The sequence below is a fragment of the Streptomyces sp. MMG1533 genome (assembly GCF_001279775.1).
Classification (GTDB): Bacteria; Actinomycetota; Actinomycetes; order Streptomycetales; family Streptomycetaceae; genus Streptomyces.
On the sequence record NZ_LGDG01000003.1, the window covers coordinates 1 to 113,563 of the forward strand.

The window sequence follows — 113,563 nt, forward strand, 5'->3', positions numbered from 1 at the left end:
CATGTGCGCGCCCCGGGCGAGCGCCTCGACGTCCAGCGGCTGCGCGTACTCCCGGTCGATCCGGTCACGGACCCGGCGCAGCCGCGCGAGGTCGTCCAGATGCTGCGCCGCGGCGGGTCTGCTGGTCACGTGCAAAATCGTGCCACGACACGCCGGAGTTGCCTAGCGCCACAACGCCCCACACCACTCCACGCCCGCACCCGTCCCACTCGCGCCCGTCCCACTCGCGCCCGTCTCGTCGGTGAGCGCGCCGAGGAACCGCTCACGGCAGGCGCCCGAGCAGCAGCGCGGTTTCCGCGCCCTGGGCGTGGCGTGGACGGTCGAGTTCGGCCTGCCGGCCTCGGCGGCCATGCTCGGCCTGCCGGACCGCGACACCGAGCGGATCCTGGAGGTCCTGGTCGACGCGAGTCTGCCGCAGCAGCACCGGCCGGGCCGCTACCGGTTCCACGACCTGGTACGGGTGCACGCGCGACGGCTCGCGGAAGCCGTGCCCGCCGAGGCCGCCGCCGCCCGCACGGCCGCGCTCCGCCTCTGTCTGGACGCGGGCCGGATCACCGGCGACCGGGGACCCGAAGCCTTCCCCACCGGACCGCAGCCCGCCGAGACGCCCTTCAAGGACTTCAAGGCCGCGGAGAGTTGGCTGTACGCGGCGGGCGGCGAGCTCGTCGACGTCGTCGGGTACGCGGCGGCGCTCGGCGAAGCCGGCCGAGCTGGGCGAGGGGGACGTGGACGCCGCCATCGACCTCCAGCACCAGGCCCTCAGACAGCACCAGTTGCTGTCCCCGCTCACCGAACCCATCTGCAACCGCCTGGAGATGGGCATCCGCTGCCGGCCGGGGCCCGCCCGCCTCGCGGCAGGCGACGCACCCGAGGCACAGGAGCAGTTCGTGGCCGCCCTCGCCGTCCCCGGGGCCGAGCCCTACGCCCAGGAGCACGCCATGGCGATCGCGGGGTTCTGGGACTGCGAGGACGGCGAGTAGGGCGACGCCGGTCGTCTCACTGCCCCAGCGGTGTCGGCGGCCTCCTCGTGTCGGGGATCGGGGCCTGCGCCGGCGGACGGGCCGTCGTCGCTCGTTCCCTGGTGAGGGCGCTGATGATCCGGTGGGCGAGGAGCGGGTCCGCCGGCAGGACGTGGGAGGCGAACCAGCGGGCGGGGGCCGGGTCGCAGGACGGGTCCACGAACTCGGCGCCGGCGTAGTCGTCGAGCGGGGGGTCGTAGATGTAGCCGCAGACGATGCCGTGGTTCACGAGACGTTCCACGAGGGCGTCGCGGTTGTCGACCAGGAGGGGGGCGCGGAAGAGGGGGTACGGGCCGTTGTGGGCGGCTCGGTCGCGGAGGGCCGGGGAGGCCCAGGCCGTGCCCGAGAGGAGGGTGACACCGGCCCTGCGGTGGGTGAGGTCGGTGTCGAGGCCGGACATGCGCAGGGCCAACTGGCCGCGGACCAGGGCCCCGTGGCGGGTGCGGAAGTCGTGCAGGTCGACGCGGACCCATGGTTCGTACGCGGTCAGGCTCGGCGCCCGACGTGCGCAGGCGGACAGGCGCGGGGCGTGCAGGGCCATGCGGAAGGCGTCGCGTTCGAGGAGGCCCAGGCGCTGCATCGTCCGCCATGCCGGGCGGACCAGGTGGAGGGTGCGGACGGCCGAGCGCGCCAGTGGGCGCAGGGTCGCGGCCAGGTCGGCGCTCAGGCGGGTCGGTTCGAGCAGGTCGTCGCGCAGGAGCTCCAGCTCGCGCCGGGTGCGGGCGTCCTCCACCGCCAGGAAGCCGCCCGCCATCGCCGCCACGTGCTTGGAGAGGCTGAAGGCCGCCGCCCTGCCGAACGTCCCGATCGGCTGTCCGTCCACGTGCGTGCCGATCGCGTGGGCGGCGTCCTCGATTAGCGGGATGCCCAACTCCTCGCAGCGCGAGCGCAGTTCGACGACCCGGTCCGGTATCCCGTACAGGTTGGTGGTCAGGACCGCGTCCACGTTCCGCCACGTGGACTCCGGTACGGCCGCCGGGTCGATGTTGCCGTCCCAGGCCGACACCGGGGCCTGTACCGGGCGCAGCCCGGCCGCCAGGACGACGAAGAGGATCACGTCGTCGTTCACCGGGGACATCAGCACCCGGCCGCCCGGCCGGCACCAGCGCCGCAGTGCCAGGTACAGGGCCAGCCGCGCCGAGGGCGTGTAGACGCATTCCCGTCCGAGTCGCCGTGTCATCGTCGCGGCGAGCCGCGATCCGTACGGCATCGTCACCTCTTCCGTCGAAGGGTCCGTGGAGGACCAGGTCCGTCGTGGACCGTGGAGGAACGCCGAGAAGTCGCCGAAGCGTCACTGAAGACCACCCCTCGCCGTCGCGGGGCGCGGTGGGGGCGGGAAGAAGAGGGTCCGATCAGTGGGTGCGCGGGGCCGTTCTGGCCGTCGCCGGGCGGGCCGACGTACGCAGGGTGCCGACCGTCTTCAGCAGGCGGTCGGCCGGTTCCCGCAGCCTGGGATGGGCCAGGACCGTGTTGCGCAGGCCGCGTACCGGTCTGCGCCACAGCCGGTGGGCCGCCGCCACCGGGTGGGGCCGGGTGGCGAACCCTTCGCCCACACGTAGTTCACGGGTCTTGAGCCAGTCCTTGTACTCCTTGTCGCCGCGCCCCATGTCCATGAGCCGCACGCCGTCCCGGCCCGCCGCCTCCGCCATCCGCAGGTGCATGATCAGGCCGGGCGAGTAGTAGTGGAAGTCGGGGTCGTACGCGGTGAACCAGGCCGCGAACACGGTGCGCGACCTCGGGCCGAAGTGCGCGGCCACCGGCCGGTCCCCGGCGTACACCACGGACAGCACGCCGGTGAAGTGCTCCTCGCGGACGTGGAAGAGGTGGTCCACCAGGTCCACGATCCACGGGCGCGCGAACCGGTCCATCCGGCCCGTGCGGCGGTACTGGGCGGACTTCCACTCCATGAGCCGGCGCAGCATCCGCGGGTCGCGCTCGTCGTAGACGAACCGCATCTCGCCCACGTTGCGGGTCAGCCGGCGTTCCTTCTTCAGCGTCGTCTTGGCCAGCCCCGGGTACGCGGCGCGCAGCCACTCCGGGTAGCCGCTGTCGCCGCCGTCCTTGAGGTCGATGACCGGTGAGGCGAACAGGCCCGTCACGTAGTCGCCGAAGGGCTTCTGCTCCTCGACGAGGTGGTCGAACTCGAGGACGGACAGCCCGCAGGCGCGCAGCAGTTCCTGGGCGTCCCAGGTGACGCCGGGGCGGTGCACGAGGGCCTGGCAGTCGGAGAGGCCGAGACCGATGGCCCGGCCGACCCCGAAGGCGCCCCGCTCGTACGGGAGGAAGCCGACCGGCTCCCCGTGCTCGTGCAGGACGGCCACCCGGGCCGCGCCGCCGCGGTGCATGCCGACCCCGGCCGCGAACTCCGGGGCCAGGAACGGGTTCGCGTAGTCGGGCGACTCGTCCATCGCCCGGTGCCAGGCCCCGCGGAGCTCGGCGCTCAGCTCCTCGGGTCTGTGGATCGTGATGTCCGCCTCGGTCCTGCTCATGGCTCGCACGGGCGACCGCCCCCCTGTTGTCCCCCACGACGCGTTGCCGCGTCCTGCCCCAAGGATCAAAAGTCGCGAAACAGTACGCAGACTGTCAAGGGTGGCGGTCGTAATGGATAGGTATGGATCGGGTGGGACCCTCCCACCCGATCGGCAGCCGTACCGCCCACAGGCTCAGCCGCCGCGCACCCGGCTAGCATCCGCTCATGACGAATGTAGACAGCAACGGTGTTTCCCCCCTCGATGTCGAGATCGGTGCCCTCCAGGGCGGCTCCGCGGACCTCGCCCAGTACGCCGGCCGGGCCGTGCTCGTGGTGAACGTGGCCTCCAAGTGCGGGCTGACCCCGCAGTACACCGGCCTGGAGCGGCTGCACGGCCAGTACGCGGAGCGTGGCCTCACCGTGCTCGGTGTGCCCTGCAACCAGTTCCTCGGGCAGGAGCCCGGCAGCGCCGAGGAGATCGCCGAGTTCTGCTCGGCGACATACGGCGTGAGCTTCCCGATGACCGAGAAGGTCGAGGTCAACGGGGAGGACCGGCACCCGCTGTACGACCGCCTGGTCGGCTTCGCCGACGCCGAGGGGCACAGCGGGGACATCCGCTGGAACTTCGAGAAGTTCCTCATCGGCCGGGACGGCGAGGTCGTCGCCCGCTTCTCGCCGCAGACCGAGCCGGAGGCGGCCGAGGTGGTGGCCGCCATAGAGGCACAGCTGGCCGGTTGACCTTGTCCCTGGGGCAGGGTCGAACGTCCTTGTCACCGGGTGGAAGAGCCGCCCGGTGACGGAGGATGACCGAGTGGACGAGGACCTGCTCACCATCGGTGCGTTCGCCGCGCGGGCCCGGCTGTCGGCCAAGGCCCTGCGGCTGTACGACCGGCTCGGACTGCTGGCTCCGGCGCGCGTCGACGAGGTCAGCGGCTACCGCTACTACCGCGCGGGCCAGGTGGAACGCGCCCGGCTCGTGGCGATGCTGCGCCAACTCGACATGCCGCTGGCGAGGATCGCCGAGGTGGTCGAGACGGACGGAACCGAGAGCGCCGACCGGCTCACCGCTTACTGGGCGGACGTCGAGGCGCGGGTGGCCGGACAGCGGACGCTCGTCGAGTACCTCCGTGGACGGCTGTCGGGGAGGAGTTCCGAGATGTACGGGAAGTTCGAGGTCGAGACCGTGGACGTACCGGCGCAGGTGGTGATCACCGAGACCCGGCACACGCTGGCCGACGAGCTGCCGACCTGGATCGGCGCGTCGCTGGGGCGGCTTGAGGAGGCGTCCCGGGAGTGCGGGGGCGTGACGGCGGCGCCGTTCGTCGTCTACCACTCCGAGGTGTCGATGGAGAGCGACGGCCCGGCCGAGTCGTGCGTGCCGGTCGCCGACGAGGCGGCGGCGCGGGCGTGGGCCGAAAAGCAGGGGCGGGGGCGGCAGTTCACGGTCCGGGTGGAGCCGGCCCGGCGGCTCGCCTACACGCGGATCTCCAAGGCGCAGGTGGCCCATCCGCAGATCCTGGCCGCGTTCGAGGCGGTGGAGGCGTGGATGAAGCGGGAGGGTCTGGAGTACGACGGGCCGTGCCGGGAGGTCTACTTCGCGGACTGGGACGCGGCGGGCGCCGAGGACCCGGTGTGCGACGTGGCGTTCCCGGTGCGCTGACTTCCACGTCCGGGCACAAGCCGAGCCCCCTCGGCGAGGACGGCGATCTGGTCGAGAGGGCTCTTTCGGTGGTGCTTGTGCAGTTGTCGGTCGTGCTCCCGGTTGGGGACGAGGATCAGAAAGACCCTCTCCTCACGCCTTGACCGAGGCCACGAACGTGTTCCACGCCTCGGTGGGGAAGGCCAGGGTCGGCCCGTCGGTGACCTTGGAGTCGCGGACGTCCAGCGCCGCGACGGTGGGCGACTTGACCTCGACACAGGCGCCGTTGTTGTTGGAGTACGAGGACTTCGTCCACGAGTCCGTGGCGCCCTGAAGAATTGCCATGTTTGCTCCGTAAGCCAGTTGCGCAGTTCGGTTTCCGCCAACCTTTGCTGATCGTTGGCGTGATCGACGCTACTCGCTCACATCCCCTTCTGGAGCAGTCGTTCACTCTTCCGGATGGCATATTCCAGGGGATTCTTCCAGTGAGGCCGGGCCGGGGTGTAGCATCCGGCCTTTCGCCCGCGGGGGCATCCCCGCGGGGCGCCGCGAGGGCTCAGCGGGCGTACTCCTTGGCCACGTCCTCGATGAGCCGGGTCGACTGGTCGACGTTCAGCGCCTGCGCCCTCAAGTGCTCGTACATCACCGTGTACTTCTGCACATCGTGGGCCTTCTCCAGGTACAGGTCGCTGGTCACGCCCTCGATGTACACCACGCTCGAGTCGGCCGCGTCGGCGAACTCCAGGATGGAGTACTGGCCGTTGATGCCGGGGTGCGCGCCGACCTCGAACGGCAGGACCTGCACGGTGATGTGCGGCCGCTGGGACATCTCCGCGAGGTGCTCCAGCTGTTCGCGCATCACCGGCCGGCTCCCGACGACCCGGCGCAGCGACGCCTCGTCCAGCACGACCCACAGCCGCAGCGGCTCCCCTTCGGCGGCGATACGATCCTGCCGCCGCATCCGGACCTGCACGCGCTTGTCGATCTCCGTGTCCGAAGTCTCCGGCGAGCCGCCCCTGATGATGGCCTCGGCATACGCGCGGGTCTGCAACAGTCCGGTGATGATCTGGGGTTCGTAGACCCGGAGCGACTCGGCATCGGTCTCCAGGCCGATGTACACGCTGTACGGGATGTCCCCGAAGGCATGCCACCAGCCCTGCTGGCGCGAGTCCTTGGCCATCTGCATCAGCGATTCCACGATGCGCTGGTCCTCGACCTCGTACACCCCGCACAGATCGCGGACATCTCGCTGGCTGATGCTGCGCCGGCCGTTCTCCAGCCGGCTGATCTTCGACTGCGACACCAGCAGTCGCTCGGCGACCTCCTCGGCCGTCATGCCCTTGAGCTCACGGAGCCGACGCAGCTCCTGGCCCAGCCGGCGCCGCCTGACGGTGGGATTGACATTGGACGCCACGGGACGTGCACCTCCGGCTGCGTGCCTCAAAATTGCCACTTTGCGTATCTGCTGTTGAGCAGACTGCCACCAAGGTGCTTTCTACCGCTGGGAAACAGTGGATATGCGCAGGCCCCAACACACACGCACGCGCGGGGCGGCGGAACCGAGTCGTCGTCCGGACGTACGGTTCCGTCGCCCCGCGCGGACCAGCGGCTCCCGTACCGGTCTTGGGGACTGCGGTGCGGCGCATGGTGGTGCGGGTCGTGCAGCTGTGGTGCCCTGCTGTCGTGGGACTGCGGCTCAGTGGGCCACGACGCGCGCCATCGATCCTCGGCGCGGTTGCATCGGAACGCCGCGGGCGGGTTCCGGTGCGGGCCTGGCTCCGGGGGCGGCCTGGCGGCCGGCCGGTGCCGGGTTGCGACGCGGCTGGGCAGCCGCGCCGTTCTGGACGTCCATCACGGCGTGCGCCACGAGGCCGCCCATGGGGTCGTGCCTGATCAGGTCCCGCAGCCGGGATCGGGACGAGCGTCCCTCGTTCCCCGGATACAGGTGCTTGCCGAGGCCGACCGCGTGCGCCAGTGCGGCGAGCGCCGCGGTCCGCGGGTCCGGCGGTACGCCGGTACGGATCGCGGAGTCCAGTCGGGCTCTGATCTCCCGGCTGATCTCGGTCTGACTCGCCTGGTAGCGAGTCGTCGGCAGCACTCCGCACATCTGGCCCGCCACGGCATGCACCATGCCGCACCGCTCCAGATGCGAGAGGTAGGTCTGGCGGAGCCCGAGACGCGGCCCGCCAATCCAGTGGACGGCACGCACGGGAGCGCCACGCCTTCGCAGCAACTCCAACGCGCAGTCCAGTGTTGGGTCTCCAGTCGGCCGTGGGGACACCACGGCGATACGATCCCCGTCTGGGGCTATCCGTCCGGCCAGCGCCAGCTCCACTAGCTGTGCTCCGGCCAGACCAAGGTCGAGCGACTGCGGCTGTGCAGTGGTACCCGTGGCCGGGTCCAACGCCAGCAGCAGAAGCTCCTCCGGAAGTGTTCTGCGGCTCCTGCCCATCCATGCCTCCCCGCGTGGATGAATGACAGGGTGACCCCTCTCACATTGGTCTGTCGAGGGTGCGTGACCTGTTTGTAAGGGAACCGGTAGGTATGTCGTTCTCGTCTACCGTCTCGGGCAAGCCCACACACAGGACACTGGTACATGGTTCGGACACTGCGGGGGAGCGGTGTTCCGAGCGGCGGTTCACGGTTCGATAGGCGCACGGACACGGGTGGTGTGCGGCGCATGGAGGAGGCATCGGTGGCGGGCGAGTCCCCCGACAGGTCGAAGCAGCGCGAGTCGTCGGCAGAACCGACGTCGGGGAGCGCGGGCCCGGTTCCCGAGGCCAGGACGGAGTCCCCCGAGCCTCCCGAGAAGCGCGACCCGCGCCTCGCGGTGGCCCGGGAATCCGCCGGCGCCTCCTCCACGGCCCGTGGCGGCGTCGACACGGCCACCCGGGTGTTCTCGGTACGGGAGCTCGCCGCGGAGCCGGAGAGGGCCGATGAGGCCGCTCCTGACGCCGCGGAGGCGGGGAGCGCCCAGGAGTCCGCTCCGGACGCCGGGAAGGCGAAGGACACCGACGGAACCGCTCCGGACGCCGGGGAGCCGGAGGCCGACGCCGGAAAGCCGGAGACCGGAAAGCCGGAGGCCGGAAAGGCCGCCACGGAGGCCGAGGAGTCCGCTCCGGACGCCGGGGAGCCGGAGGCTGACGCCGGAAAGGGCGCCACGGAGGCCGAGGAGGGGGCGCAGGGCGCCGTCGAGCCGCAGGCCGGGGATTCCGACGCCGAGAAGGCCGCGGAGGCCGTACAGGGCGACGTGGAGGCCCGGACGGCCGAGGAGGGCGCGCAGGACGCCGGGAAGCCGGAGGCTGCCTCCGCCGACTCGAAGACCGGGCAGGATGCCGCGGAGTCCCCGGCCGGGGCGACGAAGTCCCACACGGGACAGGGCGCGCAAGACGTCGCCGAGCCGGAGGCCGGCGCCGGCGACACTCAGGCCGAGGGCACCGACACCGAGGCCGCTTCCGGCGCGGTCGACGAGCCCGACGACCGAGGCGAGTCCGGTACGACGGGTAACGCCCGACTGCGTGACGCCGTGGCCGCGTGGGTGGCCTCGGCGGACGAGAAGGCGGACGAGGAGAAGACGGAAGCCGGGGACGCCGAGGACACCGCAGGCGCCGAGGACCGGGAGCCTGCGCAGGACGGTTCCGAGGCCGACGCGGAAGCGAACACCGACGCCGACCAGGCTTCTGACGCGGATACGGACGCAGACGTCCCCGCGGCCGAGCGCACCGACCACGGCACGGACGCCGACGCCGACGCCGACGCCCGCACCGAGGACGACCCGGACACCGGCGCCGTCGAGTCGGCGCCGGAGGCGGATGCCGACGCGGACGCCGAGGCCGAGGCCGAGGCCGAGGCCGGCACCGGCACCGGCACCGACACCCCCAAGCCGACCGCCTCTGCAGACGCGAAGGCTTCCGACGCCCCCGCCGCGGCCGACGAGGCGACCCGCGACGCCAAGCCCCCCGTGGACCAGCCCACCGCCGTCTTCAAGGCACCACGGCCCTCGGCGCCCCCCGTGGATCAGCCGACGACGATGCTGAAGCTGGGCGATGCCGCCAAGGCGCCCAAGGACGCCCCCGAGGCCGAGGGCGACAAGGCCGAGGGCGGTTCCGAGCCCGAGTCCCCCGCCGAGCGGACCAGCAAGTTCGTCGCGCTCAAGCCGCTGGACGACCCGGCGACACGCAAGCCGAAGCCGGCCGACGCCACCACCGCGCTGCCGCAGGCGACGCCGGCACCGAAGGCCAAGCCCCCCGCGGACGCCCCGTCCTCCGTCCCCCAGGCCGGTCCGGAGCGGACGACTCAGCAGCCGTTGCCGCCGAGGCCGCCGCTGGATCTGCTGGCGGAGCTGACGAACACGCCGCCGCCTCCGGAGACGCCGGTCCGGACGATCGTGCGGCGGGTCAAGATCTGGACCCCGCTGGTGCTGCTGCTCGCGGTCGTGTTTGCGATCGTGCAGGCCGTACGCCCGCTGCCGGCCCCCGCGTTGACGCTGACCGCCGAGGAGTCGTACACCTTCGAGGGCAGCAAGGCCGATCTGCCCTGGCCGAGCGAGGGCCAGGGCTGGATGGACGTCAACGGCATCGGCACGATGGGCGACTTCGGCAAGCAGACGCCGGTCGCCATCGGGTCGGTCGCCAAGGCCATGACCGCGTACATCGTGCTGAAGGACCACCCGCTGAAGTCGGGCGCCGAGGGGCCGAACATCCCCGTCGACGCCACCGCCGAGAAGGAGGGCGGCTACGACAAGGACGGCGAGTCCACCCTCAACACCGTCAAGGAGGGTGACAACCTCACCCTGCGGCAGGCCATCACGGCCATCATGATCCCGTCCGCGAACAACGTCGCGCGCCTGCTGGCCCGTTGGGACGCGGACACCGAGGCGGCCTTCATCAAGAAGATGAACGACGCCGCCAAGGACCTCGGGATGAAGAACACCACGTACACCGACGCCTCGGGCCTGAAGGAGACCACCGTCTCCACCGCCGAGGACCAGGTGAAGCTCGGCAACGAGCTGGTGAAGATGCCCGCCCTGATGGAGATCACCTCCATGGGCCAGTGGATCGATCCGTCCGGGCAGAAGTGGTACAACTACAACTATCTCGTCCCCTACAACGGTGCCATCGGCATCAAGACGGGCACGACGACCGCCGCCGGCGGCAACCTCCTCTTCGCGGCCCGCAAGGAGGTCGGCGGCGAGACCGTCACCCTCGTGGGCGCGATCCTCGGCCAGCACAAGGCGCCGATCATCCAGACCGTCAACGACGTCAGCAGGACCGCGATGCTGGCCGCCCAGGACGAGATGACCTCGGCGAAGATCCTGAAGAAGGGCGATGTCGTCGGGTACGTGGACGACGGGCTCGGCGGGCAGACCCCGGTCGTCGTCACCAAGGACGTCACCGCGGTCGGCTGGGCCGGCTTCAAGGTGAAGCTGTCCTTCGCCCCCGATGACGTACCGCACTCCGCGAAGGCCGGCACCAAGGTCGGCTCGCTCACCGTCGGTGACGGCGCGAGCGGCGCGGTCAAGGTCCCGGTCGCCCTGCAGAAGGACCTCGTCGAGCCGGGCTACCCGGACAAGCTGACGCGTCTCGGCTGATCCGGGCCCATAAGTGCACCGCACACCCCGCCGATCGGAGCCCGCCCAGGTTCCGGTCGGCGGGGTGCGTGCTAGCGTCGCGAATCGGGCAGGTCGCTCACGGGACGCGGCCGAGAACAGAAGACGGGACACCACGGGGAGTGCCTTCAGGTGGCCACAGCGGAGCCGACACGCGCCGACGACACCGATCCGGGCCCGGGAACCGGCCCGCGAATACGCGTGCCCGCACCGGACACCGAGGATCACCAGAACGGCCGTAGAAGCCCCTCGGTGAGATCCAGGTTCAGGACCGCCTTCCTCGCCCTCCGCGAGCGCCTCCTGCGACACCCCGTACTCTCCGTCACCGCCATCGCCGGCGTGCTGCACATCGTCTGGTTCTTCACGTTCGCCAACAGTGGCGGCGACCTCGCGGCGCAGGACGCGTGGGCGGAGTTCGTCGGCCGGCATCCGGACTCGGCGTACAACCTCGCCTGGTACGGCGGGATGCACCCGGTGTCGTACAGCGTGGTGTCGCCGTATCTGATGTCGGTCCTCGGGGTCCGTACGACGATGATGATCGCGGGGACGGTCTCGGCCGGGCTGCTGACGATGGTCCTCATCCGCAGCCGCTCGGTGAAGAACCCGCTGTGGGCCTCGCTGGCGGGCGTCTTCGCGTTCCTGTGCAACGCGGCGTCGGGCCGGGTGACGTTCGGGCTCGGCACGATGTTCGCGCTGGGCGCGGTCGCCGTCGTGTTCTGCTGGCCGTACCGCTGGCGCTACAAACGGTGGGCGAAGGCGCTGTGCGCGGCCCCGCTGGCCGCGCTCGCGACCATGGCGTCGCCGGTGGCGGGCCTGTTCGTGGGGCTGGTGGCGGCGGCGCTGTTCCTGCAGAAGCGCCGGCCGGGCGCCTGGGCGCTGGGTATCGCGCCCTCGGCGGTCGTCGCGGTGTCCGCCTGGCTGTTCCCGTTCGCCGGCACCCAGCCGATGAAGATCGGCTCGGTGATACTGCCGCTGGCGTACGCCCTCTTCGTGCTCTTCCTCGTCCCGCGCGAGTGGAAGACGGTCCGGATCACGGCGGGGGTCTACGCCCTCTCGATCGTCCTGGTGTGGCTGGTCAGCTCGCAGATCGGCTCGAACATCTCGCGCCTGGCGATGCTCTTCGCGGGGGTGGCGCTGGCGGCCGCGCTGCCGTTCACCGTGCCGCGCACCCGCAAGTGGTACGCGATCGTGGTGGCCTTCGCCGGCTTCACCGCGTGGATCGGCTTCAAGTCGGTCGACGACGTCATCCATACGACCCCGACGGCGTCCTGGGCGCGCGAGCTGGCGCCGCTCGTCAACGAACTCCAGGAGGTCGGCGCCGAGAAGGGCCGCGTGGAGGTCGTACCGGCCCGCTCGCACCGCGAGGCCTCCGCCCTCGCGCCGTACGTCAACCTGGCCCGCGGCTGGAACCGCCAGGCCGACATGGAGCGCAACCCCCTCTTCTACGACGACACGCTCAACTCGGCGAACTACCACGAGTGGCTGGGGCGCTGGGCCGTGCACTTCGTGGTGCTGCCGAAGGACGAGCCGGACGGCGACGGCGGCGAGCGTGAGCGGCAGCTGGTGCAGCGGGGCATGCCGTATCTGAAGCAGATCTGGGGCGACGCCAACTGGCAGTTGTTCCGGGTGACCGACCCGGCCCCGCTCGCCGAACCGGACGCCGTCGTCGACCGGGCCGCGCAGGGCGAGATGACCATGCGGGTGAAGAAGGCGGGCCGGATCCTCATCCGCATCCCCTACTCGCCGTGGCTGAGCATCGTCGACGCCGAGGGCAACAAGCTGAAGCCGCCGCAGGAGACGGAGGCGTCGAAGAACCGGTCCGACGACACCCCGAAGACGTACGACAACGTCAACGGCTGCCTGATGGAGACGGAGGAGGACGCGGAGGGCGACAGGTGGACCATGCTGATCGCCCCGAAGGCGGGGACGTACCGGCTGGCGGCGCCCTACACGTTGCCGCGGGGCACTCCGTGCCCGGACGAGCTGAAGTGACCCTCGCAGGGGGAGTCAGCGCAATCGGTCCACGTACGTGTCCGTGCCGGGGATCGTCGGGATGAACGGCGCCAGCAGCTCCACCCGCCCCAGCCCCGACTCCCCCACCGCCTCCTCCAGCCCGCCGAAGCAGGGCTCCCAGCACTCCCTGGGATCCGTCTCCAGGAACCACAGCAGGGTCAGGCGGGTGTCGACACCCTCGACCTGCTTGACGTACGACATGCGGTCGCCGGGCAGCGGGGTCGGCCGGAAGACGGTAACCAGCGCCGACGGGGCCGTGCCGTTTCCCTTGGGCGCCACCCGCTTCGGGAGGTGGCGGGAGACCAGCCACTCCAGCAACTCCGCACGCTGCTCGGCCGACTCGGCGTCGACGACCTGGAGGACGAGGCCGGCGTAGGGATGGTCGAGGGCGTGGAAGTCCCTCGGCCCCGCCGCTCCGTCCCGGTAGACGGTCGCCTCGTGGTCCTGGAACGCGGTGAAGACGTGCGTACGGTCCCGGTAGACGCGGCCGTCGCGGTTCAGGCGCTTGTTGATGGCGACGGTCCAGCGCATGTGGTCGTCGTAGCGGCCGTCGGTGATCCAGTACGTCGAGAGGTAGCAGCCGGCGGTGACCGGCTCGGCGATCGCCGACTTTTCGGGGCGGCGCAGGAGTTGGAGGTCGCGGGTCGCCACCCAGCGGCGGCCGGCGTACATCCAGGGCATGGCCATCGCGCCGGCGTAGTAGTGGTCGTCCTCGTACCAGCGGTTGTAGGCGTACTCGTGGCCCGGGTGCGGTTCGACCATGGTGATCAGCGCGTGGCCGAGGCGGACTCCGTACGGTCCTACGGCGGCCAGGTCGGCGTACGTCTCGCTGTGGGTGTCTTCGGACATGGGCCCTTCCCTTCCGTCCTCCTGCGGTCGCCCATACTCTGACGCTCCGTCAGATAAACCGCCAGAGTCGGGGAGGCCATCGATGTCACTGCTCTCGGGCAAGACCGTCGTCGTGTCGGGGGTCGGGGCCGGGCTCGGCCATCAGGTCGCGGCGGCCGTCGTACGGGACGGCGGGAACGCGGTGCTGGGCGCGCGGACGGAGACCAACCTCGCCAAGAGCGCGGCCGAGATCGATCCGGACGGGGCGCACACGGCGTACCGGGCGACGGACATCACGGACGAGGCACAGTGCGGGGCGCTGGCCCGGCTGGGGCTGGAGCGGTTCGGGCGGATCGACGCGGTCGTCCAGGTGGCGGCCTGGGACAGTCACTTCGGCGGGCTGGAAGACGCCGACTTCGCCACCTGGCAGTCCGTCATCGACGTGAACCTGCTGGGGGCTCTGCGGATGACGCGGGCATGCCTGCCGGCCCTGAAGGCGTGCGGGGGTTCGGTGGTGTTCATCGGTACGCAGTCGGCGGTGGCGGCTCCGTCGCAGGTACGGCAGGCGGCGTACGCGGCGTCCAAGGGGGCGCTGACCAGCGCGATGTACTCGCTGGCGCGGGAGCTCGGGCCGTACCGCATCCGTGTCAACACGGTGCTGCCGGGCTGGATGTGGGGCCCGCCGGTGCGGGCGTACGTACAGTTCACCGCGCAGACGGAGGGCGTGCCGGAGGCCGAGGTGCTGGAGCGGCTGAGCGGCCGGATGGCGCTGCCCGACCTCGCCTCGGACGCGGACGTGGCGGACGCGGCGGTGTTCCTGGCCTCGGACCGGGCGCGGGCGATCACTGGGCAGTCGCTGCTGGTCAACGCGGGGGAGCTGATGCGCTGACCTGATCCTTTTCAGCCAACCTGGGGTTCATATACGTAAACCCAGAACACCTCTCAGAACAATTTTACGTGCTCTTGACCTTCCGCTTGCTTGCCGCGGGCATGCCACCGAACCCAGAGTTCACATGCCTGACCCTGGCCACGGACCCTGGAAGGGGGCACATGAACAGTCTCGACTGGGCCGTGCTCATCGGCTACTTCGGCGTGATGGTCGCAATCGGCGTCTGGTCGCACAAGCGGGTGGACAACGTGAGCGACTTCTTCACGGCCGGCGGCAGGATGCCGTGGTGGCTGTCCGGCATCTCCCACCACATGTCGGGCTACAGCGCGGTGATGTTCACCGGGTACGCGGGCATCGCCTACACCTACGGCGTGACGTCCTTCGTGACCTGGTCCTTCCCGATCGCACTCGGCATCGCCATCGGCTCGAAGCTGTTCGCCCCGCGGATCAACCGGTTGCGTTCACGACTCCATGTGGCCTCCCCGCTGGAGTACCTGAAGAACCGTTACGACCTCAAGACCCAGCAGGCGCTGGCCTGGTCCGGCATGCTGCTGAAGATCGTGGACGTCGGCGCGAAGTGGGCCGCGATCGCGACCCTGCTGTCCGTCTTCACCGGCATCTCCCTGAACCAGGGCATCCTCATCACCGGCACCATCACGGCGATCTACTGCACGATCGGCGGCCTGTGGGCGGACGCGCTGACCGAGCTGGGCCAGTTCGTCATCCAACTCCTCGCCGGTGTCGCGATGTTCGTCGCCGTGGTGCTGGAACTCGGCGACCGGGGCATCGGGTTCCTCGACGCGTGGGACCAGCCGGCACTTCAGGGCCACGAGGAGCCGCTGGTCGCCGACTACGGCGCGGTGTTCCTGCTGGCCTTCCTCTTCATCAAGCTCTTCGAGTACAACGGCGGCATGCTCAACCAGGCCCAGCGCTACATGGCCACGGCCGGTCCCCGCGAGGCCGAGCGCTCGGCGAGGCTGTCGGCGATCCTCTGGCTGGTGTGGCCCCTGGTCCTGTTCTACCCCATGTGGATGTCGCCGCTGCTGGTGGAGTCGCAGAAGCCGGACGGCTCCGACTCCTACGGCCTGATGACCGAACAGCTCCTGCCGCACGGTCTGTTGGGCCTGGTCATCGTCGGCTTCTTCTCGCACACCATGGCCATGTGCTCCTCCGACGCCAACGCGATCGCCGCCGTCTTCACCCGCGACTGCGCGCCGGTCATCTCGGCGCGGGCCCGGGCCTGGACCCAGCGGACGGGGCTGATCGCGGCCCGTATCGCCACCGTCGTCTTCCTCGGCCTGTCGATGGCGGCGGCCACGCAGGTCAACTCCCCCGCCTTCAAGGACATCATCACGGTCGTCATCAAGTGGGTCGCCGGTCTGATGGGCCCGATGGCCATCCCGATGATGCTCGGCCTGCTCCGCCCGTTCCGCCGCTCCGGCCCCACGGCCGCGCTCACCAGCTGGTCCATGGGCCTGTTCGCCTTCTGGCTGGTCAACTACCCGATCGACTGGAACGTCGACGGCGGCGTCCCGCTCCAGTACCAGGTGTCGATCCCGCTCGCCGTCTCCCTGGTCCTCTACATCCTCATCGGCTTCCTCAAGCCGGAGGACACCCCGGAACGCCTCGCGATCATCGAGACGATCAACACGGACGGGGACGGAGCTGCCGCGGCGGCGATTCCGACACCGGCCGGTGGGGTGGAGGACGCGGTGCGGGCGCCGGTGAAGGACTGACCGACGAAGGACTGACCGACGAAGGACTGACCGACGAAGGACTGACCGGTGACCGACTGACCCGTGAACGACTGACCGGTGAACGACTGACCGGTGAACGGCTGGCTGGAAACGGACTGCCTGGAGTATCGGCCGGCCTCAGGCCCTCGGATATCTGGTCAGCCACCCCGGCGAGGCTCCCGCGGGCCCGTGCAGTGCGGGCCCCTGGGTCATCTCCATCGCGAAGTCGTCCGCCAGTTCCAGCAACGTGGGACGGCCCTCCAGCTCGGCCAGCCAGGCCGGCGGGAGGGCCGTCTCGCCGTGCAGGGCGCCGAGGAGACCGCCGGTGAGCGCGCCCGCGGCGGCGGAGGGCCCGTCATGGTTGACCGAGAGGCACAGACCGTGCCGTACGTCCTCCCCCACGAGCGCGCAGTACACGGCGGCGGACAGCAGCCCCTCCGCCGTACCGTCCCCGAGGAGCTCCTCCACCCTCGCCGGAGTGGGCATCCCCTGCCGTACGGCGCCCAGCGCGTGCTGCAACCCGTCGGACACGGGCTGGTGGCCGGCTCTGGCGGCAAGCAGCGCGAGCGCCCGCTGTACGGCACCGTCGAGACTCTCGCTGCGGGCCAGCGAGTGCACGATCACGGCGTACGCGCCGGCCGCCAGACAGGCGGTGGGGTGCCCGTGAGTCTGCGCCGCGCACTCCACGGCAAGCTGTACGACGAGCTGCGGCTCCCACCCCACCAGCAGCCCGAACGGCGCGGACCGCGCTGCGGCCTCCGGACCGGCCTCACCGGCGTTCTTGGGCGCGTCGAGCGTCCCCATGATGTCGTCGCCGAGCCCGAGGAGCAGGGACCGGGTGGGATCCCGCCGGGCGTACAGCCACTCCTCCCGAGCGAGCCACCCGTCGTCCTTACGCCGCTCGTCGGGCCCCCAGTCGCGCTGGGTGGCGAACCAGCGCAGATACGCCCGGTGCACGTCGGTGGGCGGATGCCAGGCGCCGGTGTCGCGGCGCACCTGGGCGCGTATCAGCCCGTCCACGGTGAACAACGTGAGCTGCGTGAGGTGACTGACCGCACCGCGCCGCCCGTACCCGAACCCGAGATCGACCAGCCCCTCCGCCCCGTACGTCTCCCGGATCTCGTCCAGCCCGAGGCCGTCCACGGGCGCGCCCAGCGCGTCCCCGACGGCCACCCCGAGCAGGGTCCCCCGCACCCGCCCCCGAAAATCCTGCTGCTCGGCACGCCCCCAGACGGCCCCGGCTGTCGCACCCACCAAGACCTCCCACGGCACACCGTCCAGACGTACGACAGCACAGCACTGTAATCGAACGGAGACGACGGGTTCAGGGGGCGAATCGGTATGCCGGGTGTGACATGAGTGGTCCAATGTGGTCGGACATGGTCACGACGCCGACGCCGACCGCTGTGGCCCGGGCCGTCGTACGACCCGTTCCGCTCCCTCCGGCACCCTCGACGGCACCCCCGCCGAGCTGCTGGAAGCGGCGCTGACCGGTTCCACCGACGCGTTCGGCGCGCTCGACCTGGCGGTCCATGCCTGGGACATCTCCGTCGCAACCGGCCGCCGCAGCCGGACAGGCCCTAGTTGGCGGCGTTGTCGTGCTCACCGGGCCAGGGGGCGGACAGGCGGGCCGCGCGGGCGGCGTCGGCCTCCGCCCGGTCGTCGGCGCCCAGCCGTCGGTACACGGCCGCCCGCCGTTCCAGCGCCCACACGTACGAGGAGTTGAGCTCCAGAGCACGGTCGAGGTCGGCGAGCGCCTCCTCGTAGCGGCCGAGGTTGGACCGGGAGGCACCGCGACTCGCGTACGCCGACGCGTAGACGGGGTCCAGGGCCAGGGCCCGGTCGTAATCGGTGAGAGCGTCCTCGTCACGGCCGGCCGTGCGGAGCGCGTCGCCGCGCTCACAGCGGCCCCAGGCCCAGTCGGGTTGCAGGCCGAGCGCCCGGTCGAGATCGGCCAGTTGCCGGGCACGGTCCCCGCGGGCGCGCCACAGGCGGGCCCGGCGGGCGAGCGCCCACGCATAGTCCGGCTTGAGTTCGAGCGCGCGGTTCAGATCGGCGAGGGCCTCGTCGAGCTCACCACGGCTCAGGCGCGCGGCGCCCCGGGAGGCCCAGGCGAATTCCTGGTTCGGGTCGAGCCCGATCCCTCGGTCCAGGTCCTGGATAGCCTCGCCGTAGCGACCCAGGATCCGCTGGTGCTCGCCGCGCAGGAAGACGTTATACGGGTTGTCGGGCTCCAGCTCGAGAACCCGGCGAAGGTCGCCTAGGGCGCCCCGGTAGTCGCCGAGCGCGCTCCGGCTCAGGACCTTGCCCCGGTAGGCCCGCACGAGGTGGGGATCGAGCGCGAGGGCCCGGTCGTACTGCTCCAGCGCCCGCTCGCGGTCGCCGCCCCGCGCGAGCGCGTCGCCCCTCGCCGCCCATGCGGTCGCCCGCCACGGCTCGTCACCGCGGGCGCGGCTCAGCAGCAGCCGGAGCGCTTCGGCCACCCCGCCCTGGGCAAGCACCTCCGACAGTTCGCTCCCCCATGTCCGTACGGTCTCCGCATCCGCGTCCTCTCCCGCCTCGGCGAGCAGTCGCACCCACCGCCGCAGGACGTCCTCCCCGTGGTCGCACGCGGTGACGACGTCCGTCAGGACCATGGGCAGAGCGGCACGGGGCATCGCGCACAGCGAGTGGTACGACTCCGCCAGCCTCAGTTCCCGCCAGTCCTCCTCCTTCCAGAACTCTCCTGGTTCCAGGCCCGTTTCGGCCTCCTGCCGCCACCTCGCGAAGGTCTCCGTGATCCGTCCGTGCTGCTCCGCCCACCCCCTGGGGGACTGGCCGCGCTGCAACCGCAGCATCGGCGCCCGGACGAGGTCGTGGTACTGCATCCGGTTCCCGCGTTCGCTGACGAACGGCATTCTCTTCAGCCACTCGTACAACCCGTCGAACTCGCCTTCCGGACACTCGACCGCGGCCCGGAACACGTCCGCGTCCAGCATCCGGGGCAGCGCGCAGGCCAATGCGGCGGCCCTGCGCATCGGATCCTGCTCCCACTTCAGGAAGCGGTCCACGGCCGTGGCGCTGGGGTCGCCGATGTCCTCCGGGTCGGCCGGGCGCTGCTCGGCCAGGGTCGAGACGAGCACGGGCAAGCCGCCGGTGAGCCTCAGTACTTCGTCGACGACCGGCCCGGCCACGACCCCTTTGCCGGCGAGGAGGCCCCTCGCCTCCTCCTCCGTGAACGGCCCCAGCGGTACGTCCGTCATGAAGTCCGCGAAGGCACCCCAGCGGGCTGTGTCGAAGGGGCGCTGGCCGGCGGTGACCACAACGACGTTGGCGGGCAGGGTGCCGTACCGATCCGTCGTCATGATGTCGTGCAGCCACCCGTCGAGAAGCGGCCCCGTCCGCTCGTACGTGTCGAAGAACAGGACGACCCATGGCACGGCGGACGCGGCATCAGTCAGCTCGGTGAGCAGAACCGGCGTGAGGACGCGCTCCGGGGACAGCACCAGCTGTACGTCCTCCTGGCTGCGCAGGCGTGCGCTGACGCCGGCCCGCAACCGGTCTGCCCGCTGGGCGAGCTGGGCGGGGTCGAGCGCACCGGCGAAGGCTCCGACCCCCGGCACCATTCCCAGCCCCACCAACCCGGCCCGCGCCATCGCCATGCTCCCCGTCGACGGCCCTTCCGGCTCCGGTTCGAGTGAGGCGACCGCCGCCGCCTCCGCCTCGTGCCGTCGCTCCCGGTGCGCGGTGAGCATGCGGTCCAGCTCCTTGAACCGCCGTCCCTGCTCGGCGAAGTGGTGACCGACCACAGCCATGGCCTCCGGCACACTCCCGGCGGCCTCGTCGACGTACGCCGTAAGCGCGCCGCGTTCACGCGCGAGGTGTTCCAACTCCCGTACCAGGAAGGTCTTCCCGACCCCGGCGTTGCCGTGCACGTGGAACAGGAACCGATGCCGCTCGTCCTCCGGCCCGAGGTCGAGGTTCCTCCTGAACGCGGCCCGCTCGTCACCCCGACCCACAAACCCGGCGCGCCGGCGCAGCCGGATCAGCTCCTGCATCGAAGGCCGCGTCGGCCTCATCCGCACCACCCCCGTAGCCGGTCCTGCCGAAGTCTGACAGAGGCTCGGGCATCCGGACTCGTTCACCGCGCAGCCCGCCCGTCGGCTGCCTGCTCAAGTCCTCTTGGAACAAGCCTCGTTGGGCGTCCCTGCCCGCGAAATGCCGTCCGGAACCGGTCTGGCTCAATCCGTACCGGGGCACCACGTCGGGCGGGGAAGATGGCCGCCATGGCCACAACAACCTCACGCAGCGCCCTGTCCCTCACCGCCACCCTCCTCACCGCCACCGTCGCCCTCTACATGGCGCTCGTCGCCTTCGGGAACATCACCGACTTCGGGACGAATCAGCAGTTCGTGCAGCACGTGCTCGCCATGGATACGACGTTCAAGGACGACGACCTGATGTGGAGAGCCATTACCAGCAAGGGACTTCAGGACGCGGCGTACGTCGCGATCATCGTGTGGGAGACGGTCGCCGCGCTCGTCCTCCTCTACGGGACGTGGCTGTGGGCGCGGCGGGACCACGCCGGCGCCCGGCGGATCGCGACCTACGGTCTGCTCATGGTCATGCTGCTGTTCGGTGCCGGGTTCATCGCGATCGGCGGTGAGTGGTTCGCGATGTGGCAGTCCGGGGACTGGAACGGGCTGGACGCGGCGACCCGGGCGTTCGTGTTCAGCGGGATCGTGCTGCTGGTGGTCAATCTGCCGTCCAAAGAAGCGGGCGCACGGTCCGCTAGCTGACCACCACGACCGTCGTCCCCGCCTCCCCGAACGTCCACAGCGCGTCCCCGTCGGCCGTCTTCATGCGGATGCCGCCCGTCCGGACGCCCTCGGCCGGCGGGGGCGGCGAGGAGCCGTCCACGGCGCTGGAGAAGGCGACGTTGACGCCGGACGCGGTGGCGAAGTAGACGATGTGCTCGATCTGCACGCCGTCCGAGCCGGTCGTCGCGTCCGTGCGGGTCCCGACCGTGTAGGTGCCCTCGGCGGGATCGACCGTCCCCGGCCAGACCGCGAACGTACGGCGGGACGCGTCGCTCGCGTCGACCAGCCAGACCCGCTTCTGCCCGAGGGAGTAGACGATGCGCCGCCCGGTGCCGGAGCCGTCCGGCACCACGGCCGGCGCCGCGGACTTCGTGGGCGTGGGCTGCGCGGCCGGCGACGCACTGGGTCTGGCGGCCGTGGCGGTCGGCTGCGGCCCCTTGTCCGCCTGTACGGACAGGACGGAGACCGCCGCCACCGCGCCCGCCGTCAGGCCGGTCACCCAGACCCACGAGGGAAGCCGTCGGGCAGGCACGGGCACGCATCTCCTCAGCTACGGGACCCCGCGCATCGGGGCCCGATCATCGTACTGCGAGCCCACCGGCCCCGGCTCCCGGCGGCCTCCCGCCTCACCCCGCCCCCCGCGACGCCCGCCACATCGTGTGCTCCCTGCTGATCGCCTCCTCCGCGTCCGCGACCTCCTGGGTCCAGGAGGCGTCGTCGGCCTGGTTCAGCCGGTCGTGGACGACGCTCAGCTCGGTGGCGGCGAAGGTGTAGGCGCGGCCCAGCGTCTCGTACTGCCGGACCGCGAACCACGCCGAGCCGGCGCCCAGCACGGCCGCGAGGACGCCGGCGAGGTCGAAGTCCAGCACACCGGTGAGCCGTAGCACCGCCGCCGTCAGACCGAGCCCCTCCACCCCGATGAGCAGCAGCCGCCAGCGCCGCGCCCGCACGACGTTGGCCTTCGCCTTGTTCGTGTACCACTGCAGCTGGTCCTCGACGCGATACCGGATGTACGCCTGCTTCCGGGCGGCGAAGTCCCGGCCGCGCAGGTCGTTCATGGCGTCCGTGACCGCGGCCGACCCCATCGGGGCGAGGCTCGTGGCGGGGGCCTCCCTGATCAACTCCCGCAAGCGCTCCAGGAAGCGGAGTTGGGCCTCGCCCTGCGCCAGCCCGGCCGGGAACGGGGCGCCGCCCACCGCATACCGCCAGGCGAGCGTCTTCGTCGACTCGGCCAGCGCCCGGCCGTCGTACCAGGCCTCCTCCGGCCGCTCCGCCAGCAGCCAGACCTCCACCAGTATCGTCGCGACGAAGACCGCGACCAGGGCGAGGAACGCCGCCCGGTGGTTCAGCACCCCGCACGCCGCGGCGGCCACCGCCAGCACCAGCCGCCACTTCGTACCCCCGATGTAGCGCCGCTGGCCGGTCAGCGACGCGGTGTCCGAGGAGCGGAACACCACCGGCAGATCGTCGTCCCGCAGCCCGCCCACCGTCGAATCGCTCACCCATCGTCCCCCTCGCCGTCGGATAAAGGCACCAACCGGCCCTTTCTACCGTCTGGTCGGGGCGCGGGTCAGTCCAACACCGGCAACAATTCCGGAAGATGTCCGTCCGACACCGCCGCCGCCCGCTGCCGTTCCTCGGACACCTCGCCGTACAGCGTGGTCCGCGGCCTGGCCGGGCGTCCGGCCGCCTCCGCCACCTCGATCAGGTCCTTGACGGACTTGTACGAGCCGTAGGAGGAGCCCGCCATGCGGGAGATGGTCTCCTCCATGAGGGTGCCGCCGAGGTCGTTCGCCCCGGAGCGGAGCATCTCGGCCGCGCCCTCGGCGCCCAGCTTCACCCAGCTGGTCTGGATGTTGGGGATGTGCGGGTGGAGCAGGAGACGTGCCATCGCCGTCACCGCCCTGTTGTCCCGCATCGACGGGCCCGGGCGGGCGATGCCCGCCAGGTACACCGGCGCGTTGGTGTGGATGAACGGGAGGGTGACGAACTCCGTGAAGCCGCCGGTGCGTTGCTGGATGCCGGCCAGCGTCCTCAAGTGCCCCAGCCAGTGCCTCGGCTGGTCCACGTGGCCGTACATCATCGTCGAGCTCGACCGGATGCCCAGCTCGTGCGCCGTGGCGACCACCTCGATCCAGGTCGCCGTCGGCAGCTTGCCCTTGGTGAGGATCCAGCGGACCTCGTCGTCGAGGATCTCGGCGGCCGTGCCGGGGATGGAGTCGAGGCCCGCCTCCTTCGCGGCCGTCAGCCACTCGCGGATCGAAAGGCCCGTCCTGGTCGCGCCGTTGACGACCTCCATCGGGGAGAAGGCGTGCACGTGCATCCCGGGGACGCGGGACTTCACCGCGCGCGCGATGTCGAAGTACGCGGTCCCGGGCAGGTCGGGGTGGATGCCGCCCTGCATGCAGACCTCCACCGCGCCCACGTCCCAGGCCTGTTGGGCGCGGTCGGCGACCTGGTCCAGGGACAGCGTGTACGCGTCGGCGTCCGTGCGGCGCTGGGCGAAGGCGCAGAAGCGGCAGCCGGTGTAGCAGACGTTGGTGAAGTTGATGTTCCGCGTGACGATGTACGTGACGTCGTCGCCGACCGTCGACCTGCGGACGTCGTCCGCGATGCGGCACAGGGCGTCCAGCGCCGGGCCGTCCGCGTGCAGCAGGGCGAGGGCCTCCTCATCGGTGAGCCGGGTCGGGTCGTCGGCCGCCGTCGCCAGCGCCTGTCGTACGTCCGTGTCGATGCGCTCCGGCACCATGCCGGGGGCGGCCGCCTCGCGCAGGGCGCCCCAGTCGCCGTACACCTCGTCGAAGTCGTCGCGGCGGTCGGACGTGCGGCCCTCGGTGTCGATCGACACATGGAGATCCGTACGGCCAAAAGCGGCGAAGACCTCCTCCGGCTCCTGCCACGGGTGGCCCTCGACGACGGCGTCCGGTCGTGCCAGGCCCGTCTCCGGGTCCGCCAGCGCCCGTACGTGCGGACGCAGCCGCGGGTCCAGCCACGGTTCGCCGCGCTGGACGAACTCGGGGTACACGCAGAGTCGTTCCCGCAGTTCGAACCCGACGGCGGCCGACCTTTCGGCCAGCTCCTCGATCTGCGGCCACGGGCGCTCCGGGTTGACGTGGTCGATCGTCAGCGGGGACACCCCGCCCCAGTCGTCGATACCGGCGCGGATCAGGCGCTCGTACTCGGAGTCCACGAGGTTCGGCGGGGCCTGGAGACAGGCCGCCGGGCCCATGATGTGCCGGGCCACCGCCACCGTCGCCACCAGCGCGTCCAGTTCCGCGTCCGGCATGCCGCGCATCGCGGTGTCCGGCTTGGCGCGGAAGTTCTGGATGATCAGTTCCTGTATGCCGTGGTACGACCGGGACACGCGCCGCAGTGCGAACAGGGACTCGGCGCGCTCCTCGTACGTCTCGCCGATCCCGATGAGGATGCCGGACGTGAAGGGGACCGACGAGCGGCCCGCGTCCTCCAGGACCCGCAGCCGCACCGCCGGCTCCTTGTCGGGGGAGCCGTGGTGCGGGCCGCCGGGCTCGGACCAGAGCCGGGTCGCGGTCGTCTCCAGCATCATGCCCATGGACGGGGCGACCGGCTTGAGGCGCTGGAAGTCCGTCCAGGTCAGCACGCCCGGGTTCAGGTGCGGGAGCAGGCCCGTCTCCTCCAGGATGCGGATGGAGACGGCGCGGACGTACGCGATGGTGTCGTCGTAGCCGTGCGCGTCGAGCCACTCGCGCGCCTCGGGCCAGCGCTCCTCGGGCTTGTCGCCGAGGGTGATCAGGGCTTCCTTGCAGCCGAGGGCCGCGCCCTTGCGGGCGATGTCGAGGACCTCGTCCGGGGACATGAACATCCCGTGCCCGGCGCGGCGCAGCTTGCCGGGGACGGTGACGAAGGTGCAGTAGTGGCACTTGTCCCGGCACAGCCGGGTGAGAGGGATGAAGACGCTCTTCGAGTACGTGATGACACCGGGGCGGCCCGCCGTCTCCAGGCCCGCGTCCCGCACCCGGGCGGCGGACGCGGTGAGGTCCTCCAGGGCCTCACCGCGGGCCTGGAGCAGCACTGCGGCCTCGGCGGCGTCGAGGGCGACGCCGTCCCGGGCGCGTTTGAGGGCGCGACGCATGGAGTTCTCGGTGGGGCCGGTTCCGGAGGTCGCGGAAGTCGTCATCCGTCGAGCATACGAGCGACGTGATCAGTGCAGGCAGGAGCCGCCAGATTCGCCCCCGCCCGCCGGGCGTTACACGGTGTCACTGGCGGAGGGGAGATAACGGGCACAGTCGTCCAGCACCCTGAGCACCTCCGCCTCTCCCGCCGGCGGCAGCTGCACCACGACCTCCTCGATGCCCAGCTCGGCGTAGTGCGCGAGCTTGCCCGGCGAGGGGTGGACGGCGTACGGGACGACCTGGAGGGCCGCCGGGTCGCGGCCCGCCTCCGCCCAGGCGGCGCGCAGCACGGGCAGTGACTCCGACAGGCCGCGGCCGCCGATCGGCAGCCACCCGTCGGCGTACTCGCAGATGTGCGCGAACAGTTTCGGCCCGGCCGCCCCGCCGACCAGCGTGCGCGGACCGATCACCGGACCGCGCGGCTTCTGTACGGGTTTGGGATACGCGAAGCTCGCCCGGACGCTCCCGAACTCCCCCTCGTACGCCCTCGGCTCCTCGCTCCACAGCGCCCGCATCAGCGCCATCCGGTCCCGGACCAGTTCGCGCCGGGTGCGCCACTCGACGCCGTGGTCGGCGGCCTCCTCGACGTTCCAGCCGAAGCCGAGGCCGAGGGTGAACCGGCCGCCGGAGAGGTGGTCGACGGTCGCGATCTGCTTGGCGAGGTCGACCGGGTCGTGCTGGGCGACCAGCGTGATGCCGGTGCCGAGGCCGAGCCGCTCGGTCACGGCCGCGGCCTGGCCGAGCGCGACGAAGGGGTCGAGGGTGCGGCCGTACTCGGGCGGCAGGTCACCGCCCGCCGGGTACGGGGAGGTCCGCTCGACGGGGATGTGCGTGTGCTCGGGCAGGTACAGCCCGGCGAACCCGCGCTGCTCCAGCTCACGGGCGAGCCGGGTCGGGGTGATCGTCTCGTCGGTGAGAAAGACCGTCACGGAGATACGCATGGCTCATCTGTACCGGCTCCGCACCCATCTGTCCATACCGACTGGTCGGCATCTTTTCGGCCGTTATGTCGAGGGGCGCCAATTCCGCTGTCTTTCCACGGCAGTTCACACGCGTCCGGCACGGTTGAGGCATGTGTGACGCCAACGACAACAACGTCGACCACAGCATCGGAAGACGCGCACTGTTCGTGACGGGAGCCGCCGCCGCGCTTACGTTGGGAAGCGTGAGCTTCGCTTCAGCGGCCGGGGCGGCCGACGGGGACCAGGAGACGAGGACGGTCCGCGGCACCCTGCCCACCGGCTCCCCCGACTTCGTGTACGTACCGGTCGAAGTCCCCGCCGGCGTACGGGAGATCAGGGTCGCGTACGGCTACGACCGCCCGTCCGTCCCGGCCGGCACCGCGGGCAACGCCCTCGACATCGGCATCTTCGACGAGCGCGGCACCGAGCTGGGCGGGAAGGGCTTCCGGGGCTGGTCCGGCGGGGCACGGACCGAGTTCTTCCTCCGCGCCGACGACGCGACGCCGGGCTACCTGCCGGGCCCGGTGCGGGAGGGCACCTGGCACATCGCACTCGGGCCGTACACGGTGTCCCCGCAGGGACTGTCGTACGAGATCACGATCACGCTGACCTACGGCGCAGCGGGAGCGGCCGTCCGGCCGGCCTACCCGCCCTCGCGGGCGAAGGGCCGGGGTCGCGACTGGTACCGCGGGGACTGCCATCTGCACTCCTGGTACTCCGACGGCCGCCGCACCCCCGCGGAGATCGCCGCGCTGGCGCGGGCGGCGGGCCTGGACTTCATCAACTCCTCGGAACACAACACGCACGCGGCACACGCCCATTGGGCGCCCGAGGCGGGCGACGACCTGCTGATCATGCTGGGCGAGGAGGTCACGACGAGGAACGGCCACGTGGTGGCCCTCGGCACGGAACCCGGCACGTTCGTCGACTGGCGCTACCGGGCCCGCGACAACCGCTTCGGCCGCTTCGCACGGCAGATCCGCCGCGCCGGCGGCCTGGTCGTCCCGGCCCATCCGCACGCCACCTGCATCGGCTGCAACTGGAAGTTCGGCTTCGGCGAGGCGGACGCGGTCGAGGTGTGGAACGGGCCGTACACGCCCGACGACGAGGTCGGCCTGGCCGACTGGGACGGCATGCTGGTGGCGTCCGTGCGGGGCGGCGGCCGGGACTGGATCCCGGCGATGGGCAACAGCGACGCCCACCGCGATCCGGACGTGATCGGCCTGCCGCAGACGGTGGTCCTGGCCGACGACCTGACCCGCGAGGCGATCCAGGAGGGCATCCGGGCGGGGCGTTCGTACGTCGCCGAGTCGAAGAACGTGTCCCTCGCCTTCACGGCATCGGGCGGCCGCGGCGCACACGCGGGCATCGGCGAGCGGTTGGAGGTCGACCGCGACACCCCCGTCACCGTCCGCCTGGAGGTGACCGGCGCCCCACGCTGCACGGCCCGCCTCGTCACCGACCAGGGCGTCCTGTTCACCGGCGCACCGCTGCCGGTGACCGGTTCGGGGGTCGTCGAGTGGCGTACGACCCCCGCCTACGCGGCGTACGTCCGGGCGGAGCTGCGGCACGAAGCGGCGGCGGGGCCGCTGCCGGGGGCGTTGGCGGCGTTCACGAACCCGATCTTCCTGGGGCGCTCGTAGGCCGACGTCAGTTCCCCGCGGCGCGCGCCCTCGTCAGGTACTTCAGCTCGATGATCGTCGCGACGGCGCCCAGCCAGCGGGCCGCCGCCTCGTCGGCGGGGGCACCGCCCGCAAGCTGCGTGGCGGCCTCCAGCCAGTCGCGCACGACCGCTGCCGCCTCGGGGCGCGGCAACGGCTCGGGCAGCTCCGCGGCGTACGCCACGCCCCCGGCCCGGACCACCTCGGCGAGGAAGGCCACCGAGCGCGGCTGGGTGCCGAGGCGGTCGAGGATCACGGCGGCGGCCGCGGCGCCGTCGCCGAAGAGGGCGGTGCGGCGATGGCCGGGCGCGGCGGTGAGGCCGTAGCGCAGGAGCACGTTGACGTCGAACTCGGCCAGTTCGTCGTCGGTGTAGGACGGGTGGTCGGAGGTCGTGTTCATCGCGGGCCTCGGCTCAGCTGACGGTGACGGTGTAGGTGACCCGCTCGGGCTCGGACGGGGTGGCGGACGCGGACGGCGACGCGGCAGGCTCCGGGGAGGCCGCACTGCTGTCGTCACCCTCGCAGGTGGTCTTGAACGTGCAGTGCATCAGCACGATCTCGGTGCTGCCCTTGCCGGTGGCCTCGAAGGTGAAGGTGAGGTCGCTGCCCGCGCCCGGCACCGGCTCGTCGCCGGAGTCCGACCCGCTCTTCTCGCCCTGGCCGCGGACCACCGAGGTGTCGGGCTCGGGGTCGCCCAGGTACCAGTGCTCGCGGGTGGAGGCGTTCTCCTCGACGGTGAGCGTGAAACGCTCGCCGACCGCGGCGGAGATGCTGCGGTCCTGGGTGGGGTGGCTGCTGGGCTCGGTGGACTTGGCGGACTCGTCGGTGCCCGCTGCGCAGCCCGTGACGAGCGCGAGGAGCGCGACCGCGGTGACCACCGCCCTGCTCCGGGAGGTGGACGCCGTACGCATCGTCGGGTTCACTGTTCGCTTCCTTGCCCCTCAGTACTGGGACAGCACCGAGGGCCGCTCGCCGAAGGTCGGCATCGTGGTCATCTCGCTGTCGGCCACGTCCACGCTGCTGACCCGGGTCTCGACGAGGCTGTCGCTGCCGGAGTACGCCCCCTTGGCGAGGTGCAGCTTGTCGGCGAGCTCGTGCAGCGCGTCCTCGATCGTGCGGGCCTCCGCCGTCCAGGCCGCGATGTAGGAGTTGATCGCCTCCGCGGAGACGGCGCCGCCCAGCGCGTCCGTCGCGTAGCAGGCCCTGGAGTCGATCGCGGTGCGGATCTTCCCCGCGTCGTCGCCCGCGCCGTTCAGCTCTTTCGCCTGGCCGGTGAGCCCACTCTTCTGCACGGAGAAGTCCCGTGCCGACGTGGAGTCCTGTGCAGCGGTCATCGTCATTCCCCCGTATCCCCCGTTGATCACGTCGGCGGGAGGCTAACACGCGACGGTGGCGCGGCTGTCCGCGCATCACACGCCCCGCACTCGCCTCCCACACCATCCTCAAGGCCGTCGTCGACGACCGCTCTACTGCGGCACGTAGACGCTGTAGGCGTCGTCGAGTTCGCCGTTCGACGCCTTGCCCATGTTGCCGTTGATGAAGTCGTCCTCGCTGACCCAGGTGGTGGTGCCCCAGGGGTTGTAGATCTGCAGCATGTCGCCCTCCTGGCCGATGATGGTCATCGCGTGGGCGCCGTCGTCGCTCCTGACGTCGACCGGGACCGGCTTCCCCTCCGAGACCGCCTTCTCGACATCGGTCAGGACCTGCCTGCGTTCGTCGGCGCTGTTCATGTCGCGGCGCTGGTAGTCGTCGCCGGTGGCGCCGCCGATGGCGTCGTCGGCGATGCGTTCCTGCCCCTCGGGGCCCATGCCGCCCCAGTTGGCGCCGCCGTCGCCTTCGGTGTGCAGCCGATGCTGTTCCTCCACCAGGCGCTGCCGGAAGGCGCCGGGGTCGTCCTCCTGTCCGCTGGGTCCGCCGGTGAGTTCGAGGGCGTAGAGGGGGTCGACCATGGCGCGCGCGGTGACGGTGGACGAGGCCACACAGGTGCCCTCCGAGCCGTCGCCGCCCTGGACCCATTTCTGGCCGTCGAACGTCTGGTCGTCGATGTTGACGTTGGACCCGTCGGGGTTCGTCCCCTCGTCGTTCAGGCTGTCGCCCTTGGTGGTGATCGGCGACAGGTGCCGTTGCAGCCACGCCGGGTCCTTGCCCTGGATCTTGAAGGCGAACTCGTCGATCTCGTCGACGCTGCGGCCCGCGGCGAGGGCCTTCATGAGATACGCCTTCTCCTGCGGGGAGGAGGTGTTCGCCATGAGGAGTTCCATCCGGGCCCGGTCGGCCGGCGGGAGGTTCTCCATGGCCCGGCCCGAACGCTCCAGCTCGGCCGCGGAGAGGATCTCGTTGTACTCGGCCTCGCCCTTCACATTGCTGGTGTCGGCGAGCATGAGCCGGTCGACCGGGGACAGCTCGTCGGTGTCCATCTTCCCGGCACGGGCCTCGGTGGCCCACTTGTTCAGGTCCCGGGCCGCGACGCGGCAGGCCTCGCCGGCGGCGAGAACGGCCTTGCGCATCAGACCGACGCCGTAGGAGGCGTCGTGGGCGGCGTTCAGCCGGTCCCACTGCTCCTCGTCGTTCTCGCGCAGTTCGTCGAAGAAGCCCTCGCGGTCGCTGCCCATCTCCGACAGCGCCTGCTTCAGCTTTCCCCGGCCCTCGCTGTCCTGGCTCTGGGCCTCGGTGATCGCGTCGGCCAGGACGATCAGCGCCCTGGAACCGCCCTCGAACGCCTCCGCCATGTCCGACACGGCCCGCGCCGCGGCACTCACCGCGTCCGAGGCGAGGACACTCGTGTCGCCGACCCAGACCTCCGGCAGCCCTTTGCGGGCCACCCTGTTCACCCGCTCGTGCAGGGCCATCGCCTCGTCGAGCTGGTCGCGGTACCGCATACCCAGCGATTCCAGCATCCCCGGATCACCCTCCGGCGGGGGCTCCGCGAACGCCAGGTCGATCAGGTCCAGCAGATCGTTCTTGCTCCCGGCCTTCAGCATGCGGTCGCTCAGCCCCGCCAGCCGCTCGGCACGCTCGCTCGCGGACTCGTTGATCCGCCGCAAGAATCCTGACATCGCCGGCCCCGTTCCCCCGTTTTCCGTCCCCGCGGTACCGAATCCGTCAACCCGGCTTCCCGTGCGGGGCATTGAACATGATCATGCCCGCGGGACGTTAACACGGCACGGAGATGCACACGCCGGGGAATCACACGCCGCGCACACGGCTCCCACAGCATCCCCGCGCCGCGCGAGCCACCCGGCCACGGCACCTCATCGGACCGTGACCTCGAAGACGTGGAAGGCGGCCTCGGGGCCCGGTGTTCCGGTGGCGGTGGGGAACGGGGAGGCGGACGCGGACGCCGAACCGCTGTCGCCGGCGTACGGGCTCGCCGTGTCGGTGGGGCCGCCGCAGGTGTTCATCGGGCACCACAGCAGCCGGACCGTGGCCGTGCCCTTGCCGAGCGCGGTGAAGTCGAAGGACTGCGTGCCGCCGGAGGCGCCATCGAGTTCGCTGTCCTCGTAGTCCTCCCGCTTGCCGCGGTACTTCAACACGTCCGCGTCCGGCTCGGGTTCGGTGAGGTACCAGTCCTGGCCCAGGTTCGGGCTGGCCGGGAGGGTGAGGGAGAACCTCTCCCCCGCCGCCACCGTGATGGCCCGGTCCTGCGGGCCGTACTCGGTGGCGGGGGCGCCGGACTCGCCGGCGGAGGCGGAGGCCGTGGCGGTCGGGGCGGAGGCCGTGGCGGTGGGGGCGTCGGGCCCGCCGGACTCGCCGCAGCCGGTGAGGGTGAGGGTGAGCAGACCGGCCAGGGCGGCCGGGCCGACGAGCAGTGCGCGTGTGTTCATGGTCGGTTCAGTCCTGCGGTAGGTGGACGGCGTAGGCGTTGGGCAGGCCGTCGTTGCTGGCCTTCGCCATGCCGCCGTTGACGAAGTCGTCCTCGCTGACCCAGGTGGTGGTGCCCCAGGGGTTGTAGATCTGGAGCATGTCGCCCTCCTGGCCGATGATCATCATGGCGTGGCCCGACCGCTTGCCGTTGTCGTCGTGTCCCTCGACGCCGATGGGTACCGGCTTGCCCTCCGCCACCGCCTTCTCGATCTCCGGCAGGGCGTCGCGCCGGGCGTCGGCGGTGCGGACCTCCTGGAGCTCGTAGGCGCTGCCCGTGTCCGGGCTGACCTCCTTGTTGAGGACTTCGGTCTTGCCGTCGAGGCCCATGCTGTTCCAGTTGGCGCCGCCGTCGCCTTCGGTGTGCACCCGGTGCTGTTCGTCCACCAGGCGCTGCCGGAAGGCGTCGGGGTCGTCCTCCTGTCCGCTGGGTCCGCCGGTGAGTTCGAGGGCGTAGAGGGGGTCGACCATGGCGCGCGCGGTGACGGTGGACGAGGCCACGCAGGTGCCCTCCTGGCCGTCGCCGCCCTGGGTCCAGCCCTGGGAGTCGAAGTCCTGGCGGTCGGTGTTGACGTTGGAGCCGTTGTACTTCGTCCCCTGGTCGTCCAGGCTGTCGCCCTGCGTGGTGATCGGCGAGAGGTGCTCCTGCAGCCACGCCGGGTCCTTGCCGTGGATCTTGCCGGCGAAGGTCTCGACCTCGCCGACGCCGTGTCCCGCGGCGAGGGCCTTCATCAGGTACGCCTTCTCCTGCGGGGACGAGGCGTCGGCCATCAGCTTTTCCATGCGGGCGCGTTCGGCGGGCGAGAGGTTCTCCATGGCCCGGCCGGAACGCTCCAGTTCGTTCGCGGTGAGGATCTCGTTGTACTCGGCCTCGCCCTTCACGCCACTGGCGTCGGCCAGCATCAGCCTGTCGACCGCGGACAGCTCGTCGGTGTCCATCTTCCCCGTACGCGCCTCCGCGGCCCACTTGTTCAGGTCCCGGGCGGCGACACCGGCGGCGTCATGGGCGGCGACGGCGGCCTTGTGCATCAGATCGGCACCGGCCGCGGCGACGGAGCGGGCCGCCGCCAGAGCCTGCTTCTCCTCGTCGGTCTCGATCAGGCCGTCCAAGTAGCCGTCCCGGCCGCCGAGTCCGCCCCTGGCGTCGTTCAGCGTCCTGCGGCCGGCGGCGTCCTGCTGCTGAGCGTCCTTGACCGCGTCGGACAGCGCGAGCAGCGCCCTGGCGCCGCCCTGGAACGCGTCCGCCATCTCCGACACCGAACGCGACGCCGCGCCCACCGCGTCCTGGGCCAGCACGCTCGTATCGCCGACCCAGACCTCCGGCAGTCCCTTGCGTGCCACCTTGTCGACGCGCTTGTACAGGTCGCCGACCTCATCGAGCTGATCGCGATAGGTCCGGCCCAGCGTCTCCAGCGTCGCCGGATCGCCCTCCGGCGCGGCCACCGCGAGCGCCTGGTCGATCAGATCCAGCAGCTCGTTCTTGCTCTTCGCCTTCGGCATGCTCTGACTCAACGCGGCCAACCACTTACGGCGGTCGGTCATGATGTCCGGAAGCCACCCGAACCCGCCCATCGCCACCCCGTTCCCCCGGTCCCCGTCCCCGCACCGGCGGTGCCGTCAACGCGGCCTGCCGGGCGGGGTATTGCACGTGATCACAACCGCGAGACGCTAACACGACGCAGAGACCCGTACACCGGCGGACCACACGCCGCACACAGGGCTCCCACTTCGTCCCCGCGCAGGCGCGGGGACGGGTCAGGCGCCGATCTCGTCCGCCGCCAGGTCGGCCACCACCGCCGCATGGTCCGAAGCCCACACCCCGTCCACCGGCCCGTCGCCCGCCCGCCGCACATGCCGGACGTGGCCCTCGCCGACCGGGCCGGGCGGGCCCACGTGGATGTAGTCGATGCGGACGGCGGGCTCCAGCACCCGTGCCGCGTAGGGGTTCTCAGGGGTCCAGGTGGCGGCGGGGGCGGCCGGGTCGGCGTACTCCCAGGCGTCGTAGAGGACCTGGCCGGGTACGACCGGCTCGGTCTTGTAGCCGCCGAACCGGCGGACCGCGTCCGAGTCCGGCCAGGCGTTGAAGTCCCCGGTGACGACGGGCGGGAACGGGGTGCCGCCCCGGTGCCGGGCGACCATTTCCGCGAGCGCGGTGACCTGGCGGCAGCGCACCGCCGAGGCGTGCAGGGCCGAGGTGAGGTGAGTGGTGAAGAACGGGATGTCGTAGGCGGGGGTGGCCAGGCGGGCGTACAGGGCCGTGCGGCCGTCGGCGAGGTCGGCCGGGGCGGGCAGTTCCAGTACCTCCTGGTCGACCACCGGCCAGCGGGTCAGGACCGCGTTGCCGATGTCGACCGTGGGGTCCCCGATGCGGCGCCGCCAGCGTTCGGGGGACGGGGACGGCGCCCACGCCCAGTGCAGACCCAGCTCTTCGGCGAGCCACTCGGCCTGGTTCTCCCCGCCCGCGGCCCACACCTCCTGCAGGCCGACGACGTCGGGGCGCAGGTCCCGCAGCACCTCGAGAATCGCCTTCTGCCGCGCTTCCCAGGGGCCGAAGCGCCACCACAGGTTCCAGGTCACGACCCTCATCCGCAGCCACCGTCCTCGAATCCCGCGGCGTCGGGGACCATTGAAGCAGCCGTCAGAACGATCCCGCCGTCCCTTGCGCCACAGGAGGCCCAGCGCCGATGTCACGCCCAGCCGATCTCAGGTTCCGCGCCACCACGGCCTTCCAGCGCCGCGTCGGCAATCCGGTACTGCGCCGCCTCCCTCTCCAGACGGTCCTGGAGACCACGGGCCGCACCTCCGGCCTGCCCCGCCGGACCCCGGTGGGCGGACGCCGCGTCGGGGACTCCTTCTGGCTGGTCTCGGAGTTCGGCGAGCGTTCCCAGTACGTCCGCAACATCAAGGCCGATCCGCGGGTACGGGTGCGGATCCGGGGGCGGTGGCACGACGGGACGGCCCACCTCCTGCCCGACGACGACCCGGTCGCCCGCCTGCGCAGCCTGCCGCGCCTCAACAGCGCGGGAGTGCGGCTGCTGGGGACGGGACTGCTGACGGTGCGGGTGGATCTGGGCACCTGAGGTCAGGTCGAGGGAGTTCGGTTCGGTCCCGAAGATGGCCGAAAAACGGGATCTTCACCAGGCGTACCGGGGGTAACACTGGCTCCATCCAGTTGTTCAGATTTGGAGGAACCATGCGAACCCTGCGATCCATGCGAACCCTGCGATCTCGCTCAACCGCCTTGTCCGCCCTCGTCGCTGTCGCCGGAGCCACCACCCTCGCGGCGGCCCCCGCCGCGACCGCGGAACCGGCCGCCGCCACCGCCGCCACCGCCGTCCTCGCCGCCGACGTCCCCATGACCGCCCGGGGCGAGGGCACCTCCGTCGTCTGGTTCGGCAGCCTCCGCATCGACGACGGAAAGACCGTCACCTGCCTGACCGCCTCCAATCCCAGCGGCGGCGACGGCCGGATCAGGTTCACCACCGACTACAAGATCACCCCGGGCACCACATACGGCGTCTCCGCCTGGGAGACCGGCAAGTGCAGCACCTACATCGAGCAGACGGGTCGCTGGTCGCAGTCCCTCGGCGGCGTGACGGTGAAGCCGACGGCCGCGGACGTCGCCGACGGCGTGTACGAGGTCAGGATCCCGTGAGCACCCGGTAGGAGCTCACCCCGGCCACACGATCGCCTGCACCTCGCTGTACGCGTGCAGGGCGTACGAGCCCACGTCGCGGCCCACGCCGCTCTTCTTGAACCCCCCGAACGGCGCCTCCATGTTGCGGCCCACGGTGTTCACGCCGACCCCGCCGGCCCTCAACTGCCGAGCCACCCGGAAGGCGCGGGCGACGTCCGCCGACCAGACGTAGTCGATGAGCCCGTACTCGGTGTCGTTGGCCAGTTCCACCCCCTCCTCCTCTTCCTCGAAGGGGACGACCGACACGACCGGACCGAAGATCTCCTCGCGGGCCACACGCATGTCGTTGGTGCAGTCCGCGAGGAGGGCGGGGGCCACGTAGAACCCCTTGCCGGACACCGACGGCCGTTCGCCGCCCGTCACCACCACCGCGCCCTCCTTGCGGCCGAGTTCGACGTACGACTCCACCCGGTCCCGGTGGGCCGCCGAGATCACCGGCCCGACCACCGTGTCCGGCTCCCGCGGGTCTCCCACCTTCAACCGGCCCGCGTAAGCAGCCAGTTGCTCGACGAGACGGTCGTACACACCGCGCTGCGCGAGCACCCGCGTCGGCGCCGTGCAGATCTGCCCGCTGTAGAAGGAGAAGGTCGTCCCGATCCCGGCCACCGCCGAACCGACGTCAGCGTCGTCGAAGACGACCGCCGCCCCCTTCCCGCCCAGCTCCATCAACTGCCGTTTCATGTCCCGCCCGCAGACGGACGCGATGCGCTGTCCGACCGTTGTGGAGCCGGTGAAGCTGACCATGTCGACGTCGGGGGACGAGACGGCCGCCTCCCCCACCTCCGCCGACCGGCCCGAGACGACGTTCACGACTCCGCGCGGCACCCCGGCCGCCTCCAGCGCCTCCGCCATCCGGTAGACGGAGAGGGGGTCCTGCGGGGCCGGCTTCACCACGACCGTGTTGCCCATCGCGAGCGCCGGGGCGACCTTCCCCGCCGGGTTCGCCCAGGGGTTGTTGTACGAGGTGATGCAGGTGACGACCCCGACCGGCTGACGTACGGCCAGCGCGCCCATCACCGCCGCCCGCCCCATCGGTCCGGCCTCGTTGATCTGCGGCGGGATCGCCCACTCGGCGGGCTCGACGCGCGCGTACCGCCGGAAACGGGCGGCCGCCACCCCGACCTGCATCCGCCGGGCCGTCGCCGTGGTCGCCCCGGTCTCCGCCCGGGCGAGCTCGGCATACGACTCCAGGCGGGCCCCGATGATCCCCGCGGCCCGCTCCAGAATCGCCGCCCGTTCCTCCGGCGTCGTACGCGACCACGGCCCGAAGGCCTCGCGGGCCGCGGCACAGGCCGCGAGCACCTGATCCCGCGAGGCCTCCGGCGCCCGGCCGACGGTCTCCTCGGTCGCCGGGTCGACGACCTCGTAGTGACCGCCGTCCGGCTCTACCCACACACCGCCGACGAACAGCCGCTGTCCCTCGGTCACTTGGTCGCCACCGTCCGGGTGTCCCGCCCCGAGCGCAGCACCTTCCCGGGCACCGCCCCGCTCACCACGTCGTCCCGGATCGCCTCGACCCCGTTGACCCACACGGCCCGTATCCCGAGGGCCTTGGAGTCCAGCCGGGGGCTGTCACCCGGCAGGTCGTGCACCAGGGTGGCCTTGCCCGCGTCGATCCGTTCCGGGTCGAAGAGGACGAGGTCCGCATGGAAGCCCTCCCGTATCCGGCCGCGCTCACGGAGCCCGAAGAGCTGCGCCGGATCGTCCGTCAGCATCTTCACGGCCTGCTCCAGCCCGACCAGCCTCCGCCCGCGCAGGCAGTCCCCGATGAAGCGGGTCGTGTACGGCGCCCCGCACATCCGGTCCAGATGCGCGCCCGCGTCCGACCCGCCGAGCAGGACGTCCTCGTGCTGCCAGGTCTCGGCGCGCAGGGCCCAGGACGCCGGGTCGTTGTCGGTGGGCATGGGCCACAGGACCGTACGCAGCTCGTCGGCGGCGCAGATCTCGACGAGGCAGTGGAAGGGGTCCTGGCCCCGCTCGGCCGCGATGTCCTGCACCACCCGCCCGCTCAGACCCCGGTTCGCCTCGCTGTACGTGTCGCCGATGACGTATCGGCCGAAGTTCGTCAGCCGCCGGAAGACGCCCGCCTCCTTGGACCCGGCGCGCTCCAGCATCTCGGCCCGGACGGACGGGTCGCGCAGTCGCTCGATGCGCTCGGGGACGGGGAGGGCGAGGACCGGGCCCCAGCCCGGGATGAGGTTCAGGGCGCAGAAGGTGCCCAGGGACATGTTCATCGGCGTGAGGATCGGCATGGTGAGCGCGACGACCCGGCCGCCCGCCTTCCGGGCCTGCTCGCTCGCGAGGAGCTGCCTGGGCACCCGCTCGGGGACGGACGCGTCGACCGTGAGGACGTTCCAGTTCAGGGGGCGTCCGGCCGCCGCGCTCATCTCGACGAGCAGGTCGATCTCCGCGTCGCTGAACTGGTCGAGACAGCCCGCGACGATCGCCTCGATCTGGGTGCCCTCGTGCTCACCGACGGCCCGGGAGAGCGCCAGCAGCTCGGCGGGCAGGGCGTGCCGGGAGGCGACCGGCTTGCCGTCGCCGTCGGAGTGGGTGGACGACTGGGTGGTGGAGAAGCCCCAGGCCCCGGCGTCCATGGCCTCGTGGAAGAGCGCGAGCATCTCGCCCAGTTGCTCCTCGCTCGGCTGTCCGCCGATCGCGTCCGGCCCCATCACGTACCGCCGCAGCGCGCAATGCCCCACCATGAAGCCGGCGTTGACGGCGATCCGCCCCTCCAGCGCGTCCAGGTACTCCCCGAAACCCCGCCAGCTCCAGGGCGCCCCCTCCTCCAGCGCGACCAGCGACATGCCCTCGACCTTGGACATCATGCGGCGGGTGTAGTCGGCGTCCTGAGGACGGGCCGGGTTCAGCGGTGCCAGGGTGAAACCGCAGTTGCCGGCCGCGACCGTGGTCACCCCGTGGTTCAGGGACGGGGTGGCGTACGGATCCCAGAAGAGCTGGGCGTCGTAGTGGGTGTGCGGGTCGACGAACCCGGGCGCGAGAACGAGCCCGGAGGCGTCCTCGACGGTACGGGCTTCCTCGGTGACAGTACCGAGGGCGGCGATACGGCCGTCGCGGACGCCGACGTCGGCGGTGTACGAGGGCGCGCCGGTTCCGTCCACAACGGTCGCGCCCTTGATGACGTGATCAAGCATGGGGGCTGCCTCCTCGAACTCCGGCCCGGTGCACCTGCCTAGGGGCGCGGGGAACTGCGCGACCAGCCACAACGGACCCGCACCCCGCGACGGCGATCAAGAGGCAGCCCGGAACCGCGACGTCCGATGCACCGGATCCGTGTCGATCTTCGGAATCACGTGCTCCCCGATCAGCCGGATCGTCTGCAACGTCTCCTCCTTCGGCACCCCGACCGGCAACCCGAAGCTCAACTGGTCGGCCCCCGCCTGCTCCCACCGCTTGCACTGCCGGGACACCTCGTCCGGATCCCCGCAGATCAACAACTCCTCCTCGATGAGGACCTCGACGAACTCCGCGGTGTACTCCGGCAACGTCTCCGGCCACACGGGAAAGCCCTCGGGCCGCGGGAAGGTGTCGTGGTACCGGAACACCAGCGACGGCAGATAGTGCAGCCCGCCGTTGACCGCGATCTCGATCGCCTCGGCGTGCGTGGGCGCACAGATCGCGGTGGTCGTCACCATCACGTTGTCGTTGACGAAGTCCCCGATCGGCTCGGCGTCCACGATCGCGCTCTTGTACTGCTCGAGGACCCACTCCATGTCGGAGACCTTCTGCACGCTGAAGCCGAGCACTCCGAGGCCCTTGCGGGCGGCCATGGCGTACGAGGGCGGCGACCCGGCGGCGTACCACATCGCCGGATGGGACTTCCCGTACGGCTTCGGGAGCACCTTCCTCGGCGGGAGCTGCCAGTGCTTGCCCTGGAAGCCCACGTACTCGTCCTGGAGCCACATCTTGGGGAACTCGGCGATGGTCTCTTCCCAGATCTCCTTCGTGTGGTTCATGTCGGTGATGCCCGGAAGGAAGCCGAGGATCTCGTGCGAGCCGGCTCCGCGTCCGCTGCCGAACTCGAAGCGGTTCTCGGTGAGATGGTCGAGCATGGCGACCTTCTCGGCGACCTTCACGGGATGGTTGACCTGGGCCAGCGGGTTGAAGATCCCGGAGCCGAGGTGGATCCGCTCGGTGGCGTGTGCGAGGTAGCCGAGGAAGACGTCGCTGGCGGAGAGGTGCGAGTACTCCTCCAGGAAGTGGTGCTCGGACGCCCAGGCGTACTTGAACCCGGACTTGTCCGCCTGGATGACGTACTCGGTCTCCTCCATCAGCGCCTTGTGCTCGGCCAGCGGGTCGGTCTCGGCGCGCTTGCCCACGTATCCCTGTACAAAGAGCCCGAATTCCAAGGAGGTTCACCATCCCCAGTCCAGAGTTTCTGACGTACCGTCAGATTCAGCTGTTCGCCGACTGTGGCACCGCAGCCATGCACCGTCAATAGCTGACGAATAGTCAGATGACGGCGACTCCCGCCAGCCACCCCCCGTCGATCACGAACGGCTGTCCGGTGATGTAGGAGGAGTCGTCGGAGGTGAGGAAGAGCGCGAGCCGGGCCACCTCCTCCGGCCGCCCGATCCGGCCCAGCGGCACGAGTTTGCGGTACAGCCCGTCGATGGCCTTCGACATCTCCTCGACGTCCGCTTCCGGGTCCATCCGGGCCGGGTTGGACATCGCGGTGTCGATGGCCCCCGGGCACACGGCGTTGACGCGTATCCGGCGGGGGGCCAGCTCCAGGGCGGCGACCCGGGTGAGGCCGACGATCGCGTGCTTGGTCGCCGCGTACGCGCCCACCGCCGCCATCCCGGTCACCCCGGTGTACGAAGCGGTGTTGACCACCGTCCCCCCGTCCGCCATCGCGGGCGCGACACTCTTGATGCCGAGGAAGCAGCCGACCTGGTTGACCCGGACGACGTCCATGAACTCGTCGAGGGGCGTGTCGACGAGGGTGTTGAAGCGCAGGACGCCGGCGTTGTTGACGAGGCCGTCGACCCGGCCGTACGTGTCCCGGGCGGCGGCCACGGCCCCGCGCCAGTCGGCCTCCTCACGGACGTCGAGGCGGACGTACAGCGCGCCCAGCTCCTCGGCGAGGGCCCGGCCCTGGTCTTCGAGGACGTCGGCGACCACGACCTCGGCCCCTTCCTCCCTGAAGAGCCGGGCCTCCTGCTCCCCCTGCCCGCGCGCCGCGCCGGTGATCAGGACGACGCGTCCGTCGAGCTTGCCCATGCGGAACCCCCTTCACATCGATGGAGCTCAGCAGCGTACCGCCAGATCTGACGAATCGTCAGATGCGGGAGTCCGCCGTCGCGAAAGCAAATCTCAAGTGACCGGAGAGTAGGGATATTTGACCCTGTCGGGACCGCCCGAGGGGCCCCAATAATCCTCAACGGAAAGGCAAAGGAACCTAAAGGAATCCCTATGAATCCCAAGGAGGGAGCTCACCATGGCCAGGAGGAGCAGGACGAACAAGAAGGTCCGGCTCATAGCCGTCGGAGCCGCGCTCGCGACCGGCGGGGCCATCATCGCGCTGCTGCCCTCGGCGAACGCCGCCGACGACAAGACACCCGAAGAGATCATGCAGATGTGCGACCAGTCCCGGGTGATCAACGGCGAGCAGCAGTCATTGGACAGCAGCTTCAGTGACAGTTTCCTGTCCGACTCCTGCGAGTTCGTCGAGACGAAGTTCGAGGCCCTCAACGGGCCCACGGAAAAGGTGACGGTCGACTTCCCGAACTGTGAGCCGAACGCCACCGGTCCCGCGACGGTCACCACCGAATGGTCGACGGCGGTGGCGCAGGGCCAGGGCAAGTACTCCGTGACCCAGCAGGGCGGCGGAGGCGGTCTCTTCGGATTCCTCAGCGGCTCCTGGGTGAAGCACACGGGAACGCTGGACATGACCATCAAGTCGGCGACCGCCAGCGACTCGGAGGAAAGGCAAGTCCCCGTCGGCAAGGTGCTCCACGTCGAGTTCACGCCGAAGTTGCAGCGCATGACCGGAGTCTGGCGGGTGAAGATCGACGCCCGCGAGGCGACCACGACCACCAACGCCACACCCGAGCAGATCTTCGAGGCGGAGGACGTCGTCGAGGGCCCCGTCGTCCTGGCGGGTGCCGCCGGCGCGCCCGGAGTTGCCGACGGCGTCTCCAAACCGGTCCTGACCGACTGCTGAGACGCGCTCCGCACACCCTGAACGCCTCATTTCCCCCCACCCAGCACACCCTGTACAGGAGACTCACCATGACAGGCACCGGCCGCGGCGGAAGCCACCGGAGCAAGAAGAAGCGCATCACCCTCGTCCTGGCACCGGTCGCCGCCCTCGCGGTGGCCGTCCCGCTGATGAACAGCGCGGGTGCGGCCACCCCCGACGAGGCGGCCACCGACTGCCGCACGGACTCGGACAAGCTGGAGAACTGCCAATTCGTCGACGTCCAGGTCAAGCGGGACAGTTTCGGGCCCAACGAGCGGGTTTCCGCCGTGAGCGACAACTGTGGATCGACGGCCGAGGCAACGAAGTCCTTCAGCGTGAGCGCGGCGGTGACCAGGGTCATTCAGCTGGAAGACGGATTCACCGTGGACGGCGAAACGAAGTTGGGCAACTCGTTCTTCGAGATCGGCGGGAAGTTCAGTACGTCGGAAATCAATATCAAGCGCGACGACACCACGAGCTCGTTCACGTTCTCCCGAAGCGACGCGGTGCAGGCAGACAACATCGGCTTCTTCATGTGGTCCCACAAGCGCACCGACGTCAGCGGATTCCTCAAGGCCACCTACAAGGAGGCACAGGACGGCCAGACGGTGTTCTTCTCCCCGAGCGAGGGAGCCACCACCATCCACGCCTTCTATCCGCAACTGCTCAGCAACGGAACCCCGGACGGCCGTCTTTGGCTGCGCAATGTGAAGTGCGGAACACCGGAGGCCGACGGGATCCTCAACAGCACGAAGAGCCTCCGCACCGAGCCCGGATTCGGTGAGGGCGGCGAGAACGTCACCGACGTCGAAATACCGTTGTCGGAGATTCCGGCACCGTAGCCGCCCCTCCGTATCCGCAGCGCCGTGGATACGGCATCGCGAGAACGTTCTCAGGCATGAAGCACGGGCGTGGCCCCCAACCATCTCAGCACCGCGTCCGTGCTTCCCCTGGCATCCAGCTTGGCGTAGATGTTGCTGAGGTTGTTGCGGACGGTCTTCTCGCTCAGCCGTAACTTCCGCCCGATCTCCTGGGCGCCCAGGCCGGTCGACAGCAGTTCCATGATCTGCTGCTCGCGCGGGGAGAGCTTGGCCCGCAGCCTCTCCATCGCGCCCCCGGCCCGCGACATCCGCTGGGCCCCTTCCCGCAGCGCGGCGCACGCCGACGGGGAGAGGTAGGTGTGCCCGACCGTGGCGGCCATGACCGCGGAGGACAGCATCTGGGAGCAGTAGTCGTCCTCGACCAGACAGCCCGCCCCGCGCCGGAACACCTCGACGATCGTCTCGGTGTCCCGGCGGGGAGTGACGACGACCGTCGGCAGAGTCCTGGCGCCCATCGCGCGGAGCAGGCCGGCCAGGGCCTTCGACGGGTCGTCGCAGCGCAGGACCACGGCGTCCACGGCCTCCGGTACGTCCAGCGACCGGCGCAGGTGCACCACCCGGCGCACATAGGGGTCGTCCTGGGCCGGCCAGTCGGTGTGCGGCCATTCGGCCTCGGCGCAGGCGAGGGCGACGGAGAGTCGCTGGGAGGATCGCACGTCAGGTGTCCTTCCGCCGGAGCTTCACGTCCGTACGCCCTTACGTACGTGACTCGACGTGGACATGTTCAAGGATTCAAGAAATGGGGTCAGGCTGTCAGACAGGCTGCCCCGCCGCCGATCCTCCGCCGCGCCCGGAGCACCGATCCTCCGCCCCGCTCAGAGCAGCGGGGCAACCTCCTCCCCGAACACCGCCATCTGATCGGTGAGTTCGGCACGGCTCCGGCTGCGGAACCGCACCTGGATCTGGCGCACGCCCATCGCCCGATACGCCCGCAGCGACTCGGCGAGGGCCTCCGGGCGGCCGGTGAGGGTCCGGCGCCCCACCTCCCACCCCGGCTCACCGGCGTACAGCGGCTCGGTGATCGCCCCGACGGTGAACGGGCCGGTGAGGCCCGCCTCCTCGCGCAGCCGCCCGAGCCGCGCGATCTGGTCCGGCAGACGCTCGCGCGGGTCACCCTGCGGCAACCAGCCGTCGCCCTTCAGCGCGGCCCGGCGCACGGCGGCGGGCGAGGAGCCGCCGACCCAGAGGGGGACGCGGTCCTGTGCGGGCCGCGGCTGCTGACCGAGCCCTTCGAAGTCGTACAACTTGCCGTGATGCTCGGGGAATTCGTCCCTTCCGAGGGCTACCCGCAGCGCATCGACGACCTCGTCGAGCACGGCCCCCCGCCGCTCGAAATCCACCCCCAGCGCCTCGAACTCCTCGCGTACGTGCCCGGCGCCGACGCCGAGGATCAGCCGGCCGCCGGAGAGGTGGTCGAGGGTGGCGTACTGCTTGGCGGTGAGGAGCGGGTGCCTCAGTCCGACGACGGCGACATGGCTGAGCAGCCGCACGCGCTCGGTGGCGGCGGCCAGGAAGGCGAGCGTGGCCACGGGGTCGTACCAGACCGTGCTCATCGCGGACGCGAGCCGGCGCGGGATGGCGACGTGGTCGCAGCAGGCGACGTAGTCGAAGCCGGCACGGTCGGCGGTACGGGCGATGGCGAGGAGGTCGCCGGGTCCGGCGACCGCCTCCCAGGGTTCGGCGTAGAGGGTGCTCTGGGACTGGACGGGGAGCTGGATGCCGTACCGGATCACCTGGGGCCGCCCCACAGCCCGTCCGGTGTGAGCCCGAGCAGCTCGATGGCGTTCCCCCGGACGATCCGCTCCACGACCTCCGCGTCCAGGTGCCCCATCTGTGCCTCGCCGACCTCGCGCGACTTCGGCCAGGTGGAGTCGGAGTGGGGGTAGTCGGTCTCGTAGAGGACGTTGCCGACCCCGATGGCATCCAGGTTCCGCAGCCCGAAGGCGTCGTCGAAGAAGCAGCCGTAGACGTGCTCGGCGAACAGTTCGGACGGCGGCCGGTGGACCTTGTCGGCGACACCGCCCCAGCCGCGGTTCTCCTCCCAGACGACGTCGGCGCGCTCCAGGATGTAGGGGATCCAGCCGATCTGCCCCTCCGCGTACATGACCTTGAGGTCGGGGAAGCGCTCGAACTTGCCGCTCATCAGCCAGTCCACCATCGAGAAACAGCAGTTGGCGAAGGTGATGGTGGAGCCGACGGCGGGCGGGGCGTCGGCCGAGGTCGACGGCATCCGGCTGCTGGAGCCGATGTGCATGGCGACGACCGTGCCGGTCTCGTCGCAGGCGGCGAGGAAGGGGTCCCAGTCGTCGGTGTGGACGGACGGCAGCCCGAGATGCGGGGGTATCTCGGAGAAGGCGACGGCACGGACGCCGCGGGCGGCGTTGCGGCGGACTTCCGCGGCTGCCAGTTCGGCGTCCCAGAGGGGGATGAGGGTGAGCGGTATGAGGCGCCCGTGCGCCTCCGGTCCGCACCACTCCTCCACCATCCAGTCGTTGTAGGCCTGGACGCAGAGGAGACCGAGCTCGTGGTCCTTCGCCTCCGTGAAGGTCTGGCCGCAGAAGCGGGGGAAGGTCGGGAAGCAGACGGCGGACTGGACGTGGTTGACGTCCATGTCGGCGAGGCGGGCGGGGACGTCGTACGAGCCCGGCCGCATCTGTTCGTAGGTGATGACCTCCAGCTTGATCTCGTCCCTGCTGTAGCCGACCGCGGTGTCGAGGCGGGTGAGGGGGCGGTGCAGATCCTCGTAGATCCACCAGTCGCCGACCGGTCCGTCGTCGCCGGGCCGGCCCATGACGGGCTTGAAGCGGCCGCCGAGGAAGGTCATTTCCTTGAGGGGGGCGCGGACCGTGCGGGGGCCGGTGTCGAGGTACTTCTTCGGGAGCCGGTCCTGCCAGACGGTCGGCGGCTCAACGGTGTGGTCGTCGACGGAGATGATCAGTGGGAGCGCCGAGAGCGCCGAGTTGGTCTCCATGGGGGCACGGTAGCGCCGATCTGACGACCCGTCAGCTATGACGGAGGGGCCCGGTCGTGAGGGTTCCTGGGCGGAACTGTGCGAAGAGGGCGTGAGGACCTTGTGATATCCCGCGCGCCTACCTGTGATCGCGCCCTCCACAGCTGACGCATCTGCCGTGAACAAGGCAAACTGGCGGGGTGGCTCAGGACATCTAGGGGGACGACGGCGATGGACGGTGTACCGCGAGTGCCGGAGGTACCGCGCGTACCGGAGCAGAGGCGGCGTCCCGGGTTCTCCGAGGAGGAGACGGTGGTGCCGGGAACGGGCGCGCGCGCAGCTGAGCAGGCGATCGTGGCGCCGGGGTCCGACGGGGCCGGTTCCGAAGCGTCCGCCGCGGCGCCGGGGGGCGATGGGGTCGGGGCCGAAGGGTCTGCCGTAGCGCCGAGGGCCGGTGGGGTCGGAGTCGGGGTCGGGGTCGGGGTCGGGGTCGGTGTCGGAGAGACCGTCCTGGCGCCGGGATCCGGCGGGCCCGGGGCCGAAGCGGTGGCCGTGGCGCTGCGCTTCGGTGTGCTCGGGCCGGTGCGGGCATGGCGCGGCGAGGAGTCGCTGAGCACCGGTTCCCCCCAGCAACGCGCTCTCCTGGCCGCCCTGCTGCTCCGCGAGGGCCGTACGGCCACCGCCGCCGAGCTGATCGACGCCCTGTGGGGCGAGGAGCCGCCCTCGCAGGCACTGGCGGCGCTGCGGACGTACGCCTCCCGGCTCCGCAAGGTGCTGGACCCCGGCGTCCTGGTCAGCGAGTCCGGCGGCTACGCGATCCGCGGCCTGCGCGACGGCGCCCTGGACCTGTCCGTCGTCCAGGACCTGGCGGCGGAGGCGGAGAAGGCCCGTTCGGCCGGAGACCTGTGCCACGCCCGGGACGCACTGGGCCGGGCCCTGGCCCTCTGGGACGGGGAGGCGCTGGCGGGGGTGCCGGGTCCGTACGCGGAGGCCCAACGGGTCCGGTTGGAGGAGTGGCGCCTCCAACTGCTGGAGTCCCGCCTGGACATGGACCTGGAGCAGGGCTGCCACGCAGAGGCGGTCTCGGAGCTGACGGCCCTGACGGCGGCACACCCGCTGCGCGAGCGCCTGCGCGAACTCCTCATGCTCGCGCTGTACCGCAGCGGACGCCAGGCGGAGGCCCTGGCGGTCTACGCCGACACGCGCCGTCTGCTGGCCGACGAGCTGGGCGTCGACCCCCGTCCGGGGTTGAAGGAGCTGCAGCACCGCATCCTGCAGGCGGACCCGGGCCTGGCGGAACCGTCGGCCCCGAAGGCCGAGCCGTCCGCCACGCCGGTGCGCCCCGCCCAACTCCCCGCCACGGTCCCCGACTTCACGGGCCGGTCCGCGTTCGTGTCGGAGCTCGGCGACGTACTGGCGTCGGCGGAGGGCCGGGTCATGGCCGTGTCCGCCCTGGCCGGAATCGGCGGCGTGGGCAAGACGACACTCGCGGTCCACGTGGCCCACCAGGCGCGGAGCGCCTTCCCCGACGGCCAGCTGTACGTCGATCTCCAGGGGGCCGGCGCGAGGGCGGCGGAGCCGGAGACGGTACTGGGCTCCTTCCTACGGGCTCTGGGCACCGCCGATTCCGCCATCCCCGACTCCCTGGAGGAACGGGCGGCGCTGTACCGCTCGGTACTGGACGGCCGCCGGGTGCTGGTGCTGCTGGACAACGCCCGGGACGCCGCGCAGGTACGCCCCCTGCTCCCCGGCACGGAGGGCTGCGCGGCACTGATCACCTCCCGCGTACGCATGGTGGACCTGGCCGGAGCCCACCTGGTGGACCTGGACGTGATGTCCCCGGACGAGGCCCTGCAGCTGTTCACACGGATCGTCGGCGACGAACGCGTGCGCTCCGAGCGCGAGGCCGCCCTGGACGTGGTGGCGGCCTGCGGCTTCCTGCCGTTGGCGATCCGCATCGCCGCGTCCCGGTTGGCGGCTCGGCGGACGTGGACCGTCTCGGTCCTGGCGGCGAAGCTGGCGGACGAGCGGCGGCGCCTGGACGAGTTGCAGGCCGGCGACTTGGCGGTGAAGGCGACCTTCGAACTCGGGTACGGGGCACTGGAGCCGGCGCAGGCCCGGGCGTTCCGGCTGCTGGGGTTGGCGGACGGACCGGACATCTCGCTGGCGGCGGCCGCGGCGGTGCTGGACCTGCCGGTGGAGGAGACCGAGGACTTGTTGGAGTCCTTGGTGGACACGTCACTCCTGGAGTCGGCGGCGCCCGGCCGCTACCGGTACCACGACCTGGTCCGGCTCTACGCGCGTGCTTGTGCGGAGAGGGACGAGTGGCCGCCGAGTGAGCGCGAGGCGGCGATGACCCGGTTGCTGGACTTCTACCTGGCGACGGCGGCGGGGGTCTACGCGCTGGAGCGCCCAGGAGACCGGCTGGTGGATCACCTGGCGACGCCGGAGTACCCGGGGCTGGCCTTCGCGGACCGGCACCGGGCGCAGGACTGGCTGTACGCGGAGGCGGTGTCGCTGCTGGCGTGCGTACGCCAGTCCGCGGGGTCGGGCCTCCTCAGGCAAGCGGTCGACGTGCTGTGGGCCGCCGTGGACCTGGCCGAGTCGGGCACCAACTCCAAGGCGTACGAAGGGGTCGCCTCGGCACTGCGCGAGGCGGCGCAGGAAGCCGAGGATCCGCGCGCGGAGGCGCGGGCCCTGATCACCCTGGCCTACGCGCACAGCGTCACGGGCCGGTTCGACCTGGCCGACGAGGAGGCCGCCCGAGCCCGCGAACTGACCGCCGCGTCCCACGATCCGCTGGCCAGCTGCTGGTCGTCCAACATCCTCGGTGTGATCGCGCTCTACCAGAACCGCAACGACGACGGCGCCGCCCATCTCGCCCACGCGATCGAGGGCTTCCGCGCCTGCGACGACCGCCCCGGCGAGGCGAGCGCCCTGTGCAACCTCTCCCGTATCCACCTCGCCACCGGCCGGACCGAGAGTGCGGTGTCCCTGGCGCGGCAGGGCACGCAGATGTACGACGCCATGGGGCACGCGCTCAAGGGCGCCAACGGCCGCTACGCCCTCGGCCTCGCCCTCACCCAGCACGGCACGCTGCCCGAAGCTGCCTCCCGGCTGCAAGAGGCCCTGACGGTGTTCCGGGACAGCCGCCAGCGGCTGTGGGAGGGCATGTCCCTGTTCCGGCTGGCCGAGGTCGACCTCGCCGACCGGCGTCCGGCACAGGCCGCCTCGAACGCCGAGACGGCCCTCACCGTGCTGCGCGGCATCGGCGGTGACTGGCGCCGGGCCAACGTGCTCGTCGTCCTCGGCCACGCGCTGAGCGGCATCGGACACCTCGGCCGGGCCCAGGTCTGCTGGCGTGACGCCTTGGAGGTGTTCGAGGCGCTGGGTGCCCCCGAGGCCGAGGCGGTCCGCAGCCTCCTCAATCCGCTCGCGGTGGCGTGAGGCGCCACACGTTCATCGTTCGTTTATCGCCGCCCGGCACTCTCGTCTTGTCGTTCCGTCGCGTCGGGGGGCAGACGGGGCGACCTGGGCCGTTGCACTACGGTGAGCGGTCACAACGCCTGTCCGGCGGCCCTCGGGGGAGCCGCCGGACAGGTGATCGATTCAGGGCACCCGAACTGTCAGGGGAGGCAGTGATCATGAGCGACGACAACAGCACCGACAACATCCACGCCACGGGCACCGAGGACGAGACGACCGTCGGCACGGAGAACATCCACGCGACGAGCGAGCCGCTCACCACCGCGAAGCCGCTCAAGGCGGACGACGAGACCGCCGAGGCGGGCACGGACAACATCCACGCCACGGACGAACCGGCCTGACCGAACCACCTCGAAGACGGGGACCGGCCGCGGCGGCGCGGAGGGGGAGCCGCCGCGGCCGAGGTGTGGACGGCACGACGGGGCCGAGCGCGAGCTCGGCCCCATGTGCATGTCGCCTCGTCGGCAAGGTCCCGCGGCAGCACGACCCTGCCGAGCGGCGAGCGGCCCAACGGCCACCCGCCGCAAAGGCGTTCACATCAGCTCCCCCACCGCCGACCGGCCTCGCCCGCCGGCCCCGACCGCCCCCGCAACTCCCCCTTGACCACCTTCCCCCCGGCGTTCCGGGGCAGCTCGCCCAGGAACTCCACCGACCTCGGCACCTTGTAGTTCGCCATTTCCCGACGCGCCCAGGCGATCAGGTCGTCGGCCGTCGTCACGGAACCCGGTCGGCGGACCACGTACGCCTTGCCGACCTCGCCCAGTCGGGGATCCGGTACGCCGATCACCGCAACGTCGGCCACGTCCGGGTGCAGGCCCAGCAACTGCTCTATCTCCGCCGGGTAGGCGTTGAAGCCGCCGACGATGAACATGTCCTTCAGGCGGTCCGTGATGCGCAGGTTGCCCGCCCCGTCCAGCACGCCCACGTCCCCCGTCCGCAGCCAGCCGTCCGGCCCCACCACTTCCGCCGTCGCCGCCTCGTCCTCGTAGTAGCCCCGCATGACGTTGAAGCCGCGGACCAGGACCTCGCCGGGGACGCCGGGCCCCACGGCCCGGCCGTCGGCGTCCACGACCCGCACCTGCGCCCCCGGTATCGTCCGCCCCGACGTCGATGCGATCACCGACGGGTCGTCGCCGCGGCGGCACATGGTGACGATGCCGCTCGCCTCGGAGAGGCCGTAGGCCGTCAGGACCGTGTCCACGCCCAGTTCCCCGCGCAGGCGCTCGACCAGCCGTAGCGGCACCACCGCCGCACCGGTCACCACCAGCCGCAGGGCGGAGAGGTCGTGGGCCTCCCTGGCCGGGTGGTCCAGCAACGACTGGTGCAGGGTCGGCGGGCCCGGCAGCACCGACACCCGTTCCGCCGCGATGTTGGCCAGCACCGTGTCGACGTTGAAGACCGGTTGCGGGATCATCGTCGCGCCCCGCATCAGGCAGGCCACGACGCCCGCCTTGTAGCCGAAGGTGTGGAAGAAGGGGTTCACGATCAGATAGCGGTCGCCCTGCCGGAGCCCGGCCAGGTCGCTCCACACCTCGTACGCCCGCAGTGTCTGCGCGTGGCTGATCACCGCGCCCTTGGGCCGGCCCGTCGTCCCGGAGGTGTAGACGATGTCCGAGGGCGCCGAGCCGGGGATCGCCGAGGCCCGGGCCCGTACCTCCGCATCCCCCACCGCGTCCCCGCTCGCCAGGAAGTCCTTCCAGGTGCGGAAGTCGGCCGGTGCGTCGTCGGACAGGACGACCACCTGTTCCAGTGCCGGCAGCCCCGGCAGCGGGCCGGAACCCGCCCCCTCTCCCGCCGCCCGCCGCAGCGACGCCACGTACGAGGTCCCCAGGAACGTCCCGGTCACGAACAGCATTCGTGCGCCGCTGCGTTGCAGTACGTCCGCCGCTTCCGTGCCCTTGAAGCGTGTGTTCAACGGCACCAGCACCGCGCCCGCCGAGACCGCGCCCAGGGCGGAGACGATCCAGTCGACGGTGTTCGGGGCCCAGATCCCGACCCGGTCGCCGGGCGAGACCCCGTTCGCGATGCACGCCGCCGCCGCGCGTTCCACGCGGGCGCCCAGCTCGCCGTACGAGATCCGGGTACGGCCGTCCACCACGGCCTCGACGTCCGCGTACCGTTCGGCCGCCGACCCGACCAGCCCCGGAATGCTGCCCCACTCCAAGTCACCGCGCATGGCGGGCCTCCAGTCTCACTAGCTGACTACCCGTCAGATTAGCTGTAGTCTGACGACCTGTCAGCCGCCCAGTGAGCGTGCGGAGGTAACGCCCGACATGGCCGGAGCAGCAGGAATCAAGGACGCCACCGCCATCGTCGGCGTCGGTCAGACCCCCTTCGCGAAACACCTCCCCGAGGACGAGAAGACCCTCGCCTGCCGCGCCGTTCTCGCCGCTCTGGACGACGCCGGGATCGCGCCCGGCGAGGTCGACGCCCTGGCCTCGTACACGATGGAGGAGACCGACGAGGTCGAGCTCGCGAAGGCCGTCGGCTTCGGTGACCTCACCTTCTTCAGCAAGATCGGGTACGGCGGCGGCGGCTCCTGTGCCACCGTCGCCCATCTCGCCGCCGCCATCGCCACGGGACAGGCCACCGTCGGCGTCGCATGGAGGTCCCGGAAGCGGGGGTCCGGGCCCCGGCCCTGGAAGAACACCACCGTCCAGCTCCCCACCCCCGCCCAGTGGACGCGGCCCTTCGGTCTCCTGAGGCCCGTGGACGAGATAGCCATGCTGGCCCGCCGTTACATGCACGAGTACGGCGCCACCCGCGATCACCTCTTCAACGTCGCCCTCGCCTGCCGCAACCGGGCCAACCAGAACCCCGCCGCGATCATGTACGACCGCCCCCTCACCCGCGAGATGTACATGACGTCCCGCTGGATCAGCGAGCCCCTCTGCCTCTTCGACAACTGCCTGGAGACGGACGGGGCGTTGGCCTGCGTGCTCGTCGGCAGGGAGCGGGCCCGGGACTGCCGGCGCAGACCCGTGTACGTCCACTCCGCCGCCCAAGGCCTCCCCGCCCAGCACCACGGCATGGTCAACTACTGGAACGACGACCCCCTCACCGGCCCCGCCTGGACCGCCGCCCGGCACCTGTGGAAACACGCCGACTTCGCGCCCCAGGACGTCGACGTCGCCCAGATCTACGACGCCTTCACGCCCCTCGTCCCGCTCTCCCTGGAGGGCTACGGCTTCTGCGGGAGGGGGGAGGGGGGTGCCTTCACCGAGGGAGGTGCGCTGGAGATCGGCGGGCGGCTGCCCGTCAACACCGGGGGCGGCGGGCTCAGCGAGGCGTACGTCCATGGCTTCAACCTCATCACCGAAGGCGTGAAGCAGCTCCGCGGGACCAGTACGGCACAGGTCCCGGGCGCCGCCACCTGTCTCGTCACCGCAGGTGAGGGTGTCCCCACCTCCGCCCTGCTGCTGAGGAGTTGACCCGTGCTGACCCCCGCGACCGACCCCGACGGCGCCCCCTTCTGGCAGTACGCCGCCCAGGGCGAGCTGCGCGTCCAGGCCTGCGCCGACTGCGGCGAGCTCCGCTTCCCGCCCCGCCCGTGCTGTCCGCACTGCCGGTCCTTCGCGAGCGAATGGCGGGCGCTGTCAGGGCAGGGGCGCATCTGGTCGTACGTCGTTCCGCACCCGCCGCTGCTGCCGGACTACGCGGCGCTGGCGCCGTACAACGTCGTCGTCGTCGAGCTCGCCGAGGCGCCCCGCATACGGCTCGTCGGCAACCTGGTCAGCGAGCCCGGCGCGCCTCTCGACTCCCTTGATCCGCACGGCATTCGCATCGGCGCCAAGGTGCGCTTCGCCTACGACGAGGCGACCGGGCTCCCCCAATGGCTCCCGGAGCGGCCGTGAGCGTGCGCGTCGACACCGACAAGGACACCGGCGTCGCCGTCGTCACCCTCGACCGGCCCGCCAGGCTCAATGCCATCGACCTCGCCATGGCCGACGAACTCCGGTCGAGATGGCGGGAGTTGAGGTTCGACGACTCCGTGCGGGCCGTCGTCCTCACCGGCTCCGGGGAGCGGGCGTTCTCCACCGGACTCGACCGGGACGTGGTCGTGCCGCAGCCGGACTCGCCGTACATGCAGGACGATCCGCTGCTGTACATCGGCCCCAAGTCCAACGACCTGTGGAAACCCGTCATCGCGGCCGTGCGGGGGATGGCCTGCGGCGGGGCCTTCTACCTGCTCGGCGAGAGCGACTTCCTGGTGGCGGACCCGACGGCCGTCTTCTTCGATCCGCACACCACGTACGGCATGGTCAGCGCGTACGAGTCGGTGCTGATGGCGCAGCGGATGCCGCACGGGGAGGTCGCGCGGATGATGCTGATGGGCACGGCCGAGCGGATCTCCGCGCAACGGGCCCATGACATCGGGCTCGTCTCCGAACTGACCGAGTCGGGTGGGGCGTTGCAGGCGGCGACCGCCTGCGCCGCCGTCATCGCCGGGTATCCGGCCGAGGCCGTCCAGGGGACGGTCCGTGCGCTGTGGGCGGCGAAGGAGGCGGCGCGTGCACAGGGGTTCGCGCAGGCGCCGCATCTCATCTCGCTGGGGAACCTGCCCGCCGAGCGGCAGGCGGAGCTGTTCGCCGGACGGCGGGGCGGGAAGTTCCGGTTGCGTTGAGCGCCGTCAGCCGGCCGGAGCGTACAAGTCCGGGTCGCAGTGGTCGACCTGGGCCGCCAGACCCGGATTTTCCAGTGGCACCTGCACCGTCGCCGCGTCGTTCGCGGCGACGAACTCGTCCACGCTCTGTGCGTCCAGCTGCTCGGAACCGGCATCGACGAACCTGACGGTGACGGTGAAGTAGGCGCCCTGGGAGTTCGGGTTGCTGACCTTGACCGTGGCGTACGCGTTGTCCTCCGTCGCGCAGCTCACCAGCTTGACCCTGGCGTCCTTCAGGGGCGTGGAGGTGCTCGCGGACGAACTGCCGGAGGAGCTTCCGGTGTCGCCGTAGTCGTCATCGTCGTCGTAGTCGCGGTACCTGCTGCCGCCGGACGTCGACGACGAACTGTCGTGGTTCTGGCTGGAGCTGCTGCAGCCGCCTCCGCTGCCGCCGTCACTCTTGCGGCCGTGACCGTGCCGCCCCGAAGAGAATCCCGTGAGCGACAGCACCACCAGTACCGCCACCGCTGTGAACTTGAGCCTGCGCCCCCGTAGATGCATGCCGTCACTCTATGGAACGCCTGTCACGGCCATGTCACGGCGTGGCGATGGTCGCGTACCCGGCGTCACCTCTTCCGTGCACCCGTACGACGGCCGTCCCGCCATCCGCGTCAGGTGGTCCTCGCCGTCCCCGTGCCTTTCTCCGCGTCCAGCGCGTACACGCACCGGTCCTTGCTGCACGCGTACACGACCCCGTCCTTCACGACCGGGGAGCCGGTGATCTCGCCGCCCGTCGCGAGCTTCCAGCGAAGGCGGCCGTCGTCGGCCTTGAGCGTGTAGAGCAGATGGTCCGTCGAGCCGAAGTGGATACGGCCCTCCGCCACCGCCGGGGCGCCGACGATGTCGCCGCCCGCCTGGAAGCGCCACTTGGGCGTGCCGGTGACCGCGTCGAGGGTGTAGAGCCCCTTGCCGCTGCCCACGTGGACGTGACCGCCGGCCACCAGCACCGAGTCGACGGAGGACCGGGCCTCGGTGGCGATGCGCCAGCGGTCGCGGCCGTCGGTGGCGTCGAGGGCGTAGACCGTGCCGAGGTAGTCGGCGAGGTACACGCCGCCGCCGGTGACCGCGGGGCCGGGGACGAAGGTGGGCGGGCAGAGGAAGACGGCCGGGGCCTCGAAGTGCCAGCGGACGTGGCCGCTCGCCGCGTCGAGCGCGAGGACCCGGGTGCCCGCGCAGACGTAGACGTGGCCGTCGTGCGCCTGGGCCACCCGGACCGGTACGCCGCCGCAGGAGGCCGCGTCGCCGATGGGGTACGACCAGCGCTCGTCGCCGGTGCGGGCGTCCAGGGCGCGCAGGCGGGCGTCGTGCCAGAGGTAGACCGTGCCCTCGTGCAGGGTGGGCCCGGCCTCCGGAGACTCGAAGTCGGTCTGGCAGCCGGTGAGCTCCCACAGCTTCTGGCCGCCGGAGGCCTCCCAGGCCTGGACGCCGCCGCCGCGCGTCCCGGTGATCACGGTGCCCCGGTCGGCCTTGAGGGAGTACACCCAGGCGTCCGTGGACAGCCGCCACAGGTCGCCGCCCTCACGGGCGTCGAGGGCGAACAGGGTGGGTCCGTCGGAGGCGTGGATACGGCCGTCCGCGACCGCCATCGACCAGGCCACGTCCCGCGTCTTGAAGCGCCGGCGGCCGGTCGCCACATCCAGGGCGTGGACCTCGAAGGAGGTGACGTAGACGAGGTCGCCGGCGACGGAGGGGGTGCCCCAGACGTCGTTCGACATGCGGAAGCGCCAGGGGCGCCAGCCGGCCGCGGTCTCGGCGGGCGCGGGAGGCGCGGACGGTACGGCAGGGCCTACGGCAGGGTCTGTGCCGTTGACGCCGGGGCGGGGTTTGGACCAGGAGGCGACCAGGCCGGCCTCCGGAGGGGGCGCCTTGACGGCTGCGGCGCGGGCGTCGGCGACGCGCGGGCCGGGCCCGATGGGCACCTGGGCGCCGGCGAGGCGCACGGGGCCGGTGTCGGGGGCACCGACGGAGACCGGCGACACGGGAGACGGGACCACGGGGTCGCGGGACGGCGGGGGCGGGACGGGAGCGACCCGGCCGCCTCCGCTTCGTCCGCCGCTCTGTGTCTGCTTCACCGGCGGCCGTCCGCCGCGACGCGCCTCGATCAGGCCCACCGCCCGCTCGGGCAGCCACGCCGACGCCGTGCCGCTGTCGTCCGACCCTGAGCCGAACAGGTGAGGCGCCAGCTGGGACTGGAGGTCGGCCGGGTTGGGCCGGGCCGTGGCCTCCATCTGCATACAGGACTCGATGAGAGGGCGCAGTTCGTCCGGGAGGCCTTCGAGGTCCGGGCCCTCACGGAGCAGCATGAAGACGGTCTCGACGGGGTTGGCGCCGTGGAAGGGCGGGTGGCCGGTGGCGGCGAAGACCAGCATGGAGCCGAGCGAGAAGACGTCACTGGCGCCCGTGACGCTGCGGGAGTCCTTCGCCTGCTCGGGGGACATGTAGGCGGGGGTGCCCACGGCGACGTTCGTCATCGTCAAACGTGTGTTCGATACGCCGGACGCGATACCGAAGTCGATGACCCTCGGGCCGTCCTCGACCACCAGCACGTTCGAGGGCTTCAGGTCACGGTGCACCAGCCCGGCGCCGTGGATCGACTGCAGCGCCTCCGCGACACCCGCCGCCAGCCAGCGCACCGCCTGGGCCGGCATCGGCCCGCACTCGTTCACTATCTCCTCGAGCGAGGGCGCGGGAACGTAAGCGGTGGCCAGCCACGGCACCGCCGCCCGCGGATCGGCGTCGACCACGGCCGCCGTGTAGAAGCCGGACACCGCCCGGGCCGCCTCCACCTCGCGCGTGAAGCGGACGCGGAAGAGCTGGTCCTCGGCGAGCTCCGTACGGACCGTCTTGATCGCCACGCGCCGGCCGGAAGCCGAGCGCGCGAGATAGACCAGCCCCATGCCGCCGGCACCCAGCCGTCCCAGCACCTCGAACGGCCCGATGCGCCGCGGATCGTGCTGCGTCAGCTGATCCACCACTTGCCTGCCACCTCCCCGTACGGGTCACGTCATTCCACATATGTACGCGACCCCGTGCAGCGTCTCACCACCGCACCGCCCTGGCGGCACGCACCCCGATTCTTCCTGGCCGGGGCGCTGGTTGCGAACCCGGAAACAAATGGGGTGTCTCACATCAAAGCAGCATCCCCCATCGCGTCGGCGGTGCGCTCCCCCGCTTCGGCAATGTGCCCGGCGCTTCGGCTAGCGCTCCAGCAGCGCGAATGACGCCCCCTGATTGTCGGTGACCACGGCCACCCGCCCGTACGAAGTCTCGAAGGGCGGTGCCTGGACGCGTCCGCCCAGCCGGTTCACCGTCCCGAGGGCGGCCGCGCAGTCCGCCACACCGAAGTGGACGAGGAAGTGGGACGGCATCTCACTGGGGAAGACGTCGGAGACGGGCGCGCGGCCGAAGTCGGGGTGGGCGTCCGGCCCGAAGAGGGCGTCGTGGAAGAGGCCGCCGTAGAAGGTGTTGGCGGTCTCGGTGTCCCGGGTGTACAGCTCGGCCCAGACGAAGGTGCCCGGCTCGTGCCGCCTGCCGAAGCCGCGGTGCGTGCCCGGTTCCCAGAGGCCGAAGACGGCGCCCTCCGGGTCGGTGACCAGCGCGGCCGTGCCCAGGTCGCCGACCGGCAGGGGTGCGGTGACGACCTGCCCGCCGGCCGCCCAGACCCGGTCGGCGAGTCCTTCGACGTCCGGGGTGGCGAAGTAGACCGTCCAGACGGTGGGCAGCCGGCCGTCCGCCTTGCGGTCGAGCGCCGCGACGGGCTCGCCGTCCCGCAGGGCTCGTGTGGAGCCGCCGTACGACTCCTCGAAGGTCCACCCGAAGAGTTCACCGTAGAACCGCTTGCCCGCCTCGACGTCGGGGAGCTGTGCGTCCACCCAGCAGGGGACGCCCTCTCCGTAGACGTCCTCTCCGTACCCGGATGCCCTGTTTTCGGCCATGCCGCCAAAGTAACGGCGTCTCCCGCACCCCGCAGACCAGGCACACCCGCCCCGTCCTGCCCGTGCACCCCATTTGCAGTCGGCCGAATCGCGCTCCGATCACCCCTCGGTAAGCTGACGGCATGACAGGACAAGTGCGTACCGTCGACGGCCGCGTGGCCGGTCGGCGTGGGCAGGCGACCCGGCAGAAGCTGCTCGACTGCCTCAGCGAGATGCTCAGCTCCTCCCCTTACCGGGACGTCAAAGTCATCGATGTCGCCCGGAAGGCGGGGACTTCACCCGCGACCTTCTACCAGTACTTTCCGGACGTCGAAGGCGCCGTCCTGGAGATCGCCGAGCAAATGGCCGCCGAGGGCGCCGAGTTGACCGAGTTGGTCGCCGGCCGCTCCTGGGTCGGCAAGGCCGGCTGGCAGACCGCCCAGGAACTCGTCGACGGCTTCCTGGAGTTCTGGCGCCGCAACGACGCGATCCTCAGGGTCGTCGACCTCGGGGCCGCCGAGGGCGACAAGCGGTTCTACAAGCTCCGTATGAAGATCCTGAACTCCGTGAACAATTCCCTGTCCGACGCGGTGGCCGAACTGCAGTCCAAGGGCAGGGTCGACAAGGACGTGAACCCCGCGGCGGTGGCGGGTTCGATCGTCGCGATGCTCGCGGCCGTCGCCTCGCACCAGAAGGGGTTCCAGACGTGGGGCGTGAAGCAGGCTGAACTCAAGCCGAACCTCGCGCTGTTGGTACACCTGGGCGTGACCGGCAAGAAGCCGACCAAGTAATCGACCAGACATTTGGCCAGGTAATTCCGGCTCCAAGTCCTGTCTGACAGGCGGTGGTTCACCCGTGTGAACCACCGCCTGCCGCTATGCCGGCAACGGCCGGTCCTTCACCACGTGCTTCATCACCAGCGTGGACGTCAGCCGCTGCACGCCCGGCAGCGTGGCGAGCCGCTCGTCGTACAGCCGCTGGAAGGCGGCGAGATCGGCGGTGGCCACCCGCAGCAGATAGTCGGGCTCCCCGAACAGCCGCTGCGCCTCCAGCACATGCTCGACCTCGCCGATCGCCCTCTCGAACTCGGCGACCGTGTCCCGGTCCTCCTGCCGCATCGACACGAAGACCAGCGCCTCGAAGGTCAGCCCGACGGCCGTCGGGTCCACGACGGCCCGGTAGCCGCTGATCGCCCCCGACCGCTCCAGCTCGCGCAGCCGCCGGTGACACGGCGAGACGCTCAGCCGCACCCGCGCGGCCAGCTCGGTCACGGTCAACCGCCCATCCTGTTGCAGCTCGGCAAGAATTTTCCGGTCCACGTCGTCCATGGAGAAGATTCTTCCTCCATAACGCGGATCATGGGCAAACTTCGGGAACACTTTCGCGCCAATCGCGCCTAATGTCCCCACCATGGACTCGGGAACCCTCATCTCCTTCCTCGCCGTCGACCTGCTGCTGGTGTGCGTGCCGGGCGCCGACTGGGCGTACGCGATCTCGGCGGGCCTCAGGGACAGGTCGCCGGTGGCGGCGGTCGCAGGCCTGGTCGCCGGGTACGCCCTGCACACGGTGCTGGCGGTGGCCGGGACGGCGGTGCTGGTGGCGCGCTCACAGGGGCTGCTCACCGCGCTGACGGCGGCCGGGGCCGCGTATCTGGTGTGGCTGGGGTGGGGGGTGCTGCGCCGGCCGGGCACCCCGGGAGCGGCGGCCCCCGTCGGGGAGACGACCACCGCCCGCGTCTTCCTGCGCGGCGCCACGATCAGCGGCCTCAACCCCAAGGGGCTGCTGCTCTACCTCTCCGTCCTGCCGCAGTTCCTGGTCACCGGCGGCGCGCACCTGCCCGTGGCCGCGCAGACCGCCGTACTCGGCCTGCTCCACATGGCGTGCTGCGCCGCCGTCTACCTGACGGTCGGCCTCGCGGCCCGCGCGGTCCTCGGCGCCCGCCCGGCGGCGGCCCGCGCGGTCACCCGGACCTCTGGGGCGGCGATGCTGGGGATCGGCGCGTTTCTGCTGGTCCAGCGGCTGGCGACGCTCTGAGACTCACCTCCGAGGCATCCCTCCGAGCATCCCTCCGAGGCTTTCCTCCGAGGCATCCCTCAGAGCCTTTCCTCCGATGCGTCCCTCGGGTGCATCCCTCCGAGCTCAGCTTCGTACGATCCTGAAGAGCCGTATCTCGCGCTCCACCCGCGCCTGGTACGTCGCGTACGGCGGCCAGAACGCCAGCACCGCCTTCCAGGCAGCCGCCCGTTCCTCCCCTGCCAGCAGCCGGGCCGTGACGGGGACGTCCTGCCCCTTCCAGCTGACCGTGGCGTCCGGGTGGGCGAGGAGGTTGGCGGTCCAGGCGGGGTGGCCGGTCCGGCCGAAGTTGGAGCCGATCAGGATCCAGCTCCCGCCGCCCGCCTCCGGCATGCAGGCCAGCGGCGTACGCCGGGCCAGGCCGCTTCTCGCCCCGGTCGAGGTGAGGATCACGCCCGGCAGGAGCTGGGCGCTGAGCAGGAACCTTCCGCGGGTCAGCCGGTGCACGGCACGGTCGAGCGCGGGGATGACATGGGGTGCGACCTTGGCGAAACCCCGCGTCGACGACACCTTCTGGACCACTCGCTCGCCGATCACACCGTCACCTCCGTGCTCTCGAAAAGTTGTGCCTCGCCGGCGGCGTGTGCCCGTAGCCGGTGCACCGGCCCGAAGAGCAGCTCGTCGCCACAGGCGCGCTTGAAGTACAGGTGCGCCTCGTGCTCCCAGGTGAAACCGATGCCGCCGTGCAGCTGGATCCCCTCGGCGGCGGCTGAGCGCAGGGCCTCCAGCGCCTGTGCGAGGGCCAGAGCGCCGACCCCGTCTCCGTGCGCGGCGGCCCAGGCCGCGTAGTACGCCGCCGAGCGCGCCGCCTGCACCTGTACGTACACCTCGGCCAGCCGGTGCTTCACCGCCTGGAAGGACCCGATCGGCCGCCCGAACTGCTCGCGCTGCCGCACGTACTCGACGGTCAGCCCCAGCACCTGGTCGGCGGCCCCGACGGCCTCGCCCGCAAGGACGGCGGCGGCACCGTCGCCGAGGGCGGCGAGAGCGGCGAGCACGTCCGCCCCCTCGTCGCCCAGCAACTCGGCTTCCACGTCGCGCAGCTGGACGCGCGCCTGCGGCCGGGTCGCGTCGAGGGCGGTCTGCCGTATCCGCACGAGCCCGTCCGCGTCCCCGCGCACGAGGAAGAGCAGCGTCCGTGAGCGCGCGAACCCGCCCGCGTGCGCGGCGACCAGCAGCAGCCGCGCGCTGTGCCCGTCGAGCACCTGGTCGGCCTGTCCGTACAGCCGCCAGCCGTCCCCCGCCCGCCTGGCCTGTACGCCCCCCGCCCGGCCGCCGCCCGCCCAGTCGCCGGCGTTGTCGCCGGTGAGGGCGAGGGCGGTGGCGAGGTGGGTGCCGGGGACGGCGAGGGCGGCGGTGAGGGAGCCGTCGGCGATCCGCGGGAGCAGCTCGGCCCGCTGGGCGTCCGTGCCGAGGGCGAGCAGGAGCGGGGCGACGAGGGCGGCGGTGGCGAGCAGGGGCGAGGGGGCGAGGAAGCGGCCCGTCTCCTCGCAGGCGAGGGCGAGCTCGGTCACCGAGCAGCCGACACCGCCGTACGTCTCGGGGAGGGCGAGCCCGGGCAGCCCGAGGTGCTCGGCGAGGGCGGTCCACAGGGCGGGGTCGTGTCCGGCCGGGGTGTCGACGGCGGCCCGCAGCTCGGCGGGCCCACAGCGCTTGCGCAGCAACTCCCGGAGGGTACGGCGGATCTCGTCCTGCTCGGCGGTGAAGCCGGCGTCCATGGGCGCCCCCGATCTCCAGATCTGACGGTCCGTCATATTAGGGCGGCGCGGGCGGGATGCCCAGCCCTGTGACACCTGCCGCGCGGAGCCGTATCTGATGTACCGTCAGATTCATGAGGACCGGCTCCCGGAAAGTCGCGATCGTCGGCGTCTCCCTCTCCGACTGCGGCCGCGTGGACGACGCGACCCCGTACACCCTGCACGCCCAGGCGGCCCGCCGCGCCCTCTCCGACGCGGGGCTCGGCAGGGAGGTGGTCGACGGCTTCGCCTCGGCCGGCACCGGGACCCTCGCCCCCGTGGAGGTCGCCGAGTACCTGGGCCTGCGTCCCACCTGGGTCGACTCGACGTCGGTGGGCGGCTCGACGTGGGAGGTCATGGCGGCGCACGCGGCGGACGCGATCGCCGCCGGTCACGCGAACGCGGTGTTGCTGGTCTACGGCTCGACGGCCCGCGCGGACATCAAGGCGGGACGCAGGACCGGGAACCTCTCCTTCGGGTCCCGTGGCCCGCTCCAGTTCGAGGTGCAATACGGCCACACGCTGATCGCCAAGTACGCCATGGCGGCCCGCCGTCACATGATCGAACACGGCACGAGGATCGAGCAGTTGGCGGAGGTGGCGGTCCAGGCACGCGCCAACGCCGCCCTGAACCCCGAGGCGATGTTCCGCGACCCCATCACGGTCGACGACGTCCTGTCCGGCCCGGTGATCGCGGACCCCTTCACCAAACTCCACTGCTGCCTACGGTCCGACGGCGGGGCGGCGGTGCTGCTCGCGGCCGAGGAGTACGTACCCGACTGCCGTACCCGGCCGGTGTGGATCCTCGGCACCGGCGAGCACGTCTCGCACTCCGCGATGTCCGAGTGGCCCGACTTCACGGTGTCCCCGGCGGCGGTGAGCGGACGGATCGCTTTCGAACGGGCGGGAGTCCGGCCCGACGAGATCGACTTCGCCGAGATCTACGACGCCTTCACCTACATGACGTTGGTGACGCTGGAGGACCTCGGATTCTGCGGGAAGGGCGAGGGCGGGGCGTTCGTGGAGAAGGGGCGGCTGAAGGTCGAGGGCGGGGAGCTGCCGGTGAACACGGACGGAGGCGGGCTGTCGGCCCAGCATCCCGGAATGCGGGGGCTGTTCCTGCTGGTGGAGGCGGTGCGGCAGTTGCGGGGGGAGGGGAGCGCGCGGCAAGTGCGGGACTCCCGTGGGCAGTTGCCTCGACTGGGGGTGGCCTCAGGGACGGGGGGCTGGTTCTGTTCCTCGGGGACGGTGGTGCTGGGGCGGGACTGAGGGGCTGAGGGCTGAGGGACGAGGGGCTGAACGGCAAGGGACTGAGGGGCGAGGGACTGAGGGGCGAGGAACGAGCGGCTACTCCTGCGGCGGCAGCACCAGGATCCGGCCCTCGGCGGTTCCGACCAGTACGTCTCCGTTCGGGGCGACGGTCACACACAGCGGGGTGTAGGGGGGATGGCCGAAGACGATGTGCTTCCTCTGGATCACCGTTCCGTCCTGCGCGTTCAGAGTGATCAGTTCCCGTCGGGCCGTCACGACGTGGAGGAACCCCGAGTCGGCGTCCAACCCGGTCACCTCCGATCCCACGTCGAAGTCCCAGACCACCCGACCCGTGGGGAAGGCGCGACGCTGCACCCTGCGCTCGCGTCTGCTGATCTCGTGGAGGGAAATGAGGCCCGGACCGAGGTCGTCGTCGACGAACACGGCATGCCATCCGGTCCGGGCCACCGACATCCACCCTCCGGTGAACGGCTGTTCGATCCGGGCGAGAGCCATGACCGGGCTGCGGAACGACCGCGCGCGGATCGCCGACCTCGGGAAAGGGATCGTCCGGTATCAGCCGCACGCGGTCACTCGTCGGCCCGTTGACCTGCTCCGGCTTGGAGATCAACGTACTGCCTCCCTGAGACTCGACGAGGACCAGATTGCGGCCTTCCTCCGTACTCATCAATGGCATCTACGTCGGCGTACCGCCGCCGGAGGGGAACACCGACCTCCTCCGCCGGTGTTGTGGTGCACGGGAGGTCGGTGAGTTCGTGGACGCGGAGCAGCTGCACGGCGTACTGATGGCGCAGTTCCGCCGGACACCCGGCTGACGTCCGAGCCGCTGGAGGAGACCGTATGGCCCTGACCCGCGAAGAGCGTGAGAAGTTCCTGGCCGAGCCGCATGTCGCCGCACTCGCGGTCGACGCGGGAGCGGGGCGCGCCCCGCTGACCGTGCCGATCTGGTACCAGTACGAGTCCGACGGCACCGTGTGGATCATGACGGGCCTGGACTCCCGCAAGAACGAACTGATCGGCGCGGCGGGCCGGTTCACGCTGATGATCGACCGGCTCGAACCCACCATTCGGTACGTGTCGGTCGAGGGACCGGTCGTCGACACGGCCCCCGCCACCATCGAGCAGCTCCGGGAGATCTCCGCGCGCTACCTCCCGGCCGACAAGGTGGACGGGTACGTCGACACCGCCTGGAAGGAGCACGGCGAGCAGGTCGTGATCCGGATGCGGCCCGAACGGTGGGTGTCGTCGGACCTCGGTACGGTCTGAGGCGCGGGGCACGTGACAATCGGGGCATGGGAACCGATCTTCACGAGCTGCTGAGGTCACTGCGGGTGTGGGACCCGGAGGTCACCGCGCTGCCGCCCTTCGACCCGGCCTCCGCCCCCGACGCCCCCCTGCCCCTCTTCACCACGTGGTTCGCCGAGGCGGTGGCCGCCGGGCAGAGCGAGCCGCACACCATGTCCCTCGCGACGTCGGACGAAGAGGGCCGGCCGGACGTACGGACCGTGATGCTGCACGGCGCCGACGCGGACGGCTGGTCCTTCGCAAGCCATGTCTCCAGCCGCAAGGGCCGACAGCTGACCGCCCGCCCGTACGCCGCCCTCGGCTTCTACTGGCCGGTCCTGGGCCGTCAGGTGCGGGTCCGGGGACCGGTCACGGCCGCGGCGTCCGCGGAAGGGCAGGCTGATCTGCATGCCCGCTCGACGGGCGCGCTGGCGGCCGCCCTCACCGGGCGGCAGAGCGAGCCCCTCGACTCCCTCGACGAACTGGCCCGCGTCTCGGAGGCCGCCTGGGACCGGGCGCAGCAGGATCCCGACGCCCCGGTCCCGACGTGGACCCTGTACCGCCTCCGGCCGGACGAGGTGGAGTTCTTCCAGGGGGACGCGCGACGGCGGCACGTGCGGCTCCGTTACCTGCGTGGAGCGGATGCCTGGGCGAGGGAACTGCTCTGGCCCTGACGGGCCTGTGCCGGTAACCGACCGAGGGCTACACCTCTGGCTCCGGGTCCGTCGCCAGTCGCGCATGCAGGTGCAGGTCCCGGAAGGCGTCGTGGCGGCCCGCCTCGAACATCGCGCCCCGCAGCGTGCCCTCGTAGCGGAACCCGCATCGCTCGGCGACCCGGCAGGAGGCGTCGTGGCCGAGGGCGTGGCCGAGTTCGAGGCGGTGGAGGCCGAGGCCGGTGAAGGCCCAGTGGGCGGCGAGGGCGAGGGCGCGGGTGGCGACGTGGCGGCCGCGGGCCTCGGGGAGGACCCAGTAGCCGACGCGGGCGAGGCGCAGGACGTGGTCGATCCCGTTGACGCCGACGTGGCCCAGGGTCGTACCGGTGTCGGCGTCCGTCACGCAGTACGACGCCGAGGTTCCCTCCACCGCCTGAACGGCCTTGGAGCGCAGCGACTCGCGGGCGCCCACGAGGTCGGTGACCGGCCTGAGCGGTGTGTTCCAGCGCCGGAACTCCGGTTCCGTCGTGCCGCGCAGCCAGGTCGCGACGTCGGCGTCGGACCTGGGGTCCCAGGGCCGCAGGCGTATGCCGGGGGCGTGCAGATCGGGGAGGGGACGGGCGAGGTGCTGGTCGTCGACGTGGCTCATCAGGCCATTGAAGCCGCTCGGCCTCGCCGACCGAAGCCGTTCCGGCCTCACCCGGGCGGCCGGAACACCGGCATCCCTTCCCGGAAGGCGACCTCCAGCTCCATCCCGGCCCGCAGCCGGTCTTCCCCGCACTCCACGACCTCCGTCATCATCCGCGGCCCCTCGGCGAGGTCGACGACCGCGGCGACGTACGGAGTGCGCCCGGCGAAGGGCGGCAGGTCGTTGCGGTGGACGACGGACCAGGTGTAGAGCGCGGCCCGACCGCTCGCCGGCTCCCAGCTCACGTCCTCGCTCCAGCAGTGCGGGCAGAACTCGCGCGGGTAGTGGTGGGGCCGCCCGCACGCCCCGCAGCGCCGGATCAGCAGCCGCCCCTGCGCCGCAGCGTCCCAGTACGTCCGGGTGAAGGCGTCCGCCTCGGGGAGGTCGAAGCGCGCACTCACGGGAAGAGACCCAGCGCGCTGTCCAGCGACCACGTCTGCCAGGACATCCCGAACAACGCCCCCACCGAGATCAGCGCCATCATCGAGTTCTGCCCCTGCTCGGCCCAGTCGTGGATCATCAGCACGAGGTAGAGCAGGTTGAGCAGCAGCCCGCCGACCAGGGCGACCGGGGTCAGGAACCCGAGGACCAGGCCGAGGCCGAGGGCGAGTTCCGCGTACACGACGACGTACGCCATGGTCCTCGGGTACGGCGTGACGACGACGTCGAAGCCGCTGCGCACCGCGTTCCAGCGATGCTTGGCCGCCACGTCCGCGGCCCAGGCGATCCCGGCGCCCTCGAACCAGGTCTTCTTGTCCTTGTGCCGCCAGCTCTCCAGCCACCACAGCCCGAGCCCTATGCGCAGCACGGCCAGCCACTGCGCACCGGTGAGCCAGATCGTGTCCATGGATCTGACGGTACGTCAGATACCGACCTCCGGGAACCCCGCGTCACATGAGAGGAACCTGTGCACTCGCCAAGAAGCTGTGGGTCCTCGATGAATCGGCCGGAATTGTTGGCAATATTGTTGGCGCTTGAATACGTTCGCTGACGCAAGCACCGAATGCGGCCGAGGAGTCCAGATCGTGAAGCACAGGGCAGTGAAGCGCAGGAACGTAGTCATGGCGATCGGCGCCACCGCCGGGGTCGCCGCGGTCGGCGGGATCGCGCTCAGCGCCCAGGCCGCCGACGGGGCCGACAGCTCGTCCTCCTCGGACGCCCTGGCCTTCGACCCCGACGGCTACACCGAGCTGACGACGACGGTCACCGACACCGACGGCGACGACAAGGAGGTGGTCTACCACTTCTGGAAGGCCATCACCTACGTCGCCAACCCGGTGGACGAGGACTACCAGAGCCTGAACGTCAGCGTCCCGGTCAAGATCGACGGCGAGGCCGTGGACGCGAGCGACGCGCCCATCCTGTTCGCCAACTCCGTCGGCGGGTACATGCCGTCCTCCGTGGCGGACGCCACCGGCATCGGCGGCGGGGGCATGTCCGGGGGCGGCGGCATGCCCAGTGGCGCGCCTTCCGGCAGCGCCGCGCCCAGCCCCTCGGCCTCCAACGCCAATGGCAACACCAACGGCACGGGCGGCGCCCTGTCCACCAACCAGCTCCTGGCGCTGGCCGCCGGATACGTCGTCGTCGAGCCCGGCGCCCGCGGCCGCACCCTGAAGAACGCCGACGGCGAGTACTACGGCACCGCTCCGGCCGCCATCGTCGACCTCAAGGCCGCAGTCCGGTACGTCCGCTTCAACAAGGGCCGCATCCCCGGCAACACCGACCGGATCGTCTCCGCGGGCACCAGCGCAGGCGGCGCCCTGTCGTCGCTGCTCGGCGCCTCCGGCGACAGCAAGATCTACGCCAAGTACCTCAAGGAACTCGGAGCGGCCGACGCCTCCGACGCCATCTTCGCGACCGGTGCCTGGTGCCCGATCACCGACCTGGAGCACGCCGACGGCGCCTACGAGTGGAACTGGGGCACCAACGACCTCAGCACCGGCGAGCAGGTCGACCAGACGGTCTCCAAGGAGCTGCGGTCCCAGTTCGCCGAGTACCAGGCCACCCTGAAGCTGCGCGGCCTGAACGGGTTCGGCACCCTCACGGCCCGCAACTACGACGAGTACCTGGTCAAGCAGTACCTGGAGCCGTCGGCGACCACGTACTTGAAGAGCCTGTCGGACTCAGACCGCGAGACCTACCTCGCCGCAAACACCTTCATCACCTGGTCCGGCGGCAAGGCCACCTTCACCTGGGCCGACTTCCTCACCCACGTCGGTGCCCGCAAGAAGACCACCCCGGCCTTCGACGCCTTCGACCTGTCGACGGGCGAGAACAACGAGTTCGGCAAGGGCACCACCGAGACCCGCCACTTCACGGCGTACGGCCTGAAGAACGACACCACCGGCCTCACCGCCAAGCGTCTCGACAGCGACATACCCGAGATGCTGAACCTGATGAACCCGATGTACCACCTCGGGCAGAAGAACCCCGGTCGCTCCAAGCACTGGTGGATTCGCCTCGGCACGGAGGACAGCGACACCTCGCTGACCGTGTCCGCCAACATCGCCGCCGCCGCGGCCGGACTCGGCGACGACGTCAACCACCTCTACTACTGGGACCAGGGCCACGGCGCGAACACCGACCCGGGCGACTTCATCCAGTGGATCGCCAAGGTGACGGGCTACAAGAAGAAGTAGCCCCGGACCCCTCTCCCCCCGACCGCGGCCCAGGTTTCCCGTCAAGACTCCGGCCGCCGCCCCACGGCGCCGAGCCCCTCCGCACCATGCGGGCTCGGCGCCGTGGCCTTTCCGGTGCCGGTACCGCTTGCCCGTACCGCTTGTGGGTCCCGCTGGCCGGTACCGCTTGTCGTGTCCCTTGCCGGTATGCGGTGTCGGTCTCCGATGCCGGTATCGCACCCCGTCACCACAACCAGGCGCCCTACGTCACAGGTCCCACCCACTCCTCCTACAGCCGTGATCAATCCGCAACCAATTCCGGTCTTGACCGAGACCCATCAACCCAGGGTGTGATTACGCTCGCGCACATGGCCGACTCCACAGCGCCCTCCCCCGCCTCCGCGAGCCCCGCGGAGCCGAACCACACAGACCGCCCCGTGTACGTCATCGGCGGCGGACCGGGCGGACTCGCCGCCGCGTACGCGCTGCGCGCCCAGGGCCTGCGTGCCGTCGTGCTGGAGAAGTCCGACCGCGTCGGGGCGTCCTGGCGGCGCCACTACGACCGGCTGCACCTGCACACCACCCGCCGCCTCTCGGGCCTGCCGGGGCTGGCGATGCCGCGCCGGTTCGGGCGCTGGGTCTCCCGGGACGACGTGGTGCGGTACCTGGAGAAGTACGCCGAGTACCACGAGCTGGAGATCGTCACCGGCGTCGAGGTCTCCCGGATCGAGCGCTCCCCCGACGGCACCGGCTGGCTGCTGCACGCCACCGGCGGCCGGGAGCTGACCGGCGCCGCGGTGATCGTCGCCACCGGCTACAACCACACGCCCCACGTGCCCGACTGGCCGGGGCGCGACACGTACACCGGCGAGCTCCTGCACGCCGGCGAGTACCGCAATCCCGAGCCCTACGCCGGCCGTGACGTCCTCGTCGTCGGGGTCGGCAACACCGGCGCCGAGATCGCCGTCGACCTGGTGGAGGGCGGCGCCTCGCGGGTACGGCTGTCCGTCCGCACCGTCCCGCACATCGTCCGCCGCTCGACGGCCGGCTGGGCCGCCCAGTACACGGGCGTGCTCGTACGGCGCCTGCCGGTGTCCCTCGTCGACCGGCTCGCGGGGCCGATGGCCAAGCTCAGCGTGCCCGACCTCTCCGCGCACGGACTGCCCCGCCCCGACACCGGCCTCTACACCCGCGTCAACGAGGGCTCGATCCCGGTGCAGGACGTCGGCCTGATCGACGCGGTCCGCAAGGGCACGGTCGAGGTCGTGGCCGCCGTCGAGGGCTTCGACGACGGCAAGGTCGTCCTCGCCGACGGCACCCGCGTCGAGCCGGACGCGGTGATCGCGGCCACCGGTTACGCCCGCGCCCTGGAGGGCCTGGTCGGCCACCTCGACGTGCTGGACGCCCGCGGCAGGCCGGTCGTGCACGGCGCCCGCTGCCCCGACAATGCCCCCGGCCTCTTCTTCAGCGGCTTCACCAACCCCATCAGCGGCATGTTCCGCGAACTGGCCATCGACGCGGAGAAGATCGCGAAGGCGGTCGCCAAGGACGGGTCGCGGCAGGTGTCCCGTCTCCCAGTGACGTAGAAGACGTCAACTCGCTTACGTACAGCTCCTGTTGCGTTTGGGTCAGATGCGACGCGAGTACGCACCGGGAGCGCTGTTTCACGCCACGCACGTGACCAGAATGTGAGCCCTGCTCACTTTCCGGCTCCACCCACCTCTCGCTACGACGGAGGATGCACGTGGCACGTGAAAGAAAGCTCTCCCGCCGCACCCTGCTGGGCGGCGCCGCCGCGGCCGCCGGTGCGGTCACCCTCACCACCACCGCCGCCGGCACGGCGTCCGCGGCAACCCGGGATGTGGACGTCGCCGTCGTCGGCGGCGGCCTCGCCGGGCTCACCGCGGCCCGTGACCTGGTCGCGGCCGGACGGACGGTGGCCGTCCTGGAGGCCCGCGACCGCGTCGGCGGCCGGGTGGTCAACCTGCCGCTGGGCAACGGCCGAGTCACCGAAGGCGGCGGCGAGTTCATCGGCCCCACCCAGGACCGCATCAAGGCGCTCGCCGACTCCCTGGGCGTGGCGACCTTCCCCACCTACAACACCGGCAAGAACCTCCTCCACAAGGACGGCAGGAACACGGCCTACGCCACCGACGGACTGCTCGGCTCCGTCCCGCCCGTCGACGCGGCCGGTCTCGCCAACGCGGCGATCGTGCAGGCCTCGCTGGACGACATGGCGAAGCAGATACCGGTCGACGCGCCCTGGACCGCCGCGAAGGCCGAGGAGTGGGACCGGCAGACCTTCGAGACCTGGCTGCGCGCCAACGCCGTCGTCCCGTCCGCCAAGTTCCTCCTCGACGTGGCCTGCACATCGATCTTCTCGGCCGAACCTCGTGAGCTCTCCCTCCTGTTCGTCGTGTTCTACATCGCCGCCGCCGGCAACGCGTCGAACCCCGGCACCCTGGAACGCCTCACCGAGACCGCGAACGGCGCCCAGGAACTGCGCTTCGTCGGCGGCTCCCAGCTGGTGCCGATCAAGCTCGCCGCCACGCTGGGCGACCGGCTGGTGCTGAGCGCCCCGGTCCGCTCCATCGCGCGGTCCGGCAGCCGATACGTGGTGACCGCGGACGGTACGACGGTCACCGCCGACCGCGTCGTCGTCGCCCTGCCCCCGCCCCTCGCCGCCCGCATCTCGTACGACCCCCTCCTCCCCGCCGGCCGCGACCAGCTCACCCAGCGCCTGCCGATGGCCTCGGTCGGCAAGGCGATCGCCGTCTACGACACCCCCTTCTGGCGTGCCGACGGCCTCAACGGCCAGGTCGTCAGCGACACCGGAGTGGTCAGCTCGACCTTCGACAACTCCCCGCCCGACGCCTCGTACGGCGCGCTGATGGGCTTCATCGAGGCCGACGAGATGCGGGCGCTGGACACGGCCGGCGAGGCGGCGGTCAGGGCGGCCGTGCTGAAGGACTACGTGACGTACTTCGGCGAGAAAGCCGCCTCCCCTTCCTCCTTCGTCCTGCAACGCTGGAACAACGAGGCCTACACCCGCGGCGGCCCCGTCTCCATCGCCGCGCCCGGCGTCCTGACCCAGTACGGCCCGGCCCTGCGCGAGCCGGTGGGCGGGATCCACTGGGCCGGAACGGAGACCTCCACCTACTGGATGGGCTTCATGGACGGAGCCGTGCGGTCGGGCGAGCGGGTGGCGAGGGAGGTACTGGCGGCGCTGTAGGAGCCCTTCTCCATGAGTTCTCCGCCGGTCCGCCCGGCATCCTTTGCGTGCAGGACCGTTCCTGACGTCCCGTCAGTTCTGTAATCTGACACAGCGTCAGTTACTTGGCTGTCACACAGGAGCGGGCGGACCGATGCTTGGATCAACCCACGGCACCCTCACCACCGACTCCCGCGGAGCCCGGGTCATCGCCTGTGGCGAGCAACCCGGACCCGCCGTCCACGGCCGGCCCGCCGAGGTCGACGATCTCGACGTCAGCGGACGGCCGTTGTACTCAGCCGTACCCGATCTGGACCGCTTCTTCCGCCCCGAATCCGTCGCGGTGATCGGCGCCTCGGACGCGGAGGGCCGGCCCAACACCGGCGTCACCCGCCAACTGCTCGCCTGGTCCGAGCGCGTCGGGGCCCGACTGCATCCCGTGCACCCCACCCGCCCGGCCGTCTTCGGCATCCCCTGCTCCCCCTCCGTCGCCGACCTGCCCGCGCAGGTCGACCTCGCCGTGCTGCTGGTCGCCGACCCCCTTCCCGTGATCGAGGAACTCGCCGAGGCCAAGGTGAAGTTCGCGGTCGTCTTCGCCTCCGGGTTCGCGGAGACCGGCGAGGAGGGCGCCGCCGCGCAGGCCCGCCTCGCGGCTGCCGTCGGCCGGTCCGGGATACGGCTCCTGGGCCCCAACACCAACCTCAACGCCTTCGAGCACTTCCGCGACGACCTCGACGGGCCGGCGATCGCCCTGATCACCCAGTCCGGCCACCAGGGCCGCCCGGTTTTCGCCCTCCAGGAGCTCGGCATCCGGCTGTCCCACTGGGCGCCCACCGGCAACGAGGCCGATCTGGAGACCGCCGACTTCCTCTCCTACTTCGCCGAGCAGCCCGAGGTCGGTGCCATCGCCTGCTACGTGGAAGGGCTGAAGGACGGCCGCTCCTTCCTGCTCGCCGCCGACCGGGCCGCCCGGCGCGGAGTGCCGGTCGTGGCGGTCAAGGTGGGCCGCACCGAGACCGGCGCCCGCACGGCCGCCTCACACACCGGCAAGCTGACCGGCGCGGACACGGTGGTGGACGCGGCGATGCGGCAGTACGGCGTGATCCGCGTCGACGGTCTCGACGAACTGCAGGACACCGCCGCCCTGTTGGCCCGGGCCCGGCCGCCCCGCGCCGACGGCGTCGTCGTGTATTCGATCTCGGGCGGCACGGGAGCGCACGTCGCCGACCTGGCGACCGAGGCGGGACTGCGGCTGCCGGAACTGTCGGACGCCAGGCAGGCCGAGCTCCATCAGTGGATACCCGAGTACCTGAACGTGGCCAACCCCGTCGACAACGGCGGCCACCCGGTGGGCGACTGGCGCGGCCGGAAGATCATCGACGCGATCCTCGACGACCCGGAGGTGGGCGTCCTGATCTGCCCGATCACCGGGCCCTTCCCGCCACTCAGCGACAGGCTCGTCCAGGACCTGGTGGACGCGGCCGAGCGGACGGACAAGCTGGTGTGCGTGGTGTGGGGATCGCCGGTCGGCACCGAGCCGGCGTATCGCGAGGTCCTCCTCGACTCCTCCCGGGTGGCCACCTTCCGCACGGTCGCCAACTGCCTCACCGCCGTCCGCGCCCACCTCGACCACCACCGCTTCGTGACCGGCTACCGCTCCCCCTTCGACTCGGCGCCCCGCACCGCCTCGCCCTCCTTCCGCAAGGCGCGCGAGCTGATGCGACCAGGACAGCAGCTGAGCGAGCACGCGGCGAAACAGCTGCTGCGGGCATACGGAATCCGCGTACCGCGCGAGCAGTTGGTGACCAGCGCGGCGGCGGCCGTGCGCGCGGCCGGGCTGGTGGGCTACCCGGTGGTGATGAAGGCGTCCGGCGCGCGGATCGCCCACAAGACCGAACTCGGCCTGGTGAAGATCGGGCTGACCTCGGCCAGCCAGGTCCGGGACGCCTACCGGGAGTTGACGGACATCGCCCGCTACGAAGACGTCTCCCTGGACGGTGTGCTCGTCTGCCAGATGGTCGAGCGGGGCGTCGAGATGGTCGTCGGCCTCACGCACGACCAGCTCTTCGGGCCGACCGTGACCGTCGGGCTCGGCGGGGTGCTCGTCGAGGTGCTGCGGGACGTGGCCGTACGCGTGCCGCCCTTCGGCGAGAAGCAGGCGCGGGACATGTGCGACGAACTCCGGGGGCGGGCCCTCCTCGACGGGGTCCGGGGGCGCCCCCCGGCAGACCTCGACGCGCTCGTCGAAGTGGTCCTGCGCGTGCAGCGCATGGCGCTGGAACTCGGGGACCATCTCGCGGAACTCGACATCAACCCGCTGATGGTGCTGCCACAGGGGCAAGGGGCGGTGGCGCTGGACGCGCTGGTGGTGTGCGGCTGAAATGAACGCATCTGAGATGAGCATGCCTGTTTCCCCCCAAGAGCCCCAAAAATCCATTGAGTCATTGGTACAGCACGCCACTGACAATCAGGTCTGCCGCATCACGCTCAACCGTCCCGAGGCCCTCAACGCCATCACCCCTGACCAGCGCGAACGCATCATCCGGCTGTTGTCGGACGCCTCCGTCGACCCGGACGTACGGGCGGTCGTGATCACCGGAACCGGCCGTGGCTTCTGCGCGGGCGCGGATCTGCGCGGCGGACCGCCGGCGGACGACCGCGTCGCCGGTGACGTGGCCCGCACGATCCGCCTCGGCGCCCAGCGCCTCGTCGCCGCCGTCCTCGACTGCGAGAAGCCGGTGATCGCCGCCGTGAACGGCACGGCCGCCGGCCTCGGCGCTCATCTCGCGTTCGCCTGCGACCTCGTACTCGCCGCGGAGTCCGCCAGGTTCATCGAGGTGTTCGTACGACGCGGGCTCGTCCCCGACGGAGGCGGCGCGTATCTCCTCCCCCGCCTGCTCGGCCCGCAGCGCGCGAAGGAGCTGATGTTCTTCGGCGACGCGCTGACCGCGCCGGACGCGGAACGGCTCGGCCTGGTCAACCGGGTCGTTCCGGACGGGGAGTTGGACAAGACGGCCCGCGAGTGGGCCGAACGCCTGGCCACCGGCCCCACCCGCGCCCTCTCCCTCACCAAACAGCTGGTCAACGCCTCCCTGGACGGCGACCGCACGACCGCCTTCGCCGCGGAGGCCGCCGCACAGGAGATCAACATGACGACGGCGGATGCGCGGGAGGGGGTGCGGAGCTTCGTGGAGCGGCGAAACCCCGAGTACAAGGGCCGCTGACCCTTCCTATCTGACGCACCGTCAGCTTCAATGGTGGATGTGATGGGACACGCAGGAATGGCCGCCGCAGCCGTCCGCTACCTCAGGTCCGGGCCCCGCCCCGACCCCGTCGAGGCCTTGCCGCGCCCCGAGCTGCGGTGTGTCCGCGAGGACGAACGACTGCCGGTCGACCCGGCCGAGTTCCGGCGCGTGCTGGGGAACTTCGCGACCGGCGTCACCGTTGTCACCGCACCCGCCGCCGACATCGAGGCCGGCCCCGCCGGCTTCGCCTGCCAGTCCTTCTCCTCCCTCTCCCTCGACCCGCCCCTCGTCGCCTTCATGGTCGGCCGTACGTCCACCACCTGGCCCCGTATCGCCCGCGCCGGCGTCTTCTGCGTCAACGTCCTGAGCGCGGGCCAGGGCGACCTGTGCCGCGCCTTCGCGGTGAGCGGCGCGGACAAGTTCACCGGCGTCCGGTTCGACGCGGCACCCGTCACCGGCTCCCCACGTCTGACCGGCGCCCTGGCGTGGGTCGACTGTGCGATCCACGCGGTGCACACGGGCGGCGACCATCTGATCGTGGTGGGCCGGGTGGAGGCGCTCGGCACGGGCGACGCCGCCTCGGACGGCCCGCTGCTCTTCCACCGCGGCCGATTCGCCGGGCTCGACGACCCCCCGCCGGGGTGACCACGGGGGCGACGACCAGGGCGAGCACCGGGGCGACCACCGGGGCGACGACCGGCCGTCCCGGTGACACGACGGCTCCACGCAGCCTCAGCCGCCGCCTGACGGCCCCTCACCCACCCCCAGCCGCCAAAGTGACGTCACCTCCGCCGCCCGTACGGCATGCAGGGGATCGTCGGTGTCACGGGTGCGCGGGTGACGCGGCCGGGTGTCGAGCCGGTCCCGCACCCGCAGGCCCGCCGCCTCGATCGCGGCGAGCAGGTCGGCCCGGGTGCGCAGCCCGAGGCGTTCGGCCAGGTCGGACAGGATCAGCCAGCCCTCGCCCCCCGGTTCCAGGCGGCCGGCGAGGGAGGCGAGGAAGCCGTCCAGCATGCCGCCGCCCGCGTCGTGGACACCGAGGTCCAGGTCGGAGGCGGGCCGGGCGGGAATCCAGGGCGGGTTGCACACGACCAGATCGGCCCGCCCGTCGGGATACAGCGCGGGGCCGGTGATCCCGACCGTCTCCGTGAGCCCCAGCCGCCGTACGTTGTCACCGGCGCACGCCCGCGCCCGTGCGCTGACGTCCGTGGCAGTCAGTGCAGGGCTACGTCAGTGCAGGGCTACGTCGAGGCAGAGCCACGTCGAGGCAGAGCCACGTCGAGGCAGAGCGACGTCAGGACAGGGCGAGCGCCGCCGCGGGCGCCGGCCGCCGCCGGATCACCAGCGCCATCAGCGCCGCCGCCGCGCACAGCGCGCCCGAGGCGTACCAGACCATGTCGTACTCGCCGAAGACGTCACGGACGACGCCCCCGAGGAAGGCGACGAGCGCGGCGCCGACCTGGTGGGAGGCGAGGACCCAGCCGAAGACGATCGCGCTGTCGTCGCCGTACTGCTCGCGGCACAGGGCCACGGTGGGCGGGACGGTGGCGACCCAGTCGAGGCCGTAGAAGACGATGAAGAAGATCATCGGCGGGTGGACCGACGGGGCCAGCAGCATCGGGAGGAAGAGCAGCGAGATGCCCCTCAGCGCGTAGTACACCGCCAGCAGCCGGCGCGGGTCGAAGCGGTCGGTGAACCAGCCGGAGGCGATCGTGCCGACCACGTCGAACACGCCGATGACCGCGAGCAGCGAGGCCGCCGCCGTGACGGGCATGTGCTCGTCGTGGGCGGCGGGCACGAAGTGGGTCTGGATCAGGCCGTTGGTGGAGGCACCGCAGATCGCGAAGGTGCCGGCCAGCAGCCAGAAGGGGCCGGTGCGGGCCGCCTTGAAGAGGACGGTCACGGCCCTGCGCGCGGCACCGGTCACCGGGGGCGGCTTCGGTACGAACTCCTGCGCGCCGTACGGCTTCAGACCCACGTCGGCCGGGTGGTCGCGCAGCAGCAGCCACACGAAGGGGACGACCGCGAGGGCGGCCAACGCCACCGTGACGGCCGCCGGGCGCCAGGAGTGCGCCTCGACCATCCAGGACAGCACCGGCAGGAAGATCAGCTGGCCGGAGGCCGAGGCGGCGGTGAGGATGCCGGTGACCAGGCCGCGCCGTTCGGTGAACCAGCGGTTGGTGACCGTGGCGGCGAAGGCCAGCGCCATCGAGCCGGAGCCGAGGCCGACCAGCAGACCCCAGCACAGCAGCAGCTGCCAGGCCGCAGTCATCCACACGGTCAGGCCGGATCCGACCGCGATCACCGTCAGGGCCACGGCGACGACCCGGCGGATGCCGAAGCGGTCCATCAGCGCGGCCGCGAAGGGCGCGGTGAGCCCGTACAGCGCGAGGTTGACGGAGACCGCCGCGCCGATCGTGCCGCGCGACCAGTGGAACTCCTGGTTCAGCGGGTCGATGAGCAGCCCGGGCAGGGAACGGAAGGCGGCGGCGCCGATGATCGTCACGAAGGTGACGGCGGCGACGAACCAGGCACGGTGGATGCGGGTCGGCTTCTTTCCGGCGCGGGGGGCCTCTACTGCGGCTTCGGTTGTCTGGGTCACGTCATAGAGCTTCCGTTCCGGCGGCCCGCCGAACGAGTGGCCCGAAAGACAGCATTCGTTAGGATCGGGCCATGAGCCGTGAGCCGGATTTCCACCCCCACCGCGTCGTCGTGCTCGCCCTCGACGGCCTGCTCCCCTTCGAGCTGGGCATCCCGCACCGCATCTTCGGCCGCCCCAAGGACGCCGAGCGGCGGCACCTGTACGAGGTGATCACCTGCTCGATCCGCCCGCCCGGCCCGGTCGAGACCGACGCCGACTTCGCCATCCACGTCCCGCACGGCCCACAAGCCCTGGCCACCGCCGACACCGTGATCGTCCCGGCGTCGTACGAGCTCGGCCCGGTCTTCGAGCAGGGCGTGCTCACCGACGAACTGGCCGCCGCGCTCGCGCACATCCGCCCCGGCACCCGGCTCGCCTCCATCTGCACCGGCGTCTACGTCCTGGCTGCCGCCGGTCTCCTCGACGGCCGCCCCGCCACCACGCACTGGGCGGACGCCGAACGCCTCCAGCGCCTCTTCCCGCGGATCAAGGTCGACGCGGACGTCCTGTTCATCGACGACGGCGACGTCCTGACCTCGGCCGGCGTCGCGGCCGGCATCGACCTGTGCCTGCACATGGTGCGCCGCGACCACGGCACGGCGATCGCCAACGAGGTGGCCCGCCGTACGGTCGTACCGCCGCATCGCGACGGCGGACAGGCGCAGTACATCCACCGCCCCGTGCCCGACCCGCAGCTCGCGACCACGACCGCCGCCCGCGCCTGGGCGCTGGGCCGCCTCCACGAGCCGATCCAGCTGCGGGACATGGCCGAGCAGGAGGCCATGTCCGTACGGACGTTCACGCGCCGCTTCCGCGAGGAGGTCGGCGTCAGCCCCGGCCAGTGGCTCACCCAGCAGCGCGTGGAACGGGCCCGGCACCTCCTGGAGTCCACCGACCTGTCCGTCGACCAGGTGGCCCGGGACGCGGGCTTCGGCACGGCCCAGTCGATGCGGCAGCACCTACAGACGGCTCTCGGCGTCACCCCCACCGCGTATCGCCGCACCTTCCGGGCCGGAAACGGCGGGACCGGAATCGGCGAGTCCAAGGGTTACGGCGGTGTCGGCACCCTGCGGTGAAAGGCCGCCGCGGCGCACCTCACCCCACCGGCCGACCGCCGTCAGCACCAGGGTCACGCCCACGCCGGCCAGGACCGCCGTGACGCCAGAGGCCGCCACTGACAACCCCTTTGCAGGCCCCTATTCCTGCTCCTTCGTGAGTCCCCGGACAAGCCCGGAGAGTCAGCGCTCCCCTCAGAAAGTCAGCACCCCCCGCGCCACCCGCCCCGCCTCCGCGTCCCCCGCCGCCTTCTCGAAGTCCTCCACCGGATACGTCTGCGTCACCAGCTCGTCCAGGAGCAGCCGCCCCTCCCGGTACAGCTCGGCGTACAGCGCGATGTCCCGCTGCGGTCGCGAGGACCCGTACCGGCAGCCCAGGATCGACTTGTCCAGGTACATCGACGAGACGAGGAAGGACGCCTCGGCGGTCGCCGGCGGGACACCGAGCAGGACCGCCTGCCCGCGCCGGTCGAGCAGGTCGATCGCCTCCCGGATCAGCTCGATGCGGCCGACGCACTCGAAGGCGTGGTCCGCCCCGGTCGGCAGGATGTCCCGCACCCCCTCCGTCGAGGTCAGGAAGTGGGTGGCGCCGAACCGCCGGGCCACCGCCTCCTTCGCCGGGTTCGCGTCCACGGCGACGATCCGCAGCGCGCCCGCGATCCGCGCGCCCTGGAGGACGTTCAGCCCGATCCCGCCGGTGCCGATCACCAGCACGCTGTCCCCGCGGTCCACCCTGGCCCGGTTGAGCACGGCTCCCACCCCGGTCAGCACCCCGCATCCGATGAGCGCGGCGGACGGTGACGGGATGTCCTTCGGGATGCGCACCGCCTGCACGGCCTTCACCACGGTCCGTTCCGCGAAGGCGGAGTTGGACGCGAACTGGAACACGGGCCGCCCGCCCCGCGTGAACGGCTGCCCCGGCCGCCCGATCGCCTTCCGGCACATCGTCGGCCGCCCCCGGTCGCACTGCGCGCACGCACCGCAGTTGGCGAGCGTGGACAGGGCCACGTGGTCCCCGGGCGCCACATGCGTGACACCGGCCCCGACGGCCTCCACCACCCCCGCCCCCTCGTGTCCGAGCACCACAGGAACGGGGAAGGGTATGGTCCCGTCCACCACGGACAGATCGCTGTGGCACAACCCCGCAGCCGAGATCGCGACCAGGACCTCCCCGGGCCCCGGATCCCGTACGTCGAGATCGTCCACGACCTCGATCCGCGTCCCGTCGAACACCACGCCTCGCATCACGCAGCCCCCTGTCAGCCCTTGGGTTCTCTCGGCAGACCGAGCACGCGCTCGGCGATGATCGTGCGCTGGATCTGGTCCGAGCCGCCGTAGATCGTGTCGGCCCGGGAGAACAGGAACAGGTGCTGGAACACGTCGAGTTCGTACGGCGCCGAGGCCGACCACCGCGCCGACCCGACCGTCCCGGCCGCGCCCCGCACCAGCATCGCCAGCTCCCCGAGCCGCTGATGCCAGCCGCTCCACAGCACCTTGGCCACACTGGGCGCACCCGCGTCACCCGAACTCCCCAGCGTGCGCAGGGCGTTCCAGCGCATCACGCGCAGCTCGGCCCACTGCCGCACGAGCCGTTCCCGTACGACGGGATCACGCACCGCACCGGTCTCGACGGCCGTCCGCACAACTGTCCCCAACTCCTCGGCGAACCCCACCTGTTGGGCGAGCGTCGAAACCCCCCGCTCGAAGCCGAGCAGGCTCATCGCGACCCGCCAGCCGCTGCCCTCGCCCCCGACGACGTGCTCCGCGCGCGCGTGTGCCCCGTCGAAGAAGACCTCGTTGAAATCGCTCGTGCCCGTCAGCTGCCGGATGGGCCGCACCTCGATCCGGCCGGGCTGGTCCATGGGGACGAGGAGGAAGGTGAGCCCGTGGTGGCGCCTGGATCCCGGTTCCGTGCGGGCGAGCACGAAGCACCAGTCCGCCTCGTGGGCGAGGGACGTCCAGATCTTCTGGCCGGTGATCCGGTATGCCCCGTCCGGCGTCCGTTCGGCCTTCGTACTCACCCCGGCCAGGTCCGAGCCCGCGCCGGGCTCGCTGTATCCCTGACACCACAGCTCCTCCCCTGCCGCGACCGGAGGCAGGAAGCGGGACCGCTGCTCGTCGGTGCCGTGAGCGAGGAGGGTGGGGGCGAGCAGGTTCTCGCCGATGTGGCCGGAGCGCGGGGGCGCGGCCGAGCGGGCGTACTCCTCGGCCCAGGCGACCTGCTGGGTGAGGGTGGCGGTCCGGTTGCCGTACCCGCCCTCGGACCAGCCGAGACCGATCCACCCGGCTTTGCCGAGGGTGCGTTCCCAGGTACGACGGTCCTCGGCACCCCCGGCGTGCGCCGCGAGCCACTCCCTCACCTCGGCCCGGAACGCCTCGTCGTCGCCGCTGAATCCAAAGTCCACAGGGCTCTCCTCTCAAGACCGGGCGAAGCCGGAAACCCGGGGGGCGCGGGGCTGCGTCGACATGCGGCTCCGCCGCGTGGGCGCGAGCAGCCCCCAGACGACCCGCAGCCTTGATTCGCCGGAACCTGCCGCGCTGCTAGGCGTTCGGCCGAGACCCATCCCGCGCCGCCCTCTCCATCCCCGCCACCCGCGAAAGCATCGGCATCGGATCCACCCCCACGGTCCCCGGCAGGAACTCCGCAATCCGCTCCGGCGTCCACGCCGCCCCCTCCGCATACGCGGCCCGCAACTCCCTGGGCTGGGCCCACACCGCGATCTTCGGCCCGGCGATCGTGTACACCTGCCCCGTGATCCCCTGCTCCCGAGCCTTCTGTGACAGCAGGTAGACGACCAGCGCGGCCACGTCCTCCGGCTCGCCGATCTCCGCCAGCTCCATGGGAACGTTCGCCGACATCCGCGTACGGGCCACGGGCGCCACCGCGTTGGCGGTCACCCCGTACTTGTGCAGGCCCAGCGCGGCGCTTCGCACCAGCGAGATGATCCCGCCCTTCGCCGCGCTGTAGTTGGCCTGGGACACCGAGCCCTGGTGGTTGCCGCTGGTGAACCCGATCAAGGTCCCGGCCCGCTGTTTCCGCATCACCGCCGACGCCGCCCGGAACACGGTGAAGGTGCCCTTGAGGTGGGTCGCCAGTACCGGGTCCCACTCCTCCTCGGACATGTTGAACAGCATCCGCTCGCGCAGGATCCCGGCGACGCACACCACCCCGTCGATCCGTCCGTACGACGACAGCGCCACGTCGACGACCCGCTGTCCGCCCGCCATCGTCGAGATGTCGTCGGCCACGGCGACCGCGTCGCCGCCCGCCGCCGTTATCTCCTTGACCACGGCCTCGGCGACCTCGCTCGTCGGAGAACCGCCGTCCATCGAGACGCCGTAGTCGTTGACGACGACCCGCGCCCCCTCGGCCGCGGCGCCCAGCGCCACCGCCCGGCCGATCCCCCGCCCGGCGCCCGTCACGGCGATCACCCTGCCTGCCAAGAAGTTCCCCACGCCGGCCCCTTCCCGCGGTTTCTGACGGACCGTTAGATTTTATGACCCGTCAGACAGTCGGAGACAAGCCCCGGGGAGGACCGGATGTCGCTGCCGGCCGAGTTCCACGACATCGCCAAGCGCGTGAACAACTGGGGCCGTTGGGGGGCGGACGACGAGATCGGCACGCTCAACCTGATCACCGACGAGGTCGTCCGCGAGGCCGCGACCTGCGTGCGGAGCGGGCGCCGGGTGCCTCTCGCGCTCCCCCTCCAGCAGGACGGCGTGCAGACCGGGCTGATGCCGGGCCGGGTCAACCCCCTGCACGCCATGGTGCAGATCAACCAGGAGATCTTCGGCCCGGGCACGGTGGCGTGCAGCGACGACGCCGTGACCATGGGCCTGCAGGCGGCCACCCACTGGGACGCGCTCACCCACGTCTCGCACTCGGGCCGGCTCTACAACGGCCGCCCGGCCGACACCATCACCCCGCACGGCGGCGCGGAGTTCAGCGGCATCGACAAGGCGCGGCACATCGTCTCGCGCGGGGTGCTGCTCGACGTGGCCCGAGCCCGCAACAAGGACCGGCTGGACGGTTCGCACGTCGTCACCCCCGAGGATCTGGAGGCCGCCGAGGAACTCGCCGGTACGCGCGTGCGTGCCGGTGACATCGTGCTCGTACGGACCGGCCAGGTCCAGGTGTATCTCGCGGGCGACAAGCAGGCGTACGGCCATCCGTCACCCGGCCTGTCGATCCGCACCCCGGAGTGGTTCCACGCGCGCGATGTCGCCGCGGTCGCGAACGACACCCTCACCTTTGAGATATTTCCGCCCGAGATCGAGGATCTGTGGCTGCCCGTGCACGCGCTCGACCTCGTGGAGATGGGGATGCTCCAGGGTCAGAACTGGAATCTCGAAAAGTTGTCCACAGCCTGTGGAGAAGAAAGCCGGTACACATTCCTGCTGTCGGCGATGCCCGAACCCTTCACGGGCGCGACGGGAACTCCGGTGGCACCCGTCGCGATTCTCTGAACCCGGGAGGACCGTCGGAAGGCGGCGCGCCCCGCTCGCCCCGAGCACGGCACCGCGCACCGCCATCCGACTCCGGCGTACCCTCCCCCACTCTCGCTCCGCACGAGCGGAGGGGGATCCCCATCGGCTCCTCTGGCCCTGAGGGAACCGACGCCGAATCACGACCCACACTCGCCGAGGGCTCCCGTCACCGAAACCCTCGTCGTCCCCTCGCGGTGAATCGCTGACCACAATCGTGATCAAATGGTCACGTGGCGTCAACACCCGTTCGGGGATTTATCACTTACACCCTGATTGTCGCGGGCGCGCACGGAAGCACGTCCCGGCGCACGGATTCGCCGCCCACGAGGAGATGACAGCGCTTCCCGCGACCGCGCACCGGGCCGCCGGCGTTTTCACCCGACTCCGGTCCACCGTGCGCCGGTCACACCGCTTCGAACGCCAGCCCCTCATACGCCGAAGCGCCGCCACCGTAGGTCGTGGCACCCTCCTGGGGCCCTGCACACCGGTCCAGTTCGCACCAGATGCGCTTGCCGACACCTTCGGGGCTCCAGCCCCAGCGGTCGGCGAGTCCGTCGACGAGGGCGAGGCCCCGGCCACCCGTCTCCTCGCCGTCCACGCATCGCGGTACGGGGGCGCACCCGCTGCGGTCGGCCACCTCCAGGCGCACCGTGGCCGACTCGGCCTCCACGGGCGGCAGGGACAGCCGCAGCACGGCCGGACAGCCGGTGTGCACCACGGCGTTGGTGACCAGCTCGGAGACGAGCAGGATCAGAGTCTCGGCGAGCGGTTCGTCGTCCTCTATGCCGGACACGGCGAGGCGCGAGCGGGCCCACTTCCGGGCTCGCCCCACCTCAGCGGGGTCGGGTCGGATCTCCAGCTGCACTTGAAGCACCTGCACCGCTCACACCATCCGAACCGGCGGACACATAGCCTCGCGCCTCACGAGGGCCACGATCGTAGCCATTTTTTGCATGGCCAGAACAATGGCCAGAGCCAGGGTCACGGAACGTGAATCCCGTATGAGACAGCATGGTTGACGTACAGTCACTCCAACAAGCGCTTCGGGCATATTCCAGCGCGAAGGAGTACCCGTGCGGCATACTGTGCGACGCTCGTCGTGGGAAGTCGAACAAGCAGAGGCCGACGGCCTTTCTGCCCTGCGAACAGCGGCGCGCACCGCCGGATCCGGAGCCGCCCCGAAGGCAACACCGGCATGGCTCGTGCTCGGAACCATTCGCATCTCACACAAGGTACCGGAGCGACACTCCGACTCCGGGACGTGACGAGTCACACCTAGGACACAACCCGATATCAACGCTCCGTGATTCCGGTATGCCACAATCCGCGACACTCGTCCGGGCCGCCTCGGAGATAGCCCAGCCCACCCCTGGTCTCCGGCTCTCAGTCCACCAGATCGGCCGCGAGAGCCTCCTCACTCTCCGTGTTCGCTCCACCACGTTGAGCCCGCACCCAGGCCCGCTTCAGATGCAGGTGCACCTCGCTCTCCCAGGTGAAGCCCATCCCGCCGTGCACCTGGAGACAGTCCCGGGTGCCGCGCACGGCGGCCTCGTCGGCGAGCAGCCGGGCCGCCGCGATGTCCAGCGGGTCGGCCGTGACGGCCGCCGCGTACACCGCGGCCCGGGCCACCTCCGCCCGTACCAGCATCTCGGCACACAGGTGTTTGACCGCCTGGAAGGCCCCGATCGGCTGCCCGAACTGCTCACGCGTCCGGGCGTGTTGCACGGCCAGCTCGCACGCGCGCGTGGCGGTGCCCAGCTGCTCGGCGGCGGTGAGGAGTACGGCGACGGGGTCCGGGGAGGTCACGGCGGCCACCCGGTGCAGCGGCGTCAGCGGATCCACCGACCGCAGCGGTACGGCACCGGACACCTCCCCCTGTACGACGTCCGCCTCGGCCAGCCACTCCACCAGCCCCCCGTCGACGGCGGTCACGACCACGTCCCCGGCCGCCGCCCCCGGCACGCTCCCCGCCGCGAGATGCGTGGCCACCAGCGGTCCGGGCAGCAGCACCCGCCCCGCCTCCTCGAAGGCCAACACCGCTTCGGCAAGCCCGAGTCCGACGCCGCCGTCGGCCTCCGGCAGCCGCAGCGCGAAGAACCCCGCCGCGCCGAGCTCCCGCCACAGCGCGCGGTCCAGTCCCGGCGCCGCCACGGCCGCCCGCAGCGCCTCGCGGTCGAAACGGCGCGCCAGCAGCTGCCGTACGCCGTCCCGCAGGGCCCGCTGGTCCTCGGTCAGTCGGAAACGCACGTCATCGCCCCTTCGGCAGCCCGAGGATCCGCTCGGCCACGATGTTCCGCTGGATCTGCGAGGTCCCGGCCGCGATGGTGTACGACAGGGACGAGAGCCTGTCGAGGGTCCACGGCCGGTCCAGGTCGAGACGGTCGGGGCCGAGGACGTCGGCGGCGGCGTCGTACAGCTCCTGGCGGGCCTGCGAGTACCGCAGCTTGAAGACCGAGGCCCCCACGCCGGGTACGCCGCCGCTCGCCTCCGCCTCGCTCACGTTCCACTGCGTCAGCCGCCACAGGGCGCGGAACTCGGCGTTCAGCCGGCCCAGCCGCCGCCGGAGCACCGGGTCGTCCCAGCTGCCGTTCTTCCGGGCCGTACGGGCGAGTTCGCCCAGCACGCGGCGGCAGGCGACCACCTCGCCCACGAAGGCCGTGCCGCGCTCGAAGGACAGCGTCACCATGGTCACACGCCAGCCGTCGTTCTCGTCGCCGACCCGGTTCGCGACGGGCACCCGCACCTCGTCCAGGAACACCTCGGCGAACTCGGCGGACCCGGCGAGGGTCCTGAGCGGCCGTACGGTGATCCCCGGGGAGTCCATCGGCAGGGCGAGCCAGGTGATGCCCCGGTGCTTCGGCGCGTGCGGGTCGGTCCGCACCAACAGCTCGCACCAGTCGGCGACTTCGGCGTGCGAGGTCCAGATCTTGGAACCGGTCACCACGTAGTCGTCGCCGTCCCGGCACGCGCGCGTGCGCAGCGCCGCGAGGTCGCTTCCGGCGTCCGGTTCGCTGAAGCCCTGGCACCAGACCTCCTCGCCGCGCAGCACGGGCGGCAGCCAGCGCGCCCGCTGCCCGGGCGTCCCCTCGGCGGCGATCGTCGGCCCGGCGTGCAGCAGCCCCACGAAGTTGGCGCCCACGTAGGGCGCGCCGGCCTTCTCGGTCTCCTCCAGGAAGATCAGATGCTGGGTCGGGGTGGCGCCCCGGCCGCCCGCGTCGACGGGCCAGTGGAGGCCGGCGTACCCGGCGTCGTGGAGCATGCGCTGCCAGCCGAGGTCGTAGGCGCGTCGTCCGGGCCAGTCGTCGGGCGACGGCTTCGGCGGCAGTGTGGGCAGCGCCTTCGCCAGCCACTCCCTCAACCGCGTCCGGAACTCCTGCTCTTCGGGCGAGTGGGCGAGATCCACCGGCGGCCTCCCCGGATCTGACGAACCATCAGACGTGACTGCGGGGAAGGCTAGCCCCGCACCCCTGGACCGACAAGGCACCGAGCCCTACGCTCTGCCCACCATCTGACTACCCGTCAGCTACACAGGGGGCCGTTGTGAACGACACCGCCCGTGCGCTCGGCGCATCCCGCACCCTCTGGGACCTGGTCTCCCGCCGCGCCGACCTCACCCCCGACCGCCCGGTCCTCCTCCAGGACGACCGTGCGCTGAGCTTCGGAGAGCTGCGCAATCGTGCCGAGCGGGTCGCGGCGGGCCTGCACGACCTCGGCGTACGCCCCGGCACGGTCGTCGCCTGGCAGCTGCCCACCCGTATCGAGACGGCTCTGCTGTCCTTCGCGCTGGCCCGTCTGGGCGCCGTACAGACCCCGGTCATCCCGTTCTACCGGGACCGCGAGGTCGCCTTCGCGCTGCGCGAGTCGAAGGCGGAGTACTTCGCGGTGCCGGGCGAGTGGCGCGGCTACGACCACACGGAGATGGCACGGCGGCTCGGCGCGAAGGGGATCATCGAGGCGTACGACCGCCTGCCCGACGGCGCCCCGAGCGTGCTGCCTCCGCCGCCCGCCGAGGGCACCTCGGTCCGCTGGATCTACTGGACCTCGGGCACGACCTCGTCCCCCAAGGGCGTACTGCACACGGACCGTTCGCTGATCGCGGGCGGCTCCTGCCTCGCGCACGCGCTACGGCCCTCCGCATCCGACATCGGCTCGATCGCCTTCCCGTACGCCCACATCGGCGGCCCCGACTACATGGTGATGCTGCTGCTGTACGGCTTCCCGGCGGTGATGTTCGAGCAGTTCGCGCTGCCGGACGCGCTGGAGGGGTACCGCAGGCACGGGGTGACGATGGCGGGCGGATCGACCGCCTTCTACTCGATGTTCCTCGCGGAGCAGCGCAAGCAGCCGGGCGTCCCGGTCATTCCCTCCCTGCGGCTGCTCGCGGGCGGCGGGGCTCCCAAGCCGCCGGAGGTGTACCACGCCGTCGTACGGGAGATGGGGGTGCAGCTGACCCACGGGTACGGCATGACCGAGGTGCCGATGATCACGATGGGGGCGCCGGACGACTCGGTGGACAACCTCGCGACGACGGAGGGGCGGCCGCCCGAGGAGATGGAGATACGGATCGTGGACGGCGAGGTGCGGCTGAAGGGGGAGGCCGTGTGCCGGGGATACCTGGATCCGTCCCAGACGGCGGAAGCCTTCGACGAGGAGGGGTTCCTGCGTACCGGGGACCTCGGACGTCTGACGGACACCGGCCATCTCGTCCTCACCGGCCGGCTCAAGGACGTCATCATCCGCAAGGGCGAGAACATCTCGGCGAAGGAGATCGAGGACCTGCTGCACCGTCATCCGGGCGTCGGGGACGTGGCGGTGATCGGGCTGCCGGACGCGGAGCGCGGAGAGCTGGTCTGTGCCGTGGTCGAGGCGGCGGAACAGCCGTCCGGTGCCTCCGGGGCCTCCGGGGCCTCCGGTGCCTCCGGGGCCTCCGGGGCCTCCGGGGCCTCCGGGGCCCAGGAGTTGACCCTGGACGCGGTGACGTCGTACCTGCGCGCGGAAGGACTGTCGACGCACAAGCTGCCGGAGCGGCTGGAGGTGGTGGACGCCCTTCCGCGGGGCGAGACGCTGCGGAAGGTGCTCAAGTACAAGCTCAGGGAGCGTTTCTCAGGTCACTCGGGGACGGTGAAGTAACGCGCGAAGGCGGTCACGATCTCGGTCTCGCCGACCTTGCCGTCGGCGTCCGTGTCGAGCGCGGTCGCGGCGGCCCGGGCGATGTCCTGGGGAACGCCCAGGATCCCGAGCACGCGCGCGGTGTCCTCGACGGTGGCCGCGCCGTCCCCGTCCGGGTCGGCTACCGCGAGCGCCGCGTGCAGGAAGGGGCGGGCGATCTCGGCGAAGCCCTCGGGGTTGTCACGCAGGCGCTTGACCGCACCGCCCACGAACTCCTCCCGGGTGATGCGCTGGTCGCCGTCCCGGTCCGCTATACCGGCCATGCCCTGCCAGAACGCCTCGGCACCGAGATACAGGGCCTGTCCCTTGTCGGACCGGGCCGCCGTGCCGAACTCCGTGAGCAGCGCCTTGGCCGCCACGTTGAAGTCCTCGCGGTCGATGTAGCCGTTGCCGTCCTGGTCGAAGGTGGCGAACCGGGCCGCGATCCGGCGCTCGTACTCGCTGCTGACCATGTCTCTTCGTGCCGCCTTACGTGACGTCGGGGTGCGAGGCCCTCCGCCTCCGCACGGAGCGTATGACGCGGAAGGCCCTCCGGGCGCGGGAAAGTGACGCTTGTGCCAAGACCGGGGGGATTTCGGGACAACGGTGTGGCAGAGCGACAGCCCCGGGCCTCAGGCCGACAGGGGGCCGGCCTCTTCGGTCACGGCCGAGTCGAGATCCGGATGGACGTCGAAGAGCCGACGGACGCCCAGCGCGCCGAGCACTCTGTTGACGTGGGAGCCGTCCTCCGCGCCCTTGGCCGGGAGGATCAGGCGGAGCCTGCCCTGACAGGAGCGGATGAGGCGGCGGGAGGCTATGAGAACGCCCACGCCGCTGGAGTCGCAGAAGAAGACTTCGGAGAGGTCGAGGACGATGCTGTGGCCGCCCTCGGCGACCACGTCGTGCACCCGCTGACGCAGCACCGGCGACGTCACCAGGTCCAGCTCGCCCGACACCTGGAGCACGGCCCACTCGCCCTGCCCACCGCCGGTCACATTGAACGCCACCACCATGCCCTTCGCTCGCCGGAAAGCAAACGGAAGCCATCCCTACGCTTCCTTGCAGCGCGGCTGCCCAGCGGCCGTTCCCTGAAACACAGGCCCAGAAACGGCAGCAAATCAAAAGAGGCTGGTTTCCGCCGTATTCGATCCTGTTCGATCGGGTCTGATCGGGCGGGGTTCGGGTAGGCGCCGTCTTCGAGGACAGTGCCCGTCGAGATCCACTACCACCTCGCGGCCCCGGGGGGCGCGCATTGGAACAAAGGGGCGTGCGGTTTCGGAGGTGCCGACTACATTCGAGGAGACGGTGGGCGCAGGCTTGACAGGGACACGAGCCGGGACACGGGCAGGCTGAGGGGGCCGCATGGCGAAGAAGGACGCACCGCCCCGCTGGGACCGCAAGATGCAGCAGCGGCTCGCACGCGGTGAGGCGGCCGCCCTCGGTGAGCTCTACGACCGCTTCGCCTCGCTCGTGCACGGCCTCGCCCATCGCGTCCTCGGCGACGAACGCGCCGCCGACGGCATCACCCGCGAGGTCTTCGCCCATGTCTGGGAGCACCCCGACACCTACGACCCCAAACAGGGCCCCCTGCGCTCCTGGGTCGCCGCCCTGACCCACCGCCTCGCCGTGCAGCGGCTGCGCGCCACCGAGACCGCCGCCCTGACCCGGGAGGGCCACGGCACCACCGAGGACCTGGAGCGCAAGGTCCGCCACGCCTCGGTCGCCGCCCGCGCCGACTACATCGTCCAGTCCATGCCCGTGCCCCTGCGGGCCGCCCTGGAGCTCGCCTACTTCCAGCGCCGCGACTACCGCCAGACCGCCGCCGACCTCGGCGTCACCGAGGACGAGGCCCGCCGCCGGCTCCGCCTCGGCCTGCAACTGCTCTCCACCGCCCACGACGCCGGAGCACCCGGGGCACCACCCGGATACGGGGGTGCGGCATGAGCGGGACGGGCCGCTTCGAGGCGTTCGGCGAGCACGGCGACGACGAGGGAGGGACAGGACAGGAAGGCCAGGAGGGGTACGACGGCTCCCACAAGCCCGACGACGACATGGGCGCCGACCTGAGCCACGACCAGGGCGGGCACGGCGGCCCCGCCGGCCCCGGCAACGGCCACACCCCCGACCCCGGCCCCGGCCTGCCACCCCTCATCCCCATGCCCCGCGCCTCCGTCGAGGACGGCGACCGGCCACTGCCCGCGCTGCAGGAGCCGCCCCCGCCCGCCCCGCCGCTCATCCTGGAGCACGCCGTCCTGAAGGCGCTCCTCGGGGCGTGGGCGCTCGCCGCCTGCTCGCCGGAGGAGACGCTGGCCGTCGAGGACCACCTCGGGGACTGCGGAAACTGCGCGGACGAGGCCCTGCGCCTGCGCGAGGCGGTCGGCCTGCTGCAGCGCCCGGAGAGCCTCGACCTGGACCCCGGCCTGCGCACCCGCGTCCTGGAGGGCTGCCTCGACCGGCGCCCGCCCCGCATTCCGGTGCCCGACTGGGCGACACCGTACGACGCCGAGACGGCTCGCCTGGACGCCCTGCTCCAGGACATAGGCGACGCCGAGTGGCACACGCCCGTGCGGCTGCGCTGGTTCGAGGCCGACGAGGCGACGAGCCGTCGTACGACGGTCGCCGGGGTCATCGCGCACCTGCTCACCGTCGACGGGCTGGTCGCGATCGCCCTCGGCCTCGACGACCCGCTGGGCGAGGTCACCGCCGACGCGCCGACACCCACCGCGCGGACCGAGGCGTACTGGCGGGCCTCGCACTTCCCGCCGACCCGGAAGGTCCGTGTGCCCTGGCGGGAGCAGAGCCACGACCTGGTGCGCACGGTGTCCTTCACCGGCGGCGGCCCCGGCCGGCTGGCCGTCCCGTACGGCGCCTTCGAACTGCCGCTGCACGACGCGATGCTGGACCGCGCCTTCGAGTGCTGGGTGCACGCGGAGGACATCGCCGAGGCGGTGGACTACCCGTACGGCCCGCCCTCGCCGCGCCATCTCAACCGCATGATCGACCTCGCGGCCCGCATGCTGCCCGCCGCACTGGCGGTACGACGCCGGACCGGGCTGGCCGCACCGGCCCCCGGCCGGCACCTGGTCCCGGTCGGCGAGCCCGGCCGCAGCCTGCGCCTGGAGATCGAGGGCCACGGCGGCGGCGAGTGGCTGATCCCCCTGGACTCCCCCGGCGCGGTGGGTTCCGCCGAGCACGAGGTCGCCCATGTCGCCCTGGACGGCGTGGAGTTCTGCCGACTGGCGGCGGGCCACGTGTCCCCGCAGGAGGCTGCCGCGGGGCAGCTGGGGGACCGGGAGGCGATCAAGGACGTGCTGTTCGCGGCGGCGTCACTGAGCCGGATGTGAGGCCCTCAGCCGTCAGGCGAACACGACCGTCCGGCGCCCGTTCAGCAGGATCCGCCGCTCCGCATGCCACTTCACCGCGCGCGCCAGCGCCTGGCACTCCACGTCACGGCCGATCGCGACGAGCTGGTCCGGCGTCACGTCGTGGCCGACGCGCTCGACCTCCTGCTCGATGATCGGGCCCTCGTCGAGGTCGGCGGTCACGTAGTGCGCGGTGGCACCGATCAGCTTCACACCGCGGGCGTGCGCCTGGTGGTACGGCTTCGCGCCCTTGAAGCTCGGCAGGAAGGAGTGGTGGATGTTGATGATGCGGCCGCTGAGCTGCTTGCACAGGTCGTCGGAGAGCACCTGCATGTAGCGGGCGAGGACGACCAGCTCGACGTTCTCCTCGCGCACCAGATCGAGGAGCCGCGCCTCGGCCTCCGCCTTCGTGTCCTTCGTCACCGGGATGTGGTGGAAGGGGATGTCGTAAGACCTCACGAGCTCGGCGAAGTCCGTGTGGTTGGACACCACGGCGGCGATCTCCACCGGCAGCGCGCCGATCCGGGCGCGGAAGAGCAGGTCGTTCAGGCAGTGCCCGAACTTGCTGACCATCAGCACGATGCGCATCTTGTCGTCGGCCCGGTTGATCTGCCAGTCCATGTGGAAGGCGTCACCGATCGCCGCGAAGCTGGCCCGCAGCTTGTCCACGGTCACCGGCGCCTCCGCCGAGAAGTGGACCCGCATGAAGAACAGTCCCGTGTCGTGGTCGCCGAACTGCTGACTGTCCTCGATGTTGCAGCCGGTCATGAAGAGGTAGCTCGACACGGCGTGCACGATGCCCTGCTTGTCGGGGCAGGAGAGGGTGAGGACGTACTGGTCGGCGGGAGCGGCGGCTCGGGTGGACTGGGCGTTCATGCAGGACAGGGTCCCATATCCGGCGCCCGGGCCGTCCTGCCGTCTCGCTACGCAGACCGCGTCAGGATCCGCAGCACCTCGAGCGTGCTCGGCGGCGCGTCCGGGTCCTCCCCGTCGGCCACCGCCAGCCGTACGTGCGCGTCACGCGCCGCACGGACCGCGTCCGGCCACCCCTGGTGGTCGACGTACACGGAGACCGGGGCGTCCGGCCCGACCTGGTGCATGATCCGCAGCACGCGCAGGACGGCGGTGTCGACGAGGGCCGCCTCCTGGGAGTCCCGGAAGATCGTGCCGACGTACTTCTCGGCGGACCAGTTGTCCAGCCAGGTGTCCTCGACCAGGCGGTAGACGGCGTCGGTGACGTCCCCGTACCCGTCGACACCGGCCAGCCAGACGTTCTGCTGGAACACCGGATCGGAGAGCATGTGCAGCGCGGAGCGCACATTGCTGCGCCAGCGCCACCACGGCATGTCGTTCTGTGGCATGCCGCCCATGGTGGACGAGCGACGGCCGTGACGGGAAGAGTTCTCCGAACCTTGCACGGTCATCGATCGTACGTTCCTCGCCTCAGGCGCCTCACCGGCCCCCCGCTGTTCACCCGCACGTCACCACGTCATAACCAAGGGTCACTCCCGGGTTAGCGGTGTGACGAAAGCGTGTGTGTCCATGACCGGCAGGCGACGCATCCGCAGTACCTTCCTCCCCCCTTTCAACCGGCCCGCCAGAGCCACGGCTCTCGCCGCGGGGGCACTGGTGGCGTTCGCGTCACTGACGGCCGGTTGCGGGGTCGTTCCCGGTGCCACGGGGGGCTCCGGGGACGACCCGATCAAGGTGATGACCTGGGCCCCGCAGGACACCGGTGCGACCAACAAACCCGGCATGCCCGCCTTCGCCCAGGCGTACGCCCGCTGGATCAACGCCCAGGGCGGTATCAACGGCCGCAAGCTCACCGTACTGACCTGCAACGACCACAACGACAGCGTGGCCGCGGCGAAGTGCGCCCGGCGCGCGGTCAAGGAGGGCGTCGTCGCGGTCGTCGGCTCCTACAGCCAGTACAGCGACTCCTTCTTCCCGCCCCTTGAGGGCTCGGGCATCCCCTACATAGGCGGCTACGGCGTCACCACCGACGAGTTCACCAGCCCGCTCTCCTACCCCGTCAACGGCGGCGCCCCCACCCTCCTGGCCGGCCTCGGCAAGGCCCTCGCCCCGAGCTGCGGCCCCGTGGCCCTCGTACGGCCCGACACCATCGCCGGCGACGAACTGCCCGTGCTGCTCGACTCCGGCCTGACGGCGGGCGGGCACGCGACCGCGGCGGACCTGCGGGCCGCGGAGGACGCCACCGAGTACTCGGAGCAGTCGGAGGCGGCACTGAAGAACACCACCGGCGACTCGGTGAAGAAGGGGTGCGTCGTCCCCTCGATCGGCGACCGCACCGGCACCTTCATGGACTCCTTCCGCCGCGCCCGCGAGGAATACCCGGAGGTACGCACCGGCACCGTCCTCGGCAGCGTCGACCAGACGGTGATCGACGCCTCCGGCGGGCGCTCCGGGCCGTACGAGGGGTCTTACATCACCGGCTGGTACCCGGTGGAGACCGACGCCCGCTGGGACGCGATGAAGAAGGTCATCAGCGAGAAGGCCTTCGGCGACAACCGGATCGACCCCGCGGACGCCGGGGTGCAGACGACCTGGATCGCCTACACGGTGTTCAAGGCGGCCGTCGAGTCCCTGGGCGACGGAGAGGTGAGCGCCGACTCCGTGCGCCGGGCCCTGGACGACGGGCTCAAGGTCTCGACGGGCGGTCTGACGCCGACGCTCCGCTGGGAGTTCCAGGCCGAACTCGCCTCCGTCGGCTTCCCTCGCCTGGTCAACACCGACGTGACCCTGCAAGTCGTGCGGGGCGGGCGGCTGGTGTCGGCGAAGAAGGGCTTCACCGACGTGACGAGCACGCTGAAGAACGCGAACCTGGGCTGAGGGGCCCGGGCCGGGCAGGCCCCTCAGCCGCGGGTCCGGGTCACAGCTGGGTCGGCTGGCGCTCCGTCAGGCCGTACTGCTTCGCGATCGCGTTCCACAGCTGGGCGGCCTTGGTCTTCTCGGTGCTGGCGGTGCCGCTCGCCCGGTTGCCGGCCTGGGTCTGGGCGGTGGTGCGCGCCTGCCCCTTCCTGCAGCCCTTCTTGCCGGCCGTCTGGTCGGCCCACGCCGCATAGTGGGTGTCGGCCGCCGCGGACGCCTTCCACGCCTTGGTGAGGGCGTCGGTCAGCGCGGCATGGTCGGGCAGCTGGTCGACCGTGAGGCCGGAGAGCCGGGTGACCAGGTCGGTGCGCTGCTGGGCCGCGGCCCGCAGGTCCTTGGCCGCCTGGCCGAGGTTCTTGCAGGACTTCACATTGGCCACCGCGCTGATCACCGAGGAACGGCTGTCACCGCTGTCCGCCAGCAACTTGTCCAGCGCGACGGCCTGCTCCTCGACCGGGTCCGCCGACGGCGAGGCCGATCCATCGGTCGCGGGGGCGGTCGCGGACACGGTCTGGTTCTTGTCGCCCTGGTCGTCGCCGCCACCACCGGCGAGCAGCGCGCCCGCGCCGATACCGAGGACGGCGATGCCGATCCCGACGGCGGCGATCAGCGGAACCCTGGAGCCGGCACGGCCGCCTCGCCTGCCGCCGTCATCGTCGTCGTACGCATGGGCCTGGGGCGGGCCGGCGTACGGCGGCTGCGCGGACTGCCCGTACGGCGGCTGGGCGCCGGGCTGCTCGAAACGCGGCAGCTGCTGTGTCGCCCCGGCCGGGGCCGCGCCGCCCGGGCCGCTGCGGAAGAGGTTGTCGAACTCGGCGGGCGGCTGCCGGTCCCCGCCCGCCTGCCCGGGCACGGGCGGAATGTACTGGGTGGCCTCGGCGTCGGGACCGGACGCGGGCGGCAGCGGCCCTGCGGCGGGCATCGGTCCGGCGGCGGGCATCGCCCCTGGAGGGGACTGAGGCCCTGCTCCTGCGGCCCGTGGGCCGCCCTGCGGGGGCCGGCCCAGGAACTGCGTCGACTCACCGGGCGACTCGGCATGCACCTCGGGCGGCAACGCCCCGGGCCCCACCGGCGGGATGTACTGCGTCGCCCCCTCGTCGGCGGCGGGCGCGACGGGCGGTATGTACTGGGTGGCGCCCTCGTCGACGGGCGGCAGGGGGGCGGCGTGACCGCCACCGCCGTGCACCACGGGCGGCGGGGGCGTGTTCCGGCCGCCGTGCCCCTGGGCCGGGAGGGCGGCGTTCGGGGCGCCGCCCTGCCCCGCGCCGGCGCCGGGAGCGCCGTAGGGGCCGTCGGGCGGCAAGGAGGCGCCCTGGGCGGGCGGGAGAGGCGCTCCGGCGGCAGGGGAGCCGTAGGCGTCGGCGGGCGGCAGGGAAGCGCCCTGGCCGCTGTCGTGCCCGGCGACCGGAGAGCCGTAGGCGTCGGCGCCCGCCGAGCCGTACCGGCCTGGGGGCGGTGCGGGAGAGCCGTACGCGTCGGGGCCGTACGTCTGTGTTCCCTCCGGCGGCAGGTTGCCGCCCGGCGTGCCCCAGGACGGGTCGGGGGTGCCCCACGACTGGTCGGGCGTGCTCGGCCAGCCCTGGCCCGGCGGCGGGGCCGGGGCCTGGTGCTGGTCGGGGCCCCACGGCGTGCCCCATGCCTGGCCGCCGGCCGGGCCGGATGCCGGGCCGGACGGCGAGCCGGGCGTCGGCGCGTGGTGACCGGCACCGGCCTGCGGACCGCCATAGCCGCCCTGGCTGTCATAGCCGCCCTGGCTGTCGTAGCCGCTCTGACCGCCGTAGCCGCCCTGACCGCCGCCGTATTCGCCGTTTCCGCCGTAGGCGCCCGTCATTCCCGGCAGCAGGGGCTCCCCGCCGTCGGAGGGCAGCACGATGCCTTCGCGCGCCTCGCGCGGCGAGGGCTCCTCGCCCTGTCCACTCTGCGTCACCGGGACTCCTACGAATGGGGGAACTTCGGAATCGTCGGCTCACGCTACCGGGTCCCCTGAGCCGGGTGCCACGCAGCTCATGACGTGACCTGCGTCCCTGTGACCGCAGTAACAGATCACCATGCGCGCGGTGACAGAACCGGTCCCCCATCCGCTCTACATGGCCTCCTTCCGCCTCCGGCGCCGTCGTTTTCCTGCCGTTCACGCTCTCTTGGCCCGGGCTTTCACGCCGCCGCCTGAAGGTCGAGGCGGGCGCCGAACTCCCTTACCACCGGCTCGTCCCGGTACGGCTCCAGGCGTTGCTGGAAGTCGTCCAGGTACTCGGCACCCCGGTTGGAGCGGAGCGTCTCCAGCAACTCCACCGCTTTCAGGCCGGTGTTGCAGGCCTGTTCCACCTCGCGCTGCTGCACCTGCGCGGAGGCCAGCAGCACATAGCCGATGGCCCTGCGCCGGGCCCGCGACTCGGGGTGCCCGTCCAGCGACTCCTGCGCGCACCGCGCCGCCGCCTCGGCCTGCCCCAGGTCCCGGTGGCAGTGCGCCAACTCGTCGGCGAGATAGGCCTCGTCGAAGTGCGCGATCCACGCCGGGTCGTCCCCCGCGGACGGGTCCGCCTGCTCCAGCGCGCTCACCGCACGCCCGGACGCCACCTGGGCCGACCGCGCGTCGCCCATCAACGCGTGCCCTCGCGCCTCCGCCGCATGGAACATCGACTCCGCACGCGGAGTGACGCGCCCGCGCGCGCCCTCCTGCGCCGCCCGCGCCAACTGCGCGATCTCACGCGGGTTTCCGAGCTGTGCGGCGAGGTGGCTCATGGAGGCGGCGAGGACGTACCCGCCGTAGCCGCGGTCGCCCGCCGCCTGCGCGAGCCGCAGGGCCTGGATGTAGTAGCGCTGGGCGAGGCCGGGTTGACCGGTGTCGACGGCCATGTAGCCCGCGAGTTCCGTCAGTCGGGCCACCGCGGCGAACAGGTCGCGGCCGACCGCCTCACGGTAGGAGCCCGCCAGCAGCCCGGACACGACACTGTTGAGGTAGTGCACGACGACCGGGCGTACGTGCCCGCTGCCGTACTGGTGGTCCAGGTCGCACAGTGCCTGGGTCATCGCGCGGACCGCCGCCACGTCGGACTGCCCCACCCGCGGCCCCGCCGCACGGGCCACCTGCGAGTCGGGCGAGGAGATCAGCCAGTCCCGGCTCGGTTCGACCAGCGCGGACGCGGCCACGGAGGAGCCGGACAGGAAGTCCCGGCGGCCCACGTCACTGCGCCACAGCTCACACACCTGCTCGATGGCTCCCAGCACCGTCGGCGAGAACTGGAGGCCGACGCCCGAGGCGAGGTTCTTGCCGTTGGCCATGCCGATCTCGTCGATCGTGACCGTACGGCCGAGTTTGCGGCCGAGCGCCTCCGCGATGATCGCCGGGGCGCGGCCGCGTGGCTGCTGTCCGCGCAGCCAGCGCGCCACGGACGTCTTGTCGTACCGCAGGTCGAGACCGTGCTCGGCGCCGCACATGTTGACCCGGCGGGCGAGCCCCGCGTTGGAGCAACCCGCTTCCTGGATGAGCGCCTGCAGCCGTTCGTTCGGCTGCCGCGCGACGAGAGGCCTTGCGGCCATGGCGTACCCCCTGTGGCTGCGGTGCCTGCCCACGCACCGAGTTGACGTGTCTTCCACCGAAAAGATCCGGCCGTGAAGATCAATGCCCCGCCGACACAGCGAAAATGCGAGGCATGCGAGGATTGCCGGGGTAAAGGCGGATGCCGCCCCCATACCTGGCTACCCAACTCACGCTTCGCCTCCTCCTGCGCGCCCCCACACGTGCATCCATGCGCCCCAAATGCGGAATCGATGCTCCTCCCCCGCGCGCGCTACGCCCGTAACCCGAGGTGGACGCGGGAGTTGTGTTCAGCGTGGAAGAGACGATCGCGGGCACCGAAGCCGCTCAGATTCCGAAGCAGCGCGGGGAATCGCTGCTGGATGCAGCCGTACGCTACGCCGAGGAGCGCCACTGGGACGTCTTCCCCGGCACCTGGCTGGAAGCCGTCGACGGGGTGCAGCGCTGCTCGTGCGGCGACGCCGTGTGCGCCGCACCCGGCGCGCACCCGGCGCGTGCGGACTGGGAGACGCAGGCGACCGGCAGTGCGACCGTTGCCCGCCGGATGTGGCAGAAACAGCCGAGCGCTTCGATCCTGTTGCCGACGGGGCGTACGTTCGACGCGATCGACGTGCCGGAGACCGCGGGTTTTCTCGCGCTGGCGCGGATGGAGCGGATGGAGCTGACGCTGGGCCCGGTCACCCTCACTCCTGACCGGCGGATGCAGTTCTTCGTGCTGCCCGGTGCTTGCGTGAAGATGCCCGAACTCGTACGGAAGCTCGGCTGGTCACCGTCCTTGCTCGATCTGACGGCGCTCGGCGAAGGGGCGTACGTGGCGGCGCCGCCCAGTCGGTTCGGGACACGGGGGGCCGTGCAGTGGGCCTGCCGGCCCACCCCCGCCAACCGCTGGCTTCCCGACGCGGAGGAGTTGATCTCGCCGCTGGCCTATGCGTGTGGGCGGGATCGGTAGTTCGCGGAGGCACAGTCCCGCACCCCTGGGCGGCGTTGTCCCACCGTAGGGTTCACCCATGACGTCGGGAGCAGTAGCGGGTGCAGCCGCCGTACGGGTACGTGGGCTCTGGAAGCGCTTCGGGCAGCAGGTTGCCGTTGCCGGGATCGATCTTGATCTGCCCGCCGGCAAGTTCATCGGCCTCGTCGGGCCGAACGGGGCCGGCAAGACCACCACGCTCTCCATGATCACCGGACTGCTGCGGCCCGACCAGGGGTCCGTCGAGGTCGTCGGGCACGACGTGTGGCGGGACCCGGTGGAGGTGAAGGCGCGGATCGGGGTACTGCCGGAGGGGCTGAGGCTGTTCGAGCGGCTGTCGGGGCGCGAACTGCTCGCCTACTCCGGGCGATTGCGCGGACTGCCCGGGGCCGAGGTCGACAAACGGGTCGCCCAGCTCCTCGACGTCCTCGACCTGGCGGGCGCGCAGCACAAGCTCGTCGTCGACTACTCGACCGGTATGCGCAAGAAGATCGGGCTCGCGGCCGCGCTCCTCCACAACCCCGAAGTGCTGTTCCTCGACGAGCCGTTCGAGGGCGTCGACCCGGTGTCCGCGCAGACCATCCGGGGCGTGCTGGAGCGGTACACCGCCTCCGGCGCCACCGTCGTCTTCTCCTCCCACGTCATGGAACTCGTCGAGTCCCTGTGCGACTGGGTCGCGGTGATGGCCGCGGGCCGCATCCGCGCCCAGGGCACGCTCGCCCAGGTCCGCGGCGACGCGCCCACCCTGCAGCGGGCGTTCCTCGAACTCGTCGGCGCGCACGGCCGCGACACCGGCTCCCACCTCGACTGGCTGGGCGGCGGGACGACCCGATGAGCACCATGACGGCCTCCATCACCCCCGTCGTCGTCCGGCTGAAGCTGTCCCTGTTGCGCAACGGACTACGGCAGTCCGGTGGCCGGCGGGCCGCCTACATCGCCTCCGCCGTCGCCGTACTGCTCTTCTCCGCGTTGCAGCTGATCGGCCTGATCGCACTGCGCGGACACGAACACGCCGCGTCCGTGGTCGTGCTGCTGGTCGCGGTGCTGGCTGCGGGCTGGGCGGTGATGCCGCTGTTCTTCCCCGGCGGCGACGAGACCCTCGACCCCACCCGCCTGGTCATGCTCCCGCTGCGGCCCCGCCCGCTGGTGCGGGCACTGCTCGCGGCCTCTCTGGTCGGCATCGGCCCGCTGTTCACGCTGTGCATGCTGGCCGGTTCCGTCGTGTCGGTCGCGCACGGGGGTGTGGCGTACGCCGTCGGAGTCGTCGGCGCCGCCCTCGCGCTGCTGGTGTGCGTGGCGCTCGCGCGGGCCGTGGCCGCCGCCAACCTCCGGTTGCTGACCAGCCGCAAGGGCCGGGATCTCGCGGTGCTGAGCGGACTGGTCATCGCGATCGGGGCGCAGGTCGTCAACTTCGGTGCGCAGCGGCTGGGGGCCGGTGGTCTCGGCCAGCTGGACGGGCCCGCCGACGTGCTGAAGTGGGTGCCGCCCGCCTCGGCTGTCGGGGCGGCGGACTCCGCGAGCGAGGGGTCGTACGGCGTGGCCCTCCTCCAACTCGCCCTGACCGCGGCGGCCCTGGTGGCGCTGCTCCTCGTGTGGTCACGGCATCTGACCGCGCTGATGACCGCGCCGGACGGCTCCACGCTCCAGGCCGCCGACTCCACCGCCCGCGAACGGACCTCGACCGGCCTGTCCCGGCTGCTGCCCGCCGGCCGCACCGGCACGGTCATGGAGCGCAGCCTGCGCTACGTGTGGCGCGACCCCAAGACCAAGGCGGCCTGGGTGACGTCCCTCGCCATCGGCCTGATCGTGCCGGTGTTCAACGCGTTGCAGGGCAGCGGCTCGATCTACTTCGCCTGCTTCGCCGCCGGGATGCTCGGCGTGCAGATGTACAACCAGTTCGGCCAGGACACCTCCGCGTTCTGGATGGTCGCGATGACGATCTCCTCGACCCGGGACGCCTACGTCGAGCTGCGCGCCCGCGCACTGGCCCTGCTGGTGATCACCCTGCCGTACGCCACCCTCGTGACCGTCGTGACCACGGCCCTGCTCGACGACTGGCCGAAGCTGCCCGAGGTGCTCGGGCTGTCCTTCGCGCTGCTCGGGGCGATGCTGGCGACCGGCGCGTGGACGTCCGCGCGCTTCCCGTACTCCATCCCGCAGGAGGGCTACAAGAACGTGGCCCCCGGGCAGTCCGGGCTCGCCTTCATGGCCATCCTGGGCGGCATGGTCGCGTCGGCCCTGCTGTGCGCCCCCGTCATCGCCGGGACGATCTGGCTGAACGTCAGCGAGGGCGGCGACGAGTGGAGCTGGCTGCTGCTGCCGGTGGGGGCGGCCTACGGGGCGGCGATCACGGTGGCGGGGCTGCGCATGGCGGCCCCGCGCACGGCTCGGCAACTCCCGGAGATCCTTACGGCGGTCAGCAAGGGGTGAGCTTCCCGGGGAGGAGACCTGGGACGGCGTGCCTGGCCGGGGGGCCCGGGGTGGAGATCTGGGCCGGGGACCTGGGGCGGAGACCCTGGGCCGGGGACCTGGGGCGGAGACCCTGGGCCGGGGACCCGGGGCGGTGTCAGCCCGTGCGGTCCGTGAGGACCGTGTCCAGGAACGGCTCGACCGCGCCCCGCCAGGCATCCGGTTGGTCGTAGTGCACGAGGTGGCCGGCGTCGGCGACCTCCGCGTACTCGCCGCGGGGCAGCACGCGGACCATCTCCTGGGCCTCGGCACGGCCCAGCTCGCCGTCCAGACCGCGGACGACCAGGGCGGGGCACTGCACCTGGGCGAGCTCCTCCCAGTGGGCGTCGTACACCCAGGTCTCGCGGGACTCGAGCATCTGCTCCGGCTCGAAGACGGGACGCCAGCCGTCGGAGGACTCGTGCATGACCTCGGCGTAGAACTCGCCTCGGGACGGGTTCGGGCGCTCCACCCAGGGATCGTCCTCGCCGAACCACTTGCGGACGTCGGCGAGCGTGGCGAAGGGGACGGGCCAGGCCTTGAACCAGTCCTCCCACTCGCGCTGCGAGGCGGCGCCGAGCGCGGAGGCCCGCATGTCGCAGATGATCACCCCGTGGACCAGGTCGGGGCGCTTGGCGGCGAGCTGCCAGGCGGTCAGGGCGCCCATGGCGTGTCCGATGAGGACGGCCGGTCCGAGCCCGAGCTGTTCGAGGGCGGCCTCGGCGTCCTCGACGTACGCCCCACGCGTGTAGGACGCCCGTGGGGGCTTGTCGCTCTGGCCGTGGCCTCGCTGGTCGAGGGCGACGGCACGGTGCCGCTCGGAGAGCCAGCGGGCGGTGGACGCCCAGTGCGAGGCGCGGCCCATCAGTCCGTGCAGTAACAGCACGCCGGGGGCCCGCTCGGGCTCCCCTGGGCCGGACTGCGCGGGCTCGGGCCGGTCCGCGGTCCGGTCTTGTGCGGCCTGCTTCGGTACGGCCTGCGTCGGTGCGGCCTGCTTCGGTAGATCCTTCGCCGGGTCCGTCTTGGGAGGATCACCGAACTCCCAGGCGGCGAGGCGTACGCCGCCCGCCCCGGTCACGTCGATGCGTCGCGCCATTGGTTCCTGGCACCCCCCTAGCTCCGCTCGGACCGCTCGCTCCCGCTCCAGTCGGCGGGGTCTGTGAACCGCGTCCTGCCTGCCGTGTCTGTCGCGCCTGCCCCACACCCCTGAAGCGCAGGTTCGCCGTGTTGCGTCACCCGCAGACTATCGAATGCCTATTCGAAAATGCCGTTCTCACCGACAAGACCCCTCGTTCGAGTGACCACCCTCAAGGAATGATCCCCGCCGCCGAGGGGAGATCTTCAACGGGAGGCGGACCGCTCGGGGATATCGGTCCGAAGGGGATGACCCTGAGAGCTCGGGGCTCCGGGTCAGCACAGGGGAGGACAGGCCCCGGCGCCGCAAGGCGCCGGGGCCTTCCACACGTCTGCGGCACATCATCCCGCCCCCTCCCCGGCCGGACACGGCATCACTGCCGGACCGCGGCCAAGAGCCCCTCAGGTCATATGCCTCACGCGACAGCCTCGCACGGGAAGCGTCCGAGCGCTGCGATTCGGCACAGTGAATCTTGGATTCGACGAGATCGCCGGGAGACCGCCGGGACACCGCCGGAAGACCACAACTGCCCCACCAGTCACGGAAGTTGAGACGGTGGTCGTCAGGGCCGGTCGCACCGCCGAACCGCTCGGCGCAGGGCCACGAAACCGCTCGGCGCCGGGCCACGCAACCGCTCAGCGCTTGGCCACGAACACGTGGGAGGCCACAACCGCCTCCAGCTCCGCCGCCTCGCCGCCGCTGCCCACGAGCACCCCGCCCGCCGACTCCGTCACGCTCACCACCGAGCCGGGCTGCACGCCCGCCCGGCGCAGCGTGTACATCAGCTGCGCGTCCGTCTGGATCGGCTCGCCGATCCGGCGCACGACGACCGTCTTGCCCTCGATGCCCGGGTCGAGATCGGCGAGCGACACCATGCCCTCGTCCAGGAACGGGTCGGCGCCGTCCTTCTCGCCCAGCTCCTCCAGGCCCGGGATCGGATTGCCGTACGGCGACTCGGTGGGGTGGCGCAGCAGCTCGAGCACCCGCCGCTCGACGGCCTCGCTCATCACGTGCTCCCAGCGACACGCCTCCGCGTGCACCTGCTCCCACTCCAGACCGATCACGTCGACGAGCAGGCACTCCGCGAGCCGGTGCTTGCGCATCACGCGCGTGGCGAGCCGACGGCCCTCGTCCGTGAGCTCCAGGTGACGGTCGCTGGCGACGGACACCAGGCCGTCGCGCTCCATCCGCGCCACCGTCTGGCTGACCGTCGGCCCGCTCTGGTCGAGCCGCTCGGCGATCCGGGCGCGCATGGGGACCACACCTTCCTCCTCCAGCTCGAGGATGGTGCGGAGATACATCTCCGTGGTGTCGATCAGTCCGGACATACGTGCCCCTTGATGAGATCTGCCGGAAGCACGACAGCTTCCCGGCTTGTGCGCTGGCCCTGGCACCAATTCTGCCGGATACCACTGACAAGCGTGCCGCGCCGTTGAAACCGACGGGTTACAGAGCGGTTCTCATCGGCCGTATTGACATCCCACTGGTCCAGACCGCACCGTGATCCGCGACACAGACTCCCGACGCTCCGAAGGGGCCCGCATGAGCGACAGCACGCCGGCCGGTCAGTTCTTCGACGCCGCGATCGGCCTGCTGCAGCGGGTCCGGGACGAGGAGGCCGGCAACATCGAGGCGGCCGGCGTGCTCCTCGCCGACACCGTCGCCTCCGGCGGCCGGCTCTTCGCCTTCGGCGCCGGTCACTCCTCCCTCGCCGCGCAGGACGTCGTCTACCGCGCCGGCGGCCTCGCCCTGATGAACCTGCTGGCCGTCCCCGGCGCCCTCGGTGTCGACGTCATGCCCGCCACGCTCGGCTCGGCCCTGGAGCGCGTCGACGGCCTCGCGAGCGCCGTCCTCGACTCCTCACCGGTCCGCGCGGGCGACGCCCTCGTGATCATCTCCCTCTCCGGACGCAACGCACTCCCCGTCGAGATGGCCATGAGCGCCCGCGCCCTGGGCCTGAAGGTCATCGGCGTGACATCGGTGGCGTACGCCTCGGAGACGACGTCCCGCCACCTCTCCGGCACGTACCTCAAGGACCACTGCGACATCGTCCTCGACTCGAAGATCGCCATCGGCGACGCGGAACTCACCCACGACACCATCCCGGCCCCCTTCGCCCCCGCCTCCACGGTCGTCACGTCGGCCCTCCTCCAGGCGGTCATGGCCACGGCAGCGGGAAACCTGGCCGACCGGGGCATCGAGCCGCCGCTGCTGCGCTCGGGGAACGTGGACGGAGGGCACGAGTGGAACGGGCGGGTGTTCGAGGAGTACGGGGAGCGGATCTTCTACCGGCACTAGGTGTGCTGTTCGGCGGAGCGTGCCGCAGACGCGGGGCTTGGCACGCCAATCCACGGCCGATGCGGCGCACCCCGGTGCTGCCGCCTCAAGCCACCCGTCCGCCGCGCTCTACTCCCGCTCCAGCACCTCGGCCAAGTCCAACGCGGACCCGATCCGAACCGCGACATCCTCCGCGTACACCGCATCGCCCCGCTCGAACTGACTCCGCCCCGCCCCCCGCAGAAACGTGACGACCCCGAACGTCCGCCCCCGACTCCGCAGCACCGCACACAGCGCGTGCACCGCGTCCGCGGGCCACTGCCGAGCCCGAGCCCATTCCTGCGCATCCTCGGCCCGCACGGCCCCCACACTCGCCCGCACCGAGCCGACCCGCTCCACACACTGCAACGCCGGGTGTCCCTCCGCGTACCGCACCGGCAACCCCGCCTGCCCCGTGAGCAGGCTCGGCCCCGGCGCCCCTGAAGGCGTCGCCGCGACCCGCACCAGCCGTACGGAGTCCGTCGCCGCCCCGTCCTCCACCGCGCCGCCGGCCACCCGGTCGATCAACGCATGGTCGGCGAACCCGGCCAGCGCGAAGTCCAGATGGACGGCGGCCGCCTCCCGCGGGTCCTCGCACTCGCCGGCGGCGCGGGCGGCACGGTGCAACTGGTTCGTACGGAACCGCAGCAGCGACGCCTCCTGCTCGCCCTGCTTGGACTCGGTCACGTCCTGGAACAGCCAGCCCACGCCGAGCGGCACCGGCTCCTCCGCAAGCGGCGAGGCCAGCCGGACGAACCCACAGCGCCAGCAGCGCCGCTGGTCGCCGTCCGGCGTGCGCACGCTCACCCAGATCTCGGCGGGCGCGGGCGGCGCACCCTCGGCCAGCACATGCGCGAGCGCACTCTCCAACTCCTCGACACCCTGGGCGAGCAGATCCCCGAGAGGCCGCCCCAGCACGGACGTACGCCCGATGCCCAGCGCCCGCGCCGCATGCGCGTTGACGACGGCGGGCCGCAGATCGGCGTCGACGAGCACGACACCCCAGCTCGCGTCCTCGAACAACGCCTCGCTCAGCGCGATGGACCGCTCCAGATCGATCTGCGCGTGCACCTCGCTGAAGGCGCAGTAGAGCCCGGCCGGCTTCCCGTCCGGCCCGCGCACGGCCGCCGACTGCGTCCGTACGAGCACCCGCCCGCCGTCCTTGGTCAGCAGCGCGAACTCGTGCACCTGCCGCCCCGGAGCGTGCATGGCGGACAGCAGCCGCCCCTCCACCTCCTCGGCGTCGGCACTGCGCACCGCCCACCCGGCGAACCCGTGCCGCCCGACGGCCTCGGCCGCGGTCCACCCGAGAATCCGCTCGGCCTCGCGGTTCCAGTGGGTCACCACCCCGTCCGCGTCGAAGGCGCACAACGCCGCGTCCATGCCGTCGAGCAGCGCGGCCAGCAGGTCCGAGCCGTCCGAACCCTCCGGACCGTCCCGCTCGGGCTCGTCCGGCCCGATCTCGTCGGTGGTCCCACTACGCCGGGAAGCACTCACCTGGACCCCCTGCAGGCTGCCGCGTCCGCACTTACGGCACGTCGGTTCGCTCACTGACAATCATCTAACTGGAACGTGACGCAGCACACACCGGGTTCCCACAAGATTGAAGGAATCGTTGCGTGCCGGAAATCCGGGTGCGCCGCCGAACTACGGCGCGAACGGCGCGAGCCTCAGATCCACCCACAGGTCGGTCTCGCCCTCCAGCACATACCGATCGACCTCCACGAACCCACGCACCTCGGCAAACCGCAGCCCGTCCTCATTGACCGCCAGCACACACGTCTCGATCACCCGAGCGCCCAGCACGTGTGCGTACCCGAGCCCCTTCTCATACAACGCCGCCCCAAACCCCCGACCCCGGTACTCGGGCAGCACACGCGCGATGACGGTCGCCACGCCCTCCTCGCCCTCGGGCGGCCGCACGGTCGAACAGCCGACGAGAACGTCACCGAGATACGCGTTCTCCAGCCGATAACGCCCGCTGCGCTCCCGTACCTCGTCGATCCCCATGGCAGCGGGCGGCACGATCACGTTGTGCACGTGCCGCCACTGGTCGAGCATGCGGTCCCCGTCCACCGGCTCGATCCGCAAACCAGCCACGACTGCCACTCCCCCTCCGCACATGCACCTCGAACCGATTCATTCTAAAAACAGGTTGATCGCGCGCCGAGCCGTTCTTAGTGTGTGGGCTACACGAGAAGGGAGGTGGTTCGGCAGATGTACAAGAACCGGACGCGTGAGGTGGCTGCGGGCTAGCGGCCCGTCACCACACCGAGTGCGGTGCCGGACCAGTGCGTGAAAGACGCGCGCAGCCGGCCCAATCCCAGGCAGTCACCCGACCCGCGAGCTCGCCGGTACGTCCGGCCGGCTTCTTCGCCGTCAGGCGGAGGGACCCGAGCTCGCGGGTCGTCTGCGTTCACGGACTTCCCCTGGACGCCGAGCGGCATCACGCGGAGCCGCTCAGCCCCGCGTGATGCGCGGCAGGGCTCAGTGGGCGATGTCCCCGTAGCCCTCGATCTCCTGCGGGTTGCGGGAGCCGGGGCCGATGTAGCGGGCGGACGGCCGGACGAGGCGGCCGGTGCGCTTCTGTTCGAGGATGTGGGCCGACCAGCCCGCCGTGCGGGCGCAGGTGAACATCGAGGTGAACATGTGGGCCGGGACCTCGGCGAAGTCGAGGACGATGGCGGCCCAGAACTCGACGTTGGTGGCGAGGACGCGGTCCGGGCGGCGGGCGTGGAGTTCCGCGAGGGCCGCCTTCTCCAGGGCTTCGGCGATCTCGAAGCGGGGGGCGCCGAGTTCGCGGGCGGTGCGGCGCAGGACGCGGGCGCGGGGGTCTTCGGCGCGGTAGACGCGGTGGCCGAAGCCCATGAGGCGTTCGCCCTTGTCGAGGGCCTGCTTGACGTACGCCTCGGCGTCGCCGGTGCGCTCGATCTCCTCGATCATGCCGAGCACGCGGGAGGGGGCTCCGCCGTGCAGCGGGCCGGACATGGCTCCTACGGCGCCGGAGAGGGCGGCCGCGACGTCCGCGCCGGTCGAGGCGATGACGCGGGCCGTGAAGGTGGACGCGTTCATGCCGTGCTCGGCGGCGGACGTCCAGTAGGCGTCCACGGCCGCGACGTGCTTGGGGTCGGGCTCGCCGCGCCAGCGGATCATGAAGCGCTCTACGACGGACTGGGCCTTGTCGATCTCCCGCTGCGGGACCATGGGCAGGCCCTGGCCGCGGGCGGACTGGGCGACGTAGGAGAGGGCCATGACGGCGGCTCGGGCGAGGTCCGCCCGGGCCTGGGCGGAGTCGATGTCCAGCAACGGTTTCAGGCCCCACACGGGGGCGAGCATGGCGAGCGCGGACTGGACGTCGACGCGGATGTCGCCGGAGTGCACGGGGATCGGGAACGGCTCGGCGGGCGGCAGGCCGGGGTTGAATGCGCCGTCGACGAGGAGTCCCCAGACGTTGCCGAACGAGACGTGCCCGACCAGGTCCTCGATGTCGACGCCCCGGTACCGGAGTGCGCCGCCCTCCTTGTCGGGTTCGGCGATCTCCGTCTCGAACGCGACGACTCCTTCGAGTCCGGGTACGAAGTCGGACATCAGGCGGCTCCTCGTGATGTGTGCGACAGATGATGGGCTGTTGTGGGGGGTGCGGCTGTTGTGGGGGGTGCGGCTGTTTTCGGGGTGCGGCTGTTTTCGGGGTGCGACCACGTGCCAGACGGTGGGAAAGCGTCCGTCCCATGGATCCACGGTTCGTCTCCGAGAACTCGCGGTCCTGGGCGGTACCTCTGTGATGCCCCGTCCGGTCGGCGGTCACCCAACCGGAACGGCATCAGCACGATATCCCCGAGTGCCACCCTTGGGGAGAGGTTGCGGCACTCAGTGCCACGCAGTGATGAAGACCACCGTGCCGAACGACGCCCGCTCATACGGCAGGATGACCGCGTGACCGACCGAGACGCCGCCCTCGATCCCGCCTCCATGCGCAAGCAGTACCGCGCCGAGGGGTTCGCCGAGGCCGATCTGGCCGCAACGCCCGTCGAGCAGTTCGCGCGCTGGTTCCAGCAGGCCGCGACGGAGGGGCATCTCTTCGAGCCGAACGCGATGGTCGTGTCCACGGCGGACGCCGAGGGCCGGCCCAGCTCGCGCACGGTGCTGCTGAAGCACTTCGACGAGCAGGGCTTCGTCTTCTACACCAACTACGACTCCCGCAAGGCCCGCGAACTGGCGGCGAACCCGTTCGTCTCGCTGCTGTTCCCGTGGCATCCGATGGCCCGCCAGGTCATCGTCACGGGCGTGGCGCGGCGCACCGGACGGGACGAGACCGCCGCGTACTTCCGCTCCCGCCCGCACGGCTCCCAGCTCGGCGCGTGGGTGAGCGCCCAGTCCTCGGTGATCGCGAACCGCACCGGCCTGGAGACGGCATACGCGGAGCTGGCCGCCCGCTACCCGGAGGGCGCGCAGGTCCCGGTGCCGCCGAACTGGGGCGGTTTCCGGGTGGCCCCGCAGGCGGTGGAGTTCTGGCAGGGCCGTGAGAACCGGCTGCACGACCGGTTGCGGTACGTGGCGGGGGCGGACGGGAGCTGGCGGGTGGAGCGGCTCAGTCCGTGAGGGCGCTGTGATCGCCGGCACCGACGACGCCTCGGCCGAGCGTGTCCTCCAGCAGCGCCGCCCACTGCGTCACGACCCGGTCGCGGCGGCCGGCGTCGTCGGTCAGCAGGTTCGCGAGGCCCAGCCCCCGGGCCATGTCCAGCAGGCCCTGGACCGTCTCGCGTACGCCCGGCCGGGACTCGTCGGCGCCGAGGAGCTCCACCGCGATGCGGTGGGTCTCGCGGCCGACGCGGGCTTCCAGCTCCGTGACGCGCGGCCGTAGTTGCTCCTCGTTGGAGGCGGCGACCCACAGGTGGAGGGCGGCGCGGAAGAGCGGGCCGGTGTAGAGGTCGACCAGGGCGGACACCACTTCTCGGCGGTCGCCCGCCGCGCCCTGCGGGAACAGGGCGCGCAGGGCCGTGGAGCGTTCCTCGGCGACGTACTCGACGGCGGCCGTGAAGAGGTCCTCGCGGGTCGGGAAGTGGTGCTGGGCGGCGCCGCGGGAGACGCCGGCGCGTTCGGCGACGACGGAGACCGTGGAGCCCGCCCAGCCGTGTTCGGCGAGGCAGGCCACGGCGGCTTCCAGGAGGCGCTGCCGGGTGGCCCGGCTGCGGTCCTGCTTGGGGACCCGGTCGCCCGGGACACGGTCGACCGTGTTCACAGCACCCATGGGGGATCCCGTCGTTCGAGGAAGGCCGTCATGCCCTCGTGGGCGTCGGCGGAGGCGAACAGGCGGGCGGAGAGCCTGGCCAGTTCGCCCGCGTCCAGGTCGAAGGCCTCCAGCACCTTAGCCGTGAGCAGCCGTTTCGTCTCGGCCAGGGCGTGTGGGGAGGCCCGGCGCAGTCCGTCGAGGACGGGGGCGAGGACCTCGTCGACGTCCGCGTGGTCGCCGGCCGCCGTGAGGAGGCCGATGCGGGCGGCCTCGGCGGGGCCGAAGGTCTCGCCGGTGAGGTAGTAGCGGGCGAGGGCGCGGGGGTCGACGCGGGGCAGCAGAGGGAGGGAGATCAGCGCGGGGGCGACTCCGATGCGGACTTCGGTGAAGGCGAAGGTGGCGGTGTCGGAGGCGGCGGCGATGTCGCAGGCGCCGAGCAGGCCGAGGCCGCCGGCCCGTACGTGGCCGGTGACCCGGGCCACGACGGGTTTGCGGAGCTTGACGATCTGCCGGAGCAGTGCGACGAGGGCCTTGGGCTGCGGCGGTTCGCGCAGGTCGGCGCCCGCACTGAAGGTGGTGCCGGTGTGGGTGAGGACGACGGCGCGTACGTCGTCGTCCTTGCCGGCTCGCTTCAGGGCGTCCGTGAGTTCGTGGACGAGGGGGGCGGACAGGGCGTTGCGGTTGTGCGGCGAGTCCAGGGTGAGGGTGGTGATGCCGCGTTCGTGCGTGGGGTGGACCAGGGCGGTCACGTCCGCTCCCTGAGCTGTCGGCGAAGGATCTTGCCGGAGGCGGCGCGCGGGACGCCGTCGATGAAGGTGATCCGGCGGACGCGCTTGTAGGGGGCGACGCGTTCGGCGACGTACATCATGACCTCTCCTTCGGAGAGGTCGGTGGCGTCCGGTTGGCGGACCACGTACGCGTGCGGGACCTCGGTGCCGTCGTCGTTGTAGGCGCCGATGACGGCGGCGTCGGCGATGCCGGGGTGGGTGAGGAGCAGGGCCTCGAGTTCGGCGGGGGCCACCTGGAAGCCCTTGTACTTGATGAGCTCCTTGACACGGTCCACGACGAAGAGCCAGCCGTCGGCGTCGGCGTGACCGACGTCGCCGGTGTGCAGCCAGCCGTCGGGGTCGATCATCCGGGCGGTGGCGTCGGGGCGGCCGAGGTAGCCCTTCATGACCTGGGGGCCGCGGATGAGGATCTCGCCGGACTCGTCGATGCCGAGGTCCTTGTCGGGGTCGTCGAGGGAGACGATCCGCATCTCGGTGCCGGCTATGAGCCTGCCCACGGTCCCGGCGGGTGCCTCGTGCATGGCGTCCAGGGGGACGACGTGGGTGCCCGGAGACAGTTCGGTCATGCCGTATGCCTGGCCGACGGGCGGCAGGCCGAGCCGCTGTGAGCAGGCGGCGGCGAGCTTGGCGTCCAGGGGAGCCGCGGCGCTGATGATGTATTTCAGGGACGACAGGTCGTACTGCGCGACCGCGGGGTGCTTGGCGAGGGCGAGGACGATCGGCGGGGCGACGTACAGGCCGGTGATGCGGTGGTTCTGGATGGCCGCGAGGAAGGTCTCGAGGTCGAAGCGGGGCAGGACGACGACGGTGGCGCCGTTGCGCAGGGGCCCGTTCATGAGGGCCGTCAGGCCGTAGATGTGGAAGAAGGGCAGCACGGCGAGGATGCGGTCGCCGGGGCCGTTCGAGAGGACGGGTTCGAGCTGCGCGAGGTTGGTGGCGATCTGGCGGTGCGTGAGCATCACGCCCTTGGGGATGCCGGTCGTGCCCGACGAGTACGGGAGGGCGGCCACGTCCTCCGCGGGGTCGATGTCGACCTGCGGCTCGGGGGCGGCCGAGGCCAGCATGTCGATGAGTGAGCGGTGTCCCGGGGCGCTGTCGCAGACGAAGATCTCCTGGACGCCGCCGGCGAGTTCGGCGGCCCTGCGGGCGGTCTCCAGGAGCGGTGAGACGGTGACGATCCAGCGGGCCGCGGAGTCGGTGAGCTGCTTGGCGAACTCCTCGGGCGTGGCGAGCGGGTGCACGGTCGTGACGGAGGCCCCCGCGCGCGTGGCGGCGTAGAACGCCGTCGGGAAGGCGATCGTGTTGGGGCTGTGCAGGGCGAGGACGTCTCCCTTGCTGACGCCCGCCTCGGCGAGGGCGGCGGCGACCCGCCGGTGGAAGCGGTCCAGCTGCTCGTACGTGAGCGTGGTGCCGTCGGTGCCGTCGATCAGGGCGGGTGCGTCCCCGAACTCGGCGGCCCGGCCGAGTACCGCTTCGTGGATGGGGAGTTCTACGGGCGGGACGTCTGCGTACTCGCTGCGGAACATGGTTCCTCCTCGCGCGACACGGTGCCGGTCAGTACGACTTGGGCAGGCCGAGGGTCTGGTGGGAGACGTAGTTGAGAATCATCTCCCGGCTCACCGGAGCAATACGAGCCACGCGCGCGGCCGTTATCAACGAACCGAGCCCGAACTCGCGCGTGAGTCCGTTGCCGCCGAGCGTGTGCACCGCCTGGTCGACCGCCTTCACACAGGCCTCCCCGGCCGCGTATTTGGCCATGTTGGCGGCCTCACCTGCGCCTACGTCGTCCCCCGCGTCGTACAGGTGGGCCGCCTTCTGCATCATCAGGCGGGCCAGTTCGAGGTCGATGTGCGCCTGGGCGAGGGGGTGGGCGATGGCCTGGTGGGCGCCGATGGGGGTGTTCCAGACGGTGCGGTCGCGGGCGTAGGTGATCGCTTGCGCGAGCGCGTAGCGGCCCATGCCGATCGCGAAGGCGGCCGTCATGATGCGCTCGGGGTTGAGGCCGGCGAAGAGTTGCAGGAGGCCGGCGTCCTCGTCGCCCACGAGGGCGTCCGCGGGGAGCCGTACGTCGTCGAGGGTGAGCTCGAACTGCTTCTCCGCGGCGGTGAGTTCCATGTCGATGCGGTGGCGGGTGAAGCCGAGTGTGTCGCGGGGCACGATGAAGAGGCAGGGCTTGAGGCGGCCCGTGCGGGAGTCCTCCGTACGGCCGACTATGAGGGTGGCGTCGGCGATGTCCACGCCTGAGATGAAGACTTTGCGGCCGGTGAGGAGCCAGTCTCCGGTGTCGGGGTCGCGGCGGGCGGTGGTGGTGATGCGGTGGCTGTTGGAGCCGGCGTCGGGTTCTGTGATGCCGAAGGCCATCGTGCGGGTGCCGTCCGCCAGGCCGGGGAGCCAGTGTTGTTTCTGGGCGTCGGTTCCGAAGCGGGCGATGACCGTGCCGCAGATCGCCGGTGAGACGACCATCATCAGGAGGGGGCAGCCGGCCGCGCCGAGTTCTTCGAGGACGATGGAGAGTTCGGCGATTCCGCCGCCTCCGCCGCCGTATTGCTCGGGGAGGTTGACGCCGAGGTAGCCGAGCTTGGCCGCCTCGGACCAGAGTTCGTCGGGGTGACGACCCTCGTCGACGACCTTGGTGATGTAGTCGCGGCCGTAGCGCTTGCCCAGCTGTGCGACTGCGGTGCGTAGGGCCTTGTGCTCCTCGGATTCGATGAGGGGGGTCATGCGGCTCCTCAGGGGAAGGGGGGTTCTGCCGTTCGGAGGGTGCGGGTCGTGTGGGGCTGGTCGCGCTCACGCGGCGGAGCCGCATATTTGATGCAGCCCCGCGCCCCTAGGCGGCTTGCACCACCGCCAGCAGAGAACCGACCGTCACCTGATGTCCAGGTGCGGCGTGGAGGGCCGTGAGCGTTCCCGTGACCGGCGCTGTGATCTTGTGTTCCATCTTCATCGCCTCCAGCCACAGGAGGGGCTCTCCGGCCCGTACGGCGGCTCCTACGACGGCCCCCTCGGCGATCTTGACCACCGTGCCCGGCATGGGGGCCACCAGGGAGCCCGGTGCCAGTTGGGCCACCGGGTCGGGGAAGCGGGGCAGGGCGGTGAGCCGGGTGGCGTTGACGTGCACCTCGTCGCCGTACCGCGCCACCTCGAACTTGCGCTGTACGCCGTCCACTTCGAGTACGACGAGACGCGCGTCGGCGTGGACGACCCGCACTCCGTCCGCCTCCAGGCCCGCCCGGGTGTGCCGGTATCGGACCTCGTGCTCCTCGCCCGCCATCGCGTAGCGCTTGGTCTGGGGCTGGGAGGGGACGTTGCGCCAGCCTCCGAGGCGGGAGCGGCCGTGGGCGTCGGCGAGG

101 protein-coding genes and 2 pseudogenes (1 of these 103 cut by a window edge) are annotated in these 113,563 nt (G+C 71.4%); 40 read left to right on the plus strand and 63 right to left on the minus strand.

What is annotated here, in order from left to right; all coding sequences use genetic code 11:
* Positions 1–129: pseudogene (locus ADK57_RS01720) on the minus strand (AraC family transcriptional regulator); the annotation flags it as partial.
* A 133-nt stretch (positions 130–262) separates the two neighbouring features.
* Complete coding sequence (locus ADK57_RS49710; RefSeq protein ID WP_053747511.1) at positions 263–739, minus strand: hypothetical protein; 477 nt, start codon at positions 737–739, stop codon at positions 263–265.
* On the opposite strand from ADK57_RS49710, the gene ADK57_RS49715 reads away from it, so the two are divergent.
* On the plus strand, positions 726–980 hold the full coding sequence (locus ADK57_RS49715; protein ID WP_053747512.1) for a hypothetical protein: 255 nt from the start codon (positions 726–728) through the stop codon (positions 978–980). The two genes, ADK57_RS49710 and ADK57_RS49715, sit on opposite strands and share 14 nt — an antisense overlap.
* 16 nt (positions 981–996) lie before the next feature.
* Here the strand turns inward: ADK57_RS49715 and ADK57_RS01735 are convergent, their stop codons facing one another.
* Both ADK57_RS01735 and ADK57_RS01740 read right to left on the minus strand, forming a co-directional pair.
* Positions 997–2,229 (minus strand): DegT/DnrJ/EryC1/StrS family aminotransferase, encoded by a 1,233-nt coding sequence (locus ADK57_RS01735; protein WP_053747513.1) that lies wholly within the window; start codon positions 2,227–2,229, stop codon positions 997–999.
* A 142-nt stretch (positions 2,230–2,371) separates the two neighbouring features.
* Positions 2,372–3,508 (minus strand): GNAT family N-acetyltransferase, encoded by a 1,137-nt coding sequence (locus tag ADK57_RS01740; protein WP_053747514.1) that lies wholly within the window; start codon positions 3,506–3,508, stop codon positions 2,372–2,374.
* 206 nt (positions 3,509–3,714) lie between these two features.
* Between ADK57_RS01740 and ADK57_RS01745 the strand changes: the two genes are divergently transcribed.
* Together ADK57_RS01745 and ADK57_RS01750 are read left to right on the plus strand one after the other, a co-directional pair.
* Positions 3,715–4,227, plus strand: a complete 513-nt coding sequence (locus ADK57_RS01745) for a glutathione peroxidase (protein ID WP_053747515.1) — start codon at positions 3,715–3,717, stop codon at positions 4,225–4,227.
* A 55-nt stretch (positions 4,228–4,282) separates the two neighbouring features.
* Entirely contained in the window at positions 4,283–5,149 is an 867-nt protein-coding gene (locus ADK57_RS01750) for a MerR family transcriptional regulator (protein ID WP_053747516.1), read from the plus strand.
* 132 nt (positions 5,150–5,281) lie between these two features.
* Here ADK57_RS01750 and ADK57_RS01755 read toward each other — a convergent pair whose 3' ends face one another.
* The 3 genes from ADK57_RS01755 to ADK57_RS01765 all read right to left on the minus strand — a co-directional run bounded on the left by ADK57_RS01755 (position 5,282) and on the right by ADK57_RS01765 (position 7,580).
* Complete coding sequence (locus ADK57_RS01755) at positions 5,282–5,473, minus strand: DUF397 domain-containing protein (RefSeq protein ID WP_053747517.1); 192 nt, start codon at positions 5,471–5,473, stop codon at positions 5,282–5,284.
* Positions 5,474–5,684: 211 nt separating this feature from the next.
* The gene (locus tag ADK57_RS01760) at positions 5,685–6,542 is read right to left on the minus strand and encodes a helix-turn-helix domain-containing protein (protein ID WP_053747518.1); all 858 of its coding nucleotides are present in this window, start codon (positions 6,540–6,542) and stop codon (positions 5,685–5,687) included.
* Between the two features lie 282 nt (positions 6,543–6,824).
* The gene (locus ADK57_RS01765) at positions 6,825–7,580 is read right to left on the minus strand and encodes a GOLPH3/VPS74 family protein (RefSeq protein ID WP_053747519.1); all 756 of its coding nucleotides are present in this window, start codon (positions 7,578–7,580) and stop codon (positions 6,825–6,827) included.
* A 228-nt stretch (positions 7,581–7,808) separates the two neighbouring features.
* Here ADK57_RS01765 and ADK57_RS01770 point away from each other — a divergent pair, with 228 nt between their 5' ends.
* Both ADK57_RS01770 and ADK57_RS01775 read left to right on the plus strand, forming a co-directional pair.
* Entirely contained in the window at positions 7,809–10,718 is a 2,910-nt protein-coding gene (locus ADK57_RS01770) for a hypothetical protein (protein ID WP_078972892.1), read from the plus strand.
* 150 nt (positions 10,719–10,868) lie between these two features.
* Positions 10,869–12,728, plus strand: a complete 1,860-nt coding sequence (locus tag ADK57_RS01775; protein WP_053747521.1) for an MFS transporter — start codon at positions 10,869–10,871, stop codon at positions 12,726–12,728.
* Between the two features lie 15 nt (positions 12,729–12,743).
* On the opposite strand, the gene ADK57_RS01780 is transcribed toward ADK57_RS01775, so the two are convergent.
* Entirely contained in the window at positions 12,744–13,598 is an 855-nt protein-coding gene (locus tag ADK57_RS01780; RefSeq protein ID WP_053747522.1) for a hypothetical protein, read from the minus strand.
* An 82-nt stretch (positions 13,599–13,680) separates the two neighbouring features.
* Between ADK57_RS01780 and ADK57_RS01785 the strand changes: the two genes are divergently transcribed.
* Positions 13,681–14,466, plus strand: a complete 786-nt coding sequence (locus ADK57_RS01785) for an SDR family oxidoreductase (protein WP_053747523.1) — start codon at positions 13,681–13,683, stop codon at positions 14,464–14,466.
* Between the two features lie 161 nt (positions 14,467–14,627).
* Positions 14,628–16,202, plus strand: a complete 1,575-nt coding sequence (locus tag ADK57_RS01790) for a sodium:solute symporter family protein (RefSeq protein WP_053747524.1) — start codon at positions 14,628–14,630, stop codon at positions 16,200–16,202.
* A gap of 138 nt (positions 16,203–16,340) precedes the next feature.
* On the opposite strand, the gene ADK57_RS01795 is transcribed toward ADK57_RS01790, so the two are convergent.
* Both ADK57_RS01795 and ADK57_RS01805 read right to left on the minus strand, forming a co-directional pair.
* Positions 16,341–17,456, minus strand: coding sequence for an ADP-ribosylglycohydrolase family protein (locus ADK57_RS01795; RefSeq protein WP_053747638.1), 1,116 nt, complete (start codon positions 17,454–17,456; stop codon positions 16,341–16,343).
* A gap of 326 nt (positions 17,457–17,782) precedes the next feature.
* Entirely contained in the window at positions 17,783–20,239 is a 2,457-nt protein-coding gene (locus tag ADK57_RS01805) for a tetratricopeptide repeat protein (RefSeq protein ID WP_234389912.1), read from the minus strand.
* Positions 20,240–20,467: 228 nt separating this feature from the next.
* Here ADK57_RS01805 and ADK57_RS01810 point away from each other — a divergent pair, with 228 nt between their 5' ends.
* Entirely contained in the window at positions 20,468–20,980 is a 513-nt protein-coding gene (locus tag ADK57_RS01810) for a DUF2165 domain-containing protein (protein ID WP_107091456.1), read from the plus strand.
* Here ADK57_RS01810 and ADK57_RS01815 read toward each other — a convergent pair.
* From ADK57_RS01815 to ADK57_RS01830, 4 genes are all read right to left on the minus strand, one after another.
* Positions 20,973–21,539, minus strand: a complete 567-nt coding sequence (locus ADK57_RS01815) for a L,D-transpeptidase (RefSeq protein WP_053747527.1) — start codon at positions 21,537–21,539, stop codon at positions 20,973–20,975. The genes ADK57_RS01810 and ADK57_RS01815 overlap by 8 nt on opposite strands.
* 88 nt (positions 21,540–21,627) lie before the next feature.
* Positions 21,628–22,503: a DUF4231 domain-containing protein gene (locus tag ADK57_RS01820; protein WP_053747528.1), complete on the minus strand. Its 876-nt coding sequence runs from the start codon at positions 22,501–22,503 to the stop codon at positions 21,628–21,630.
* Between the two features lie 68 nt (positions 22,504–22,571).
* Positions 22,572–25,157: a bifunctional FO biosynthesis protein CofGH gene (locus ADK57_RS01825; protein WP_053747529.1), complete on the minus strand. Its 2,586-nt coding sequence runs from the start codon at positions 25,155–25,157 to the stop codon at positions 22,572–22,574.
* 69 nt (positions 25,158–25,226) lie between these two features.
* Positions 25,227–26,093: an LLM class F420-dependent oxidoreductase gene (locus ADK57_RS01830; RefSeq protein WP_053747530.1), complete on the minus strand. Its 867-nt coding sequence runs from the start codon at positions 26,091–26,093 to the stop codon at positions 25,227–25,229.
* Between the two features lie 131 nt (positions 26,094–26,224).
* Between ADK57_RS01830 and ADK57_RS01835 the strand changes: the two genes are divergently transcribed.
* Positions 26,225–27,757, plus strand: a complete 1,533-nt coding sequence (locus ADK57_RS01835; protein ID WP_053747531.1) for a CehA/McbA family metallohydrolase — start codon at positions 26,225–26,227, stop codon at positions 27,755–27,757.
* A 7-nt stretch (positions 27,758–27,764) separates the two neighbouring features.
* Here the strand turns inward: ADK57_RS01835 and ADK57_RS01840 are convergent, their stop codons facing one another.
* The 7 genes from ADK57_RS01840 to ADK57_RS01870 form a co-directional block, all read right to left on the minus strand.
* Complete coding sequence (locus tag ADK57_RS01840) at positions 27,765–28,175, minus strand: hypothetical protein (protein WP_053747532.1); 411 nt, start codon at positions 28,173–28,175, stop codon at positions 27,765–27,767.
* A gap of 13 nt (positions 28,176–28,188) precedes the next feature.
* Entirely contained in the window at positions 28,189–28,698 is a 510-nt protein-coding gene (locus tag ADK57_RS01845) for a protease inhibitor I42 family protein (protein WP_234389914.1), read from the minus strand.
* Between the two features lie 18 nt (positions 28,699–28,716).
* The gene (locus ADK57_RS01850; protein ID WP_053747533.1) at positions 28,717–29,109 is read right to left on the minus strand and encodes a hypothetical protein; all 393 of its coding nucleotides are present in this window, start codon (positions 29,107–29,109) and stop codon (positions 28,717–28,719) included.
* Between the two features lie 132 nt (positions 29,110–29,241).
* The gene (locus tag ADK57_RS01855; RefSeq protein WP_053747534.1) at positions 29,242–30,831 is read right to left on the minus strand and encodes a peptidoglycan-binding protein; all 1,590 of its coding nucleotides are present in this window, start codon (positions 30,829–30,831) and stop codon (positions 29,242–29,244) included.
* A gap of 195 nt (positions 30,832–31,026) precedes the next feature.
* Positions 31,027–31,599 carry a protease inhibitor I42 family protein gene (locus ADK57_RS01860; RefSeq protein WP_053747535.1) on the minus strand — a complete coding sequence of 191 codons (573 nt, stop codon included), beginning with the start codon at positions 31,597–31,599 and terminating at the stop codon, positions 31,027–31,029.
* Between the two features lie 7 nt (positions 31,600–31,606).
* Positions 31,607–33,136 carry a peptidoglycan-binding protein gene (locus tag ADK57_RS01865; RefSeq protein WP_234389915.1) on the minus strand — a complete coding sequence of 510 codons (1,530 nt, stop codon included), beginning with the start codon at positions 33,134–33,136 and terminating at the stop codon, positions 31,607–31,609.
* A 255-nt stretch (positions 33,137–33,391) separates the two neighbouring features.
* Complete coding sequence (locus ADK57_RS01870; RefSeq protein WP_053747537.1) at positions 33,392–34,222, minus strand: endonuclease/exonuclease/phosphatase family protein; 831 nt, start codon at positions 34,220–34,222, stop codon at positions 33,392–33,394.
* A gap of 98 nt (positions 34,223–34,320) precedes the next feature.
* Between ADK57_RS01870 and ADK57_RS01875 the strand changes: the two genes are divergently transcribed.
* Positions 34,321–34,716, plus strand: coding sequence for a nitroreductase family deazaflavin-dependent oxidoreductase (locus ADK57_RS01875; RefSeq protein WP_053747538.1), 396 nt, complete (start codon positions 34,321–34,323; stop codon positions 34,714–34,716).
* 131 nt (positions 34,717–34,847) lie between these two features.
* Positions 34,848–35,291, plus strand: coding sequence for a hypothetical protein (locus ADK57_RS01880; protein ID WP_159049992.1), 444 nt, complete (start codon positions 34,848–34,850; stop codon positions 35,289–35,291).
* A 15-nt stretch (positions 35,292–35,306) separates the two neighbouring features.
* Here the strand turns inward: ADK57_RS01880 and ADK57_RS01885 are convergent, their stop codons facing one another.
* The 4 genes from ADK57_RS01885 to ADK57_RS01900 form a co-directional block, all read right to left on the minus strand.
* Positions 35,307–36,761 carry an aldehyde dehydrogenase family protein gene (locus ADK57_RS01885; RefSeq protein WP_234389917.1) on the minus strand — a complete coding sequence of 485 codons (1,455 nt, stop codon included), beginning with the start codon at positions 36,759–36,761 and terminating at the stop codon, positions 35,307–35,309.
* Entirely contained in the window at positions 36,758–38,488 is a 1,731-nt protein-coding gene (locus ADK57_RS01890) for an N-acyl-D-amino-acid deacylase family protein (RefSeq protein WP_053747540.1), read from the minus strand. Before ADK57_RS01890 ends, ADK57_RS01885 begins: the two co-directional genes overlap by 4 nt.
* 96 nt (positions 38,489–38,584) lie before the next feature.
* Entirely contained in the window at positions 38,585–39,703 is a 1,119-nt protein-coding gene (locus ADK57_RS01895) for an LLM class flavin-dependent oxidoreductase (RefSeq protein WP_078972894.1), read from the minus strand.
* 103 nt (positions 39,704–39,806) lie between these two features.
* Positions 39,807–40,577 carry an SDR family NAD(P)-dependent oxidoreductase gene (locus ADK57_RS01900; RefSeq protein WP_053747542.1) on the minus strand — a complete coding sequence of 257 codons (771 nt, stop codon included), beginning with the start codon at positions 40,575–40,577 and terminating at the stop codon, positions 39,807–39,809.
* Between the two features lie 217 nt (positions 40,578–40,794).
* Between ADK57_RS01900 and ADK57_RS01905 the strand changes: the two genes are divergently transcribed.
* Both ADK57_RS01905 and ADK57_RS01910 read left to right on the plus strand, forming a co-directional pair.
* Positions 40,795–41,520 (plus strand): hypothetical protein, encoded by a 726-nt coding sequence (locus tag ADK57_RS01905; RefSeq protein WP_199830456.1) that lies wholly within the window; start codon positions 40,795–40,797, stop codon positions 41,518–41,520.
* Between the two features lie 68 nt (positions 41,521–41,588).
* On the plus strand, positions 41,589–42,380 hold the full coding sequence (locus ADK57_RS01910) for a hypothetical protein (RefSeq protein ID WP_053747543.1): 792 nt from the start codon (positions 41,589–41,591) through the stop codon (positions 42,378–42,380).
* A 50-nt stretch (positions 42,381–42,430) separates the two neighbouring features.
* On the opposite strand, the gene ADK57_RS01915 is transcribed toward ADK57_RS01910, so the two are convergent.
* From ADK57_RS01915 to ADK57_RS01925, 3 genes are all read right to left on the minus strand, one after another.
* Complete coding sequence (locus tag ADK57_RS01915; RefSeq protein ID WP_053747544.1) at positions 42,431–43,075, minus strand: response regulator transcription factor; 645 nt, start codon at positions 43,073–43,075, stop codon at positions 42,431–42,433.
* A gap of 159 nt (positions 43,076–43,234) precedes the next feature.
* Positions 43,235–44,167 carry a TIGR03619 family F420-dependent LLM class oxidoreductase gene (locus ADK57_RS01920; RefSeq protein ID WP_053747545.1) on the minus strand — a complete coding sequence of 311 codons (933 nt, stop codon included), beginning with the start codon at positions 44,165–44,167 and terminating at the stop codon, positions 43,235–43,237.
* Positions 44,149–45,390: an amidohydrolase family protein gene (locus ADK57_RS01925; protein WP_053747546.1), complete on the minus strand. Its 1,242-nt coding sequence runs from the start codon at positions 45,388–45,390 to the stop codon at positions 44,149–44,151. Before ADK57_RS01925 ends, ADK57_RS01920 begins: the two co-directional genes overlap by 19 nt.
* 525 nt (positions 45,391–45,915) lie before the next feature.
* On the opposite strand from ADK57_RS01925, the gene ADK57_RS01930 reads away from it, so the two are divergent.
* Positions 45,916–48,816: a BTAD domain-containing putative transcriptional regulator gene (locus ADK57_RS01930; protein WP_420711832.1), complete on the plus strand. Its 2,901-nt coding sequence runs from the start codon at positions 45,916–45,918 to the stop codon at positions 48,814–48,816.
* A 197-nt stretch (positions 48,817–49,013) separates the two neighbouring features.
* Positions 49,014–49,196, plus strand: coding sequence for a hypothetical protein (locus ADK57_RS01935; protein WP_053747644.1), 183 nt, complete (start codon positions 49,014–49,016; stop codon positions 49,194–49,196).
* Positions 49,197–49,393: 197 nt separating this feature from the next.
* Here ADK57_RS01935 and ADK57_RS01940 read toward each other — a convergent pair whose 3' ends face one another.
* Positions 49,394–51,031, minus strand: a complete 1,638-nt coding sequence (locus tag ADK57_RS01940) for a FadD3 family acyl-CoA ligase (RefSeq protein WP_053747547.1) — start codon at positions 51,029–51,031, stop codon at positions 49,394–49,396.
* 97 nt (positions 51,032–51,128) lie between these two features.
* Between ADK57_RS01940 and ADK57_RS01945 the strand changes: the two genes are divergently transcribed.
* Genes ADK57_RS01945 through ADK57_RS01955 form a run of 3 tightly spaced genes read left to right on the plus strand, consistent with a single transcriptional unit; the run spans position 51,129 to position 53,479 of the window.
* Positions 51,129–52,286 (plus strand): lipid-transfer protein, encoded by a 1,158-nt coding sequence (locus tag ADK57_RS01945; RefSeq protein ID WP_053747548.1) that lies wholly within the window; start codon positions 51,129–51,131, stop codon positions 52,284–52,286.
* Positions 52,287–52,289: 3 nt separating this feature from the next.
* Positions 52,290–52,709: a Zn-ribbon domain-containing OB-fold protein gene (locus ADK57_RS01950; RefSeq protein WP_053747549.1), complete on the plus strand. Its 420-nt coding sequence runs from the start codon at positions 52,290–52,292 to the stop codon at positions 52,707–52,709.
* Positions 52,688–53,479 (plus strand): enoyl-CoA hydratase/isomerase family protein, encoded by a 792-nt coding sequence (locus ADK57_RS01955; protein ID WP_053747550.1) that lies wholly within the window; start codon positions 52,688–52,690, stop codon positions 53,477–53,479. The genes ADK57_RS01950 and ADK57_RS01955 overlap by 22 nt, the downstream gene beginning before the upstream one ends.
* A gap of 6 nt (positions 53,480–53,485) precedes the next feature.
* Here ADK57_RS01955 and ADK57_RS01960 read toward each other — a convergent pair whose 3' ends face one another.
* The 3 genes from ADK57_RS01960 to ADK57_RS01970 all read right to left on the minus strand — a co-directional run bounded on the left by ADK57_RS01960 (position 53,486) and on the right by ADK57_RS01970 (position 57,453).
* Positions 53,486–54,019: a hypothetical protein gene (locus ADK57_RS01960; protein ID WP_053747551.1), complete on the minus strand. Its 534-nt coding sequence runs from the start codon at positions 54,017–54,019 to the stop codon at positions 53,486–53,488.
* Between the two features lie 110 nt (positions 54,020–54,129).
* Positions 54,130–56,493, minus strand: a complete 2,364-nt coding sequence (locus ADK57_RS01965; protein WP_053747552.1) for a PQQ-binding-like beta-propeller repeat protein — start codon at positions 56,491–56,493, stop codon at positions 54,130–54,132.
* 222 nt (positions 56,494–56,715) lie between these two features.
* Entirely contained in the window at positions 56,716–57,453 is a 738-nt protein-coding gene (locus ADK57_RS01970; RefSeq protein WP_053747553.1) for a VOC family protein, read from the minus strand.
* A gap of 134 nt (positions 57,454–57,587) precedes the next feature.
* Here ADK57_RS01970 and ADK57_RS01975 point away from each other — a divergent pair, with 134 nt between their 5' ends.
* Positions 57,588–58,223 (plus strand): TetR family transcriptional regulator, encoded by a 636-nt coding sequence (locus ADK57_RS01975; protein ID WP_053747554.1) that lies wholly within the window; start codon positions 57,588–57,590, stop codon positions 58,221–58,223.
* An 84-nt stretch (positions 58,224–58,307) separates the two neighbouring features.
* On the opposite strand, the gene ADK57_RS01980 is transcribed toward ADK57_RS01975, so the two are convergent.
* A complete protein-coding gene (locus ADK57_RS01980; protein WP_053747555.1) occupies positions 58,308–58,760 on the minus strand; it encodes an Lrp/AsnC family transcriptional regulator in 453 nt (150 codons plus the stop codon).
* 82 nt (positions 58,761–58,842) lie between these two features.
* Between ADK57_RS01980 and ADK57_RS01985 the strand changes: the two genes are divergently transcribed.
* On the plus strand, positions 58,843–59,466 hold the full coding sequence (locus ADK57_RS01985; protein WP_053747556.1) for a LysE family translocator: 624 nt from the start codon (positions 58,843–58,845) through the stop codon (positions 59,464–59,466).
* 105 nt (positions 59,467–59,571) lie between these two features.
* On the opposite strand, the gene ADK57_RS01990 is transcribed toward ADK57_RS01985, so the two are convergent.
* On the minus strand, positions 59,572–60,042 hold the full coding sequence (locus tag ADK57_RS01990) for a nitroreductase family deazaflavin-dependent oxidoreductase (RefSeq protein WP_053747557.1): 471 nt from the start codon (positions 60,040–60,042) through the stop codon (positions 59,572–59,574).
* Positions 60,039–61,223: an acyl-CoA dehydrogenase family protein gene (locus tag ADK57_RS01995; RefSeq protein WP_053747558.1), complete on the minus strand. Its 1,185-nt coding sequence runs from the start codon at positions 61,221–61,223 to the stop codon at positions 60,039–60,041. Before ADK57_RS01995 ends, ADK57_RS01990 begins: the two co-directional genes overlap by 4 nt.
* A gap of 113 nt (positions 61,224–61,336) precedes the next feature.
* Here ADK57_RS01995 and ADK57_RS02000 point away from each other — a divergent pair, with 113 nt between their 5' ends.
* Positions 61,337–62,509, plus strand: a complete 1,173-nt coding sequence (locus ADK57_RS02000) for a thiolase C-terminal domain-containing protein (protein ID WP_053747559.1) — start codon at positions 61,337–61,339, stop codon at positions 62,507–62,509.
* Positions 62,510–62,587: 78 nt separating this feature from the next.
* On the opposite strand, the gene ADK57_RS02005 is transcribed toward ADK57_RS02000, so the two are convergent.
* Positions 62,588–63,007 (minus strand): hypothetical protein, encoded by a 420-nt coding sequence (locus ADK57_RS02005; protein WP_053747560.1) that lies wholly within the window; start codon positions 63,005–63,007, stop codon positions 62,588–62,590.
* Between the two features lie 345 nt (positions 63,008–63,352).
* Between ADK57_RS02005 and ADK57_RS02010 the strand changes: the two genes are divergently transcribed.
* Both ADK57_RS02010 and ADK57_RS02015 read left to right on the plus strand, forming a co-directional pair.
* Positions 63,353–63,778: a pyridoxamine 5'-phosphate oxidase family protein gene (locus tag ADK57_RS02010; protein ID WP_053747561.1), complete on the plus strand. Its 426-nt coding sequence runs from the start codon at positions 63,353–63,355 to the stop codon at positions 63,776–63,778.
* A gap of 26 nt (positions 63,779–63,804) precedes the next feature.
* Complete coding sequence (locus ADK57_RS02015; RefSeq protein WP_053747562.1) at positions 63,805–64,470, plus strand: pyridoxine/pyridoxamine 5'-phosphate oxidase; 666 nt, start codon at positions 63,805–63,807, stop codon at positions 64,468–64,470.
* Between the two features lie 28 nt (positions 64,471–64,498).
* On the opposite strand, the gene ADK57_RS02020 is transcribed toward ADK57_RS02015, so the two are convergent.
* From ADK57_RS02020 to ADK57_RS02030, 3 genes are read right to left on the minus strand one after another with little or no spacing between them, the layout of a single operon-like run.
* Positions 64,499–65,098: a GNAT family N-acetyltransferase gene (locus tag ADK57_RS02020; protein WP_053747563.1), complete on the minus strand. Its 600-nt coding sequence runs from the start codon at positions 65,096–65,098 to the stop codon at positions 64,499–64,501.
* Positions 65,099–65,145: 47 nt separating this feature from the next.
* On the minus strand, positions 65,146–65,538 hold the full coding sequence (locus ADK57_RS02025; RefSeq protein WP_053747564.1) for a Zn-ribbon domain-containing OB-fold protein: 393 nt from the start codon (positions 65,536–65,538) through the stop codon (positions 65,146–65,148).
* The gene (locus ADK57_RS02030; RefSeq protein ID WP_053747565.1) at positions 65,535–65,984 is read right to left on the minus strand and encodes a DoxX family membrane protein; all 450 of its coding nucleotides are present in this window, start codon (positions 65,982–65,984) and stop codon (positions 65,535–65,537) included. The genes ADK57_RS02025 and ADK57_RS02030 overlap by 4 nt, the downstream gene beginning before the upstream one ends.
* Before the next feature lie 214 nt (positions 65,985–66,198).
* Between ADK57_RS02030 and ADK57_RS02035 the strand changes: the two genes are divergently transcribed.
* The 6 genes from ADK57_RS02035 (at position 66,199) to ADK57_RS02060 (ending at position 74,856) form a co-directional block, all read left to right on the plus strand.
* Positions 66,199–67,776, plus strand: a complete 1,578-nt coding sequence (locus tag ADK57_RS02035; RefSeq protein WP_053747566.1) for a subtype B tannase — start codon at positions 66,199–66,201, stop codon at positions 67,774–67,776.
* Positions 67,777–68,123: 347 nt separating this feature from the next.
* The gene (locus ADK57_RS02040; RefSeq protein WP_053747567.1) at positions 68,124–69,341 is read left to right on the plus strand and encodes a flavin-containing monooxygenase; all 1,218 of its coding nucleotides are present in this window, start codon (positions 68,124–68,126) and stop codon (positions 69,339–69,341) included.
* A gap of 152 nt (positions 69,342–69,493) precedes the next feature.
* Positions 69,494–70,987 (plus strand): flavin monoamine oxidase family protein, encoded by a 1,494-nt coding sequence (locus ADK57_RS02045; protein ID WP_053747568.1) that lies wholly within the window; start codon positions 69,494–69,496, stop codon positions 70,985–70,987.
* A gap of 133 nt (positions 70,988–71,120) precedes the next feature.
* A complete protein-coding gene (locus tag ADK57_RS02050) occupies positions 71,121–73,346 on the plus strand; it encodes an acetate--CoA ligase family protein (RefSeq protein WP_053747569.1) in 2,226 nt (741 codons plus the stop codon).
* Between the two features lie 22 nt (positions 73,347–73,368).
* Entirely contained in the window at positions 73,369–74,190 is an 822-nt protein-coding gene (locus ADK57_RS02055; RefSeq protein ID WP_053747645.1) for an enoyl-CoA hydratase/isomerase family protein, read from the plus strand.
* A 42-nt stretch (positions 74,191–74,232) separates the two neighbouring features.
* Entirely contained in the window at positions 74,233–74,856 is a 624-nt protein-coding gene (locus ADK57_RS02060; protein WP_078972896.1) for a flavin reductase family protein, read from the plus strand.
* An 87-nt stretch (positions 74,857–74,943) separates the two neighbouring features.
* Here ADK57_RS02060 and ADK57_RS02065 read toward each other — a convergent pair.
* Positions 74,944–75,429: pseudogene (locus tag ADK57_RS02065) on the minus strand (methyltransferase); the annotation flags it as partial.
* A gap of 76 nt (positions 75,430–75,505) precedes the next feature.
* A complete protein-coding gene (locus ADK57_RS02070) occupies positions 75,506–76,813 on the minus strand; it encodes an MFS transporter (RefSeq protein WP_053747571.1) in 1,308 nt (435 codons plus the stop codon).
* 71 nt (positions 76,814–76,884) lie between these two features.
* Here ADK57_RS02070 and ADK57_RS02075 point away from each other — a divergent pair, with 71 nt between their 5' ends.
* Complete coding sequence (locus ADK57_RS02075) at positions 76,885–77,928, plus strand: GlxA family transcriptional regulator (protein WP_053747572.1); 1,044 nt, start codon at positions 76,885–76,887, stop codon at positions 77,926–77,928.
* 174 nt (positions 77,929–78,102) lie between these two features.
* Here ADK57_RS02075 and ADK57_RS02080 read toward each other — a convergent pair whose 3' ends face one another.
* The 3 genes from ADK57_RS02080 to ADK57_RS02090 form a co-directional block, all read right to left on the minus strand.
* Positions 78,103–79,152 (minus strand): Zn-dependent alcohol dehydrogenase, encoded by a 1,050-nt coding sequence (locus ADK57_RS02080; RefSeq protein ID WP_053747573.1) that lies wholly within the window; start codon positions 79,150–79,152, stop codon positions 78,103–78,105.
* Positions 79,153–79,166: 14 nt separating this feature from the next.
* Positions 79,167–80,312: an acyl-CoA dehydrogenase family protein gene (locus ADK57_RS02085; RefSeq protein ID WP_053747574.1), complete on the minus strand. Its 1,146-nt coding sequence runs from the start codon at positions 80,310–80,312 to the stop codon at positions 79,167–79,169.
* 136 nt (positions 80,313–80,448) lie between these two features.
* A complete protein-coding gene (locus ADK57_RS02090) occupies positions 80,449–81,363 on the minus strand; it encodes an SDR family NAD(P)-dependent oxidoreductase (RefSeq protein WP_053747575.1) in 915 nt (304 codons plus the stop codon).
* Positions 81,364–81,447: 84 nt separating this feature from the next.
* Between ADK57_RS02090 and ADK57_RS02095 the strand changes: the two genes are divergently transcribed.
* Entirely contained in the window at positions 81,448–82,374 is a 927-nt protein-coding gene (locus ADK57_RS02095) for a cyclase family protein (RefSeq protein WP_053747576.1), read from the plus strand.
* Positions 82,375–82,798: 424 nt separating this feature from the next.
* Here ADK57_RS02095 and ADK57_RS02100 read toward each other — a convergent pair whose 3' ends face one another.
* From ADK57_RS02100 to ADK57_RS02110, 3 genes are all read right to left on the minus strand, one after another.
* Positions 82,799–83,260 carry an ATP-binding protein gene (locus ADK57_RS02100; RefSeq protein WP_053747577.1) on the minus strand — a complete coding sequence of 154 codons (462 nt, stop codon included), beginning with the start codon at positions 83,258–83,260 and terminating at the stop codon, positions 82,799–82,801.
* A gap of 518 nt (positions 83,261–83,778) precedes the next feature.
* The gene (locus ADK57_RS02105) at positions 83,779–84,642 is read right to left on the minus strand and encodes an acyl-CoA dehydrogenase family protein (RefSeq protein WP_053747578.1); all 864 of its coding nucleotides are present in this window, start codon (positions 84,640–84,642) and stop codon (positions 83,779–83,781) included.
* A 1-nt stretch (position 84,643) separates the two neighbouring features.
* Positions 84,644–85,798: an acyl-CoA dehydrogenase gene (locus tag ADK57_RS02110; protein ID WP_053747579.1), complete on the minus strand. Its 1,155-nt coding sequence runs from the start codon at positions 85,796–85,798 to the stop codon at positions 84,644–84,646.
* Positions 85,799–85,935: 137 nt separating this feature from the next.
* Here ADK57_RS02110 and ADK57_RS02115 point away from each other — a divergent pair, with 137 nt between their 5' ends.
* Positions 85,936–87,525, plus strand: a complete 1,590-nt coding sequence (locus ADK57_RS02115) for a class I adenylate-forming enzyme family protein (RefSeq protein WP_053747580.1) — start codon at positions 85,936–85,938, stop codon at positions 87,523–87,525.
* On the opposite strand, the gene ADK57_RS02120 is transcribed toward ADK57_RS02115, so the two are convergent.
* Both ADK57_RS02120 and ADK57_RS02125 read right to left on the minus strand, forming a co-directional pair.
* The gene (locus tag ADK57_RS02120; protein WP_053747581.1) at positions 87,504–88,016 is read right to left on the minus strand and encodes an EF-hand domain-containing protein; all 513 of its coding nucleotides are present in this window, start codon (positions 88,014–88,016) and stop codon (positions 87,504–87,506) included. The two genes, ADK57_RS02115 and ADK57_RS02120, sit on opposite strands and share 22 nt — an antisense overlap.
* 159 nt (positions 88,017–88,175) lie before the next feature.
* Positions 88,176–88,556: an STAS domain-containing protein gene (locus ADK57_RS02125; protein ID WP_053747582.1), complete on the minus strand. Its 381-nt coding sequence runs from the start codon at positions 88,554–88,556 to the stop codon at positions 88,176–88,178.
* 349 nt (positions 88,557–88,905) lie between these two features.
* Here ADK57_RS02125 and ADK57_RS02130 point away from each other — a divergent pair, with 349 nt between their 5' ends.
* Together ADK57_RS02130 and ADK57_RS02135 are read left to right on the plus strand one after the other, a co-directional pair.
* Positions 88,906–89,487, plus strand: coding sequence for a sigma-70 family RNA polymerase sigma factor (locus ADK57_RS02130; RefSeq protein WP_053747583.1), 582 nt, complete (start codon positions 88,906–88,908; stop codon positions 89,485–89,487).
* Entirely contained in the window at positions 89,484–90,887 is a 1,404-nt protein-coding gene (locus tag ADK57_RS02135) for a maleylpyruvate isomerase N-terminal domain-containing protein (RefSeq protein ID WP_053747584.1), read from the plus strand. The genes ADK57_RS02130 and ADK57_RS02135 overlap by 4 nt, the downstream gene beginning before the upstream one ends.
* Positions 90,888–90,899: 12 nt before the next feature.
* Here the strand turns inward: ADK57_RS02135 and purU are convergent, their stop codons facing one another.
* Positions 90,900–91,781, minus strand: coding sequence for a formyltetrahydrofolate deformylase (purU, locus tag ADK57_RS02140; RefSeq protein WP_053747585.1), 882 nt, complete (start codon positions 91,779–91,781; stop codon positions 90,900–90,902).
* A 47-nt stretch (positions 91,782–91,828) separates the two neighbouring features.
* On the minus strand, positions 91,829–92,329 hold the full coding sequence (locus tag ADK57_RS02145; RefSeq protein ID WP_053747586.1) for an SCO4402 family protein: 501 nt from the start codon (positions 92,327–92,329) through the stop codon (positions 91,829–91,831).
* A 118-nt stretch (positions 92,330–92,447) separates the two neighbouring features.
* Between ADK57_RS02145 and ADK57_RS02150 the strand changes: the two genes are divergently transcribed.
* The gene (locus ADK57_RS02150) at positions 92,448–93,755 is read left to right on the plus strand and encodes an ABC transporter substrate-binding protein (protein WP_053747646.1); all 1,308 of its coding nucleotides are present in this window, start codon (positions 92,448–92,450) and stop codon (positions 93,753–93,755) included.
* A gap of 40 nt (positions 93,756–93,795) precedes the next feature.
* On the opposite strand, the gene ADK57_RS02155 is transcribed toward ADK57_RS02150, so the two are convergent.
* Positions 93,796–95,721 carry a hypothetical protein gene (locus tag ADK57_RS02155; protein ID WP_053747587.1) on the minus strand — a complete coding sequence of 642 codons (1,926 nt, stop codon included), beginning with the start codon at positions 95,719–95,721 and terminating at the stop codon, positions 93,796–93,798.
* Positions 95,722–95,945: 224 nt separating this feature from the next.
* Entirely contained in the window at positions 95,946–97,331 is a 1,386-nt protein-coding gene (locus ADK57_RS02160) for a hypothetical protein (protein ID WP_053747588.1), read from the minus strand.
* A 284-nt stretch (positions 97,332–97,615) separates the two neighbouring features.
* Between ADK57_RS02160 and ADK57_RS02165 the strand changes: the two genes are divergently transcribed.
* From ADK57_RS02165 to ADK57_RS02175, 3 genes are read left to right on the plus strand one after another with little or no spacing between them, the layout of a single operon-like run.
* Positions 97,616–98,278, plus strand: a complete 663-nt coding sequence (locus tag ADK57_RS02165) for a bifunctional DNA primase/polymerase (protein WP_107091458.1) — start codon at positions 97,616–97,618, stop codon at positions 98,276–98,278.
* A 58-nt stretch (positions 98,279–98,336) separates the two neighbouring features.
* Positions 98,337–99,131, plus strand: coding sequence for an ABC transporter ATP-binding protein (locus tag ADK57_RS02170; RefSeq protein ID WP_053747589.1), 795 nt, complete (start codon positions 98,337–98,339; stop codon positions 99,129–99,131).
* Between the two features lie 5 nt (positions 99,132–99,136).
* The gene (locus ADK57_RS02175) at positions 99,137–100,726 is read left to right on the plus strand and encodes a transporter (protein WP_078972898.1); all 1,590 of its coding nucleotides are present in this window, start codon (positions 99,137–99,139) and stop codon (positions 100,724–100,726) included.
* A gap of 136 nt (positions 100,727–100,862) precedes the next feature.
* Here ADK57_RS02175 and ADK57_RS02180 read toward each other — a convergent pair whose 3' ends face one another.
* Both ADK57_RS02180 and ADK57_RS02185 read right to left on the minus strand, forming a co-directional pair.
* Positions 100,863–101,840 carry an alpha/beta fold hydrolase gene (locus ADK57_RS02180; protein ID WP_053747591.1) on the minus strand — a complete coding sequence of 326 codons (978 nt, stop codon included), beginning with the start codon at positions 101,838–101,840 and terminating at the stop codon, positions 100,863–100,865.
* 674 nt (positions 101,841–102,514) lie between these two features.
* Positions 102,515–103,207 (minus strand): metal-dependent transcriptional regulator, encoded by a 693-nt coding sequence (locus ADK57_RS02185; RefSeq protein WP_053747592.1) that lies wholly within the window; start codon positions 103,205–103,207, stop codon positions 102,515–102,517.
* Between the two features lie 214 nt (positions 103,208–103,421).
* Between ADK57_RS02185 and ADK57_RS02190 the strand changes: the two genes are divergently transcribed.
* Entirely contained in the window at positions 103,422–104,177 is a 756-nt protein-coding gene (locus ADK57_RS02190) for an SIS domain-containing protein (RefSeq protein ID WP_053747593.1), read from the plus strand.
* Between the two features lie 108 nt (positions 104,178–104,285).
* Here ADK57_RS02190 and ADK57_RS02195 read toward each other — a convergent pair whose 3' ends face one another.
* The 3 genes from ADK57_RS02195 to ADK57_RS02205 form a co-directional block, all read right to left on the minus strand.
* A complete protein-coding gene (locus tag ADK57_RS02195; RefSeq protein WP_053747648.1) occupies positions 104,286–105,692 on the minus strand; it encodes a PAS domain-containing protein in 1,407 nt (468 codons plus the stop codon).
* Positions 105,693–105,842: 150 nt separating this feature from the next.
* A complete protein-coding gene (locus ADK57_RS02200) occupies positions 105,843–106,319 on the minus strand; it encodes a GNAT family N-acetyltransferase (RefSeq protein WP_053747594.1) in 477 nt (158 codons plus the stop codon).
* 363 nt (positions 106,320–106,682) lie between these two features.
* Positions 106,683–107,783 (minus strand): citrate synthase 2, encoded by a 1,101-nt coding sequence (locus ADK57_RS02205; protein WP_053747595.1) that lies wholly within the window; start codon positions 107,781–107,783, stop codon positions 106,683–106,685.
* Positions 107,784–108,164: 381 nt separating this feature from the next.
* Here ADK57_RS02205 and pdxH point away from each other — a divergent pair, with 381 nt between their 5' ends.
* On the plus strand, positions 108,165–108,794 hold the full coding sequence (gene pdxH / locus ADK57_RS02210; RefSeq protein ID WP_420711833.1) for a pyridoxamine 5'-phosphate oxidase: 630 nt from the start codon (positions 108,165–108,167) through the stop codon (positions 108,792–108,794).
* Here pdxH and ADK57_RS02215 read toward each other — a convergent pair.
* The 5 genes from ADK57_RS02215 to ADK57_RS02235 form a co-directional block, all read right to left on the minus strand.
* Positions 108,784–109,443 (minus strand): TetR/AcrR family transcriptional regulator, encoded by a 660-nt coding sequence (locus ADK57_RS02215; RefSeq protein WP_078972899.1) that lies wholly within the window; start codon positions 109,441–109,443, stop codon positions 108,784–108,786. The two genes, pdxH and ADK57_RS02215, sit on opposite strands and share 11 nt — an antisense overlap.
* On the minus strand, positions 109,431–110,174 hold the full coding sequence (locus ADK57_RS02220) for an enoyl-CoA hydratase family protein (protein ID WP_053747598.1): 744 nt from the start codon (positions 110,172–110,174) through the stop codon (positions 109,431–109,433). The genes ADK57_RS02215 and ADK57_RS02220 overlap by 13 nt, the downstream gene beginning before the upstream one ends.
* A complete protein-coding gene (locus ADK57_RS02225; protein ID WP_053747599.1) occupies positions 110,171–111,739 on the minus strand; it encodes a 4-coumarate--CoA ligase family protein in 1,569 nt (522 codons plus the stop codon). Before ADK57_RS02225 ends, ADK57_RS02220 begins: the two co-directional genes overlap by 4 nt.
* A 28-nt stretch (positions 111,740–111,767) precedes the next feature.
* Complete coding sequence (locus ADK57_RS02230) at positions 111,768–112,934, minus strand: acyl-CoA dehydrogenase family protein (protein WP_053747600.1); 1,167 nt, start codon at positions 112,932–112,934, stop codon at positions 111,768–111,770.
* Between the two features lie 106 nt (positions 112,935–113,040).
* A protein-coding gene (locus tag ADK57_RS02235; RefSeq protein WP_053747601.1) for an acetyl/propionyl/methylcrotonyl-CoA carboxylase subunit alpha crosses the window boundary here: on the minus strand, positions 113,041–113,563 show its end. Its footprint extends 1,319 nt past the window's final position; only the last 523 of its 1,842 coding nucleotides appear in the window; its start codon lies beyond the right edge, outside the window; the stop codon is at positions 113,041–113,043.

Coding starts and splice junctions, on each gene's coding strand:
- ADK57_RS02035 (WP_053747566.1), top strand. CDS start 66,199: ATGGCGATCGGCGCCACCGCCGGGGTCGCCGCGGTCGGCGGGATCGCG.
- ADK57_RS01985 (WP_053747556.1), top strand. CDS start 58,843: ATGGACTCGGGAACCCTCATCTCCTTCCTCGCCGTCGACCTGCTGCTG.
- ADK57_RS01955 (WP_053747550.1), top strand. CDS start 52,688: ATGGCTCCCGGAGCGGCCGTGAGCGTGCGCGTCGACACCGACAAGGAC.
- ADK57_RS01880 (WP_159049992.1), top strand. CDS start 34,848: ATGCGAACCCTGCGATCTCGCTCAACCGCCTTGTCCGCCCTCGTCGCT.
- ADK57_RS02120 (WP_053747581.1), bottom strand. CDS start 88,016: ATGGTCAGCAGCGAGTACGAGCGCCGGATCGCGGCCCGGTTCGCCACC.
- ADK57_RS01790 (WP_053747524.1), top strand. CDS start 14,628: ATGAACAGTCTCGACTGGGCCGTGCTCATCGGCTACTTCGGCGTGATG.
- purU (WP_053747585.1), bottom strand. CDS start 91,781: ATGAACGCCCAGTCCACCCGAGCCGCCGCTCCCGCCGACCAGTACGTC.
- ADK57_RS01900 (WP_053747542.1), bottom strand. CDS start 40,577: ATGGGCAAGCTCGACGGACGCGTCGTCCTGATCACCGGCGCGGCGCGC.
- ADK57_RS01765 (WP_053747519.1), bottom strand. CDS start 7,580: ATGGGCAGGAGCCGCAGAACACTTCCGGAGGAGCTTCTGCTGCTGGCG.
- ADK57_RS01940 (WP_053747547.1), bottom strand. CDS start 51,031: ATGCGCGGTGACTTGGAGTGGGGCAGCATTCCGGGGCTGGTCGGGTCG.
- ADK57_RS01840 (WP_053747532.1), bottom strand. CDS start 28,175: ATGAACACGACCTCCGACCACCCGTCCTACACCGACGACGAACTGGCC.
- ADK57_RS01935 (WP_053747644.1), top strand. CDS start 49,014: ATGAGCGACGACAACAGCACCGACAACATCCACGCCACGGGCACCGAG.
- ADK57_RS02015 (WP_053747562.1), top strand. CDS start 63,805: ATGGGAACCGATCTTCACGAGCTGCTGAGGTCACTGCGGGTGTGGGAC.
- ADK57_RS02010 (WP_053747561.1), top strand. CDS start 63,353: ATGGCCCTGACCCGCGAAGAGCGTGAGAAGTTCCTGGCCGAGCCGCAT.
- ADK57_RS02020 (WP_053747563.1), bottom strand. CDS start 65,098: ATGAGCCACGTCGACGACCAGCACCTCGCCCGTCCCCTCCCCGATCTG.
- ADK57_RS02215 (WP_078972899.1), bottom strand. CDS start 109,443: ATGGGTGCTGTGAACACGGTCGACCGTGTCCCGGGCGACCGGGTCCCC.
- ADK57_RS01960 (WP_053747551.1), bottom strand. CDS start 54,019: ATGCATCTACGGGGGCGCAGGCTCAAGTTCACAGCGGTGGCGGTACTG.
- ADK57_RS01770 (WP_078972892.1), top strand. CDS start 7,809: ATGGAGGAGGCATCGGTGGCGGGCGAGTCCCCCGACAGGTCGAAGCAG.
- ADK57_RS01835 (WP_053747531.1), top strand. CDS start 26,225: ATGTGTGACGCCAACGACAACAACGTCGACCACAGCATCGGAAGACGC.
- ADK57_RS02045 (WP_053747568.1), top strand. CDS start 69,494: ATGCACGTGGCACGTGAAAGAAAGCTCTCCCGCCGCACCCTGCTGGGC.
- ADK57_RS01830 (WP_053747530.1), bottom strand. CDS start 26,093: ATGCGTATCTCCGTGACGGTCTTTCTCACCGACGAGACGATCACCCCG.
- ADK57_RS02005 (WP_053747560.1), bottom strand. CDS start 63,007: ATGGCTCTCGCCCGGATCGAACAGCCGTTCACCGGAGGGTGGATGTCG.
- ADK57_RS02200 (WP_053747594.1), bottom strand. CDS start 106,319: ATGTGCGGAGGGGGAGTGGCAGTCGTGGCTGGTTTGCGGATCGAGCCG.
- ADK57_RS01925 (WP_053747546.1), bottom strand. CDS start 45,390: ATGGAGACCAACTCGGCGCTCTCGGCGCTCCCACTGATCATCTCCGTC.
- ADK57_RS49710 (WP_053747511.1), bottom strand. CDS start 739: ATGGCGGCGTCCACGTCCCCCTCGCCCAGCTCGGCCGGCTTCGCCGAG.
- ADK57_RS01910 (WP_053747543.1), top strand. CDS start 41,589: ATGACAGGCACCGGCCGCGGCGGAAGCCACCGGAGCAAGAAGAAGCGC.
- ADK57_RS02075 (WP_053747572.1), top strand. CDS start 76,885: ATGAGCCGTGAGCCGGATTTCCACCCCCACCGCGTCGTCGTGCTCGCC.
- ADK57_RS02135 (WP_053747584.1), top strand. CDS start 89,484: ATGAGCGGGACGGGCCGCTTCGAGGCGTTCGGCGAGCACGGCGACGAC.
- ADK57_RS01890 (WP_053747540.1), bottom strand. CDS start 38,488: ATGCTTGATCACGTCATCAAGGGCGCGACCGTTGTGGACGGAACCGGC.
- ADK57_RS01740 (WP_053747514.1), bottom strand. CDS start 3,508: ATGAGCAGGACCGAGGCGGACATCACGATCCACAGACCCGAGGAGCTG.
- ADK57_RS01995 (WP_053747558.1), bottom strand. CDS start 61,223: ATGGACGCCGGCTTCACCGCCGAGCAGGACGAGATCCGCCGTACCCTC.
- ADK57_RS02150 (WP_053747646.1), top strand. CDS start 92,448: ATGACCGGCAGGCGACGCATCCGCAGTACCTTCCTCCCCCCTTTCAAC.
- ADK57_RS02225 (WP_053747599.1), bottom strand. CDS start 111,739: ATGTTCCGCAGCGAGTACGCAGACGTCCCGCCCGTAGAACTCCCCATC.
- ADK57_RS01860 (WP_053747535.1), bottom strand. CDS start 31,599: ATGAACACACGCGCACTGCTCGTCGGCCCGGCCGCCCTGGCCGGTCTG.
- ADK57_RS02230 (WP_053747600.1), bottom strand. CDS start 112,934: ATGACCCCCCTCATCGAATCCGAGGAGCACAAGGCCCTACGCACCGCA.
- ADK57_RS01865 (WP_234389915.1), bottom strand. CDS start 33,136: ATGCCGAAGGCGAAGAGCAAGAACGAGCTGCTGGATCTGATCGACCAG.
- ADK57_RS01980 (WP_053747555.1), bottom strand. CDS start 58,760: ATGGACGACGTGGACCGGAAAATTCTTGCCGAGCTGCAACAGGATGGG.
- ADK57_RS01735 (WP_053747513.1), bottom strand. CDS start 2,229: ATGCCGTACGGATCGCGGCTCGCCGCGACGATGACACGGCGACTCGGA.
- ADK57_RS01785 (WP_053747523.1), top strand. CDS start 13,681: ATGTCACTGCTCTCGGGCAAGACCGTCGTCGTGTCGGGGGTCGGGGCC.
- ADK57_RS02185 (WP_053747592.1), bottom strand. CDS start 103,207: ATGTCCGGACTGATCGACACCACGGAGATGTATCTCCGCACCATCCTC.
- ADK57_RS02060 (WP_078972896.1), top strand. CDS start 74,233: ATGGGACACGCAGGAATGGCCGCCGCAGCCGTCCGCTACCTCAGGTCC.
- ADK57_RS02130 (WP_053747583.1), top strand. CDS start 88,906: ATGGCGAAGAAGGACGCACCGCCCCGCTGGGACCGCAAGATGCAGCAG.
- ADK57_RS01970 (WP_053747553.1), bottom strand. CDS start 57,453: ATGGCCGAAAACAGGGCATCCGGGTACGGAGAGGACGTCTACGGAGAG.
- ADK57_RS02170 (WP_053747589.1), top strand. CDS start 98,337: ATGACGTCGGGAGCAGTAGCGGGTGCAGCCGCCGTACGGGTACGTGGG.
- ADK57_RS02190 (WP_053747593.1), top strand. CDS start 103,422: ATGAGCGACAGCACGCCGGCCGGTCAGTTCTTCGACGCCGCGATCGGC.
- ADK57_RS01850 (WP_053747533.1), bottom strand. CDS start 29,109: ATGACCGCTGCACAGGACTCCACGTCGGCACGGGACTTCTCCGTGCAG.
- ADK57_RS02095 (WP_053747576.1), top strand. CDS start 81,448: ATGTCGCTGCCGGCCGAGTTCCACGACATCGCCAAGCGCGTGAACAAC.
- pdxH (WP_420711833.1), top strand. CDS start 108,165: ATGCGCAAGCAGTACCGCGCCGAGGGGTTCGCCGAGGCCGATCTGGCC.
- ADK57_RS01805 (WP_234389912.1), bottom strand. CDS start 20,239: ATGCAGGAGCTGATCCGGCTGCGCCGGCGCGCCGGGTTTGTGGGTCGG.
- ADK57_RS02180 (WP_053747591.1), bottom strand. CDS start 101,840: ATGGCGCGACGCATCGACGTGACCGGGGCGGGCGGCGTACGCCTCGCC.
- ADK57_RS01875 (WP_053747538.1), top strand. CDS start 34,321: ATGTCACGCCCAGCCGATCTCAGGTTCCGCGCCACCACGGCCTTCCAG.
- ADK57_RS01855 (WP_053747534.1), bottom strand. CDS start 30,831: ATGTCAGGATTCTTGCGGCGGATCAACGAGTCCGCGAGCGAGCGTGCC.
- ADK57_RS02080 (WP_053747573.1), bottom strand. CDS start 79,152: ATGCGAGGCGTGGTGTTCGACGGGACGCGGATCGAGGTCGTGGACGAT.
- ADK57_RS01810 (WP_107091456.1), top strand. CDS start 20,468: ATGGCCACAACAACCTCACGCAGCGCCCTGTCCCTCACCGCCACCCTC.
- ADK57_RS01905 (WP_199830456.1), top strand. CDS start 40,795: ATGGCCAGGAGGAGCAGGACGAACAAGAAGGTCCGGCTCATAGCCGTC.
- ADK57_RS02040 (WP_053747567.1), top strand. CDS start 68,124: ATGGCCGACTCCACAGCGCCCTCCCCCGCCTCCGCGAGCCCCGCGGAG.
- ADK57_RS01745 (WP_053747515.1), top strand. CDS start 3,715: ATGACGAATGTAGACAGCAACGGTGTTTCCCCCCTCGATGTCGAGATC.
- ADK57_RS02145 (WP_053747586.1), bottom strand. CDS start 92,329: ATGACCGTGCAAGGTTCGGAGAACTCTTCCCGTCACGGCCGTCGCTCG.
- ADK57_RS01825 (WP_053747529.1), bottom strand. CDS start 25,157: ATGACGACTTCCGCGACCTCCGGAACCGGCCCCACCGAGAACTCCATG.
- ADK57_RS02030 (WP_053747565.1), bottom strand. CDS start 65,984: ATGGACACGATCTGGCTCACCGGTGCGCAGTGGCTGGCCGTGCTGCGC.
- ADK57_RS01755 (WP_053747517.1), bottom strand. CDS start 5,473: ATGGCAATTCTTCAGGGCGCCACGGACTCGTGGACGAAGTCCTCGTAC.
- ADK57_RS01870 (WP_053747537.1), bottom strand. CDS start 34,222: ATGAGGGTCGTGACCTGGAACCTGTGGTGGCGCTTCGGCCCCTGGGAA.
- ADK57_RS02205 (WP_053747595.1), bottom strand. CDS start 107,783: ATGTCCGACTTCGTACCCGGACTCGAAGGAGTCGTCGCGTTCGAGACG.
- ADK57_RS02000 (WP_053747559.1), top strand. CDS start 61,337: ATGAGGACCGGCTCCCGGAAAGTCGCGATCGTCGGCGTCTCCCTCTCC.
- ADK57_RS02055 (WP_053747645.1), top strand. CDS start 73,369: ATGCCTGTTTCCCCCCAAGAGCCCCAAAAATCCATTGAGTCATTGGTA.
- ADK57_RS01945 (WP_053747548.1), top strand. CDS start 51,129: ATGGCCGGAGCAGCAGGAATCAAGGACGCCACCGCCATCGTCGGCGTC.
- ADK57_RS01780 (WP_053747522.1), bottom strand. CDS start 13,598: ATGTCCGAAGACACCCACAGCGAGACGTACGCCGACCTGGCCGCCGTA.
- ADK57_RS02160 (WP_053747588.1), bottom strand. CDS start 97,331: ATGGCCGCAAGGCCTCTCGTCGCGCGGCAGCCGAACGAACGGCTGCAG.
- ADK57_RS02050 (WP_053747569.1), top strand. CDS start 71,121: ATGCTTGGATCAACCCACGGCACCCTCACCACCGACTCCCGCGGAGCC.
- ADK57_RS02125 (WP_053747582.1), bottom strand. CDS start 88,556: ATGGTGGTGGCGTTCAATGTGACCGGCGGTGGGCAGGGCGAGTGGGCC.
- ADK57_RS02175 (WP_078972898.1), top strand. CDS start 99,137: ATGACGGCCTCCATCACCCCCGTCGTCGTCCGGCTGAAGCTGTCCCTG.